This window comes from Pantoea sp. Tr-811 (assembly GCF_011752535.1).
In the GTDB taxonomy this organism is placed as follows: domain Bacteria; phylum Pseudomonadota; class Gammaproteobacteria; order Pseudomonadales; family Pseudomonadaceae; genus Aquipseudomonas.
On the sequence record NZ_VWXJ01000008.1, the window covers coordinates 57,672 to 173,014 of the forward strand.

General features: G+C 61.2%; 91 protein-coding genes and 5 pseudogenes (2 of these 96 cut by a window edge). 42 read left to right on the forward strand and 54 right to left on the reverse strand.

The annotated features are described in order from the left end of the window. Positions 1 to 885, forward strand: the final stretch of a protein-coding gene (locus F3J44_RS13800) for a RecQ family ATP-dependent DNA helicase (protein WP_167273193.1). 4,239 nt of this gene lie to the left of the window's left edge; 885 of the gene's 5,124 nt are visible here — the last part of the coding sequence; its start codon lies beyond the left edge, outside the window; it ends in the stop codon at positions 883 to 885. A 205-nt stretch (positions 886 to 1,090) separates the two neighbouring features. On the opposite strand, the gene F3J44_RS13805 is transcribed toward F3J44_RS13800, so the two are convergent. Beyond that, positions 1,091 to 2,656 carry an IclR family transcriptional regulator C-terminal domain-containing protein gene (locus tag F3J44_RS13805; protein ID WP_167273195.1) on the reverse strand — a complete coding sequence of 522 codons (1,566 nt, stop codon included), beginning with the start codon at positions 2,654 to 2,656 and terminating at the stop codon, positions 1,091 to 1,093. 174 nt (positions 2,657 to 2,830) lie between these two features. Between F3J44_RS13805 and F3J44_RS13810 the strand changes: the two genes are divergently transcribed. The 10 genes from F3J44_RS13810 (at position 2,831) to F3J44_RS13855 (ending at position 11,760) form a co-directional block, all read left to right on the forward strand. Next, entirely contained in the window at positions 2,831 to 3,640 is an 810-nt protein-coding gene (locus F3J44_RS13810; RefSeq protein WP_167057502.1) for a ribonuclease activity regulator RraA, read from the forward strand. 3 nt (positions 3,641 to 3,643) lie between these two features. After that, positions 3,644 to 4,090 carry a nuclear transport factor 2 family protein gene (locus F3J44_RS13815; RefSeq protein ID WP_027608974.1) on the forward strand — a complete coding sequence of 149 codons (447 nt, stop codon included), beginning with the start codon at positions 3,644 to 3,646 and terminating at the stop codon, positions 4,088 to 4,090. 110 nt (positions 4,091 to 4,200) lie between these two features. Continuing rightward, positions 4,201 to 5,607, forward strand: coding sequence for an aldehyde dehydrogenase (NADP(+)) (locus F3J44_RS13820; protein WP_167273198.1), 1,407 nt, complete (start codon positions 4,201 to 4,203; stop codon positions 5,605 to 5,607). A gap of 13 nt (positions 5,608 to 5,620) precedes the next feature. Then, positions 5,621 to 5,914, forward strand: coding sequence for a Dabb family protein (locus F3J44_RS13825; protein WP_167057497.1), 294 nt, complete (start codon positions 5,621 to 5,623; stop codon positions 5,912 to 5,914). Positions 5,915 to 6,000: 86 nt separating this feature from the next. Beyond that, complete coding sequence (locus tag F3J44_RS13830) at positions 6,001 to 7,290, forward strand: MFS transporter (protein ID WP_167273201.1); 1,290 nt, start codon at positions 6,001 to 6,003, stop codon at positions 7,288 to 7,290. A 34-nt stretch (positions 7,291 to 7,324) separates the two neighbouring features. Next, entirely contained in the window at positions 7,325 to 8,134 is an 810-nt protein-coding gene (locus F3J44_RS13835) for an NAD(P)-dependent oxidoreductase (protein ID WP_167057494.1), read from the forward strand. Further along, entirely contained in the window at positions 8,131 to 9,219 is a 1,089-nt protein-coding gene (locus tag F3J44_RS13840) for a mandelate racemase/muconate lactonizing enzyme family protein (RefSeq protein ID WP_167273203.1), read from the forward strand. The genes F3J44_RS13835 and F3J44_RS13840 overlap by 4 nt, the downstream gene beginning before the upstream one ends. Before the next feature lie 81 nt (positions 9,220 to 9,300). Then, a complete protein-coding gene (locus F3J44_RS13845) occupies positions 9,301 to 10,170 on the forward strand; it encodes an aldose 1-epimerase (protein ID WP_167273206.1) in 870 nt (289 codons plus the stop codon). 39 nt (positions 10,171 to 10,209) lie between these two features. Beyond that, positions 10,210 to 11,490: an OprD family porin gene (locus F3J44_RS13850; RefSeq protein WP_167273209.1), complete on the forward strand. Its 1,281-nt coding sequence runs from the start codon at positions 10,210 to 10,212 to the stop codon at positions 11,488 to 11,490. Between the two features lie 15 nt (positions 11,491 to 11,505). Further along, positions 11,506 to 11,760, forward strand: coding sequence for a hypothetical protein (locus F3J44_RS13855; protein WP_167273211.1), 255 nt, complete (start codon positions 11,506 to 11,508; stop codon positions 11,758 to 11,760). A gap of 12 nt (positions 11,761 to 11,772) precedes the next feature. On the opposite strand, the gene F3J44_RS13860 is transcribed toward F3J44_RS13855, so the two are convergent. Continuing rightward, entirely contained in the window at positions 11,773 to 12,801 is a 1,029-nt protein-coding gene (locus F3J44_RS13860; RefSeq protein ID WP_167273214.1) for a LacI family DNA-binding transcriptional regulator, read from the reverse strand. A gap of 283 nt (positions 12,802 to 13,084) precedes the next feature. Here F3J44_RS13860 and F3J44_RS13865 point away from each other — a divergent pair, with 283 nt between their 5' ends. The 4 genes and pseudogenes from F3J44_RS13865 (at position 13,085) to F3J44_RS13880 (ending at position 18,671) form a co-directional block, all read left to right on the forward strand. Then, a complete protein-coding gene (locus F3J44_RS13865; RefSeq protein ID WP_167273216.1) occupies positions 13,085 to 14,470 on the forward strand; it encodes an MFS transporter in 1,386 nt (461 codons plus the stop codon). 76 nt (positions 14,471 to 14,546) lie between these two features. Next, positions 14,547 to 15,674 (forward strand): annotated as a pseudogene (locus F3J44_RS13870) (mandelate racemase/muconate lactonizing enzyme family protein); the annotation flags it as partial. Between the two features lie 64 nt (positions 15,675 to 15,738). Further along, positions 15,739 to 17,271 (forward strand): UxaA family hydrolase, encoded by a 1,533-nt coding sequence (locus tag F3J44_RS13875; protein ID WP_167273222.1) that lies wholly within the window; start codon positions 15,739 to 15,741, stop codon positions 17,269 to 17,271. Positions 17,272 to 17,426: 155 nt separating this feature from the next. Further along, positions 17,427 to 18,671, forward strand: a complete 1,245-nt coding sequence (locus tag F3J44_RS13880; protein WP_167273224.1) for an OprD family porin — start codon at positions 17,427 to 17,429, stop codon at positions 18,669 to 18,671. 84 nt (positions 18,672 to 18,755) lie between these two features. Here F3J44_RS13880 and F3J44_RS13885 read toward each other — a convergent pair whose 3' ends face one another. The 3 genes from F3J44_RS13885 to F3J44_RS13895 form a co-directional block, all read right to left on the reverse strand. Beyond that, positions 18,756 to 20,063, reverse strand: a complete 1,308-nt coding sequence (locus F3J44_RS13885) for a cytochrome c (RefSeq protein WP_167273227.1) — start codon at positions 20,061 to 20,063, stop codon at positions 18,756 to 18,758. Between the two features lie 11 nt (positions 20,064 to 20,074). Next, entirely contained in the window at positions 20,075 to 21,850 is a 1,776-nt protein-coding gene (locus F3J44_RS13890; RefSeq protein WP_167273230.1) for a GMC family oxidoreductase, read from the reverse strand. Positions 21,851 to 21,936: 86 nt separating this feature from the next. Next, on the reverse strand, positions 21,937 to 22,641 hold the full coding sequence (locus tag F3J44_RS13895; protein WP_167273232.1) for a gluconate 2-dehydrogenase subunit 3 family protein: 705 nt from the start codon (positions 22,639 to 22,641) through the stop codon (positions 21,937 to 21,939). A gap of 206 nt (positions 22,642 to 22,847) precedes the next feature. Between F3J44_RS13895 and F3J44_RS13900 the strand changes: the two genes are divergently transcribed. The 12 genes from F3J44_RS13900 (at position 22,848) to F3J44_RS13955 (ending at position 36,623) form a co-directional block, all read left to right on the forward strand. Then, complete coding sequence (locus tag F3J44_RS13900) at positions 22,848 to 23,891, forward strand: LacI family DNA-binding transcriptional regulator (protein WP_167273235.1); 1,044 nt, start codon at positions 22,848 to 22,850, stop codon at positions 23,889 to 23,891. Between the two features lie 127 nt (positions 23,892 to 24,018). Then, positions 24,019 to 25,221 carry a mandelate racemase/muconate lactonizing enzyme family protein gene (locus tag F3J44_RS13905; protein ID WP_167273238.1) on the forward strand — a complete coding sequence of 401 codons (1,203 nt, stop codon included), beginning with the start codon at positions 24,019 to 24,021 and terminating at the stop codon, positions 25,219 to 25,221. 61 nt (positions 25,222 to 25,282) lie between these two features. Further along, a complete protein-coding gene (locus F3J44_RS13910; RefSeq protein ID WP_167273241.1) occupies positions 25,283 to 26,671 on the forward strand; it encodes an MFS transporter in 1,389 nt (462 codons plus the stop codon). 26 nt (positions 26,672 to 26,697) lie between these two features. Next, on the forward strand, positions 26,698 to 27,885 hold the full coding sequence (locus F3J44_RS13915; RefSeq protein ID WP_167273243.1) for an L-dopachrome tautomerase-related protein: 1,188 nt from the start codon (positions 26,698 to 26,700) through the stop codon (positions 27,883 to 27,885). 129 nt (positions 27,886 to 28,014) lie between these two features. Further along, the gene (locus F3J44_RS13920) at positions 28,015 to 28,500 is read left to right on the forward strand and encodes a heme-binding protein (RefSeq protein WP_205299881.1); all 486 of its coding nucleotides are present in this window, start codon (positions 28,015 to 28,017) and stop codon (positions 28,498 to 28,500) included. 64 nt (positions 28,501 to 28,564) lie between these two features. After that, on the forward strand, positions 28,565 to 29,077 hold the full coding sequence (locus tag F3J44_RS13925; protein ID WP_167273246.1) for a heme-binding protein: 513 nt from the start codon (positions 28,565 to 28,567) through the stop codon (positions 29,075 to 29,077). Between the two features lie 12 nt (positions 29,078 to 29,089). Continuing rightward, positions 29,090 to 30,010 (forward strand): DoxX family protein, encoded by a 921-nt coding sequence (locus F3J44_RS13930; protein WP_167273249.1) that lies wholly within the window; start codon positions 29,090 to 29,092, stop codon positions 30,008 to 30,010. Positions 30,011 to 30,066: 56 nt separating this feature from the next. Further along, positions 30,067 to 31,095: a LacI family DNA-binding transcriptional regulator gene (locus F3J44_RS13935; RefSeq protein ID WP_167273253.1), complete on the forward strand. Its 1,029-nt coding sequence runs from the start codon at positions 30,067 to 30,069 to the stop codon at positions 31,093 to 31,095. A 243-nt stretch (positions 31,096 to 31,338) separates the two neighbouring features. Continuing rightward, a complete protein-coding gene (locus F3J44_RS13940) occupies positions 31,339 to 32,061 on the forward strand; it encodes a gluconate 2-dehydrogenase subunit 3 family protein (RefSeq protein WP_167273255.1) in 723 nt (240 codons plus the stop codon). A 17-nt stretch (positions 32,062 to 32,078) separates the two neighbouring features. Further along, the gene (locus F3J44_RS13945) at positions 32,079 to 33,845 is read left to right on the forward strand and encodes a GMC family oxidoreductase (protein WP_167273258.1); all 1,767 of its coding nucleotides are present in this window, start codon (positions 32,079 to 32,081) and stop codon (positions 33,843 to 33,845) included. An 8-nt stretch (positions 33,846 to 33,853) separates the two neighbouring features. Continuing rightward, complete coding sequence (locus F3J44_RS13950) at positions 33,854 to 35,173, forward strand: cytochrome c (protein ID WP_167273261.1); 1,320 nt, start codon at positions 33,854 to 33,856, stop codon at positions 35,171 to 35,173. 124 nt (positions 35,174 to 35,297) lie between these two features. Continuing rightward, entirely contained in the window at positions 35,298 to 36,623 is a 1,326-nt protein-coding gene (locus F3J44_RS13955) for a carbohydrate porin (protein WP_167273263.1), read from the forward strand. A gap of 90 nt (positions 36,624 to 36,713) precedes the next feature. On the opposite strand, the gene F3J44_RS13960 is transcribed toward F3J44_RS13955, so the two are convergent. The 11 genes and pseudogenes from F3J44_RS13960 to F3J44_RS14010 form a co-directional block, all read right to left on the reverse strand. After that, the gene (locus tag F3J44_RS13960; protein ID WP_167273266.1) at positions 36,714 to 37,760 is read right to left on the reverse strand and encodes a hypothetical protein; all 1,047 of its coding nucleotides are present in this window, start codon (positions 37,758 to 37,760) and stop codon (positions 36,714 to 36,716) included. Positions 37,761 to 37,782: 22 nt separating this feature from the next. Then, positions 37,783 to 38,946, reverse strand: a complete 1,164-nt coding sequence (locus tag F3J44_RS13965; RefSeq protein WP_167273269.1) for a hypothetical protein — start codon at positions 38,944 to 38,946, stop codon at positions 37,783 to 37,785. Between the two features lie 18 nt (positions 38,947 to 38,964). Further along, positions 38,965 to 42,489: a hypothetical protein gene (locus F3J44_RS13970; protein WP_167273271.1), complete on the reverse strand. Its 3,525-nt coding sequence runs from the start codon at positions 42,487 to 42,489 to the stop codon at positions 38,965 to 38,967. A gap of 407 nt (positions 42,490 to 42,896) precedes the next feature. Next, positions 42,897 to 44,813: pseudogene (gene thrS / locus F3J44_RS13975) on the reverse strand (threonine--tRNA ligase); the annotation flags it as partial. 80 nt (positions 44,814 to 44,893) lie between these two features. After that, on the reverse strand, positions 44,894 to 45,484 hold the full coding sequence (locus F3J44_RS13980; RefSeq protein WP_167273277.1) for a 6-carboxytetrahydropterin synthase: 591 nt from the start codon (positions 45,482 to 45,484) through the stop codon (positions 44,894 to 44,896). After that, a complete protein-coding gene (gene cysS, locus F3J44_RS13985) occupies positions 45,478 to 46,926 on the reverse strand; it encodes a cysteine--tRNA ligase (RefSeq protein ID WP_167273279.1) in 1,449 nt (482 codons plus the stop codon). The genes F3J44_RS13980 and cysS overlap by 7 nt, the downstream gene beginning before the upstream one ends. Positions 46,927 to 46,980: 54 nt before the next feature. Continuing rightward, a complete protein-coding gene (locus F3J44_RS13990) occupies positions 46,981 to 47,187 on the reverse strand; it encodes a GTP-binding protein (protein ID WP_167273282.1) in 207 nt (68 codons plus the stop codon). A gap of 53 nt (positions 47,188 to 47,240) precedes the next feature. Beyond that, positions 47,241 to 48,458 (reverse strand): zinc metallochaperone GTPase ZigA, encoded by a 1,218-nt coding sequence (gene zigA, locus F3J44_RS13995; protein WP_167273285.1) that lies wholly within the window; start codon positions 48,456 to 48,458, stop codon positions 47,241 to 47,243. Continuing rightward, on the reverse strand, positions 48,455 to 48,892 hold the full coding sequence (locus tag F3J44_RS14000) for a Fur family transcriptional regulator (RefSeq protein ID WP_167057397.1): 438 nt from the start codon (positions 48,890 to 48,892) through the stop codon (positions 48,455 to 48,457). The genes zigA and F3J44_RS14000 overlap by 4 nt, the downstream gene beginning before the upstream one ends. Before the next feature lie 220 nt (positions 48,893 to 49,112). Continuing rightward, entirely contained in the window at positions 49,113 to 50,120 is a 1,008-nt protein-coding gene (gene hemB / locus F3J44_RS14005) for a porphobilinogen synthase (protein WP_167273288.1), read from the reverse strand. A 13-nt stretch (positions 50,121 to 50,133) separates the two neighbouring features. Continuing rightward, entirely contained in the window at positions 50,134 to 50,571 is a 438-nt protein-coding gene (locus F3J44_RS14010) for a nuclear transport factor 2 family protein (protein WP_167273291.1), read from the reverse strand. Positions 50,572 to 50,637: 66 nt separating this feature from the next. Here F3J44_RS14010 and hisI point away from each other — a divergent pair, with 66 nt between their 5' ends. From hisI to ykgO, 3 genes are all read left to right on the forward strand, one after another. Continuing rightward, complete coding sequence (gene hisI, locus F3J44_RS14015) at positions 50,638 to 51,051, forward strand: phosphoribosyl-AMP cyclohydrolase (protein WP_167273294.1); 414 nt, start codon at positions 50,638 to 50,640, stop codon at positions 51,049 to 51,051. Continuing rightward, positions 51,048 to 52,394, forward strand: coding sequence for a dihydroorotase (locus F3J44_RS14020; protein ID WP_167273297.1), 1,347 nt, complete (start codon positions 51,048 to 51,050; stop codon positions 52,392 to 52,394). The genes hisI and F3J44_RS14020 overlap by 4 nt, the downstream gene beginning before the upstream one ends. A 285-nt stretch (positions 52,395 to 52,679) precedes the next feature. Beyond that, a complete protein-coding gene (gene ykgO / locus F3J44_RS14030) occupies positions 52,680 to 52,820 on the forward strand; it encodes a type B 50S ribosomal protein L36 (RefSeq protein WP_167057379.1) in 141 nt (46 codons plus the stop codon). 101 nt (positions 52,821 to 52,921) lie between these two features. On the opposite strand, the pseudogene F3J44_RS14035 reads toward ykgO, so the two are convergent. Beyond that, positions 52,922 to 53,194: pseudogene (locus F3J44_RS14035) on the reverse strand (hypothetical protein); the annotation flags it as partial. Between the two features lie 414 nt (positions 53,195 to 53,608). Between F3J44_RS14035 and F3J44_RS14040 the strand changes: the two are divergent. After that, a complete protein-coding gene (locus F3J44_RS14040) occupies positions 53,609 to 55,528 on the forward strand; it encodes a TonB-dependent receptor (RefSeq protein WP_167273302.1) in 1,920 nt (639 codons plus the stop codon). Between the two features lie 308 nt (positions 55,529 to 55,836). After that, a complete protein-coding gene (locus tag F3J44_RS14045) occupies positions 55,837 to 56,001 on the forward strand; it encodes a hypothetical protein (protein ID WP_167273305.1) in 165 nt (54 codons plus the stop codon). 100 nt (positions 56,002 to 56,101) lie between these two features. Here the strand turns inward: F3J44_RS14045 and F3J44_RS14050 are convergent. From F3J44_RS14050 to F3J44_RS14060, 3 genes and pseudogenes are all read right to left on the reverse strand, one after another. After that, positions 56,102 to 56,215, reverse strand: a pseudogene (locus tag F3J44_RS14050) (branched-chain amino acid transport system II carrier protein); the annotation flags it as partial. A gap of 27 nt (positions 56,216 to 56,242) precedes the next feature. Further along, complete coding sequence (locus F3J44_RS14055; RefSeq protein ID WP_167273307.1) at positions 56,243 to 56,545, reverse strand: AzlD family protein; 303 nt, start codon at positions 56,543 to 56,545, stop codon at positions 56,243 to 56,245. Next, entirely contained in the window at positions 56,542 to 57,261 is a 720-nt protein-coding gene (locus tag F3J44_RS14060; RefSeq protein ID WP_167273310.1) for an AzlC family ABC transporter permease, read from the reverse strand. Before F3J44_RS14060 ends, F3J44_RS14055 begins: the two co-directional genes overlap by 4 nt. A 118-nt stretch (positions 57,262 to 57,379) precedes the next feature. Between F3J44_RS14060 and F3J44_RS14065 the strand changes: the two genes are divergently transcribed. After that, positions 57,380 to 57,844 carry an Lrp/AsnC family transcriptional regulator gene (locus tag F3J44_RS14065; RefSeq protein WP_205299882.1) on the forward strand — a complete coding sequence of 155 codons (465 nt, stop codon included), beginning with the start codon at positions 57,380 to 57,382 and terminating at the stop codon, positions 57,842 to 57,844. 231 nt (positions 57,845 to 58,075) lie between these two features. On the opposite strand, the pseudogene F3J44_RS14070 reads toward F3J44_RS14065, so the two are convergent. The 6 genes and pseudogenes from F3J44_RS14070 to F3J44_RS14095 form a co-directional block, all read right to left on the reverse strand. Continuing rightward, positions 58,076 to 58,198, reverse strand: a pseudogene (locus tag F3J44_RS14070) (type II toxin-antitoxin system YhaV family toxin); the annotation flags it as partial. A 56-nt stretch (positions 58,199 to 58,254) separates the two neighbouring features. Continuing rightward, positions 58,255 to 58,875 (reverse strand): His-Xaa-Ser repeat protein HxsA, encoded by a 621-nt coding sequence (hxsA, locus tag F3J44_RS14075; RefSeq protein ID WP_167273312.1) that lies wholly within the window; start codon positions 58,873 to 58,875, stop codon positions 58,255 to 58,257. Further along, positions 58,872 to 60,107, reverse strand: a complete 1,236-nt coding sequence (gene hxsC / locus F3J44_RS14080; protein ID WP_167273315.1) for a His-Xaa-Ser system radical SAM maturase HxsC — start codon at positions 60,105 to 60,107, stop codon at positions 58,872 to 58,874. Before hxsC ends, hxsA begins: the two co-directional genes overlap by 4 nt. Beyond that, positions 60,107 to 61,594, reverse strand: coding sequence for a His-Xaa-Ser system radical SAM maturase HxsB (hxsB, locus tag F3J44_RS14085; protein WP_167273319.1), 1,488 nt, complete (start codon positions 61,592 to 61,594; stop codon positions 60,107 to 60,109). The genes hxsC and hxsB overlap by 1 nt, the downstream gene beginning before the upstream one ends. Next, positions 61,591 to 61,890, reverse strand: coding sequence for a His-Xaa-Ser system protein HxsD (hxsD, locus tag F3J44_RS14090; RefSeq protein ID WP_167273322.1), 300 nt, complete (start codon positions 61,888 to 61,890; stop codon positions 61,591 to 61,593). Before hxsD ends, hxsB begins: the two co-directional genes overlap by 4 nt. Positions 61,891 to 62,515: 625 nt before the next feature. After that, entirely contained in the window at positions 62,516 to 63,487 is a 972-nt protein-coding gene (locus F3J44_RS14095; RefSeq protein ID WP_205299883.1) for a LysR substrate-binding domain-containing protein, read from the reverse strand. A gap of 155 nt (positions 63,488 to 63,642) precedes the next feature. Between F3J44_RS14095 and F3J44_RS14100 the strand changes: the two genes are divergently transcribed. Continuing rightward, positions 63,643 to 64,398, forward strand: coding sequence for a class II aldolase/adducin family protein (locus F3J44_RS14100; RefSeq protein ID WP_167273325.1), 756 nt, complete (start codon positions 63,643 to 63,645; stop codon positions 64,396 to 64,398). A 60-nt stretch (positions 64,399 to 64,458) separates the two neighbouring features. Here the strand turns inward: F3J44_RS14100 and F3J44_RS14105 are convergent, their stop codons facing one another. The 12 genes from F3J44_RS14105 to F3J44_RS14160 all read right to left on the reverse strand — a co-directional run bounded on the left by F3J44_RS14105 (position 64,459) and on the right by F3J44_RS14160 (position 76,612). Then, positions 64,459 to 65,394, reverse strand: coding sequence for a LysR family transcriptional regulator (locus F3J44_RS14105; RefSeq protein ID WP_167273329.1), 936 nt, complete (start codon positions 65,392 to 65,394; stop codon positions 64,459 to 64,461). A gap of 67 nt (positions 65,395 to 65,461) precedes the next feature. Further along, complete coding sequence (locus tag F3J44_RS14110) at positions 65,462 to 66,187, reverse strand: SDR family NAD(P)-dependent oxidoreductase (RefSeq protein WP_167273332.1); 726 nt, start codon at positions 66,185 to 66,187, stop codon at positions 65,462 to 65,464. A gap of 14 nt (positions 66,188 to 66,201) precedes the next feature. Continuing rightward, positions 66,202 to 67,125, reverse strand: coding sequence for an NAD(P)-dependent oxidoreductase (locus F3J44_RS14115; RefSeq protein ID WP_167273334.1), 924 nt, complete (start codon positions 67,123 to 67,125; stop codon positions 66,202 to 66,204). Positions 67,126 to 67,136: 11 nt separating this feature from the next. After that, entirely contained in the window at positions 67,137 to 67,967 is an 831-nt protein-coding gene (locus F3J44_RS14120) for a polysaccharide deacetylase (RefSeq protein ID WP_167273338.1), read from the reverse strand. Continuing rightward, positions 67,951 to 69,387, reverse strand: coding sequence for an APC family permease (locus F3J44_RS14125; protein WP_167273341.1), 1,437 nt, complete (start codon positions 69,385 to 69,387; stop codon positions 67,951 to 67,953). The genes F3J44_RS14120 and F3J44_RS14125 overlap by 17 nt, the downstream gene beginning before the upstream one ends. A gap of 17 nt (positions 69,388 to 69,404) precedes the next feature. Continuing rightward, complete coding sequence (speB, locus tag F3J44_RS14130; RefSeq protein ID WP_167273344.1) at positions 69,405 to 70,361, reverse strand: agmatinase; 957 nt, start codon at positions 70,359 to 70,361, stop codon at positions 69,405 to 69,407. Between the two features lie 308 nt (positions 70,362 to 70,669). Beyond that, positions 70,670 to 72,082, reverse strand: coding sequence for a cytosine permease (locus F3J44_RS14135; protein WP_167273346.1), 1,413 nt, complete (start codon positions 72,080 to 72,082; stop codon positions 70,670 to 70,672). Between the two features lie 233 nt (positions 72,083 to 72,315). Then, a complete protein-coding gene (locus F3J44_RS14140; RefSeq protein WP_167057340.1) occupies positions 72,316 to 72,633 on the reverse strand; it encodes a hypothetical protein in 318 nt (105 codons plus the stop codon). A gap of 60 nt (positions 72,634 to 72,693) precedes the next feature. After that, the gene (locus F3J44_RS14145; RefSeq protein ID WP_167273350.1) at positions 72,694 to 73,479 is read right to left on the reverse strand and encodes an ABC transporter substrate-binding protein; all 786 of its coding nucleotides are present in this window, start codon (positions 73,477 to 73,479) and stop codon (positions 72,694 to 72,696) included. A gap of 70 nt (positions 73,480 to 73,549) precedes the next feature. Continuing rightward, positions 73,550 to 74,497 (reverse strand): ornithine cyclodeaminase family protein, encoded by a 948-nt coding sequence (locus F3J44_RS14150; protein ID WP_167273353.1) that lies wholly within the window; start codon positions 74,495 to 74,497, stop codon positions 73,550 to 73,552. Then, a complete protein-coding gene (locus F3J44_RS14155; protein WP_167273356.1) occupies positions 74,494 to 75,471 on the reverse strand; it encodes a threonine/serine dehydratase in 978 nt (325 codons plus the stop codon). The genes F3J44_RS14150 and F3J44_RS14155 overlap by 4 nt, the downstream gene beginning before the upstream one ends. A gap of 19 nt (positions 75,472 to 75,490) precedes the next feature. Beyond that, on the reverse strand, positions 75,491 to 76,612 hold the full coding sequence (locus F3J44_RS14160; RefSeq protein WP_205299884.1) for a succinylglutamate desuccinylase/aspartoacylase family protein: 1,122 nt from the start codon (positions 76,610 to 76,612) through the stop codon (positions 75,491 to 75,493). 254 nt (positions 76,613 to 76,866) lie between these two features. Between F3J44_RS14160 and F3J44_RS14165 the strand changes: the two genes are divergently transcribed. Continuing rightward, positions 76,867 to 77,751 (forward strand): DMT family transporter, encoded by an 885-nt coding sequence (locus F3J44_RS14165; protein ID WP_167273358.1) that lies wholly within the window; start codon positions 76,867 to 76,869, stop codon positions 77,749 to 77,751. A 73-nt stretch (positions 77,752 to 77,824) separates the two neighbouring features. Here the strand turns inward: F3J44_RS14165 and F3J44_RS14170 are convergent, their stop codons facing one another. The 8 genes from F3J44_RS14170 to F3J44_RS14205 form a co-directional block, all read right to left on the reverse strand. After that, positions 77,825 to 78,430 (reverse strand): transcriptional regulator, encoded by a 606-nt coding sequence (locus tag F3J44_RS14170; RefSeq protein ID WP_167057325.1) that lies wholly within the window; start codon positions 78,428 to 78,430, stop codon positions 77,825 to 77,827. A 541-nt stretch (positions 78,431 to 78,971) separates the two neighbouring features. Continuing rightward, positions 78,972 to 79,433: a type II toxin-antitoxin system YhaV family toxin gene (locus F3J44_RS14175; RefSeq protein WP_167273361.1), complete on the reverse strand. Its 462-nt coding sequence runs from the start codon at positions 79,431 to 79,433 to the stop codon at positions 78,972 to 78,974. Continuing rightward, positions 79,433 to 79,750, reverse strand: coding sequence for a type II toxin-antitoxin system PrlF family antitoxin (locus tag F3J44_RS14180; RefSeq protein WP_167273364.1), 318 nt, complete (start codon positions 79,748 to 79,750; stop codon positions 79,433 to 79,435). Before F3J44_RS14180 ends, F3J44_RS14175 begins: the two co-directional genes overlap by 1 nt. Before the next feature lie 116 nt (positions 79,751 to 79,866). Beyond that, positions 79,867 to 80,781, reverse strand: a complete 915-nt coding sequence (locus F3J44_RS14185; RefSeq protein WP_167273368.1) for a hypothetical protein — start codon at positions 80,779 to 80,781, stop codon at positions 79,867 to 79,869. Further along, positions 80,778 to 82,979, reverse strand: coding sequence for an AAA family ATPase (locus F3J44_RS14190; RefSeq protein WP_167273370.1), 2,202 nt, complete (start codon positions 82,977 to 82,979; stop codon positions 80,778 to 80,780). Before F3J44_RS14190 ends, F3J44_RS14185 begins: the two co-directional genes overlap by 4 nt. A 251-nt stretch (positions 82,980 to 83,230) precedes the next feature. Next, positions 83,231 to 85,375, reverse strand: a complete 2,145-nt coding sequence (locus tag F3J44_RS14195; RefSeq protein ID WP_167273373.1) for a DEAD/DEAH box helicase — start codon at positions 85,373 to 85,375, stop codon at positions 83,231 to 83,233. 1 nt (position 85,376) lies between these two features. Continuing rightward, on the reverse strand, positions 85,377 to 86,993 hold the full coding sequence (locus tag F3J44_RS14200; protein ID WP_167273378.1) for a dsDNA nuclease domain-containing protein: 1,617 nt from the start codon (positions 86,991 to 86,993) through the stop codon (positions 85,377 to 85,379). A gap of 371 nt (positions 86,994 to 87,364) precedes the next feature. Continuing rightward, positions 87,365 to 88,279 carry a LysR family transcriptional regulator gene (locus F3J44_RS14205; RefSeq protein ID WP_167273380.1) on the reverse strand — a complete coding sequence of 305 codons (915 nt, stop codon included), beginning with the start codon at positions 88,277 to 88,279 and terminating at the stop codon, positions 87,365 to 87,367. A 206-nt stretch (positions 88,280 to 88,485) separates the two neighbouring features. On the opposite strand from F3J44_RS14205, the gene F3J44_RS14210 reads away from it, so the two are divergent. The 3 genes from F3J44_RS14210 to F3J44_RS14220 all read left to right on the forward strand — a co-directional run bounded on the left by F3J44_RS14210 (position 88,486) and on the right by F3J44_RS14220 (position 92,560). Next, positions 88,486 to 89,508, forward strand: a complete 1,023-nt coding sequence (locus tag F3J44_RS14210) for a zinc-dependent alcohol dehydrogenase family protein (protein ID WP_167273383.1) — start codon at positions 88,486 to 88,488, stop codon at positions 89,506 to 89,508. A 404-nt stretch (positions 89,509 to 89,912) separates the two neighbouring features. Beyond that, positions 89,913 to 91,262 (forward strand): hypothetical protein, encoded by a 1,350-nt coding sequence (locus F3J44_RS14215; protein ID WP_167273385.1) that lies wholly within the window; start codon positions 89,913 to 89,915, stop codon positions 91,260 to 91,262. Next, positions 91,262 to 92,560 carry an aminotransferase class I/II-fold pyridoxal phosphate-dependent enzyme gene (locus F3J44_RS14220; protein WP_167273388.1) on the forward strand — a complete coding sequence of 433 codons (1,299 nt, stop codon included), beginning with the start codon at positions 91,262 to 91,264 and terminating at the stop codon, positions 92,558 to 92,560. Before F3J44_RS14215 ends, F3J44_RS14220 begins: the two co-directional genes overlap by 1 nt. A 90-nt stretch (positions 92,561 to 92,650) precedes the next feature. Here F3J44_RS14220 and F3J44_RS14225 read toward each other — a convergent pair whose 3' ends face one another. The 6 genes from F3J44_RS14225 to F3J44_RS14250 all read right to left on the reverse strand — a co-directional run bounded on the left by F3J44_RS14225 (position 92,651) and on the right by F3J44_RS14250 (position 101,595). Next, the gene (locus F3J44_RS14225) at positions 92,651 to 93,268 is read right to left on the reverse strand and encodes a hypothetical protein (protein WP_167273390.1); all 618 of its coding nucleotides are present in this window, start codon (positions 93,266 to 93,268) and stop codon (positions 92,651 to 92,653) included. Between the two features lie 5 nt (positions 93,269 to 93,273). Further along, positions 93,274 to 94,089, reverse strand: a complete 816-nt coding sequence (locus tag F3J44_RS14230; RefSeq protein ID WP_167273393.1) for a hypothetical protein — start codon at positions 94,087 to 94,089, stop codon at positions 93,274 to 93,276. A gap of 144 nt (positions 94,090 to 94,233) precedes the next feature. After that, positions 94,234 to 97,338 (reverse strand): ATP-binding protein, encoded by a 3,105-nt coding sequence (locus F3J44_RS14235; protein ID WP_167273396.1) that lies wholly within the window; start codon positions 97,336 to 97,338, stop codon positions 94,234 to 94,236. Beyond that, entirely contained in the window at positions 97,335 to 99,146 is a 1,812-nt protein-coding gene (locus F3J44_RS14240; RefSeq protein ID WP_167273398.1) for a serine protease, read from the reverse strand. The genes F3J44_RS14235 and F3J44_RS14240 overlap by 4 nt, the downstream gene beginning before the upstream one ends. After that, positions 99,143 to 100,222: a serine protease gene (locus F3J44_RS14245; RefSeq protein WP_167273401.1), complete on the reverse strand. Its 1,080-nt coding sequence runs from the start codon at positions 100,220 to 100,222 to the stop codon at positions 99,143 to 99,145. Before F3J44_RS14245 ends, F3J44_RS14240 begins: the two co-directional genes overlap by 4 nt. 2 nt (positions 100,223 to 100,224) lie before the next feature. Further along, positions 100,225 to 101,595, reverse strand: a complete 1,371-nt coding sequence (locus F3J44_RS14250; protein WP_167273404.1) for an alpha/beta hydrolase — start codon at positions 101,593 to 101,595, stop codon at positions 100,225 to 100,227. A gap of 345 nt (positions 101,596 to 101,940) precedes the next feature. On the opposite strand from F3J44_RS14250, the gene F3J44_RS14255 reads away from it, so the two are divergent. The 3 genes from F3J44_RS14255 (at position 101,941) to pgm (ending at position 107,569) form a co-directional block, all read left to right on the forward strand. Then, the gene (locus F3J44_RS14255; protein ID WP_167273407.1) at positions 101,941 to 103,590 is read left to right on the forward strand and encodes a VRR-NUC domain-containing protein; all 1,650 of its coding nucleotides are present in this window, start codon (positions 101,941 to 101,943) and stop codon (positions 103,588 to 103,590) included. Then, positions 103,587 to 105,848: an ATP-dependent DNA helicase gene (locus F3J44_RS14260; RefSeq protein WP_167273410.1), complete on the forward strand. Its 2,262-nt coding sequence runs from the start codon at positions 103,587 to 103,589 to the stop codon at positions 105,846 to 105,848. The genes F3J44_RS14255 and F3J44_RS14260 overlap by 4 nt, the downstream gene beginning before the upstream one ends. 83 nt (positions 105,849 to 105,931) lie before the next feature. After that, the gene (gene pgm / locus F3J44_RS14265; RefSeq protein WP_167057218.1) at positions 105,932 to 107,569 is read left to right on the forward strand and encodes a phosphoglucomutase (alpha-D-glucose-1,6-bisphosphate-dependent); all 1,638 of its coding nucleotides are present in this window, start codon (positions 105,932 to 105,934) and stop codon (positions 107,567 to 107,569) included. Positions 107,570 to 107,657: 88 nt separating this feature from the next. Here pgm and F3J44_RS14270 read toward each other — a convergent pair whose 3' ends face one another. Continuing rightward, entirely contained in the window at positions 107,658 to 108,356 is a 699-nt protein-coding gene (locus tag F3J44_RS14270) for a pirin family protein (protein ID WP_167273413.1), read from the reverse strand. 186 nt (positions 108,357 to 108,542) lie between these two features. Here F3J44_RS14270 and F3J44_RS14275 point away from each other — a divergent pair, with 186 nt between their 5' ends. Further along, positions 108,543 to 111,035 (forward strand): UvrD-helicase domain-containing protein, encoded by a 2,493-nt coding sequence (locus F3J44_RS14275; RefSeq protein WP_167273422.1) that lies wholly within the window; start codon positions 108,543 to 108,545, stop codon positions 111,033 to 111,035. A gap of 4 nt (positions 111,036 to 111,039) precedes the next feature. Here F3J44_RS14275 and F3J44_RS30375 read toward each other — a convergent pair whose 3' ends face one another. Further along, positions 111,040 to 115,343 carry the 3' portion of a dermonecrotic toxin domain-containing protein gene (locus tag F3J44_RS30375; RefSeq protein ID WP_167273426.1) on the reverse strand. It continues 253 nt past the right edge of the window, so only the last 4,304 of its 4,557 coding nucleotides appear in the window; its start codon lies beyond the right edge, outside the window; it ends in the stop codon at positions 111,040 to 111,042.

Genomic DNA, 115,343 nt, shown 5'->3' on the forward strand with positions numbered 1-115,343 from the left:
TGGTGCGAGCAACACGATATTCCTTATTTCTTGGCAGCAGACAAGGAAACGGCGTTACCCATTACTCGGCAGCGCAGTTTTGTGGCGGCGACCGACTATCTGCGAGAAATCGAAGGCGTTCTGTGCGCGGCTACCGCATGGCAGCGTTTGTCGGGTAGCAATCAACTGGTGGACGCCGAGTGGAAGCGTTTTTTCCAGACGGCCTTTGAGCAAATGCGAGGAGAATTGGGAGACTGCCAACTTGGCAGTGGTGCCTTGATCGACTGGCTGTACGACTACGCCCGTGAATTGCGCCAACAGCCGAAGGAGGGCCTCTATCTTGGCACCGTGCACTCGGCCAAAGGGCTAGAGTTCCGCCATGTCGTTCTGCTGGATGGCGGTTGGAGCGCTCAGGTCGATACCCTGGCCGATGAGCGACGTTTGTACTACGTGGGGATGACGCGAGCCCAACAGACCCTGACGTTGTGCGAGTTCGCTGACGGCAATCCATTCAGTTGCAGCCTGATGAGGGATGTTCAGCAGCATGGTTTTCAGGGACAACCGCTTCCTGAGTTAGAGGTGCGCTTTCAGCAACTCACGCTGAAGGAAATCGATATTGGTTATGCCGGTCGTCAGTCACTGCATGCTCGGATACACAAGGCGGTTGAGGCGCTTCGCGAGGGGGATCCCCTGACGCTGAAGGAAGAGGCTGGCCGCTACCAACTGCTCGACAGGCAAGGCAACGTGGTAGGGCGAACCGCCAAGTCATTCCAACCACAGATCGGCTTCGAGCAATGCGAAGTCGCTGCCGTCATGGTGCGGTTTGCAGAGGATAGTGAGGAGCAATTTAGGGATCTGAATAAATGTGATCGCTGGGAAGTGGTTGTGCCGAGAGGGAGATGGTAGGCGGTTTCCTAGGCACTGTCTGAAATCCCAAGAAACTGAAATGTGGCCCCGGAACAGCCTGGGTTCTGTACAGTCGCCGACCACGTGCGGTTGTTGAAGAAGCTTTTGAGCCACTGGTGGGGCCTGCACCTATCGCTGAAAGCGAAGGCTTGATTCCTCACATCGCCGTGCAAGGCTTCAAAGCACCAACCCCAAGGTTTAAAGCTCAAGTCTGCATTTGCATCAGGCACCCCGAGTTCGGCGCGCTGGCCAGTGTTTCCAGCTTCATCGTATGGCGGGCACTGGTGATGTACAGGGTTTTGCCGTCCACGCCGCCAAAGCACAAGTCGGTAGGGGTAGGCACCGGTAGCCCGATCATGCGGTCGAGGCTTCCGTCAGCGTCGAAGCGTGCCAGGCTCCAACCCTCCAGTTGGGTGGTCCACACACCGCCCGCAGCGTCAAGCGCCAAGCCGCCCAAGCGGCCGCCGCCGCGTGGCAGCGAGGCCAGCCGGCGCACGTTGGGGCTGCCTGGGCGCAGCAGCAGGATGTCGCCGGAGTCCGGTGCCAGGGCGTACAGTGCGCTGCCTTTGGCATCCCAGCGCAGTGCACTGACCTGTTCCGGCAAGGTCCAGCCATGGCGCAACTCGCCTTCGGCGCTGAGCTCGCCGATCAGGCAGCCGCTGGCACTTTTCGCACATGCCCACAGTGCGCCCGATGGGTGCGTGGCCAGCGCCAGCAGGCGACTGCCGAGCACGTCCTGGCGTGGGTGTTCATGGCCGTCCCAGTCGATCAGCGACCATCCTCCGGCCTGCGCCACCAGCAGGCCGTCCGGGTGGAGCTCCATGGCGCGGATCGGCAGGTCCAAGCGGGTCAGCAGGCGGCTGGTGTGCCCGTCCCAGCAATGAATCGCCGGAGCCAGGGTATCGGCCCAATACAGGCGCTGCTGCTCGGCATGCCAGCGCGGGAACGCGCCATGAAAGGCCCATGGACCGGGTACCACGCTCAATGCCGCGGCAGCTTGTGGTGCATTGTCAGGGCGCAACTGTTCGCCCACCCGGCGGGCGGCTTCGGCCAGTTCCGGGCCGAGCAGGGTAAGGCGCTCCAGAGTCAGCCGGTACGCCGGCCCGGCCACGCTCAGAGCACCGCGTACCTGGCCTTGTTTGTCGATGATGGGGGCGGCGACGCAGCGGATGCCCAGGCGGATTTCTTCGTCGTCCAGCGCATAGCCGCGGGCCTGAGTGATCTGCAGCTCGGCCAGCAGCCGCCGGCGGTCGGTGATGGTCAGCGGTGTCAGCGGCGCCAGCACCACGCCTTTGAGTACCTCGTCGCGCGCCGTGGTCGTCAGCGCCGAGAGAATCGCCTTGCCTTGACCCGTGCAGTACACCGGCTTGCCCTGGCCAAGACTGGCCGCGGAACGTTGCGTATGGGCGCCGTCGCAGCGCTCGAGCGACAGTACCTGGTTCCCGTCGAGCACCGCCAGATACGAGGTTTCGCCAGTGAGGTCACGCAGGGCGCGCAGCTCTTCGCTTGCCGCCGCTACCAGGTCAGGCTCCAGGTAGGCGTTGCGGACCATCTCCAGGTAGTTGAACCCCAGGCGATAGGCCTTGCGCGTGGGGTCGCGGCGGATCATTCCGCGCTCAACCAGAGTGGCGATGATGCGGTACAGGGTGGTGCGTGGCAGTGGTACCTGTTCGGCCAGTTGCGCTTGGCTGATGCCGCTGGCGGTTGCGCCAATGGCCTGGAGCACATCCAGGGCTTTTTCCAGTGCGGCAGTGCCTTCACCTGTTTTCATCAGGGATTCCCATCTGTTGGAACGCGGTGGCTTGAGTGCTCAGTCTGCCTCTTTTTCATCCGGTTTTCCGCCATAGAATCGGCCTCAGCAGGGCTTCAAACCATTGTCTGTTCCATATGTTGGGAATTAGCCCTGGCCGCCCATCGGATGAACCCGCGAGGAGAACCTACAACAATGTCCGTCATCCACAACTATGCCGATGCCCATGAAAGCGTCTCCGGCAAACAGGTCGTTGTCAGCGACGAAGTGCTGGCCAAGCTGGCTACCTGCAGCAGCGGCTCGCTGACCACCCAGCTGTTCAAGCGTGGCTTCCGCCAGCCGGCGCTGGTCGGCCTGCGCGCCATGTGCCGCGACGCCAAGCCGTTCGCCGGGCGTGCCTTCACCATGCGCTTCATTCCCGCTCGTGAAGACATCGACACCTATTCGACCATGACCACCAAGCCCAACGACGACAACCTGCAATGGGTGGGCGTGGAGCAGATCCAGCCGGGCGACGTACTGGTGATCGACAGCCGCAACGACCCGGCCGCCGCGTCGGCCGGCAACATCCTGGTTACCCGCCTGCTGGCCCGTGGCGCCAAGGCCATCGTTACCGACGGCGCCCTGCGCGACGGCAGCGAGATCGCCGCCATGCGCTTGCCGGCCTATGCCCGTGAGATCACCGCCACCACGCGTATTTCCTACCACCATGTGGCCGATCTGCAGGTGCCGATTGGTTGCGCCGGTGTAGCCGTTTACCCAGGCGACATCATCGTCGGCGACGCCGATGGCCTGACCGTGGTGCCAGCACACTTGGCCGAAGAACTGGCCGAAGTGTGCAGCGTGCAGGACGACATCGAGGGCTACCTGGCCATGCGCATCGCGGCGGGTGAGCCGCTGTGGGGCGTGTACCCGCCGAGCCCGGCGTCGGTGTCCGACTACCACGCCTGGGTCGCCGCCGGCCGCCCGGCCATCCCGTCGATCATCGACCGTGAAGAGGGTTGAGCCATGGCTGAGCACAAGCATGCGCAACTGATCCGCCGCTACTTCGACGCTTGCAACGAAGGCGACTACGACAAGCTGGTGTCCTGCTTCACCCCGGACGCGGTGCACTACTTCCCCTCGGGGTTGCCGGAAATCCCGTGGCGCACTGCCGACACCATCGCCCGCAAATGGGTGTGGTGTGTGGAGAACCTGGGCTCGCAGTGGACCATCGAGAAGATCCTGGTCAGCCACGACAGCAACGAAGCGGTGATCGAGTGGACTCACTGGAAAAGCAAGCTGGGTACGGCCCTGCGTGGTGACGAGTGGTACGTGTTCGACGAGCAGAGCGGTTTGATCAAAGAGATCCGCGCCTATTACGCCTCGCCGGCCGACAAGGACGTGGTGATCAACGAGTTGGTCGATTTCGACTATGTCGGCCGTGGGTATCACCTGGAGCCGAAGGCGCGTTAACGCCAATGGCCTCTTCGCGGGGCAAGCCCGCTCCTACAAGGCCCGCGCTGTACCTGTAGGCGCGGGCTTGTCCCGCGAATGGCCGCACCGCAATTGTTGAAGGAGTTCCCATGACCACCCCGCAAAACCCGAATTTCGCCGCTATCGATGCAGTCGTCGCCCAAGCGGCGGCGGCTGCCGACTTCTGGGCCGATTGCAGTGCCACCCAGCGTGCCACCCTGCTGCGCGGCCTGGCCGATGCCCTGGAACAGCAGCAGGCTGAACTGGTCGCCATCGCCGACCGCGAAAGCGGCCTCGGTGAAGCCCGCCTGAACGGTGAAGTGGCCCGCACCGCCTTCCAGCTGCGTGGCTTCGCCAACGAAGTTGAAGCGGGTGTGCCATACCGTCAGGTCGATGACCAGGCAATTGCCGGTGCGCCACCTGCCGGCCGCCCACGCCTGACGCGCGTGCAACGCCCGCTGGGCCCGGTGGCGATGTTTTCGGCCAGCAACTTCCCGTTCGCCTTCTCGGTGCTGGGCGGCGATACCGCCTCGGCCTTGGCCGCCGGTTGCCCCGTGGTGATCAAGCCGCACTCCGGTCACCCGGAATTGTCCCGCGCGGTGTTCGCCCTGGCCGCTGGCGTGGTCCGTGCCCAGGGCCTGCCGGCAGGCCTGCTGACCCTGGCCGAAGCGCCCAATCGTGTCGCTGGCACCTACCTGGTCCAGCACCCATCGATCGCCGCCGTGGCCTTTACCGGCTCCTACCAGGGTGGCAAAGCCCTGTGGCAGGCGGCCAACGAGCGTGAGCGGCCGGTGCCATTCTTTGGCGAGCTGGGCTCGATCAACCCGCTGGTAGCACTGCCGCACGTGCTGGAAAAGGACAGCGAAGCCTTGGCCAAGACCTTGGCCGCTTCGATCACCCTCGGTTGCGGTCAGTTCTGCACCAGCCCCGGCGTGATCGTGCTGCTCGATTCACCCCATAGTCAGCGTTTCGTCGCCCAGCTGGCCGCGGCCATTGCACCGATTGCCACGCACCGTATGCTCACCCCGGGCATGCAGCAAGGCTTCGAGGCGGCAGCTGCCACGGTAGCGGCCAATGCCACCGTGGTGTTCACTGCGCAAGCCGATGGCGCTGGCCCGGCGCCACGGTTGTTCGCCACCGATGCCGCATCGTTCATTGCCAACGCTCACCTGCGTGAGGAAATGTTCGGCCCGGCGGCGTTGATCGTCACCGCCAATTCCGTTGCTCAGGCGGCTGAAGTGCTCGAAGCCATCGGCGGTACCCTGACCACTACCCTCTGGGGCCTGGACGCCGACAACGCCGACAACCGCCAGCTGCTGCGCGCAGCCCAGCGAGTATCCGGGCGCGTGTTGTTCAGCGGTGTGCCGACCGGTGTTGCCGTGTGCCATGCCCAGCAGCACGGCGGGCCATGGCCGTCGTCCACCGCGCCACAGTCCACTTCGGTCGGCTTTGCCGCCATCGAGCGCTTCCTGCGCCCGGTTGCGTTGCAGGACGCACCCGCCTGGGCACTGGGCTGAGGAGGGCAGGGCGATGATGCGACATATCGTGCTGTTCCGCCGCCTGCCGGGCGTCGAGGCGCAGCCTGAACTGGAATCGGTGCTGGTGGCGCGGATGCGCGACCTCACCGAAGAAATCGACTTCATCCGCGACTGGCGCGTCGCGGCCAATGAACTGGATCGACCGATCTGCTGGGATTACATCCTCGAGTCCAGCTTCGACGACGCCGACGCGGTACAGCGTTACCTGCCACACCCGGCGCACCAGGCCCTGGTCGCCGAACTCAAGCAGTACTTCGAGTGGGTGGCGGTGGATTACAGCGTCTGATTGACCCCAGAGGCACCTGGCCCTTTGTGGGGCCAGGCGTTATAACAAAAAAGATCCGGCATCACAGGTGCCGGGCGGAGTCGTACATGAACAAGAAAAACAACTACCGCTGGACGATCCTGACCATGCTGTTCCTGGCCATGATCATCAACTATGTCGATCGCGCTGCCCTGTCGATCGCCATGCCGTTCATTACCCAGGAATACCACCTCACGCCCGCCGAGAAGGGCATGATCTTCAGCAGCTTCTTCTTCGGTTATGCGTTGTTCTGCTTCGTCGGTGGCTACCTGGCCGACCGCTTCGGGCCCAAGCGCGTGCTGACCTGGTCGATGAGCTTCTGGTCGCTGCTGTGCGGCTCCACCGCACTGGCCTTCAATTTCTGGTCATTGCTGATCGTGCGCGCACTGTTCGGCGTCGGCGAAGGCCCGGTGTCGACCACTGCCAACAAGACTGTAAACAGTTGGTTCCCGATCAAGGAACGCGCCCGTGCCATCGGCATCAACCAGGCTGGCGGCCCGCTGGGTGGCGCCCTGGCCGGGCCAATCGTGGGTTTTCTCGCCCTGTGGCTGGGCTGGCGCGTGGCCTTCGTGGTGATCGCGGTGATCGGCGTGCTGTGGGCCATTGCCTGGTACCGCCTGGCGGCCTCTACGCCCAAGGAGCACCCGCAGGTGTCGGCCGAAGAGCTGGCGCTGATCAACGAGGGCCGTGAGGCCCCGGTCACTGCCGTCGCAGACGCTCCGCGCACGCCAGTGCTGGAGACCATCCTGCAGCGTTCGGTACTGGTCACTGGCGTATCGCTGTTCTGCTACAACTACATTCTGTACTTCTTCATGACCTGGTTCCCCAGCTACCTGATCGAGGCCAAGGGTATCGACCTCAAGGCCATGAGCATCGTCACCGCACTGCCGTGGCTGGTGGGTACTGTCGGCTTCATCTGTGGCGGGCTGCTGATCGACTGGGTGTACAAGCGCACCGGCAAGCAACTGTTCTCGCGCAAGGTGGTGCTGGTCAGCTGCCTGCTGGTGGCTGCGGTGTGCATCGGCCTGACCGGCCAGGTGGACAGCGTAACCAGCACCGTGGTGGTGATGACCGTGGCCATCGGCTTCCTGATGCTGACCGCGCCCGCCTACTGGTCACTGATCCAGGACGCCGTGCCGGACCATCAGGTCGGCACTGCCGGCGGCTTCATGCATGGCCTGGCCAACCTGTCTGGCATCGTTGCGCCGACCGTGACCGGCTTCATCATCCAGTCCACCGGCACCTACGGCAGCGGCTTCGGCCTGGCCGCCGGGCTCGGCATCGTCGGCGCGCTGATCGTGGCCTTGTTCGTCGGCCAGAAACCGGCCCGGCAAGCCAACGTCATTGCCACCGCCTGAACTGACTGCTACCCACGTTTGACGGGAATACACCATGCCTACGCTTCTAGTCACCGGCGCCGCCGGTATCGTCGGAACCGCCCTGCGCCCATACTTGCGCGAGCGCTTCAATCTGCGCCTGCTGGACCGCCGGCCGGCCAGCGAGCTGGCCGCCAATGAAACCGCCCTGGTCGGCGACCTGACCGACCCGGCCTTCGTCCGCCAGGCCTGCGAGGGTGTCGACGCGGTGCTGCACCTGGCCTGTGCCCACGGCACCGACATCCAGTTCCAGGCCACGGTCGAGCCCAACTACCACGCCACCCTGTACTTGCTCGAAGCCGCCCAGCGCGCCGGGGCGCGGCGCTTCGTGTTCGCCAGCAGCCACCATGTGCTTGGCCAGTATCCCACGCAGGCAGCCGAGCAGTTCGACGACCACCCGGTGGCGCCGGACAGCTACTACGCGCTGAGCAAGGTGTTCGGCGAAGCAGCCTGCGCGACCTTCTCCCAGCGCAGCGAGCTGGCCACGTTCATCGTGCGTATCGGCAACGCCGACGCCAAGGTTGCCGATGCCCGTCGCTTGCGCTTGTGGACCAGCGCCCGCGACCTGGCCCAACTGGTGCTGATCGGCCTGGAGCATCCCGAGGTGCGCCACGAGATCGTCTACGGCGTGTCGGAATGTCCTCAGGCGCTGTTCCACAACAACCGTGCCCGCGCCCTGGGTTACCGGCCGCAGGACAATGCGGCCGAGCACCTGGCCGACAACTTCCTCGCCTATGACGCCATGGCCCCGGTCGGTTCCGGTCGTGACCATGTTGGCGGCGCCTATGCCGGTGTGGCCCTGGCCAGCGTTCTGGAGCAAGCATGAAGATCGTCCGCATCGATACCCAGATCGTCGAAATCCCCTTCCACGACGGCGGTCGTGGGGTAGGGGGGACACCTTCGGCCTGGCGCACGCTGGAGAACGTGCTGGTGCGAGTCGAGGACGAGCTGGGCAACGTTGGCTGGGGCGAGGCCTTTGGCTACTTCGTCGCCGATGCCACCAAGGCCCTGATCGACCGGCTGGTGGCGCCCCAGGTGCTGGGCCGCGAGGTCACCGACATTCCTGCGCTGAACCTGGAACTGCAGCAACGCCTGCACCTGTTCGGCCGCTACGGCGTGACGATGTTCGCCATTTCCGGTCTCGATATCGCCCTGTGGGACTTGGCCGCCCGCCGGCAGCGCCTGCCGTTGCACCGCCTGCTGGGCCAGGCCTACCGCGAACAGGTGCCGGCCTACGCCAGCCTGGTGCGCTACGGCGATGACCAAGTGGCCCCAGCCATTTGCGAAAAGGCACTGGAGCAGGGCTTCAGCGACATCAAGCTGCACGAGGCCACCCTGCATGACATCGGCGCTTGCCGGCGAGCTGTTGGCGATGCCGTACCGCTGTCCACCGACGTCAATTGTTCCTGGACCGTTCAGGGGACCCGTGATTGGCTGCCGGCGCTGGCGGAGCTGAAGCTGGCCTGGCTGGAAGAGCCGATCTTCCCGCCCGAGGACTTCGCTGCCCTGGGCAGCCTGCGCGGGCAGGGTGTGGACATTTCTGCCGGGGAAAACTGGTGCACTGCCGTGCAGTTCGAGCAGGCCCTGGTGACCGCAGCGGTGGATTCCATTCAGCCCAGCGTGACCAAGGTCGGCGGCATTTCCGAATGCCTGCGCATCGACCGCCTGGCCGAGCAGCATGAGGCAGCTATTCTGCCGCACTGCCCCTACTTCGGCCCGGGCCTGATCGCCACCCTGCACCTGGCCGCCGTACAGCGGCGGGTGCCGCAGGTGGAGTACCTGTTCGTCGAGCCGGCTGGCTGGTTGTACCCGGTGGAGCAATTGCGCCAGGGCAATCAACTGCAGATTCCTCAGGGCCCTGGCCTGGGCCTGGACATCGACCTGCAAGTGGCCGAGCGCTTGCGCCGCTAGTCCGACCCTTTCATGCCTCACCGCCGTGCCTCGGCACGGCGGCAGGGGCTGCGCATGCCTGAAAAGGGCATTGGAGGTTCTATGCATACCGTGGTTCTGAGCAATGCCACCTGGGCGCTGGGCGTGCTGCCGGCCTGGGGCGGGCGCATCGCCCAGCTCAATGCCGATGGGCTGGATGTGTTGCTGCCGATCAACGCTAGCCAGTTCGACCCGCTGGACTGGCCACGGGCCGGCGCCTACCCGCTGATGCCGTACTCCAACCGCCTTCGCAATGCGCGGTTGAAGTTCGCCGACACCGAGCATGTGCTGCCCGCACATCCGGCAGCACTGCCCCATACCTTGCATGGGGTCACCCACACCCAGCCTTGGCAGGTGGTGGGCACCGGCAGCGATCACTTGAGCATTGCCTGTGATTATCAAGGCGAGCACTGGCCCTGGGCGTTTCGCGCCGAACAGCACTTCGCGCTGGATGGCGCACGCCTGCACATCACCTTGGTACTCATCAACCTGGGGCAATCACCCATGCCAGGCGGCCTCGGGTTGCACCCTTATTTCCAGCGCCACCCTGGCATGCGCGTGCATTACCGCACCGGGCGCGACTGGCAGATCGACGCGCAGTACCTGGCTACCGGCGCGTACCAAGAGGGTACCAGGGACTGGTCGATCGAAGCGGATGGCGACGAAGCGCTGGCCCATTACCAGTCACGTTGGGACGGCCGGCTGTGTGTCGACTACCCCAATGGCCACCTGCGCCTTCAGGCTTCCCAAGTGCTGAACCACTTCGTCGCATTCGCCCCGGCCGGCAGCCCCTACCTGTGCCTGGAGCCGGTGTCGCACCTGGCCGATGCCTTCAACCAGCCACGCGATAGCTGGGCCGAAACCGGCACCCATGAGCTCGCTGCTGGCCAGCGCCTGGAGGCCACCCTCGAATTCACCTGGCAACACCGCTGACGCAACACCCCACATACCTATAAGAAGAGCGCAACAACAATGAAACACTCCTCGACTGGAGCGGGCTTCGCTCGCGCTGCAAAACCCCTGTCCCTGCTGCTCGGCCTCGGCCCGCTGTATGCTCAGGGTGCGTTTCTGGACGACAGCAAGGCCAACCTGGCCTTTCGCAACTTCTACTACAACCACGACCTGCGCGACTCGACCAAGCCTGCCCAGTCGAAGCTGGAGGAGTGGGCCCAGGGCTTCATCCTCAAGGGCGAGTCGGGTTACACCGACACGACCATCGGCGTGGGCCTGGACGTGTACGCAGGCCTTGGCGTGAAGCTCGATTCGTCGCCCTCGCGCAGCGGCACCGGCCTGCTGCCGGGGGCCTATGACCGTGCCGGCGGGCCACGCAATGCTGATCCGCGCTCGGTGGACGACTTCTCCGAGGCCACGGCAGCGGTCAAGTTCAAGTACTCGAAGAGTGAACTCAAGGTGGGCGGGCTGTTCCCGAAGATCCCGCTGGTCAGTTCCGGCGACGCACGCCTGCTGCCGCAGTTCTTCGAGGGAGCGATGCTGGATATCCGCGAACTGGACAACCTCGACATCGGCCTGGGCCAGATGCGCAAGGTCAACCAGCGCGAATTTGCCGGCGCCCGGGATATCCAGGTGGGCAATTACTACAGCGTGTTCAGCGACCGCTTCGATTACCTCGGTGGCACCTGGCGCGCCACGCCGCAGACCACGCTGGGGGTGTGGACCGGTCGCCTGGCGGATGTCTACCAGCAAACCCTGTACACCGGCACCCACACCCTCAAGGCCGGCGACTGGAACCTTTCCGGCACGCTCAACTACCTCGACACCGGCGAATCCGGCAGCGAAAAGGCCGGCCAGCTCGACAGCCGCATGACCTCGGCGATGCTCAGCGCCAACCTGCGCGCGCAAACGTTTCGCCTCGGCTACCAGTACAACGCCGGTGACAGCGCCTTGCCGTTCATCCACGACACCGACCTGCCCGGGGTGCCCAACGCGGTACAGGTGCTGCGCTTCGACCGTGCCCAGGAGCGCTCCTGGCAGGCCCGCTACGACCTCGACTTCGCTGCCCTTGGCGTACCAGGGCTGACCGCGTTCGCCCGCTACGTGAAGGGCGACAATTTCAAGGTGGCCGGTGAGGACGGCAGCGAATGGGAGCGCAACCTGGACATTACCTACGTGATCCAGAGCGGGCCCCTGAAGAACCTCGCGCTGCGCTGGCGCAACGTCGAGTTGCAGGGCGATGCGACCGGCAGGCGTGATGAAAACCGGGTAATCATCGCCTATACCTTGCCCTTGCGCTGACCTGGAGGATTGCCCTTGGTATCCCGTCCGCTTGCCCCTGCCATGCAGGCCTACATCGACAACAGCCGGCGCGAAGCCTTTCTCGCCACCTGCCGTGCCCGCACGGCACCGCGGCCGTTTGCCGGGCTGGCGCCGGCCTTGCTGCTGGTGGTCCGGGCCTGGGTGGGCGAGGGCAGGGTGCATTCGAGCCTACGCGCGTTCGGCGTGGCCGAAGTCGAGCAGGCTTGGGATCACATGGCGGCGCAGTTGCGGCGTTGGGTGGACAATTGACGCTTGCAGCCCTCAGGTGCTTTCGCGAACCACCAGGTTGAAGCCCACATCCTCCACCTGTTCCCCCCGTCCCAGGCTGCCTTCGATCCGTTGCAGCAGCAGTTCCGCCGTACGCAGGCCAATGCGCCCGCCGTCGACATTCACCGTGCTCAGGCGTGGGTGGGTATGCGCGGCGAATTCCAGGTTGCCGAAGCCCATCACCGCCAAGTCTTGAGGCACCCGCAGGCCGTTGGCCTGCGCTTCGGCCATGACCCCTTGGGCAAGCAGGTCGATGCTGCAGATCACCGCATCCATCGGCACCTTCGCCGCCAGCAGCCGGGCCATGGCCTCACGGCCATGGCCCATGTTCACCGGCACGGCTTCAAGCTCGCAGGCGACCACTTCGGCACCGGCTGCGTGCAGAGTGGCGACACACGCCTGGCGCCGGCGGGTGGCACGGGCGTCGTCGCTCCAGATCAGGCCGACGCGGCGGTGGCCACGTTCGATGATGTGCTCGGCCATTGCCTGGCCGACGGCTTCGTGGGAAAAGCCGACCACAGTGTCGATCGGGTTCACCGCCAGCTCCCAGGTCTCTACTACCGGAATGCCACGGGCGATCAGCTTTTCCCGTGCTTCAGGGCTTTGCAGTTGGCGGGTCAGTACGATGCCGTCGGGGCGGCGGGCGAGGATCGCGTCGATCAATTCCGCTTCACTGCTGTGCACCAGGTCCGACTGGCTGAGCAACAGCTGGTAGCGCGCCTTGGCCAGGCGCTGGCCGAGCTGGGTGATGGTGTCGACAAAGGCCCGGTTGGCAATGTTCGGCACCACCACGATGACCAGCCGGCTGCGCTGTGAAACCAATGCGCCCGCCAGCATATTCGGCACATAGCCGGTCTTGCGGATGGCATTGCGTACCTTTTTCTGAGTTTTTTCCGACACCAGTTCCGGCCGGTTGATCACCCGGGAAACGGTGATGGGCGAAACCTTGGCCATCTTCGCCACGTCATCGAGGGTGGCGGGGCCCGGTTTCGGGCCGGCGGTGATTACGGACGTTTCCAGCATGCGAAGCCTCAAGGCAGGCGGGGTGGCGGGTGGGTCGATTCTACCGGAACGGCGCACGCTTTCCTGCCCCTTTTGAAGCATTCCCAGTACATGGGAATTTCACCGGAATGCCAATTTGCAACCCGCGCAGAATAAGGCCTAGGATAAATGACAGCGCTGTCATTTGATAACGCTGTCATTGGTCGGAAACAGCTCTCCAGCAGGGCTGCAAGCTGCCAGAATCCAAAGCAGGCGCCGGTGCAAGGCCCTGCAACACGCCAATAAAAACAATGAGGCAACCGCGATGCACAACCACGACACCTACGCCGCCGGGCCTGCCCCCGGCGCCGTGGCCGCGTCCACCACGGCTACCCGCTATCGGTACCTGATCCTGGCTTTGATAACCATGGTCCTGGCCCTGAGCAGCGGTGACCGCGCCGCCCTGTCGGTGGCCGGTTCCGACATGAGCAAGGAACTCGGCATCAGCTCGGTGGAAATGGGCTATCTGTTCTCCATTTTCAGCTGGGCCTATGTGATCTTCCTGATTCCCTCCGGCTGGCTGGCCGATCGCTTCGGTTCGAAAAAGACCATGGCCCTTGCCATCTGCATCTGGTCGGCATTCACGGTGTGCATGGGCCTGGTGCATTACCTCGGCATGATCGTGCCGCTGCTGCTGGCCCTGCGCTTTCTGCTGGGCGTGGCGGAGGCGCCGGTGGGGCCGGCGTCGACCCGGGTGATCGCCTCCTGGTTCCCGTCGGCGGAGCGGGGCATGGCCGGGGCCATTTTCAACAGCGCCCAATACATCTCGCTGGCGTTCTTCACGCCATTCATGGGCTGGCTTTGCTACGCCTTCGGTTGGCAATACGTGTTCATCGTCATGGGGATCGTCGGGTTTGCTATCGCCGCGATCTGGTGGAAAAACTACTACTTGCCGGTCAGCCATCCGAAGATGAATGGCGAGGAACTCGACTACCTGCGCAAGGGCGAAGCGCTGGTCGATCTCGAAGCCCAGGCCTCGCTGCCCAAGGAAAAACGCCGTAGCTCATTGGCTGAAGTGGGCCTGCTGTTCAAGAGCCGCATGCTGCTGGGCATGTTCATCAGCCAGTACTGCGTCAGTGCGGTTACCTGGTTCTACGTGACCTGGTTCCCGATCTACCTGGTCAAGGAGCGCGGCTTCGACATCCTCCAGGCGGGCCTGGTGGCCTCCATCCCGGCCTTGTGCGGGCTGATCGGTGCAGTGTCGTCGGGCTTCTTCTCCGATTACCTGTTGCGCCGCACGAAGTCCCTGAGCATTGCCCGCAAGACGCCAATCATCACCGGCGTGCTGTTGAGCTCGACCATGATGCTGTGCAACTACGTCGACGCCCAGTGGCTGGTGATCGCGGTGATGAGCCTGGCGTTCTTTGGCAAAGGCTTCGGCAACCTCGGCTTCAGCGTGGTGGCCGACACCGCCCCACGGGAAATGATCGGCATGACCGGCGGCGTGTTCAACGCACTGGGCAATACCGCCGGCATCGTCACACCGGTGGTCATCGGCTACCTGCTGCATTCCAGCGGCTCGTTCAACAGCGCACTCATCTATGTCGGCGCCCATGGCCTGCTGGCGGCGTTCTCCTACCTGGTGATCGTTGGCCGCATCCAGCGCCTGCAACTGTCCGATTTGACCGGCAAACCTTCCAACGCTCAGTGATCCAGAGGACGACTCCATGATCGAAAGCAACGTCTACATCGACCCGAAAATCGCCGCCCTGCAACCCGGGCCAGCCACCACCGACAGCATTGCCTGGATCAAGCTGTCCTACACCGTGCTGCCACTGGGTGCGCCGATCAGTGATGCCAAGGTGCTGACCGGGCGGCAGAAGCCGCTGACCGAAATCGCGTTCATCTTCGCTGAAATCCGTACCCGCGAAGGCCACGAAGGCATCGGCTTCGGTTACTCCAAGCGCGCTGGCGGTCCGGGCATGTATGCCCACGCCCAGGAAATCGCCCCGACCCTGCTGGGGGAAGATCCCAACGACATCGCCAAGCTCTACAACAAGCTGCTCTGGGCCGGCGCCTCGATGGGCCGCAGCGGCCTGACCACCCAGGCCATCGCGCCCTTCGACATCGCCCTATGGGACTTGAAAGCCAAGCGCGCCGGCCTGCCGTTGGCCAAGTTGCTCGGTGCCCACCGCGATTCTGTGCAGTGCTACAACACCTCGGGCGGCTACCTGTCGACACCGCTGGAAAAGGTCCTGGAGAACGTGCAGACCTCCCGTGGCAACGGCATCGGCGGCATCAAGATCAAGGTGGGCCAGCCGGACACCGGCATCGATTTCAAGCGCGTGCAGGCCGTACGCGAGCAATTGGGCGAAGGCTTCCCGCTGATGGTCGACGCCAACCAGCAATGGGATAGGGTCACCGCCCAGCGCTTCTGCCGCAAGCTCGAGCAATTCGACCTGACCTGGATCGAGGAGCCTTTGGACAGCGCCGACGTCGAAGGCCACGCTGCCTTGGCCGCGTCGCTGGACACCGCCATCGCCACCGGCGAGATGCTTACCAGCTTCAACGAGCACGCGCAGTTGATCACCGCCAACGCCTGTGACTTCGTGCAACCCGATGCGCCGCGAGTCGGTGGCATTACGCCATTTCTGCAGATCATGAACCTGGCCAGCTTCAAGGGCCTGAAGCTGGCGCCGCACTTCGCCATGGAGATTCACCTGCACCTGGCGGCGGCCTATCCGGAAGAACCCTGGCTGGAGCACTTCGAATGGCTCGAACCGATGTTCAACGAGCGCTTGGCGCTGCGTGACGGGCGCATGTGGGTGCCCAACCGTCCGGGGCTGGGTTTCTCCCTCAGTGAACAAGCCCTGGCCTGGACCCAGCACAGCGCCGAATTCGGCAAACGCCCCTGAGCACGCCACGGCGGTGGCGCTTCTGTCGCCATCGCCGTGTATGACATACCCATAGGAAAACACCATGAGTCACCGTGAAGTGAGCCCCGTCATTCGCCTCGATGCCGCTGACAATGTCGTTGTCGCGCGCGTCGAAATCCCCGCCGGCACCGCCATTCCCGGTGAAGGCGTGACCACTCGGCAGCCCGTACCGCTGGGGCACAAAGTTGCCGCCCGGCTGATCGCCAAGGGCGAGCCGGTACTCAAGTACAACACGGTGATCGGCTATGCCGCCGAAGACCTGCTACCGGGTACCTGGATGCACAGCCACAACATTGCCTTTGGTGAAACTGACCGCGACTACCGCTACGGCCTGGACTATGTACCCACCGACATGCTGCCGCCAGAGCAGCGTGCGACCTTCCAGGGCATCGTCCGGGAAGACGGTCGTGTAGCCACCCGTAACTACCTGGGGGTGTTCGTGGTCGGCAACTGCGGCGCCACCGTGGCGCGCAAGGTCGCCAATCACTTCGACGAACGCCGCCTGGCCGGCTTCCCCAATATCGACGGCGTGGTGCCCTACGTACATGAAATCGGCTGCGGCATGGAAATGACTGGCGAACCGATGGACCTGCTGCGTCGCACCATCGGTGGCTACATCAAGCACCCCAACACCGTGGGTGCGGTGGTCATCGCCCTGGGCTGCGAGCGCAACAACATCCATGGCTTCTTCGAGCAGGAAGGGCTGGTGGAAAGCGACATGCTGAAGAAACTGGTGATCCAGGACGTGGGCGGGGTGAAAAGCGCCACCGACCAGGGCATCGCGCTGATCGAAGGCATGCTGCCCAAGGCCGATCAGGCGCGCCGCCAGCCGGTGTCCGCCGAGCACTTGATGGTCGGCATGCAGTGCGGCGGTTCTGATGGTTTCTCCGGCCTCTCGGCGAACCCGGCGCTGGGCGCGGCGGTGGATATCCTGGTGCGCCATGGTGGCACTGCGATTCTTTCTGAAACGTCGGAAATTTTCGGCGTCGAGCACACCCTGACCGCCCGTGCGGCCACTGCGGCGGTGGGTCGAAAGCTGATCGAGCGCATCGAGTGGTGGCTGGAATACAACCGTGGGCGCGACACCCAGATCAACGGCCGGGTCAGCCCTGGCAACAACGCTGGTGGTTTGGCCAACGTATTGGAAAAGTCCTTGGGCGGCGCGAAGAAGGGCGGCAATGCGCCGCTGATGGATGTGTACGAATATGCCCACCCAGTAAAGACCCACGGGCTGGTGTTCATGGACACCCCCGGCTACGACCCGGTTTCGGCCACCGGCCAGATCGCCGGCGGCGCCAACCTGATCGCCTTCACCACCGGTCGAGGTTCATGCTTCGGCTCGCTGCCGGCGCCGACCTTCAAACTGGCCAGCAACTCGCCCATGTACCAGCGCATGAGCGACGACATGGACATCAACTGCGGGCAGATCATCGACGGCGACAAGACCATTGGCCAGATGGGCCAGGAAATCTTCGAGCGGTTGCTCGCCCATGCCTCGGGGGAGGCGACCAAGAGCGAGCTCAACGGCCTGGGCGAGGATGAATTCTGCCCGTGGCAGATAGGCGTGCTCGCCTGACCCGGCCTCTTCGCGGCTAAAGCCGCTTCCACAGCGTTCGCCTTGATCTCAGGGGCTGCACAGCTCTCCCTGTGGGAGCGGGCTTGCCCGCGAAGAGGCCCTCACAGACAACAACGATAACGGCCAGCGCCCCAGCCTGGCCGAATGGACCAGCCATGCACAAAAACAACAAGATCCTGCCTGCTGCCTCACTGCTGTGCTTCACCTTTCCGGCCCACGCCGAAGGTTTCCTTGAAGATAGCCAGGCCTCGCTGAAAGCCCAGAACTTCTACCTCAACCGCGACTTCCGCGAAGACGCCGGCATCTCCAAGCGCGAAGAATGGGCCCAGGGCTTCATCCTCGATTTCCGCTCCGGCTACACCCCTGGCACCCTCGGCTTTGGCGTCGACGCCCTCGGCATGCTCGGCCTGAAGCTCGACTCAGGCCCAGGCCGCAGTGGTACTGGGTTGCTGCCGGTGGGCGACGACGGTCGCGCCCCGGACCAGTACAGCAAGTTCGGCGTGACCGCCAAGGCACGCCTGTCGAAGACCGAGCTGAAGATCGGCACCCAGTTGCTCAAGTACCCGACCATCGCCTCCAGCACCGGGCGCATCCTGCCGCAGACTTTCCAGGGCGGTGTACTCACCTCCAAAGAGCTGGATAACCTGACCTTCACCTACGCGCAGATCGACCGGACCACCAAGCGTGATTATTCCCATACAGAGGCCATGAGCCTGGTCAACAAGAACCGGCGTTTCAGCGGCACGCCCGAGGCTGACGACTTTCGCATGGGCGGGGTGGACTACGTGGTCAACCCCAACCTGAGCCTCAGCTACCAGTACGGCGAACTCGACGAGGTCTACGGCCAGCACTATTTCGGCCTGCTCGGCAGCACCGCGCTGGGCCCCGGCAAGCTGGCCCTGGATGCGCGCTACTTCATCAGCGACGACAAGGGCGAGGCGCTGGCCGGCCCGGTCGACAACCGTACGCTCAACGTGCTGCTCAGTTACAGTCAGGCCGGGCATACGCTTGGCATCGCCTATCAAGGGCTGTCTGGCTCCACGGCCATGCCTTACCTGATCGGCACTGATGCCTACCTGACCAACTACATGATGGCCGCCGACTTCATGGAAACCGGCGAGCGCACCTGGCAGCTGCGCTACGCCTACGACTTCGTTGCCCTGGGCATTCCGGGGCTGACGTTCTCGACCCGCTACAACCATGCCGATCATGCCAACCCGGCCACCTTCGCCGGGGAAGGGCGCGAGTGGGAGCGCGACACCGACCTGGGTTACACCATCCAGTCCGGGCCGCTGAAGAACGTCAACGTGCTGTGGCGCAACGCGGCGCTGCGCTCCAATTACCAGCGCGATATTGATGAGAACCGGCTGATCGTGAGCTACACACTGCCGTTGTTTTGATTTATCAGGTCATGTACGAGGAGTGACCGCCGTGCCTTGGCGGTATAGCCGGTAAAGATTTTTACCGGCTTTTTTTCGATCCACTCAGAAATGGTTCTTCATCGCTGGCTGCAGACCAAGGTGCTCCCGTGTACGAGTAACCGCCTGAGCCTCGACCTCAGGGGCGGCGTTGCCCCAGCTATTGCGCACATAGGTCAGCACGGCGGCGATGTCGCTGTCGCTGAGTTTCCAATCAAATGAAGGCATGCCGGCCCCGGTTACATTGCCCTCGGTGATCACCGCCTGGCCGCCCTTGAGCACCGTGCCCACCAGGTTCGCAGCACTTGGCGTGCGAATGCCAGGGTTGTCGGCAAAGCCGGTGACCATGCCGGGCAGGCCTTCGCCGTTGACGTTGTGACAGGCCATGCAGTTGAGCTCATACACCTGCGCACCGCGCTGCATGATCGGTTCGCTGGCGGCAATGGCGGGCGGCGGGGTGGTCTTCGATCCGTCGACTGATTTGAGGTATTCGGCGATCGCGGTCAGATCCTGGTCGCTCAGGTGTTGGGTGGAAAACTCGATCGCCTCGCCCATTGGCCCCGAAGCAATTGCCTGATGGTTGGCGCCGGTCTTGAGGTAGACCGCTATCTGCTCCGCGCTCCAGCTGCCCAGACCGCGATAATGATCGCCGGTGATTTCCGGCGCGTAGCTGCCGAGCAGCTCGGCGCCCTGCAGGTAGCGGCCGGTGTCGCCACCGAGCAGGTTCTTCGGCGTATGGCAGGCCGAGCAATGGCCGGCGCCGTCCACCAGGTAGCGCCCGCGGTTCCATTGCGCGGATTGTTCGGGCTGCGATACGAAGGGAGTGTTGTCGAAGAACAGCAGATTCCAGCCCAGCAGGGTCTGGCGAATGTTGAACGGGAAACCCAGTGTGTTGGGCGTGGGCGCCTGCTGCACCGGTTGCAACGTGCGCATGTACGCCCACAGGTCGTGCAGGTCGGCGTCGCTGATCTTGACGTAGGCGTTGTAGGGCATGGCCGGGTACAGCCGTTGCCCGTCCTTGCGCTGGCCATGGCGCACCGCGCGGAAGAAGTCACGCTCGGTCCAGCGGCCGATGCCGGTCTGCGGGTCGGGGGTGATATTGGTCGAGTAGATCACGCCAAAGGGCGTCTGCAACCCGTAACCGCCCGCGAACGCCGGGCCGCCCGGCTTGGTATGGCAAGCCGCACAGTCGGCCTGGGCCGAGACGTATGCGCCGCGGGCGGCGGCAGCAGGGTCGACAGCAAGGGCGCCGGCGGCTGTCAGTTGGTCATCGGCGACGTTGTCAGCGGCACTGTCGCTGTTGTGCAGCACGGCAGCGGTGAGGCCGGCCAGCGCCAGTGCGATGCAGCTGGCCAGCAAGGTCTTGGTCTTCATGGCAGCTCCTTTCACGCCTGCACCAGCGGGCCGGGGTTCTTGATGTACTGTTCGATGATCGCCTTGGCCGTCCACAAGGCCAGGGCGCCGATGGTCACGGTGGGGTTGTAGCCGGCGTTGTTGGGGAATGACGAGGCGCCGAGGACGAACACGTTGTGCGCCGCCCAGCATTGCTGGTAGCGGTTCAGGGCGCTGGTGCGCGGGTCGGTGCCCATCACCACGCCGCCATTGGTGTGCGAGGAGTCGTTGGCGCGAAACGGCGTGTAATGGTCGGCAGCGAAGTTGTACGACTCGATATGCTGGCCGCCGACGGCCTGGGCGATCCGTTCGCATTGCTTGCGGATGAACTCGCCCGAGCGCTTGTCGTTGAGGTTGTAGTCGAAGGTCATGCGCATCAGTGGCCGACCGTAGTTGTCCTTGTAGGTCGGGTCGAGGTCGAAGTACATGTCCTCGTGGGCATAGCTGGTGCCCTGGCCCTGGATCATCGCCCAGTTCTGGTAGCTGTGCCGGAACGCCTGCTTCCAGCCTTTGCCCCAGGTCGGTGCGCCTTTGGGCAGCACGCCAGCCATGCCGATCGGCAGGCCGCTGTTGGACAGCGACTGGATGCCCGCGCCGCCGATGAAGCCCAGGCCGCTGTGGTCGAAGTTGTCGGCGTTGAAGTCGTCGATCTGGATGGCCAGGCATCCGGTGTTGATGAACGGATTAAGGTGTTCCTGCTCGAACCACAGGTAGGCGTAGGAGAGCGTCTGGAAGCTGTAGTTGCGCCCGATCACGCCACGGCGGGTGCGCGGGTCATAGGGCTCGCCGATGCCCGAAAGCAGCATCAGGCGCACGTTGTCGAGCTGGTAGGCGGCGACGATGACGATGTCGGCGGGCTGTTCACCCTGTATGCCGTGTTTGTCGATGTAGCTGACCCCGGTGGCGGTCTTGCCATCGGCGGACTTGTTGATGTGCAGCACTTCGGTTTCGGTCAGCAGTTCGAAGCTCGGGTGGCGCATCAGCGCCGGCACCACGCAGGCGTTGGGGCTGCTCTTGGACCAGTTGCCGCAGCCGAACAGCTGGCAGTAGCCGCAATAGGTGCAAGGGCCCATGCGCACGCCCAGTGGGTTGACGTAGGCCTGGGAAATCGTGCCGGCGGGAACCGGGAAGGGGTGGTAGCCCAGCTCGGTGGTCTTGCGGGTGAAGATGTCGTTCCAGTGGCTGGGCACCAGCGGCGGGGTCGGGAATTCACGGCTGCGCGAGCCTTCGAAGGGGTTGCCGCCGGGTACTACCTGGCCTTCGATCACGCCCGCTTTACCGCTGGTGCCGGCGATGCGCTCGAAGCGGTCGTAGAAGGGTTCGAGTTCGGCGTAGGTCACGCCCCAGTCCTGCACCTGCAGGCCTGGCACCAGTTGCTGCTTGCCATAGCGTTCCACGGTCCTGCTGTAAGGCTCGAAGTCGAACGGGTTGAAACGCCAGGACGCGGCGGCCCAGTGGGTACCGGCGCCGCCGACGTTGTTGCCGAGGGTCAGGTTGCTCCACTCGCGCACCGGCAGGGCCTGCTGGCCGGCGTGGTTGCGCACGGTGTAGGTTTCCAGGCGCGGTGGCTGGAGGATTTCCTTACGGGTCGCCCAGCGCAATTCGTCGGTGTCCACCGAGGGCGGGAAGTCACTGGCGGTGTCGCGCCAGGCGCCACGCTCGATGGCCACCACCTTGAGCCCGGCCCGGGCCAGCTCCTCGGCGATGACCGAGCCGGACCAGCCCAGGCCGATCACCACCACGTCCGCTTTGGCTCTTGTCGTTTTCATCTGTATTCCTTGGGGCGTGCGCAGGCATGGGCCGGCAGGGCCACGGGGCTGCCTTGCGCAAAACTGGGGGAAGGAGGCGGGTGGGCTTAGCTCGCCCGCTCAAGCAGGCTCACCGGCTCCAGGTCGAGCGGCAGGCCTTTCCTGTGCAGGTATGGGCGGTAGTCGTAGCGGGCGCCGGGGAAACCGATCAGCCGCCAGCCAACCATGTCGCGGTTGCCGCCATACATGGGGTCGGCCAGGTAGCCTTCGCGCACGTTCTGCAGCAGCAGGGCGAAGAAGTCGGCGTCCAGCGGCGCGGCACCGGCCTCCATCGCGCGCAGCAGGGCATCCTGCTGTTCACCGGTCAGGCCGCTGAACGGCCGGCCGTGCTGCTGCTGGCAGTACTGAGCGAGCCGTGCCAGGCCTTCGCGGTAACGCTGCGCGGGCGTCAGCCTGAACTGTGGCCCTTGCTCGGGCGTGCCCTGCAGGTAGGGGCCGAGGCGGTAGGTGCTGGTGGCCTGGCCATAGGGACCGGCCAGTTGCCGGTCGAGAAACACCACGCAGCCGGCCTGGCTGGCGCTCATGCCCAGCTCGTCCTCGGGGATCAGGCGGTCGAAGATGGCCGTCACTTCCCGGGCTTCGTCTGCGCTGAGGTAGGCAAGGGCGCCGGGTTGCGGTGGTTGGGGCAGGGCATCGGCGCGGGTGCCGATGGCCAGCGTGCGGTCGTTGGCGAGCACGCCGGCACTGGCGCTGCCGATGGCGCCTAGGGCGCTGAGTTGAACGAGTGAGATCAGGGCTTCACGTCGATTCATGTCCATCATCCTCAGGACGTGCGTCGGCCAAGAGGCACTGGCGACGCGTGCGTTATTGTTATGGGGCCGGCCTTGTGGCAGGCGGGGCGAGTCTATGGGCGCAGCGGCGGCCCGCGCCATGACTGTTTTGACGGGTTTCCTTCAAGATTGTCGCAGGCTACTCTTGCCCGACTTCAGCAACGGTGCATCCACGGGGTAAGGCGGGTATGGCTTCAGACGGCAAAGGGCAGGTGCGTGCGACAGTCACCTTGAGCGATGTGGCGCGCTTGGCTGGCGTCGCACCGATGACGGTGTCGCGCTACTTGAACCAGCCGGACACCGTGCGCGAACCCACCCGGCTCAAGGTGCGCCGGGCCATCGAGCAGACCGGCTACGTGCACAACCGCCTGGCCGGCGCGCTGAAGTCCAGCCGCACCCGGCTGGTGGCGGTGGTGGTGCCGATGGTCACCAACCCGATCTTCTCCGACACCTTCCAGGCCATCAACGAACGCCTGATCAAGGCCGGTTACCAGGTGCTGTTGGGCGTCTCGGGCTACCAGACCGAGCAGGAGCAGGAACTGCTGGAGGTGATCCTCAGCCGCCGCCCCGACGGCATCATCCTCACCGGCACCCTGCACACCAACCTCAGCCGCAACCGCCTGCGTGCGGCCGGTGTGCCGGTGGTGGAAACCTGGGACCTGTCTGCCGAGCCGATCGACATGCTGGTCGGGTTTTCCCACGAACTGGCCGGGCGCGAGGTGGCGCGGCAGCTGCTGGGCCAAGGCTATCGGCGCTTCGCCCTGCTGGCCGTTGACGACCCGCGTGGCCTGCGCCGTGCCGACAGCTTCACCCAGGCCCTGGCCGAGCAGGGCATCACCGACGTGCAGCGCCAGACCTGGCAGGGGCTGCCGTCCCTGGCCCAGGGGCGTGAAGGCCTGAGCGTGCTGCTGGAGCAGTCCGCCCACGAGAGTGAAGGCCCTTGCGCCGTGGTGTGCACCTCCGACACCATTGCCCAGGGCGTACTGACCGAAGCGGCCGCCCGCGGCATCGCGGTGCCCGGGCAACTGGCGGTGATGGGCTTTGGTGACATGGCCTTCGCCGCGCACACTTTTCCGGCCTTGTCGACGGTGCGCATCGACGGCACCCTGATGGGCGACACCGCCGCCAGGCTGTTGCTGGAGCGCCTGGGCGGCGATGCGCAGTCGCCCGCGACGGTTGATATCGGCTTCAGCCTGGTGCTGCGTGAGAGCACCCAGACGCTGGAAAGTTAGCGTTAACATTTTCACGCTCCTGTAAACTTTTTTCTAAACCCTCTTGTCCTGAGATTTTGGATGCGCTAGGTTTTTTAGCAGAAATGGTAACGATACCATTTGCTGGAATGGACTCAGGACAAGAACAATGTCGAAGATCACTTGTGTTAGAACCCTGCGCCTGCCCGAACGCCCCAAGCTGCTCTGGCTGGAGATCGAAACCGATGAAGGCCTGATTGGCCTGGGCGAAACCTTTCGCGGTGCTGCCACCGTCGAGGCGGCCATCCACGAACTCATCGCCCCAGGATTGATTGGCCGCGACTCGCGGCAGATCGAAGCCATTTCCCTGGAACTCACCACGCCCTACGTGGGTTACCACAGCGCCAGCGCCGAAATCCGCGCCGCCAGTGCTGTGGACATCGCCCTCTGGGACCTCAAAGGCCAGCGCCACGGTATCCCCATCCATGAAGCGCTCGGCGGTGCCTGCCGGGAGCGCATCCGGGTGTACAACACCTGCGCCGGTTACGAATTCAACACCCAGCAGGGCGCCCGCCGCGAGATCAGCGCAAGCGACCGCGCCCAAGGCCCTTATGACGATCAGCTGGCCTTCAGCCGCGACGCCGGCGCCCTGGCCATCAGCCTGGTGGAGGAAGGCTACACGGCCATGAAGATCTGGCCGTTCGATCAGTTCGCCCGCCAGCCCGGGGCCAACACCATCAGCCTGGACGAGGTGCAGAAGGGCTGCGAAGCGTTCCGCCAGATTCGCGCGGCGGTGGGCAACCGCATCGAGATCATGTGCGAGCTGCACAGCCTGTGGGACACCACGGCAGCCCTGCGCATCTGCCAGGCGCTGGAAGCCTTTGACGTGTACTGGGTGGAAGACCCGCTATGCAAGATGGACGACGCCCAGGCCCTGGCCGACCTGCGCAGGCGCACACGGGTGCCTATCTGCGCCAGCGAGACCCTGGGTGGCAGCACGGCCTACCGCGACCTGCTCAAGGCCGACAGCCTCGATTACCTGATGCTGGACCTGGTGTGGTGCGGCGGCTTCAGCGAGGCGCGCAAGATCGCTGCGCTGGCCCAAGCCTACAACAAGCCACTGGCGCCCCACGACTGCACCGGCCCGGTGGCGTTGTTCGCCGGGCTGCACCTGGGCCTGCATGCACCGACTGCAGTGTTGCAGGAGGTCGTCAGGGCGTCGCTGTCGACCTGGTACGGCGAACTGGTCACTGCACTGCCGCAGATCGACTCAGGCTTCGCCTTGGCGCCACAGGGGCCGGGCCTGGGCACGGCGCTGCGGCCTGAGGTTCGGCAACGTGCCGATGCCATCGTGCATGAAACCCACTGCTGACTGTTTGCTGCGCGGCAGCCTCACAGGTTGCACGCGCTTGCAAACCGGTATCGAGAATACAATGAAAAAAATACATTCTCTGCGCCGCTTCATCGCCGAACACCGGCGCCAGGAAGTCATTGCCCTGCTGTTCGTGATGATGATCATCAACCAGGGCGACCGCGCCACGCTGTCCATCGCCGGCGCCAGCCTGGCCGATGAAATGGGTTTGGGGCATGCCCAGATGGGCTGGTTGTTCTCGGCCTTTGCCTGGGCCTACATGCTCCTGCAACTGCCGGGAGGCCTTGCCATCGACCGCTTCGGCAGCATTCGCGTGCTGGGCCTGGCGATCGTCGCCTGGTCGCTGTTCACCGGGCTGATCGGCACTGTCGCGATGATGCCGGTAGGCTTGGCTTTCGTAGCGGTATTCGTCTTGCGCTTTCTGGTCGGCGCTGCCGAGGCACCGTGCTTTCCGGCCAACAGCAAGATCGTCTCGATGTGGTTCCCCACGGCTGAGCGCGGGACTGCCACGGCGATCTTCAATTCGTCCCAGTACTTCGCGGCGGTGGTGTTCACACCTTTGCTGGCGTGGATTTCGACCCGCTGGGGCTGGCCGTGGGTGTTCTATGTGATGGGCGCGGCGGGCGTCGCCATGGGCCTGGTGTTCATCCGCCGCATCAAGGCGCCAGTCGAGCACCCGACGCTGACGGCGGTGGAGCGCGAAGCCATGCGTCTAGGCGGGGCCAGCCTGCGCGAGCACGCAGCCAGCCGGCCGCCAGGGCAGGGCTGGCGCGGCACCTGGACGCGCGCCCGTGGCTTGCTGCGTCAGCGCATGTTCCTCGGCATCTACCTGGCGCAGTTCTGCATCAGCACGTTGACGTTCTTCTTCCTCACCTGGTTCCCGGTGTACCTGGTGCAGCAGCGCGGGCTGTCGTTGCTGGATGCCGGGCTGTTGGCGGCGGTGCCAGCGATTTGCGGGTTTGTGGGCGGGATCACCGGGGGCATGGCTTCGGACTGGATGTTGCGCAAGGGGATGTCGCTGACGTTGGCGCGCAAGCTACCGATCTTCATCGGCATGGCGCTGTCGATGAGCATGATCCTGTGCAACTACGTGGAAACCAACCTGCTGATCGTACTGTTCATGGCCCTGGCGTTCTTCGGCAAGGGCGTGGGCGCGCTGGGCTGGGCAATCATCGCCGATGTCTCGCCCAAGGACAGCATCGGCATGAATGGCGCGATCTTCAACACCTTTGGCAGCCTGGCCGGCATCGTCACCCCGGTGGTGATCGGCTACATGGTGCAGTCGATGCACTCGTTCAACGGTGCCCTGGTGTATGTCGCGCTGAATGCCGTCGGCGCGTTCGTCAGCTACCTGCTCATCGTCGGCCCGCTGCAACGCCCTGACGACAGCGCGAACCCGCAAGACCGCGACCGGCCCGCGCCATCGCTCAAGCCCGCTACTGCGCGCTGATTCCATTACTGACAAGGACAACAATAATGAACGCATCAGGACGTACTTCCCGCGCTTTGCGCATTGCCGGTTTTGCCTTCGGCCTTGCCTGCACGCCGCTCATACAGGCGCAGGATCTGCCGCCCAGCGGTCAGCCGCTGACTGAGGTCGCCCGCCTGGACTGGCTGTGCAACGCCGTGGCGCTGACTTCCGGTGGCCGCCTGTTCGTCGGCCTGCCGCGCTGGCCCGGCTTCGAGAAAACACCGTCGATCGCCGAGGTGCTGCCCGACGGCAGCCTCAAGCCGTTCCCGGGCGGGCAGTGGAATGCCTGGGCACCGGGCAAGCCGAGCGCTGCGGCGCTGGTAAAGATCAACACCATCCATATCTTTGACGACGACACCCTGTGGGCCATCGACCAGGGCGAAGATGCCGGGCCCAAAGGCATCAACCCCGGGCAGAAGATCCTGCAGTTCGACACCCGCGACGGCAAGTTGCTGCGCAGCATCAGCCTGCCCGCCAGCGTGTTGCCGGCCGGCGCCAACCTCAACGACCTGCGCCTGGACAGCGAGCATGCCTATGTGACCGACTCGGGCCTGGGCGCGATCATCGTCGTCAACCTGAAAACCGGTGAAGCCGTGCGCCGCCTGGCTGGGCATCCGTCGACGCAGATGGCGCCCGAACGCCGGCCGATCGGAGAAAACGGCCAGCCGCTACTGCTGGCTGACGGCAGCGATCACCAAGTGCATTCCGACCCTATCGAGATCAGCCCCGACGGCCAATGGCTGTACTACCAGCCGCTGAGCGGGCCATTGTGGCGGGTGCCGACCGCAGCGTTGCGCGACACGCGGATCAGCGAGGCGGAGCTAGGCAAGCAGGTCGAGTTCGTGCATGACACCAGCCCGCTGACCGGCACCGCGATGGACAGCGCCGGCAATGTCTACCTGGGCGAGTATGACCGGCCGCGCGTGTCGGTGTACGCCCCGGATGGCACGCTGCGCGTGGTCGCCGAGGACCCGCGGCTGTGGAACCCGGATGCGATGATCATTTCCGACCAGCGCGAGTTGTACATCCCAGTGCCGCAGAGTGCGCGCATGGCCTCCAACCGAGGCCCTGGCGGCCAGGACGCGATCGTGCGGCCGTTCATGATCTACAAGGTGCAGTTGCCGGCAGCCCTGGGCGGGCGCGAGAAAGTCCCGGCCATGGTCGGCAAGCCGCTGGCCACCGTCGCCCGCTGATCCACTTACCCCAGTAACCCACTTGATGCACTTGCGAGCCCCAGCGGCTCGCGAGCAGGGCGCCCCTGCGCCCGCATTCAGCCAGCCCTGCGCAAGCACGCACAGGGCACCTACCCAGGAGATGTACCGATGAAAACAACAATGACCATCGCCGCCTTGTCCCTTGCCTTCGCCATGGCGACCTCCGCCCAGGCGGCCAGCCCGGCAGCCACGGTGGTGGCCCAGGAAAACCTGTCCACCGCCGCTGCCCAGCAGTTGGCGCTGCACGCCACCGAACTGGCCGCCAGCCGCGCCATGAAGATCTGTATCGCGGTCACCGATGCCGACGGTCACCTGCTGGCCTTTACCCGTATGCAGGGTGCCTATGCCGGTTGCGTCGAGGCGTCGATTGCCAAGGCCACCTCGGCAGCGCGGTTTGCCATCAACACCATCACCTTCTACGACCTGGCGCGCAAGGAGAACCTGGCCATCGGCACCATCCCTGGCATCCTGCCGGCAGTGGGCGGGGTAGTGGTCAAGCACGGTGGCAATGTGGTCGGCAGTGTTGGCGTCAGCGGTGCCACCGACCTGACCGAGCAGAAGCTCGCCGAAGACGTGGCAGCGACCTTCCACTGATGGCCGTGGCCCTCTGCGCGAATGCGCGGAGGGCCAACCTGGATCGATTGAAAAGGAATTGCAGATGAACGTTCATTTCCGGCGCCTGCTCCTGACAGGCCTCACCCTGCTCGCCGCGCCATGGGCCCAGGCCAGTGAAGGCACTGCCTTGCGTGGCACCACCCAGCTGTCCCTGGGCGGCGCGGCAGCGCTGCTCGACAGCGCCGTGGCCAAGGCCCGCGCCGAAGGCACCCACCCATGCATCGCGGTAACCGACGCCAATGGTTACCTGCTGGCCTTCAAACGCATGGACGGCGCCGCCCCGGGTTGCATCGAGGCGGCGATCAAGAAGGCCAACTCGGCGGCGATCAACGACGTCGACACAGTGGTGTTCTACGACCTGGCGCGGCAGAAGAACCTGCAACTGGGCAGCATCCCCGGCATCCTGCCCGCCGTCGCCGGGGTGGTGATCCGTCAGCAGGGCCAGGCTGTCGGCGCCTTGGGCGTGGCCGGCGGTGCCAGCGATGACCAGGAGCAGCGCATGGCCACGGAGCTTGCGCGTGCCTTCGAGAAAACCCTGCCTGTCAGCCACCCTTGAGCGAGGTTCGTGATGAACAGTCCAGTACGTTCCCTTGATATGGTCGAGGGCGCCTTTGCCAACGACTACGGCCTGCTCACGCCGTCGCGCATGCCCAACACGCTCAGCGTGGCCGGGCTGGCGGCGACTCTGGTGGCCGCCCTTTACTGTGGTTGGGGCAATCACTCGCTGCCTGACTTCGCCGCCTGGTCGAGCACGCTGTGGATGTGCGTTGCCTTATTCAGCGCGGCGCTGATCACCCCCAAGGCGTTCGCCCCGGGCTTTCTGCTGTCGTTGCTACCGTTCCTGATCGCCTGGCGCGTGGCGGCGATGAACGATGCATTGGTCATGGTCTGGGTCGCGAGCATTGCCGCCGTGCCGTTGCTGTTGCAGTTCGCCGACTGCGTGCTCAGCGACCTGCGCCGTGATCGCAACAAGCCAGGGGCTTGGCTGGGATTGCTGTTGTGGCAGGCGACGATCGTGCGCATGTACTTCGGCCTGAACGAGCTGTGCCACAGTTCCGAGAAGATCTTCGCCGGGCTGGGTTGGTTTCACCGCTTGGAGACGGGCTTCCAGGGCTTTGGCCTCGGCGAGGTCGCGGCGTACTTCGTCGTGCTCGGTGGGCTGATCGAGTTTGCCAGTGCCGTCAGCGTCGGGTTGGGGTTGTTCGCAAGGCTGGGGGCATTTGTGAGCCTGGTGTACTTCCTGGTGGCCACGGTCGGTTTCGGCGGGGAGTGGAGCCGAGGGTATGCCTGGGCCTCGGCGGGCGGGGGTGGCTGGGAGTACGTGATGCTGTTGATGGTGGTGTTTGCCGGGGTGATGGTGACCGGGGCCGGCAAGTTCTCGCTCGATGGCTGGCTGCTGCGTCGGGGCTGGATGCCGCGCCGATTGAGGTGGTTGGCGTTCAATGAAAAGGGTGCTCGCCACACGGGGCAGGAGAATGACGCGGAGTAGGCGAAAGCGGCGCAGGCATGGCAGACTCCGCGTCTTTGGTTACTGGATGTTTCTAGGTGGACAAGACTGACCGTCGCCAAGGCATGGCTGATGTCGCCCAATTGGCCGGCGTCAGCCTGAGCACCGTCGACCGAGTGTTGAACGAGCGCGGCAGCGTTTCCGACAGCAAGCGTCGCAAGGTGCTGCAGGCAGCCCAGGCGCTGGGGCTCAAACGCTTGCTCCCGTCTGCGCTGCATGGCTTGCTGCGCTTCGATTTGCTGCTGGTAGACAGCGCCACCGACCATTACCGGCGTCTGGCTGCAGCCTTCGTCAAACAGGCGCAGATGCACCGCTCGCGGCTGGTGCTGCAGCGCCATGTCTGGCAGGAGCGCGATCCGCAGCAACTGCTGGATCTCATCAATAAGCCCAGGGTGCCGCGCCAGGGGTTGATCGTGGTTGCCCAAGACACCCCGCAGGTGCGTGAAGCCCTCAGTGCGCAGGTCGCTGCTGGTGTGCCGGTGATACTGGTGACCAGCAGCCTGCCTGGGCTGGAAGGGGCGATCTACGCCGGGATCGACAACCATGTCGCCGGCCGCGCCGCCGGGCGACTGATGAGCCAATGGGTTGCGCCGGCCCAGGGCCGTGTGCTGCTGGTAACCAACTCATTGCTCTATCGCGCCCATCAGCAGCGTGTGCAGGGCTTTCTCGAGGTCATGGCCGAACGGGCGCCGCAGGTCAAGGTGCTCGGCCCGGTGGAGTGCTTCGACGACAACCAGCTCAATGCCGCGAAGATCAGCGATTACCTGGCTCAGGACGCTGGGGTGGTCGGGCTGTACACCACCGGCAGTGGCTCTACGGGCGTGCACCAGGCGCTGTCCAGGCATGCCGGGCGGTTGGTCTGGATCAGCCATGAGGCTACAGCGCAGCATGCCGACATGCTCCGCGAAGGGCTGCTTTCCTTGGTGCTCGACCAGGACCCTGAAGGGCAGGCCGAAGCTGCCATCCAGCAACTGCTGTACGCCAACGGTGACCTGGACGCACCGCCACAGGTGTGGCCGCAGCTGCGTATGGTGATCGACGAAACCCTCCCGCCTGCCTCGTGTTGAAGCGATTTTGACGTAAACACGTCAACGCCTTGATGGCGCGGCGTTATGCCGCGCCATAGACTGGCACCCGCCGTGATCGGCAGGTTGCCAGGTTCACTCCCCAGTACACCGCGTTTTTCGTTCACCCGCCCAGATCCCCATCGCCCCCGACGAGCCCGTCCGTGCTCGCCGTGTGCCTTTGCGCGCCCGAAATTCCGCGACCTGCCGCACGGCTCCCCCGTGATTGTCGATAAGGAGAACTCCATGAAACGTAGGGACGCCTTGCGTTCAATGGGTGCGTTGTTCGCCGCCGCTGGCCTGGCCAAGGTCGGCGCAGTGGAACTCAAGTCGGTGCCGCCGGAAACCGGCCTGAACCGTGAAATGCTGCCATCGCCGGTGATGAGTGGCGGCCAGGGCAATGTGTTCAAGGGCCAGGCCCGCGCCACCCTGACTGCCGTGTTCGACCGCCTGATTCCCCGTGACGAGCTGGGTGCCTCGGCCAGCGAGGCCGGCTGCGTCGACTACCTCGACGCGCAGATGAACGGCCCCTACGGCGAGTCCAAGGACCTGTACCTGGAGCGACCGCTTCAGGCCGACGAGTCCGCGCTGATGGGCTTGACCATCAGCCTGCGCACCCGACGCGACTACACCCTGGCCGGCCTTGCGTTCATCGATCAGCACGCCCGCCAGCTGCACGGCCGCGCCTTCGCCGAACTCGACGGCGAGCAGATGGACGCGATCCTGCGCCAGCTGGACGAAGGCCACCTGGACTGGGAAGGCGCCGGCAGCGGCAGCCGCCTGTTCGAATTCCTGCTGCTCAGCGTGCGCGAAGGCTACTTCGCCGACCCGCTCTATGGCGGCAACCGCGGCATGGTCGGCTGGAAGCTGGTGGGCTTCCCCGGCGCTCGCTACGACTACCGCCAGTACATCGACCGTCGCGGGCAGGACCTGGGCCTGGCGCCCATCAGCCTGATCCCGGTGAGCTGAGGCCAGAGGAAAACAACATGGCAATTACACGTAAAAAAGCTGACGTGGTCATCGTCGGCCTGGGTTGGGCCGGCTCGCTGATGGCCGAAGAACTGACCCGCGCCGGGCTGGAAGTGGTCGCCATCGACCGCGGTCCGTGGCTCGACACTTCCACCGATACGCCACCGGCCGTCGACCCCGACGAGCTGCGCTGGACCATCCGCCGCGAGCTGCTGCTGCAGCCAGGCGACTACACCCTGACGTTCCGCAACCACTCCGGCCAGACCGCAGTGCCAACCCGCGAGCTGAAAGCCTTCCAGATGGGCAAGTCGGTGGGCGGCGCGGGCTTCCACTGGGCCGGCATGGCCTGGCGTTTCTCCGAATGGGACTTCCGCGTGCGTTCGGCCACCCTGGAGCGCTACGGCGCGAGCAAGCTCAAGGGCCTGGAGCAGGTGCAGGACTGGGGCATCACCTATGCCGATCTGGAGCCGTTCTACGACCGCTTCGAGCGCATCGCCGGCATCTCCGGCATTGCCGGCAACCTCAATGGTGAGATCCGCCCCGGCGGCAACCCGTTCGAAGGCCCGCGCAGCCGCGAGTTCCCGACGCCTGCGTTGAAGGATTCGCGGCTGATGCAGATGTACCGTGACAGCACCGCGCAGATGGGCCTGCACCCGTTCTACATCCCGGTGGCCCACGTTGGCGCGGCCTACGTCAACCCGTTGGGCGTGAGCATGGCGCCGTGCACCTACTGCGGCTACTGCATGTTCCATGGCTGCGGCAACTACTCCAAGTCCTCGCCCCAGGCCTGCGTGATCCCGGCGCTGATGCGGCGCAAGAATTTCACCCTGATCACCCAGGGCTACGTGACCAAGATTCACAAGGCTGAAGACGGCAAGACCGCCACCGGCGTGAGCTACTTCGACGAGCAAGGCCGCGAGGTGATCCAGCCGGCCGATATCGTCGCGCTGTGCTCGTTCACCTACGACAACGCCCGCCTGATGCTGCTCAGCGACATCGGCAAGCAGTACGACCCGGTCAGCCAGACCGGCACCATCGGCCGCGCCTACAACTACCAGACTTGCGCAGGCGCCCACGTGTGGTTCGAGGACGAAACCCTCAACCCGTTCATCGGTGCCGGCGGCCTGGGCATCCAGGTGGACGACTACAACGGCGACAACTTCGACCACAGCCAGCTTGACTTCATTGGCGGTGCCGGCTTGCTCACCGTGTCTCGCGAGGGCATGCCGATCGGCCGGGCAGGGCTGCTGCCGCCGGGCAGCCCGCGTTGGGGCAAGGGTTTCAAGCAGACCTACAAGGACAACTACCAGAACTACGGGATCATCTTCGGCCAGGGCACTTCGATGCCAGCCCGCGATGCCTACCTGTCGCTGGACCCGAACTATAAGGACCGCTGGGGCACGCCGCTGCTGCGCATGACCTTCGACTGGAACCAGAACGACCGCAACATGGCGCGTTTCATCGAGCAGCGCGCCGTTGACATCGGCAAGAAAATGGGTGCCAAGCACGTGCACACCTTCAACTCGGCCGCCAAGGCGTGGAGCCCGTACGACGAGAACTCCAACCACACCCAGGGCGGCATGGTCATGGGCGACGACCCGCGCACCAGCGCGGTCAACACCTACCTGCAGAGCTGGGATGCACACAACGTGTTCGTGGTCGGCGCCTCGGCGTTTCCTACCAACGCCGGCTACAACCCCACCAGCACCGTGGGCGCCCTGGCCATCCGTACGGCCCGGGCGATCCATGAGAAGTACCAGCACAACCCCGGTTCCCTGGTGTGAGGCCTGCCATGATAAGCAAGAAAACCGCCCTGATCGGCGGCGGCGTGGTGGCCCTGGCCGGCGCCGTGATGCTCGGCCTGGTGATCCAGGCCAACTCCACCGCGCGCTCGCAGGTGGCCGATGACAGCGTGCGCTTGAGCGACTTCAAGTCTACCGACGCGGCACTGATCAAGCAGGGCGAGTACGTGATGCGCGGCGCCGACTGCGCGGCCTGTCACACGGCCAAAAGCGGCGACTTTGCCGGTGGTTACGTGATTGGCACGCCGTTTGGTGACATTCAGTCGTCGAACATCACCCCCGACCGTGAAACTGGCATCGGCAACTACACCCAGCGCGACTTCTTCAACGCCGTGCGCCAGGGCCAGGGTCGCCATGGCCTGTTGTTCCCGGCCATGCCGTACACCGACTACACGCGCATGAGCGATGACGACCTGCGCGCGCTGTGGGCGTTCTTCAGTACGCTCGAGCCGAAGGCGCACAAGGTCGACGAACTGGCCGGCATGAACTTTCCGTTCAACCAGCGCCTGCTGATGGCGGGTTGGAACTGGATGTTCTTCGACAACACGTCGTATGCCCCTGACCCGGCGCAAAGCCCTGAGTGGAACCGTGGCCGTTACCTGGTCGATGGCGCCGGCCACTGCGCCGCCTGCCACAGCCCACGCAATGCCCTGGGTGGACCCATCGCTGCCCAGGCACTGCAAGGTGGCCTCGTCGGCACCTGGTTCGCGCCGAACATCACCAACGACCCGCACCAGGGCCTGGGCGACAGCAGTGTCGAGCAGATCGTCGACTACCTGAAGACCGGTAGCGATGGCATTGCCGTGGCCAGCGGGCCGATGGCCGAGGCGATCGAGAACTCCACTCAGCACCTGACCGACCAGGACCTGCGTGCCATTGCGGTATACCTCAAGTCGTTGCCCGGCAACCCGCAGCCAGCACCGGCCGCGCTGGCCGGTAACGATGCCGGTATGCAGCGTGGCGGCCAGGGTTACGAGGTGCATTGTTCTGCCTGTCACGGCACGGCGGGCGAGGGTGTAAGCCATATGATCACCGGCTTTGCCGGGAACAAGGCGATCCTTGCGGCGAACACCGACACCCTGACCAGTGTGGTGCTGGGTGGGGCGCGGGCGGTGCATACCCATACCTACGTCACCGGGGCGGGGATGCCGGCGTTCGACTGGAAGCTCAGCGATGCCGAGATTGCCGACATTCTGACCTTTGCGCGCAACAGCTGGGGCAACAGTGCGCCGGCTGTCACGGCAGAGGAGGTGGCGAAGATGCGCAAGCAGCTCGACTTGCCGGCACAGATGCGCGCCAGCGTTCAGTAATCAACCTGAGCCGGCCTCTTCGCGGGGCAAGCCCGCTCCTACAGGGAATCCTGCAACCTGTAGGAGCGGGCTTGCCCCGCGAAAGGGCCGGCACAGGCAATTATCAAATAACAAAGAGAACACCATGCATACCTTCCCATACAGCGCCCTATTGGTCGCCATGGCCTGTGCTCAATCGGCCCACGCCGCTGAACCTTTCGCCAGCAATTCCCCCTGGGCTCTCGGCGACTGGAATGGCGCTCGCAGCACCCTGGCCCAACAAGGCATCGACTTCGAATTCGCCTACGTCGGCGAAATCGGTGCCAACCTCGGCGGCGGCTACAACAACGACCGCAGCGCCAGCTACAGCGACCAGTACTCGCTCGGCGCCCGCTTCGACCTGCAGAAGCTGCTCGGCTGGCACGACGCTCGCTTCCAGCTGACCGTGGCTGACCGCAACGGCGACAACATCTCCAACGACCGTGTCGGTGATCCGCGTGTCGGCACCCTTAGCTCGTCCCAGGAAGTTTGGGGGCGCGGCTCGCACTGGCGCATGACCCAGCTGTACTACCAGCAGGCGTTCTTCGACCGACGGCTGGACATCAAGGTTGGTCGCTTTGGCGAAGGCGAGGATTTCAACAGTTTTGATTGCAACTTCCAGAACCTGACCTTCTGCGGCTCGCAGGTCGGCAACTGGGGTGGCATCTGGTACAACTGGCCGATCACCCAATGGGCGCTGCGGGTCAAGTACCCGCTCACCCCCGAGCTGTTCGCGCAAATCGGTGCATACGAACAGAACCCGTCCAACACCCAGAACGACAACGGCTTCAAGCTCAGTGGCAGCGGCACCGAAGGCGCGGTCCTGCCGGTCGAACTGGTGTGGCAGCCGCGTATCGGCGGCCTGCCGGGTGAGTACCGCGCCGGCTACTACTACAGCACTTCCGATGCCAAGGATGTACTCAAGGACAGCAACGGTCAGCCGGCCGTGGTCAGTGGCGCGGCTTATCGCAGTGCCTCGAGCAAGCACGGCGTGTGGCTGGGGGCGATGCAGCAGGTCACTCGCCAGGCAAGCGATGCGTCACGCGGATTGAGCCTGTTCGCCATGGCCACGGTGCATGACAAGAAGACCAGCAAGGTCGACCACTATGTGTCGGTCGGCGCGGTGTACAAGGGGTTGTTCGCTGCACGCCCGCAGGATGACATCGGCCTGGCGGTTTCCGAGGTGCATGTGAATCCGGCATACCGCAAGAATGCGGCGCTGACCAATTTGACCAATGGTGTCGAGGATTACGATGACCCGGCTTACCTGCCGGTACAGCAAACCGAGTACAACGCCGAGCTCAACTACGGTATTCACCTGGCCGACTGGCTGACGGTGAGGCCGAACCTGCAATTCGTCCGACACCCAGGTGGGGTGAGGCAGGTGGACGATGCCTGGGTTGGCGGGTTGAAGGTACAGGCGACATTCTGATCGCCATCCTGAGCAGAACCCGGGAAACGGTGTAACTGAACCAACCGAAGGCGCTCTGTGTCCTCCTGACACAGAGCGCGGCAGCCCGGATCAGGCGTCGAAGGTAAATGTCATCTGGCTGACGATAGCCATCGCCTTGGGTTTGATGGCGGCCGTGGCGCTTTCACCCACGATTTCCTGATAGTGATGGTTGACCAGGTTCTCGGCGATGGCACGGTCTAGTTCGGCCCCTGGGTTGATCGAATAGCCAAAGGTCACCGATAGGCTCGAACCGGCCGCGACCGGCTGGTTGTCCGGATTCCAGAACTGCACGGCGAGGTTGGCCGAGTACCCCGCAGGCAACACGAACGTGGCCCCGGTCTGGCTGCCATCGGCGCCCAGGGTTAGCGGCCCCAGCATCACCGGTACTTGCAACGGCGTGACCGTATCGCATAGTAGGCACACGCGGGTACCGGCCAGGCCCTGGGCCGCCAGGGTGATAGTGATCGGCGAACTGGTGAAGCTTGCCGGTACCGTCAGTTGCTGACGGCGCACCCACTGGTTGCCACGTACCAGCGCCTGGGTACGGATGCCCAGGGTCGGGGTCTGACCGATCAGCTTGGCCAGGTCGAGCCAGTCTCGCACCACCGGCAGCGGGTCGGGCTGGGCAGCGGCGCTGACCTGGGCGATCAGGTTGAAATAGCTGTCGGCCGGCGGAGGTGACGGTGTCCAGACGAAGGGGGCCTGGCCTACCCCGATATGCCCGGCAGGTGCGTTGACCGGTGTGACTTCCAGGCCCGCGGCGGTGCTCAGCGCATGGCCGCGGAAGGTCGCGGGCAGCAGCAGCACCTGCGCGGGCGCGTAATACAAGGAAAACCCGTTGCTGTCAGCTTCGCTGCCTCCGTTCATGCCGCGCAGGTAGTAGTAATTAGGTACGGCGGCCTGCGGTTGAACGTTATAGGCCTGTTCCCAGCTGCTAACCGTGCTCAACGCATTCTGCGCATCGGGCACCGGTTGCGGGCTTTGAATGATATCGGGGCACAGCCCCAGCGCTCCCTTGAACGGTACACTGCCGGTGGAGGCCAGGTTGTTACGAAGGTACAGTGTTTCAGTGGCAGCCTGGCTGCTACTGAACAAGTTGACGACTGTTTGACTCATGACCTTTCACTCCCTGTGAGCATCAAATGATCTGCAGCCCGTCGGCGCCCAGCGATACCACGGGGCGCGGGCGAATGTCGGCGACCTCGGTGGCGGCAAATGCCCGGTGCAGGGCATGGGACAAGGCAAAGTCCACCAACCCGCGGTCCAGTGCCTCCTGCAACTCCAGCGCCGTACCGTCGGAGAAGTAGGACGGAGTGATGTCGATCGCCGCACCCGGCTGCGAAGCGGGTCCGTTGTTCTGGTACAAGTTGAGGGTGAGCAGCGCGCTGTATCCTGGCGACAAGGTGCAACGCACACCCACGAAGTGACCTAAGGCCGGCATGGCGACGTTGTTGATGGTGATCGGGTTGCCCTTGGAATCCAACTGGCTGCAACTGAGTGACAGGGTCCAGCCGCTTTCCGGGAAGCCCATGTTGGTGATTTGCAGCGAGTACTCACGGCTGCCTGCTGTCACGTCGCTGGGGATGATCAACTGCGAACTCATCTGGCGGGTAGGCGAGCGGCCGGACTGCATCGACACGTTGCGCCAGCCGAACTGCAGGTTGTTGGTCACCAGTGCCGACATATCCAACTGCGAGAATACATCCGGGAACGGGTTGCCTGCGTTGTTCATCCAGGTAATGAAGCAGTAGTGGTCACTCCCTCCAGTTGGCGGCTGCGGGTTGCTCCAGACAAAGGTATCGGCCGCCACACCGATGCCTGACGACGCCAGGTTGACGATGGATGAGTCGTAGTACGGCTGCGTGCCATCCGGGTGGTCGCGGTCGGTGGGAATACCGTACTTGGCCCACTCGCTGGGCCATTGGATGGACGCGCACGGCACACCGTACAACTGCACCTTGGTGGTGCTGCTGACCGCCGCGCCATTGCACCCACGCACGTAAATGTAGTTGGGCGTGCCCTGGGTGATGGTGCCCGGGGACTGGGAGGCGTAGCTGCCGCTGGTGGCCAACGCATTGCGGAAGTCCTTCACCGGCTGGGTACCAGCGATCCAGATGTCGGGCGAGGCCGACAGCGGCGAAGTGGCTGGTATCTTGCCGCCGTTGCTCAAGTTGGGGCGCAGATAGATGCCCTTGTCGTAGGTACCGGCCAGCAGGGCCTCCCGGCTCGACGCCTGTGCGACGGGACCGCGCAGTACTTGGCCATGGCCGACCACGGGGGGATTCTTGGTGACTGTCAACATTGCCAAACTCCTTTTTGACTACAACGAACGGGTGCCGGTGCCCAGGGCACTGGCGTCGGCGAGCGCAGGTCGAGTTGCAGCAGACACCGAGACCATGTTGAGGACCGTGGCCGAGGTGTAACAGATTGCATCCAGGGCCGCTTGGCCCAGCAACGAGAACCCTTTGGTACTGAGCACCACGCGTTTCAGACGCAGTGGTTTACACACTTCCGGCAGGCACGGCACGATGTTCAACGCCACCGTCTCGCCGCTTTGCCCAACTGAAGGCCGAATAGCCAAGGCCAGGTGGCCCAGGCCATAAACGAAGGTGGTCATCACGCCAATATCGTCGCGGTTTTCCGGCATCTTGTGGGCCTGGAACACGAACACTCCATCGAGCAGTACGCCCAGGCAGGTGTAGAGCCACAGAATCCGGCCGGCACCATCGGCGGTGGCACATCCAGGTGCGCCGCTGGAGAAGATCCAGGGGCAACTGCACAACTGCGCCGCCGTCTCCAGGCCCAACGCGGCATAGGCGACGATCTCAGGCGGCCCGGATTCCGGCGGCAACGCGTCACCCAGGGCCGTGAGGCCGCCGTAGAAGAAGTAGGCAACCGAACCCAAGGTTCCGGTCACCAGTGCCAGGTCTCGCGGCAGGCAACCGCTCCATGCCTGCTCGGCCTGAACGGTTTGCTTCGCTTGTTGCCGGCCAGCCGGCTTGAGCCCGCTTGCGTTGAGCAGTACATCGGCAGTGAAGGCCTCCTTGAAGCGCGACACGCTGGCCTGATCCGGGAATGGCGCGGTTTTCTGCATCACCTTGAACAGGATCGTGCCGGGTACCGCCAGTACCAGCGCCATCAAGTCCAGCGTGGTCAGGTCCGAGCCGTTGGTGATAAAGCGGTATAAGTCACTGACAAAGGGAATGTTCCACTTCGCATTCATCAGCTGCTTTAGGCCGGCGATCAGCGTCGCGACGGTTTTCAGCAGCGCATCGATCACCGCCTGCACACCGGACAGCACCGCCTGTAGCACCCCTTCGACCACGCTCATCAAGGCCGCCAGCAGCTTTCGGAAAATCTCGTCCGGCGCTGAGCCCAGGTCTTGCAGGTAGGCCAGAGCCTGGGCGAACGCCTGGGACGACTCGGTGAAGTCGGCCAGCCGCGTCAGCTCGTCCATGAACTGGCTGAACGGCCCGTCAGCAACGCTCAGCAACGCAGTGGCAGCCATGCTCGAATGCGCCGCCGAGGCATTGTTGAGCAGCCCGTTGTAGACGATGTTGTTGGCCACCGCTCTGGAGGTTTCCGGATCGTCAGGGGTGTTGGCCCGCTCGTAGCCGCCCAGGCTGTAGTCACCGGCGATGGTCGTGCGCGCCTCGGCGAACCATTGCTGCAACTGGCGCTGCAAGGTGTCGATACCTCCATCGATGATGCGCTGGATGCCGCCGGTGGCGCCGACCAGAAAGTCGAAACCGCTGTTGACGATATGCGCTATGGCCTCATGGGTTCGCAGCATATCGCCCCAGTTGAAGAGAAATGCCAGCCACTCATAGAGCTCTTGGAAGAACACCTTCACCGCCGAGAACACGGCCTCGACCAGGTCGAATGCCTTTTCCACGGTGTCCACCAGGGTTTCAAACAGATAAGTGACGCCATCCACGATGAAATGAAATGCCGCCCGGATGCCCGCGCTGACGGTGGTCACCACATAATCGACGACTTCGATGAGACCTTGCGCGACCCCAGAGATGAAGTCGCCGATGTCGGTCAGCCAGCTGAACCAACCGGCCGACAATGCGCTGCTGCTCAAGGCCATCAACAGCCCGGAAGCTGCATCGGCGGACAGGTCGTTGAACTGCACCTGGCCATTGCGCACACTCAGATGCCAGTGCTGTTCGGGCACTTGCGCGAGTTCGAGCGAGCGTACGCCGACGTCGGCGCTGCGGCGCAGTGAAACACCGGCGCGAGGGCGGCGCGGGTCGGTATAGGGCGTCGTCGTAGTCCCCTTGAAGTAGGCCGGGCTGGCCAGGCTCATGCTGCGGCTGACCGCTTCGGCCACTGCATCGGCGGTCGCCTGTGTGTGGTACTGATCGCGCAGCAAGGGCGCACCGCTGGCCAGCTTGGCCCCCAACAGTTCATTACCGTTGGTGACGCTGAGCCGGTCCTGCACCTCGGCGTCCTGGCGCAACTCGATACGCTCGCCGGGCGACATCAGCGAGGGCACCGCCAACAGGATGGCTGGGGCTCCTAGTGCATTGATCTGCTGCGCAATCGACAGCACCCCGGCACTGTTGGTCAACAGACGCACCGGACGACGCGGTGTGACGTAGTAGACGCCACCGTTGATGGCCAACCGCGACGGTTCCTCGGTCCAGACCTCCACTGGGGTTGCAGCCAGTGGAGTGCCCGCGTCGCTGTACAGTGTGACGTCGGTGCTGTATGAAGCAAAGTCTTCGATACTGCCCGCCGCTTGCACTTGCAACGCGGCGATCGTCCAGTTGCCACTGAGGCTTTCGCGGCTGAGCTGGGTGACCGTGTTCTGCTGCGCCTGGATGGCGAACACCGCCAGGCCACCATCCTGCACCGCCGCCTGGAACGCCTGCACGCCTCGATAGACTGGCGTCGGTTCTCCCCAGCCGGTGGCTGATGGGGCGTTCTGGCTGGCGTGGTACAAGGTGTTGTCGACCCCCAGCAAGAGCATGTCCAATGCCGGCCGTGATGGCAGAATGGCAACTTGCTTGAAAGAGGACGCAGTGGTCAGTTGTGCCCAGCTGTACGGCTTGTTGCCACCCCCGACCAGGCAATAGGCGTTGCCATCGGCCAGAATGGCCACCACCTGGGTGTTGCCGAGTTGATCGCTGGCTGCCGCTACATCGAGGCTGCGGAAGTTGGCGGCGATGGCTGGGCGGTTGAGCTCATGGGTGCTGAGGGTGTACTCGAGAATCACAGTATCGAACACTGAAAACGCCACGTTGCTGTCACTGTTGCCGGTCCACACCGCATTCAACGTCTGCAATTGGAGGGTCGTGCCGTTGAGCGAGGTCGGCGGCCTGCTGTCCCACACTCCCCAGCTGAAGTTGTAGAGCGTGCCGACCATGCCCTTGGCCTCGACCAACACGCCGATGTACAGCTTGCCGGCGATACGTGCCGTGGTGACGCGAGCAATGCGTATGGCATTGGATGGCAGAGGCACATCGATCATCTTCACCGCCGACCAACGGCTGGCCGAGGCTGGCTGCTCCACGCAGTACAACAGGTTGGTTCCTTGGGCTGCGAACAGCGCAATATCGCCACTGGGCGTCAGGCCGCTGGCGATCACTTCACCAGTGAGCCCTGTGAGCGTCGCGCTGTTGGCCGTGGCACTCTGTGAGTCGGGGTAAATGTTCCATACCTGGGTATCGCTACCGCTGGTGAACAATTCCACATCGCCACGTCCGTTGCTGATGGCAGAGGCCGAACTGCCGCCATGTACGGCGCTGGCAACCCGGTAGTTCTGCATAAAACGCGATTCAGGGACGATGGTGACGGATTTACGGGCGAGGGTGGGCGACGAAGCTAATCTGTCCATGATGTGCTCCAAGGGAGAGTTGATCCATCGACGGACAGATTAGGAGCGTTTTAGCGCGAGGTTATGTTTATTTTGGAATACCAAGGCTAGCGATTGGCTATCAGATGGCAGTAAGCCAGTTCGCGCTTCGCTGTGGTCGTATCTGCGCCCAGCAATTTTCGCGGGCGGGTCGGAAGCTTCCAACGGCTGCGTGATGATTTTCCGGGATAGAATCCCTACGCTTGCGCCACTAATTTTCATTAAAGCCCTGATATTTCAGGGCTTTTTTGTGTTTGATGGTTTCAGCCCATACCGTAGCCCATACGTTGGGCGCTGGCTTCCAGATACTCCAGCCCTCCTGGAGTCGCCATACGCTCCAGAACCGCTTTTAGTGCTTGGCGGCTTTGGCTGATGTCTGGCGATTCGGTGGACTGCCGTATCCAATTAATGGCCTGTTTCAAATCCATCACGCCTAGATTGTTACCGTCGCGGTCACGGACAGCGACACTGCCCTCGGCCTGCTCTTGGGCACCCACCACGAGTATGAAGGGAATACGCTGAAGCGTCTGGGCGCGAATCTTGTAGCCGATCTTCTCGCTCCGGGTATCTACTTCGACGCGCAGTCCGTGGCCTCGTAGCACCGTGGTGATGTCATCGGCATACGCGGCGTGTTGCTGCGAAATCGAACATACCACTGCTTGGACGGGCGACAGCCAGGCCGGCAATTTACCCGCGTGGTGCTCCAGCAAGATACCGGTGAAGCGTTCGAGCGATCCAAACAGCGCCCGGTGCAACATCACGGGGCGTTTGCGCAGCCCTTCTTCATCGACATAGTCCAGCCCGAAGCGTTCTGGCAGGTTCATGTCGACCTGCAGCGTGCCGCACTGCCAGTCCCGGCCAATGGCGTCCCTGAGCACGAACTCAAGCTTCGGTCCGTAGAACGCACCTTCACCGGGGTTTACCTGATAATCCAGGCTCATCGCTTCCAAGGCATGAACCAGGGCGCCTTCGAGCAGGTCCCAGGTCGCGTCGCTGCCCATCCGATTGGCCGGGCGGGTGGAGAGCTTGATGCGGACATCTTCGAAGCCGAACTGGCGGTAAATATCCAGCACGAGGTCTACGACGGCTCGGCACTCGTCGTTCATTTGCTCAGGGGTGCAGAAGATGTGGGCATCGTCCTGGGTGAAGTGGCGTACTCGCAGTAGCCCGTGCAGCGAGCCAGATGGCTCGTAACGGTGCACCTTGCCGAATTCGCCCATGCGAATTGGCAGTTCGCGGTAGCTCTTGAGGCCATGCCGGTACAGCAAGGTGCCGCCAGGGCAGTTCATGGGCTTGAGGGCCAGGGCGCGGCCATCCTCGGTTTCGCTGGTGAACATGTGGTCACGGTAATTGTGCCAGTGCCCGGAAATCTCCCACAGGCTGCGATCCATGACATCGGGGGTGTTGACCTCGACGTAGCCGGCGTTGTTCTGCCGGCGGCGCATGTAGCTGATCAACGACTGGAACACGGCCCAGCCCCGAGGGTGCCAGAATACCGAACCTGGCGCATCCTCCTCGAAGTGGAACAAGTCGAGCTCGCGCCCGAGTTTGCGATGGTCGCGCTTCTCGGCCTCGTCGATGCGCAGCAGATACTGTGCGAGTTGCTTGGCATCGGCCCATGCTGTGCCGTAGATGCGCTGCAGTTGCTCGTTGTTTGCATCGCCGCGCCAGTACGCGCCTGCCAGCTTGGTCAGCTTGAAAGCTTTGAGGAAGCGGGTGTTAGGGACATGGGGGCCGCGGCACATGTCGACGTATTCTTCATGAAAGTACAGGCCCAGGTACTGCGCATCCGGGAGATCATCGATCAGACGCAGTTTGTAGTCTTCGCTGCGCTCCGCGAAGATGCCGATGGCTTCAGCACGGGGCGTCATGCGCTTGATTACGTCGTATTCCTTGGCGATCAGCTCGCGCATGCGGGCTTCGATCGCATTCAGGTCTGCCGGCGTGAACGGCCGTTCGTAGGCAACATCGTAATAAAAGCCTTCGTTGATGACGGGGCCGATGACCATCTTGGCGTTGGGGTAGAGCTGCTTGAGTGCATGGCCTACCAGGTGTGCACAGGAGTGGCGGATGATCTCCAGGCCTTCTTCGTCCCTCGGCGTGATTACTTGCACGTGGGCGTCATGGTCAATGATTTCGCATGCGTCTACCAGGCGGCCATCGACCTTGCCGGCGAGGGTACTGCGTGCCAGCCCGGCGCCGATGGAGGCGGCTATCTCCTGAACGGTGACGGGGCGATCGAAGGCGCGCTGCGAACCGTCGGGCAGCGTCACCGTGAAGGCTGGGTTGGGCGTGTTATCAGGCATTGTGTCAGGCTCTTGATCTAGGTATGCGTAGGCCCATCCTGCTGGGATGGGCCGGGAAACTGGGGGATGCCAGCGCGTGGTCAGGCGAAGCCAGGCAACTGGGTTTGCAGCATGGTCTGGGTGTTTTTTAGCCGCTCGAACAAGTCGGGGGTGGGCCACTGCGCAACGATCGCGGGGGAGAATTCGATGTGTTCCAGGTCTATCAGCCCCATGCGTGGGTTGTTGACATCCTCCCGGAAGCACTGGGCATAGCCCGTCTCGGTTTCGTGCACGATCACCGAGTGCAAGCGCACGCCCACCTCTCCATTGTTCATTTCCGTGCGCGCCAGCGCTGCGTCCACCAACGCGAAGATCAGCCGAGAGAACTGCTCTGCGCTAGGCGATACGGGAATCGAGACCCATCGCTCGGAGTGCCTGCGCACCGACGCCAGGTAATCGGCGTCATCCTCTGCCCACAGGGCGACGGAGTGATCGAACGCGTCGATCAATTCGCGAATATCGCCCTTGAGTAGTCCGAAGTCGTAGACCATCTGGCCATGATCCAGGGCGTCGGCGTGCAGGATCAGCTCGACTTTGTAGGAGTGTCCGTGGATCGAATGTGAACAACGGCGCGTACTGCAGCCCCGCACGATATGGGCGTTCTCGAATTTGAACAGCTTGCGGATCAGCATGAGTGACCTTTGTCGTTATCGCATTTTGGCGGCACGGGATCGAAGCCGCCGGGGCGCAACCGGGAACCCTCGGGGGTGTCTTCGATGCTGTAGCCTGCCGCCAGCAACTCATCACGCAAGGTGTCGGCTTTGTTGAAGTCACGCGCGGCACGTGCCTGGTCGCGGGCTTGCAGCAGGGCGTGGAGGTGCTGTCGGTGGGCCGGCGATTGCTCAGCGCGCGCGGGCGGTGCCAATGCCTCAAGGGCAGCCGCCGGGGCTTGCTGCAGCAGGCCGAGCAGGCCTGCGGAATTGATCAACCTGGCTTTGCAGAGTGCCCGCTCGTCTTGGGTCTGCGCACGGTCGAGGTCGGCTCGAAGCGCGTGCAGGCGGGCAAGCGCTTCGGTCACGCCCAGGTCGTTCTTCAAGGATTCGAGCACTTGGTGATCAACGGCGACATCGGCAGCGGGCGTGATCGAGCTGACGTTCGACAGCGAGGTGTAAAACCGCGTCAGCGTCTGAACGGCATCGTGCAAGCGCTTGGCGTTCCAGTCCATCGGGCGACGATAGTGCGTCGACAGCAGGGCGAGCCGAATGGCTTCCCCCGGCGCTTGGGTCAGCAGGTCGCGAACAAGCAGTACGTTACCCAGGGATTTGGACATCTTCTGCCCATCGACGGTGATGAAACTGTTGTGGACCCAGGTGTGGCAGTACGGCGCCCCATGTGCGCAAGTGCCTTGCGCAATCTCGTTCTCATGGTGAGGGAAGATCAGGTCTTGGCCGCCGCCGTGGATGTCGATGGTGTGCCCGAGGTGCCGTCCGATCATGGCCGAGCATTCGACGTGCCAGCCTGGCCGGCCACGTCCCCAAGGGCTAGCCCAGCCTGGCAACTCGGCTGTCGAGGGCTTCCACAGCACGAAGTCCAGCGGGCTGCGTTTGTAGGGCGCAACTTCCACCCGGGCGCCGGCCATCATGTCGTCGGGCTGGCGACCAGATAGTTGGCCATATGCCGGGTAAGAGGGGACGTGGAACAGCACATGGCCTTGCTCTGTGTAGGCGTGACCGCGAGCGATCAGCTGCTCGATGAGTTCGATGATGTCGGGGATGTGATCGGTCACACGTGGTTCAAGGTCGGGAGAAGCGACGCCGAGGGCTGACATGTCGGCATGGTAGGCATCGATGAAGCGCTCGGTAATCGCCGCAATGGGCACGCCTGCAGCCACTGCAGCGGCATTGATCTTGTCGTCGACGTCGGTGAAGTTACGGGCGTAGACCACATTTTGGTATTCATGACGAAGCACCCTGGCCAGAAGGTCGAACACCACCGCTGGCCGGGCATTACCGATGTGCGCAAAGTTGTAGACGGTCGGCCCGCAGACATACAGGGTCACGCGATCAGGCTGTTCGGTACGCAGTGGCTCTTTCTGGCGCGTCAGGGTGTTGTGCAGATGAAGGGGTGAGGTCATAAGCTGTTACCTTCGAAGTGTCCTGCGTTGCCCTTGAAAGCCCTGAAGGTCATTTCAATCATTTCGCGGGTCACGTCCTGTGCGATCGGGTGCTTTGCCCTGATGGGTGAACAGGCCCAGGTCGACGATCTTGCTGGCATCCAGCTGTCCGTGCTGGCTCTCCCAGCGCTGTGCTGCGGGGTTGATGGTCGCCAGCCGCTTAAGCAGGCGTAGAGTCGGCGCCAAGTCGGTAACGGAAACGTCGGGTAGTGCTGCATTCATGGGGTTTGTCCGCGGTGATCTAGCCTTCCCGGTAAGGGAAGGGCGCTTATAGTTCAGTTCCAGCCTGGGAGTGGATTGGGCAGCTTCATCCAGCCTTTGGGGCCAAGTGCCATTTCTTCATCCGTAAGCAAGCAGGCGTCGAAGCTGGCGCGCAGAGAAGGCTCGTCCATGTCCATGCCGATGAGCACAAGCTCTTGGCGCGCATCGCCAACATCCTTGTCCCACTTGGCGCGGATGTTCTCGATCGACTCGGTGTCGGTTGGCCAACGATCTTCTGGAATCGCCGCCCACCAGTAACCTGCAGGGCCATGGCGTGCCACGGCGCCGGCTTGGGACCAATTGCCAGCCATAGCGGGCTCGCTGGCGAGCCAGAAATAGCCTTTGGAACGGACCACGCCCGGCCATTCCCGCTCCACCAGTGCATGGAAACGCTGGGGGTGGAAGGGACGACGGGCACGGTAGACGAAGCTGCGGATACCGTATTCTTCGGTCTCAGGCGTATGCGTACCGCGCATTTCCTGCAGCCATCCCGGTGCTTTGGACGCTTCGTCGAAATCGAACAGACCTGTGTTCAGCACCCGATCAAGCGAGACTTTACCGAACTCGGAGAATTCGATTTTTGCGCGAGGATTCAATGAGTTGAGAATGGCTGTTAGCTGCTGGCGTTCATCGTTGCCGATCAAGTCAGTCTTGTTGAGCACGATGACATCGCAGAACTCGATCTGCTCGATCAGAAGGTCTACAACCGTGCGGGCATCCTCTTCGCCAAGCGATTCACCACGGGAGTGCAGGCTGTCACGCGAGCTGTAGTCACGAAGGAAGTTGAAGGCGTCGACCACGGTGACCATCGTGTCGAGTTTGGCCACTTCACCCAAGCTTCTGCCATCCTCGCCTTCGAAGGTGAAGGTTTCGGCAACAGGCAGCGGCTCGGAAATGCCGGTGGATTCAATCACCAGTTGGTCGAATCGGCCCTCTTTGGCAAGCCGGTCTACCTCGAGCAGAAGGTCTTCGCGCAACGTGCAGCAAATGCAGCCATTGCTCATCTCAACCAGCTTCTCGTCTGTGCGTGATAGTTCTGCGCCTCCTTCGCGGACCAACGCCGCGTCGATGTTCACCTCACTCATGTCATTGACGATGACGGCGATACGTCGCCCTTCGCGGTTGTTCAGAATATGGTTGAGGAGCGTGGTTTTGCCGGCGCCGAGAAAACCGGAAAGAACAGTCACGGGCAGCTTTCGCGCTTCGCTCTGATTGGCGATGGGTGCTTTCATTTGCAAGGCTCACGGTGTGGGTAACGAGATGGCGTAGCTTTTTTCTTGAGCGCGCGGTCGCAGCAGGTGGTGCATGTGCCATGAAGTTCGACGATCGAGTTGTCGAGGGCGAACAAGCTCTGCTTTAACCACGTGTCCAAACAGTGGTTGAAAGAGGGGATGTGGAATTCGTCGACGTGACCGCACCTATCGCAGATTGCGAAGGCCCGCACGCCTTCGCAGGCGAGGGGAGGATCACATTTGACATAGGCATTGAGTGACTCCAGGCGATGAACCATGCCCTCTTTGGTCAGGCGCCCAAGCGCGCGGTAGATCTGTATGGGCGCCGTGAAGCCGTCGCCTTTGAGGGACTCCAGAATCTTGTAGGCACTCAATGGCTTGCCAGACTGCTGGAGAGTAGCCAGTACGCGTTTCTGATTAGCGGTCAGTTGCATGCAGGCCCCATGGTCGGAATGTGAAGGTAGAGTCATGTAGTTAGTGATTTATACGTTATAATGTAACGCTAACGGATGCGCCAGCAGCACAGCCGTTTTTTACTCGTCTTACTTGGGGTATCAGGGGTGAAGCCTGCCGGAGCAGGTGTCGGGGCGCACCCGTCGCGGGTCGAGCAGGCTGACTTTCCGGTGTTCAATTGCGCTGCGACTCAAACGGGTCTCATCCGCGCTTGAGTCGCTCAGCGGCTTCGATCGCGAAGTAGCTGAAAATGCCACTGCAACCCGCGCGTTTGAATGCCATCAGTGACTCCAGGATGACTTTATCCGGGTCCAGCCAGCCGTTGTCGATCGCGGCCCTGATCATCGAATATTCGCCGCTGACCTGATAGGCGAACGTAGGTACGGCAAACGTCGCTTTAACGCGCTGGATGATGTCCAAGTACGGCATGCCGGGCTTGACCATCACCATGTCGGCTCCTTCCTGAAGATCCAGTGCGACCTCGCGCAGTGCCTCATCGCTGTTAGCGGGGTCCATTTGATAGGTGCGCTTGTCCCCTTTCAGGGTCCCCGAAGAGCCCAGCGCATCGCGAAACGGCCCGTAGAAGCCGGACGCATACTTGGCGGCGTAGGACATGAGCCTCACGTTTGTCAGGCCCGCTGCATCGAGGGCAGACCTCAACGCGCCGATACGTCCATCCATCATGTCCGAGGGTGCAAGTGTGTCGATCCCGGCCTGGGCCTGGATGACGGCCTGCCGCGCCAGGATTTCCAGGCTCTCGTCGTTAACCACGAGGCCGTTGCGCAGAACACCATCGTGGCCGTGGTCAGTGTAAGGGTCCAGGGCCACATCACCGATCAGGCCAAGTGCCGGAAAGCTTGCCTTAAGTATTCTCGCGGCTTGGCAAACCAAGTTGTGCGGATTGGTCGCCTCACTGCCTTCGCGATCTTTTCGCTCTGCGGCGGTGACGGGGAACAGTGCAATGGCCGGTATGCCTGCGTCCACGGCCCGGCCGACATGGTCGACCAGTTCAGCGAGGCTCACCCGGCACTGGCCTGGCATGGCATCCACAGGTTCGCGCGTGCCAAAACCTTCCTTGATAAACACCGGCCAGATCAGGTCATCGGTAGTCAGCGTGTTCTCTGCGACCAAGCGGCGGGTCCAGTCGTCTGCGCGGTTACGGCGAAGCCGAACCGCTGGGTATGTTCCCAGGTTTGCAAATTGAGTCATGGCGTTCTCGCGTTCAAGCCTCCATGGATGAGTGATGACCGGTGATCAGCCACTGCTCATCAATGCGTTCGAAGGTGAACAGAAAGCGTGCTGGGACGATGCGCAGCTCGCCGTTGTCGCGGTAAGCGAACGTATACAACCCACCGACGACGACGGTGCCGAGCTTGCGGCTTACGCGTTTCTTGAACACCTGAACGTCACATACCAAGCCATCATTGGCCAGGAAGTTCTCGAAGTAATTGCGCCGGCTGTCGTGGCAGTCGCGCACCTCGTTGGACAGGGTAGGTACCAATATGGCGTCGGGAGCATAAAGCGCCAGAACCTTGTCGGTGTCACGGGTGGCGATGGTTTCAGCCCACCGGTAAAGGGCAGCTTTGGCCCCGGCCAGGCAGGCCAGCTCGGTATCGGCATAGGAGTTGTGCCCGGTTGGGAGGGTAGGGGTATCGTTCATGGAAAGGACCAGTTGGGCTTGATTTATGTTATGTTATAACACGTCAAGTAATTCAAGGCCCAGACGATGTTCCTCAAATTAGAGCAGGCAAGCGCGGGCTCGCGCTTCGCCCTAAGCGATGTGCTCAGCCAGATCCCCTGGAGTCCCCAGGGGTTGGTGGCTGCGATTGCCCTGCAGCATGACAGTGGCGAAGTGCTGATGCTGGCGTGGATGAATGAGGCGGCACTCATCGAGACACTGCAGACGCAGCGTGCGTGTTACTGGTCCCGCTCGCGTAACGGCCTGTGGCGTAAAGGTGAGACTTCCGGGAATGTGCAACACGTCAAGGAAGTACGGCTGGACTGCGATGGCGATGCATTGCTGTTGCTCGTCGACCAGGTCGGCAGTGCGTGCCACACCGGCCGGCGCAGCTGCTTCTACAACGTCATTGACGGCGATGAAGTGGTGGTCGATGGCGATCCGCGGAAGGTGAGCGCATGAGCCGAATCCTCATCAGAAACGCGCGCCTGGTCAACGAGGGCAGGGTATTCGATGCCGATGTGCTCGTTGCCTATGGTCGCATCGAGAAGATCGCAAGAAGCATTGAGGGTGTGAACGCATCAGTAGAAATCGATGCGCAAGGACGCTGGCTGGTGCCTGGCATGATCGACGACCAAGTACATTTTCGCGAGCCCGGCGCCCCGCACAAAGGCACCATCGCAAGTGAGTCCCGAGCCGCCGTGGCAGGGGGCATCACCAGTTTCATGGACATGCCAAACACCAACCCGGCAACGTTGTCAGTGGCAGCCCTCGACGACAAGAAGGCGCGCGCAGCAGCGTCCTCCGTCGCTAACTATGGGTTCCATTTCGGGGTCAGCAAGGACAACCTGGATGTCGTTGCGGCCCTCGACCCCCGGCAGGTGGCTGGCGTCAAGGTATTCATGGGGGCGTCCACCGGCGACATGCTGGTCGACGACCCCAGGGTGCTCGAACGTCTCTTCGATTGCGTGCCGACCATCCTGCTCGCCCACTGCGAGCACACACCCTCGATCCTGACGAACGAAGCCCTTTATCGTGAGCGTTTCGGCGACTTCATCCCGCCGGCCATGCATCCCTTGATAAGGGATGCGCAAGCTTGCTGGCGTTCCTCCAGCTTGGCCGTGGCGCTGGCCAAGCAGTTTGGTACACGCTTGCACGTGCTACATCTGACCACGGCAAAAGAGCTGGCGCTGTTCGAGCCTGGGCCATTGTCAGGGAAGCGGATCACGGCCGAAGTCTGTGCCCATCACCTGCTTTTCGACGACAGCGATTATGCAAGCCTTGGCAACCTCATCAAATGCAACCCCGCGATCAAAACGCGTGAGGATCGCGATGCATTGAGGCAAGCGCTGTTATGTGACCGTATCGATGTGATCGGTACGGACCATGCGCCGCACACGCTTCAGGACAAGCAGCGCCCCTATGCGTCGGCGCCTTCCGGCCTGCCATTGGTGCAGCATGCGCTGCCGGCCCTGTTCGAGCTCGTCGAACAAGGTGTGTTGCCCATTACCCAACTGGTACGCAAGTCAAGCCATGCCGTTGCCGATCTGTTCGCCATTCCCGAGCGCGGCTACTTGCGTGAAGGGTATTGGGCAGACCTTGCTTTGATAGAGCGTCTCGACGAGCCGCGGCCCGTGAGCCTCGACCCGATTCTTGCGCATTGCCAATGGACGCCGTTCCAGCATCATCGCTTGCGTCATCGTGTAACCACCACGATCGTGTCCGGTCAGCTTGCGTGGCATGGAAACCAGGTCAATGAAAATTGCCAAGGGTTGCCGCTGGCGTTTGCCGCCCAACGAACATGATGTCCTCGACAATGGATAGAGAGCCTTGACAGCGCCAGTGGCAGTTGCGGCTGCTGGAGTGGGAGAAGAAGTTGCTCGACAAAATCGATGAAGCCCTGGAGCGCATTTCCCGGGGGGAGTATGGGTGGTGCAGGTAAACCGGCGAGCCCATCGGCTTGAGGCGGCTAAAGCTGAGGGCCAGCGCTGTGGCACTGGCTGAGGTGGGCGGCAGGGCATGGCAATGAAGACTTGTGGTCGAGAATGATTTTCATTACGATAATGTTATTACATAACAGGAGAAGTGCTATGCAGGTCCTTTCATCGCTCAAGCAAGCCAAACATCGCCATCGTGACTGTCAGGTGGTGAAACGCCGCGGCAGGCTGTATGTCATTTGCAAATCGAACCCTCGATTCAAAGCCCGGCAGGGTGGGGTGAAGAAGAAATAGTGGATTTTCGCCATCGCACAACGAACTGCGCTCGGTGGATATTCAACGAGCGCGGTTCGTCAATGGCGCTCAGCAGCACAACTGATGAGCATTGGGTGCGGTCAAGCCCAATGTCGAGCCCGTTGGTGTTGATGAGCCTGACCGACAAAGCCCAGGGACGTGAAGAGACTACGTTCTGAACTGTCCGAGTTCCTCGCAGGTACTTTTGCCTGCGCCGCGATGACGTTCATGCCCGCGTTGCGGATTTTGATCTCGGCGCGCCCATTGGCATCTGTCTTGATGCTGCTGACATCCGGCATGCCTCGGTAGTCGTCGAAAAGTGCGATGCCGGCGAAAGGTTTGCCGTCTATCTGCACCTCTACCGACAACAAATTGCCTACTCCTAATTGTCGAACGCCACGGTCACGATCGCCGGTGCTGAGAGTGGCTCGATGCGCGAGTGGTCAGCCAGCCGCTTCACTGTGGTCGGCACGCTAGCGCCATGCTCATCGAATAGGCCATCGCCCAGAACGCTCGTGCCATGAGTGATGGCACAGAGCTCGATCATCCTGTAAGGTTTTGCTTCTGTTAGGTTATAACATCAAATTTAAGGCTGACAAATGTGTGGATCTTTGGAAGGCAGCAGGTCTTGGATGTTTACCGGGGCGGCATTGGCGATGAGCCTTGGCCCTCTGGACGCGACCCTGGCGGCAGAAGCGAAGGAAAACAGCGTTACTGAGTTGAGTGCGATCCAGGTTGTGGGGGAGGGCCACAACGCAGGTGATGTACCGGCCTTGTCTCGAAGCAAAGTGAGTAACGATTCCGAGAGCTTGCCGGCTGCCGTTACAACGATCACCAGTGAGGACATCAAAACCCTCAATGTCGATCGCGACATCTCCAATATCTACCGCCGTGTACCGGGGGTCGTGGCCAACAACATTGACCAAGGCGACACCGGTAACGGGTTCCGCATGCGCGGCTTCGCTACCAACGGTACCCATGGCGCCGACGTCGCGGTGTACGTCGATGGCGTTCCCCAGAACATTCCGTCAAGCCAGGGTGGGGCAGGGCACGGTCCGGTATTTCTCGAGTGGCTGACGCCACAGATGATCAAGCGGGTCGATGTGATCAAGGGGCCTGTTTCTGCGCTCTATGGTGATCAGAACCGCGCTGGTGCCGTGAACATCGAGACGCTCGATGGTGGGGACGTGGCCTCCAGCATTGGCCTGGACGTCGCAAGCTACGATGGCCGCCGGGCCAACCTAGTGCTGGGTGGCGAACATGAGGGCTTCGAGTCACTGTTCGTTGCGGACTTGTACCGGACCAATGGTTATCGCAAGGCTGCAGAAACCAACCGTGACAATTACTTCTGGAAACTGTCCAAGGTCATCGACGATGCCAAGTATTCGGCACGCTTCAGTCATTATCAATCGGACTTCAAGAACGACGGCTACCTGAACCTCCCAGCATTGCGTGCTGGCACCGTCAGCCGCCGCGACACAGACAACCTGTACGGCTATGGCGACGCCAACCGCAATACTTATGTCTTCAATCGCGCCCCCGCCTATGATGAAGCCGGGTTGTACTACACCGCTTACTACGAGAACTTCAAGCGCACCAGGGCGATCGCCAATGGCAGCAATACCCACAACTATGGCAAGGACGACCGTGACATCTACGGTGGGCGCATGGCCTACAACTTCGTCTACGAAGACAAAGCCGCACTGATGGTGGGCGCCGATGTGCGCCGCGACATCGGCGATGCTTACCGCCAGCAGTACCGCAACTTCGAGCCGACGCAGAATTTCTACTACGATTTCGACATGGACCTGATCACCTATGGGGTGTTCGCTCAGGGCCAGTACAAGCCGGTCGACTCGCTCAAACTGTTGGCGGGTATCCGTTACGATCGCTTCGATTACGATATCGACAACCTCAAGTTCCGCAATGCCGACACGGGCTACCACCGCTCGGTAACCACGCCCAAGCTTGGGCTCGTCTGGACCCCTATCGACCAACTTGAGCTGTTCACCAACTTCGCCGAAGGGTTCCGTTCGCCTGCGGCCGAGTACATCAGTTCCGGCAGCGGCAGCGCGTTACCGCTCAGCGACACCGGTGGCCAGATCAACAGCAGCGTTCGGCCTAGCAAGGTCAAATCCTACGATATCGGCTTCACCGTGCGCCCTACCGAACGGCTGTCGAACACTACCGAGTTCTATTACATCGAGAACGACAGCGAGACCGTCCAGACTTCGCCGGGTATCTACGAGCAAGTAGGCGACACTACGCGCAGGGGAGCGGAAACCAGCTTCAACTACCAAGCCACCTCTACCATCAGCACGTACATCAGCTATGGTCGCATCATCGACGCAGTCATCAACAACCCGCCGCCTGGTACCGGGGCGCTGCTGGTGGTACCCGAGCATACCTACAAAGCGGGTGTGCAATATCGAGATGGGTTTATGGGCGGCCAGTTGACGCTTAACGCCGATGTCTACCACTTGGATGGCATTCCTTACTACATCGGCACCCAGAAACACGAGATGCCTCCGTACACCCGCTATGACCTGCGGGCCAGCTACGACTATCAGGACTACCAGTTCAGCATGTTTGGCACCTTCCAGCCACACCGCTATGGCACTGAGGTGGCCTATGGCACAAACAGTGGCTTGGTGATCGTTCCGCAGCCGTCGACCACGCTGGGTGCATCGGTCAGGTACTTTTTCTAGGGCCAGGGCCCTTCTTCCGCGAACAAACGTGCGAGTGCATGTTGAGGAGGCCGACGAATGTTCGGCGTCCTGGCGGTCGTAACGATCATCGGGCTGCGGTGGCTTGTGCGCGATGGGCTTCGGCGAGCACTTGATAGGGAAAATCTGGACCTTGTGAAGGTATTCCTGGCGGCTTTATCAATCTGAAGGACCCCCTGAAGCTATGGGTAATGCTTCCGGTGACTTGTGTTCGCTTCAAAACCGCCTGATGCGCCGTTCGCCAGCGTCCGCTGCCCATCGGGTTGGCCTGTTTGATTGAAGGAGTTGAAATGACTGCATTGTCCGTTCTTGATCTCTTGCTCGACCGTGATGATGTCCAGCAGAAACTTGGAACGCTTGGCGGTGTCACGCACATCGTCTTCGCAGCCTATATCGAGAAATCTGAAGCCGCTGAGCGCTCTGCCGTGAATGAACGCATCACTGATCGACAGTGAGGAAATGTTCGAGAGGTTCTTCGCCTCTTTGCGCGAGCAGAAGGTCATCCCCTAAACCTTCGGTCTATGGTGTCGAGCAACCTACGCGGTTGCCGGCGCTGTCACCTGCGCTCAGGCCGATCATAGGCGGAAAGATGATGTTACCGGCGCCGACAAACAGTGCGAAGGTCATGAAACCGAGAGCTAGCAAGTCTCGCTTGGAAAGATTAACCATTGGGATTTTCTTCAGAAAGGTGAACGTTCAGCTCGGCAAGGCCGTTCGCAGAGCTGCAGTGACAACTATGGCGAATACCACCACCGGAAAGAAGGAATAACGGGTGGCCGCAAATACGGTCAGGCCCAAGGCAATCAAGTCAGCCGGGTGCCCACTTACAAATTTTGGCGCGATCACTGCAATCAGCACGCAGCCGGGCGCGGCCTCGAGCACCTGGGTGAACTGTGGGCCCATGGCCCGTTTACGCAACAGCAGGAAACCCAGGATGCGGGTCAGGTAGGTGACGACGGCCATCCCGAGGATGGTGACCAGGGGGGTGATATCCATCATGGTTTGGCCCACAGGTAGGCGCTGACCAGGCCTGCAACAGTGCCAGCCAACACGTACCAGCCACCAGGGATCAACAGATAGAAGAGCGCCGCAGTAATCAGGCTGAAGAGCCAGGGCAGGGCGGCTTGCACCCCTTTCCACATACCCTTGAGCAGTACCAGGAAGACCGCCGCGAAGGCCATGTCGAAGCCGTAGCTATGCAAGTCACCCAACAGTGGTCCTACCAATGCGCCCAGGGTAGTGAAGCAGACCCAGGTGCCCCACAGGCACAACGAAACACCCATGTAGTAGCGCAGGCTGAAGCCTCCACGTCGGCGCGCATCGGCCAGGCCCATGGCCCAGCTCTCGTCGCACATGAAGAACAACGCGCCGAGCGCCTGCCTCAGCGGCAAATAGCGTAGATAGGGCGCCAAGGTCGCGCCCATCAGCAGATGTCGACTGTTGACCAGCAAGGTCATGGCCACGATTACCAGGATTGCCGGCGGTGACGTCCAAAGCTCGATAGCGGCGAATTCCGAGCCGCCGCCAAAGTTCAAACCGGTCATCAGCGCGACCTCGCCTGCAGCAAGACTGCGTTGCGATGCCTGGGCGCCGAGCACCAAGGCAAAGGGAATGAAGCCCAGCAGAACGGGTACGGCAGCTATTGCTCCGCGGCGCAAATCGTCGTTGGGTGTTGTGGCTGGGGGATCACTCAGAGCAGGTTCAATGGCATTCATACGCACCTCCGTTGGAGGCAAATTATTTCAATTTGTCGCTGGAATTTGCTTGCGTAATTGCATGATCGGCATGAGCATTTAGCATCCAGTTTCATAATTTTCCTATAGCGAGAATCCAATGCCAATCAAGCTAGATGCTATCGATCGCCGCATCTTGAGCGCTCTGCAGAGAGATGGTCGCTTACAAAATCAGGAGCTTGCCAAGCAGGTCGGGCTTTCCCCATCGCCATGCCTGCGTAGGGTCCGTTTGCTGGAGGAATCTGGCGTGATTGAGCGCTACGTGGCGCTGGTGGACCCGGCGAAAGTGGCGCTGGGGCTGACGTTGTTCGTCAGGGTTTGGCTCAAGCGCCAGGACCAGGCCACCACCGATGAGTTCGTCAACGCCGTCCGCCAGTTACCGCAAGTGGTGGAGTGCCACGTGATGGCAGGCGATTGCGATCTCATGCTTAGAGTAGTGGCAGCGGACCTGGACGCTTATCGACGCTTCCAGATTGCTCATTTGACGAGCCTGGACGTGGTTCAGAATGTCAAAACTGAGGTTCCAATGGAGAAGATCAAGCTCACTACCGAACTGCCGGTGTAAGGCGGGTCCTCGATTTAATCACGTGCTTCCTGAGTCGATGCTGACAAGGTCCGCGAGCCCGGACCACTGGTGTTGGACGCATCGCACCGAATAAATCAAAAGGTTATGAACGGGAAATTGGATTTTTACCCCCGGATGTACCCCTTTCAACAGCAGCTACGAATGGACTCCAATGGACACAACGAGGAGAGAGCGGTTTCAAACGTGCAATCCCTCACCCACTTACGCAATTTATGCTTTGGGCTCGTCCCAGTCGCTATGCGTCGCAGCAGTCAGCGCATCCCAGTCATCAGGAGGGTTGCCGCGGCCCTGCATCTTCTCGAATACCGCGTAGGGATCTGGTTTGCTGCCTGCGAGCACGGGATAATTCGTTCGTTGTTAAACGTACGCCTGCTTCAACCCCAAACGACTCAAGGGATTTTGATCCCCATCGCATTCAGCGATGGCGTATCCATCCGGCCATTGACTGTCAGCCCACTGTCCATCTGGAAGGCCATCAACGCACCACGGGTCGCTTTGCCCATCACCCCATCAATGGCGCCTTGGTAATACTGACGTACCATCAGCGCGGTTTGCACACGGGTGACCAGGTTACTCTTCTGCTCATTGGTCGCGCGGCTCGTTGAAGTGTTCGTGCTTGTCCCGCGGGTAGTGCCAGACGACTGATAAAGGCTGTTGCTGCTCGGTGTGCTGCTCGGTGTGCTGCTCGGTGTACTCGATGGGCTGTAGTTTCGGGTACTGGTCGCGGGTGGACTGTAGTAGCGAGGTGCGCTATAGCCACCCGAGCCGCTGTAGTGAGAACTATGCGAACTGTGGGACCGGTGTGAACTGTGCGAGCGATGCGCCGCATAGATGTTGACGGTGTTTGGCGCATTGAGCGTATCGGCAAATACCGGGGGCTGTAGCTTGTCGTTGGGTTGCCATTTTGCATCGGCGAGCGGCATAGGGCCCACCTGTGCCAGGGTGGTACTTGCCATTGGCAGCAGGCTGATCCCACTGATTAGGACTTTCCAGCGGTCGAGCAATTTCACTGTGCACTCCTTGCATAGGCACTAAAGGCTTCGGTCGATAGTGGTTGTACGCCGCGGCTCTGCCAGCGGTCGGTGTGGGATTTGAAAAAGCCAGAGCAATGTTTGACGGCGGCGCATTGTTGGCAGGTATCGATGAACAGGTTTTTCCAGTCCGAGATGCTCTGGCGGGCGAAACGTGAGAGGCGGGCCGGGATCAGGCACAGGGGCAAGTTGTAGATCGAAACCGGCACCCCGCGGTTGAACAGGAAATACACGGCTTGGCTCAACGACTCCTGATAGTCCAGCGGGTCAATCCACAATGCTTCATAGTTCTTCCTGGCCAGGCCGGTACTTTCGATACCCATCAGCGCAACATGCCGCACGAAGGGCAGGTTTCTGAATACGTAGTAGGCGAGCTCGGGCAAGCGTGGCGTAGTCAGGCGATTGAGCACCACGCGTATTTCGATGATTTGGTTGGCCCGCGCCAGGTTGTAAAGACCTTGCAGGGTTTCGCTAAACGCGCCTGGAGCCTGTACCACATGGTCATGGTCTTCGGCATTGTCGGCGTACAGCGGGATGCCCCAGCTCAACTGAGGGTGGCCGATGGCAGAGAGCGCTGCGATCCAGCTCGGGTCTTGGAACAGGCGCCCGTTGCTGAGTACATGAATGGATTTCTGCGGCATAACGGCTTTGCACTTGGCCAGGATTTCCAGCAGGCCGTCGCGATAAAGCGTTGGTTCTCCGCCGCTGATTCCCAGATTCTCCTCGCCCGGGTCCATCAGGTCGATCAGCCGTAGGTTCTCCTCGATGTGCCAACGGTCATCGATATCTTTGGGCGGCTGCGAGCACATCAGGCAGAGGCTGTTGCAACGATCGGTCATGAACAGCAGGTTGCTGTCTGAGCCTCGTCGATAGAGTACTCGCACCAACGTGTTGCCTGGAGTGATGGCAATGACATCGCCGGGCTGCACGACATCCGCATCTTTGGGTGTGTGAAGATAGGGTCGCGTGCTGTCGAAGTCGCCGATCAATGGCTCCGGGATCAGGAATCCACCCACTGGCAATGAGAGCAGATGCGGGCTCCGTAGCCGTTCTTCGTTTGGCAGCCAAAGTAGCAGGTCACCTAACTCAGCGCTTCCGGCACAAACAGCCAGGCCTTGTTCGATGAACTCATCCAGCGTGATGACCTTGAGCAGTTTCGGCCCATTCAGGTGATGGATTTCGAAGTGGGTATCTTTGCGCAGCATCGCCATCAGCCCCTGTAACCTGGGAACCGGACATCGCTGTAAGAGCGCCTGTTCAACCAAGACAGCAGCACCCTCTGCACGTTATCGTCGCCATCGTAAAGCAGACCGAAGAGATGCTTCAGAAGCCCCATGTTCTTCCTGCAGAAGCTGCTGAACACTCGGTGTCCGATCGGATCAGCTTGGCGGGCATAGTGCTCGATAGGGTCAGCGCCACAGTACGGGACAAGTGCGCAATCGGAGCAGCCCGGCAGCGTCTCTGCTACACCACTGGCGAGCAACGCATTCATAACTGGCGATGCGAGTAATTCCGACAAGGGTTGCTGCACGGTGCCGAGCCGCAAGCCGTCTTCACCCATTTCCAGCAGCATCCGGGCTTCGTCCGAGGGATAGACGTAGCCGTCATAGTTGTAAACCAGTGCTGCAGTGCCAGCGCCAGCAGGGGATCGCAGGTCTACATACCCGGAGGAAAAGGGTGTCAGGATATTTTTCAGCAGCAGGCTTGTGTAACTCTCTGAGAGGTACACGCCCTGCTGGTTGATGTGCAGCAAATAGGCCAGTGCTTTCTTGTAGAAGGCCAGGTATCGCTCAATAGGGTAATCAAGTCGATGGGCACTCTTGGTGGCAAACCCATAAGGGCTTAAAGGTCGAAGCGAGATGCTGGAGAAACCCTGGCTTACATACTCATCGATGATCGCTTCAGGTTGTTCGAGGCTCCTTGAAGTCAGCGTGGTCAGTGCGGAAACCGCATCATGGCCAAGGCGCTCACGGACCCACTGGATGCCTTTTACAGTGCGTTCGTAGGAGTCTCGTGACGGGGTAGGGCGGTTGGCATTGTGCAAGGGCGCCGGCCCATCGAGCGAGGTCGAAAACTGGATGCGATATTGTTCTGCGAAGTCGAGTATTTCTTCCGTCAGGTGGTGCAGCGTAGTGGTGATGACGAACTGGATATCCCGTTGTTCGACCACGTTTCGTTCAACGACCCATTCGACAATCTGGCGGACGCGTTCGAAGGCCAGAAGCGGCTCGCCACCCTGAAATTCCACAGTCAGAGCGCGAGCGTTCGATTCGAACAGGCGATCGACCGCCGCTTTTGCATCCGCTTCCGATAAGTCGTGGCCGGATCCTCCCAGAGGGGCCCGCGACACTTGGCAGTACTGGCAGGTGTGGTTGCAGCGCAATGTAACCACGAATAAGTGCAGTGCAGGCCCCTGGAAAAGGAAGTCCTTGCGGCTACGATACTGCGCAGCCATTTCCGGGAATGGGTCATGGCGGCCCGGTTCGTAGATGAAGTGGCGAGCCAGTAGGTCCTTGTAAAAAGGCGTACTTGCTTGAACGTCAAAGTAACTGAGGGCTCGTAATTGCGCGTCGTTCACGTGCATGTACTCACCGGTATCGGAGGTGAGCAGGATGTCACGGTCATGTCCCGTGTTCATGCGCATGAATCGAAAAGGCAGCAAGCGGTAGTGTTTGGCGTCTGTCGCAATCAGTGTCACTGCGAAATCCCACATCCAACGAGCGCTGCTCGGGCCAGAACTTCGCGCAACCCTGCTGTTTCGCGGCTGATATGGTCGCGTAGGGCGAAGTCGTTCAGATGCTGGAGGATTAACGAATGAGCCTGCTCCGGGGAAAGCGTTAGCCTGACTTCAGCGGGGTGGCCCGTGAGGCTTATGTGATTGGCTTCAATGCCGACCTGAATCGTGACAGTGTCGGCCAGGGAATAAGCGGCGCGTTGCACCACGCTGAGCGGGTAGGCTGCGCTGTCGAGTTTCAGCGTGACTGGCCATGTCATCGGAACCGGTCCTTAAAATCCGTTAGGAACGTGTGGATTTTGCCGGTTGCCAAGGCATTATGCCATCATAATTTTTTACATTTGCACGCATTTGCCCAGCGTGGTGGGTGGTGGGTGGTGGGTTCTCTAGGGCTCGGTCATTGATATGGGTAGGGGCGAGGGTCCATATCTCCCTCAGTGCATTCATCCTCATCAATAGCCCACTTGGCCCAAAGCTAGGGGCATCCTTTTCAGCCCATCCAAAGCATGTCCTCAGATATGCCCCCAATGTAACAATCTACTGGAAGTGAATGGAGCTCCATGGTCTGTGGAAAGGCAGAAGTAATCAGAAAAACAGCCTATCCGACGACACCTAAAGACTGTCAGGGTCCCCAAAGAACATTTGGACAGGGCTCTAGGGCGGTATTTCTGGTTTTCTGAAGCAAAAATGTACCCCCAAAAATACCCTCTGATACCCTCAGTAGGATACGCAATCGAGAATGGCGATTTCTGAGAGCTATCGGGGTGGAGCACACCGGACTTCAGTGTACCTCCATGGCGAGATGGTCTGAAGATGGGACGGCCGAGTATCGGCTTGAGTGATCAGCGCGAGCGACTATCTCGAATTTATGTGACCTGCGCGAATCTAGGTCGTGTGAGCGAGTGTTTCGATGAGCCAGTCGCTGAACGCCTTGACGATAGGGTGCTCCGCCTTAGCTGGATGGCAGACCAAAAAGTACGCCCGGTTTGAGCGCGTACTGATTTCGAACGGGCTCACCAAGAGCCCACGCCTCAGTGCGTCGCTGCTGAGCAGGTTATCGCCCATCGCGACGCCTTGTCCTGCTAAGCAGGCGGCTAGAGCACATGGAGCGTCGGAGAACAAAACACCGGAGGAGGAATTAACCTGGTTACGGCCCGCTGCCCCCAGCCATACCCGCCAGTCCGTGTAGTCGTTCATGTGCAGCAGCGTGTACTTCAGTAGGTCATCGATATGCCGGAGACCGCCGTTGGCATAGAGCAGTTGAGGGCTCAGCACCGGAAAGTAATGCAGGTCCATCAGTGGCATTACCTGCATATTCGGCCAATCACCCGTGCCATAGGAAATGAAGACATCCGCTTCGTTCGAGGTGGTATCGGCCGGGGTTCGTGGGGATATCAGATGGAATTGAACCTGGGGGTATAGCGTCATGAATTCATTGATGTGCTGGCACAACCAGGCGCTGGCAAAACCTGTATTACAGCTGACGCACAGGCGCCCCGCAATCTGTTGTTCATGCTGACCAGCTGCAGCCAGCTGAACGCGCTGAAGGATGTGTTGCACTTCCCGGGCGAACTGCTCCCCTCGAAACGTAAGCCGGATGCCTCGGCCAATTCGTTCAGTCAGCGCGAACCCCAGCTGTTCCTCAAGCGTGCTGATGCGGTGGCTGACCGCACTTCGCGTGAGGCTGAGCTCGTCAGCTGCACCTGAGATGCTTCCGAGGCGTGCCACCGCATCCAGTGCACGAAGCGCCGTCATTGATGGGAATAGCATAAAGCTCCGCACCTGATGCAAATGGTCAATTGGTGAAACTAACACTACATCACCGGCGAAAAAAATTCGATTGTTGCTAGTTTTCATTCACTCATACTGAACCTAACGATCAGTGCCTGCTCGGCCACTTCAAGAAGAGGTGGACTTGCTTTCAGACGGCGTAATTCACCAGCGTCGCTGATGGCTGGAGAAGGTGCTGAGCTACTAAGCCAGAGCCTCACATCAGTATTGGAGCGAAATGCATGACCTCAACCGAACAAGTGCTGCGCGAGGAACTAGCTGCCTGCTACCGGCTAATCGCGCATTTCCGCATGACCGATTTGATCTTCACCCATATTTCGGTACGTATCCCGGGGCCGGAGCATCATTTCCTGATCAATCCATACGGGCTGATGTTCGATGAAATCACCGCCTCCAATTTGGTCAAAATCGACCTGGATGGGGCGCCCGTTGGCGTTACGCCTTACGCTGTCAACCCGGCCGGTTTTGTGATCCACAGTGCTATTCACCGTGCGCGTGACGATCTTCAATGCGTACTGCATACCCATACGCGCGCCGGCTGTGCAGTTGCAGCATTGGAGTGCGGTTTACTGCCCGTGAATCAGATCTCCATGGAGTTCTACGGCAAGATTGCCTACCACCACTATGAAGGGGTTGCCCTGGATCTCGATGAACAACAACGCCTGGTTGCGGATTTGGAAGACAAGAACGTGATGATCTTGCGCAACCACGGCCTACTGACGGGAGGACGCACAGTGGGTGAAGCGTTCATCAGGATGTACTATCTGGAAAAAGCCTGTGAGATACAGCTCACGGCCCAGCAGGCCGGTCAGTTGCTGCTGCCGAGCCATGAAATTTGTGCTCATACAGAGCGACAGTTCAATGAGCCGCAGCGCGAACTGAAAGAGGGGGAGTTGTCAGATCCTGATGCGGCTACCCTGGCCTGGAAGGCGTTGCTGCGCATGCTGGACCGAGTAGCGCCCGATTACCGCAACTGATCTGAGAGCACTTCGCAGGTTCATCGGGGGGCAGCGTTTATCGCACCCTCCAATGATCAGTCAGGTGCTCAACAGCATCTGATGTTTACTTGCAGGCGGCTGATTGCCGCTGGTGAGTATGCTGATGAAGCTGGCCAAGCCTGCCTGCAATTCCATTCCTTGCCGAGTAATGCAGTGAAAAGCTGATGTGTAGGCAAGTCGATCTGGAAGAATGGCTCGCAGTCGTCTTTGTTCTACCCAGGTTTTCGCATAGTGGGAGGGGAGGTAGCCGATGTAAGTCCCCGAGAAAACCAGCAGGGCGATGGCCTCCATCGAGAAGGCGCTGATCATGTTGTTGAAGCGCAGTTCGTAAGGCCGGCGATTTTCTGCAACGTAGCCGCGATCCACGTAGTCGGAAGCACTGATTTCTTCGATGGTTAGTGTTTCATCTGCTCGATCAAAGAACGGATGATCACTGCTGCAGTAGAGGTTCTGCTCCTCGTTGAACAGTGGTCTGTAATCCAGGCCCGAGAGCCGATGGTGAAAGGCTCCGATCGCCAGATGCAGGCGTTCTTCCAGGACTGCTTGCTCCAGTTCATCGGGACGCATCACATGCAGCTGCAGTCGAATCCTTGGAAGGTTTTTGCGAAAGCGAGCAATTGCATTCGGCAGGGGGCTCTCCGGCATCGTAGCCAAGCTGTCTACAGTACCCAGCTGAAGGTGTTCCTGGCTTCGGCCGTTCACTTCCACTGTTCTTTGTCGAAAGCGTTCGATGTCGGCAAAGAGTTCCTGGGCAGCGCTGTAGGTGGCCAAACCTTCTTCTGTGAGCTGAAAGCCGGACTTGCCTCGCTTGCACAACGAATAGCCCACACGAATTTCTAGGTCGCGGATCACGACACTCAGCCGCGGTAGACTCATGTTCAAACGCGTCTGGGCTGCGGTGAACCCCCCAGCCTCAACAATCGTGCAGAACGTGCGGAGCATCCGCAGATCCACGTCATTTAAGTTTCCAAGCATGACCACCTCTAGTCGTGTGGGCTTTCTGACACCCTGCTACCGAAATAGCAGGGCTGAAGGGCTGACTTTACCCGTTCATCACTCCGCCACCGTTCACGCCCAGTACCTGACCTGTCGTGAAACTGGCTTTCTCGGAGGAAAGGAACACCACAGTATGAGCGATCTCGTCTGCTGTCCCGAGGCGCTGGAGTGGATACCGTGCAGCTTCTTCTTTCACGTAAGCCGGCCCAAGTCGCTCGACCATTGGCGTAAGTGTGCCACCTGGTGCCACCGCATTTACCCTCACGGCATGAGACGCGAGTTCTCTGGCTAGCGATTTGGTGAGTGCGATGATCCCACCTTTTGCTGCGGAGTAGTGACACAGATTGGCGCAGCCCAGCTGACCGAGGTCAGAGGCAATATTGATGATGGAGCCACTGCCTTGTCGGGTCATGAGCCGAGCTGCTTCCTGCGCGAACAAGAAGGTGCCGTAAAGGTGCACGCGTATCATCAGATCCCATTGCTCGAACGCCATCCGGGTGATTGGCGCTTCGTTCAGGATGCCGGCATTGTTTACCAGCACGTCCAGCCGCTCCAATCCGCTGAAAGCATGCTTCACCGTCTCCGGCGATGAAACGTCACCCAGCGCAATACGAACTATGACGCCTTTGGATTCCAGTTCCTGGACCAACGATTCAAGCTCGTGGCTGAAGCTCATGTCATTCAACACTGCCGTGTCGCCAGTTTCAGCCAAGGCGAGGGCGATAGCGCGGCCGATGCCATTGGCGGCGCCTGTCACAAGATAAGTTTTCATGGGGCGGGTCCAGATCAGTAGGGATGGTTTTCGAGCCAGCGTGCGTAGGTCACCAAGCCGTCGCTTAACAGATACTCAGGGTGGTAACCGAGCTGCTCACGTGCTGCGGTGATGTCGAACCGTGCGTTTTCATCGAGGACGTCAATCGAGCCTGGGCCGATGGCAATGTCTGCGGCCGGATACAGAGAGCGAACCCGCTCGGCAACCGAGGAGTAGCTCTCTTGTTCGCCGGCGGTGACGTTGAACACTCGCTGAGTTAATTGCCCATCCTCGACGGTTGCTGCCAGTAGGCAGGCCGCTGCGACGTCCGAAACGTGCACGTATTGCAGGTGGTAATCGCCACCAGCGGCTTCATAGAGTGGCTTTCCGTCGATGGCTGCTCGCAGCAAGTCCTTGAGATAGCACTGCATGAATTGGCCAGGCCCGTAAATCCAACCCGGGCGCAGTGAAACAACGCTGACCTGGTAGAGGTCGGTGTAGACCTGGCCAAGCTTTTCGGTGAACACCTTGGTGCAGCCGTAGGGGGTGGTCGGTTGCAGCGGCACCGACTCGTCGATCACGCCGAGTGCTTGGTTATTGCCGTAGGCACACTCGGAGCTGAGGTTCACCACTCGATGTGTTCCGCTCAGGCGTGCCGCTTCCAGCACGTGAGTAGTGCCCACCGCGTTGGTCAACACGGTCTGCAGTGGGATGCGCCGCGAATCAACAGGGTGGGAGATTGCTGCCGTATGGATGACAGCATCAAACTTCTGGGACTGAGAGGTTTCCAGCAGGCTGGCCAGATCGATCAGATCGCCTTGGCGATATTGGTAGTCAGCAGCTTCAATTGCACAAGTCAGACTGCGATCGTAGCCAGTCACGCGGTGACCTTGCTTTAGAAGCTGACACACGACTTCTTGTCCAAGGAAGCCATTGGACCCTGTCACGAGAACATTCATGGGGAAACCTCTCAGTAGGGATGAGCGGGTAGATCCAGCGCGCCCTTGCGCACCTGTTCGTACACGTCGTCAGGCGTGCACCACCAGGCGTCGTCGTTCTGTTGAATGCGTTGAATCAAGCGCTCCAACATCAGGAGCCGTGAGGGCCTGCCAATCAGTTGCGGATGCATGGTGAGAATGAAGTGGCCACCATACGCGCGCATGCCGTCCAACTCGGAGGTCCACAGGCTCAGGACCTTGTCAGGCGCCTCGATCACACCTCCTACGGCGGGTTCGGCGGAGTAAGCGAACTGCTCCCAGTCATCCAGCACCCAACTGACCGGCAACTCTAGAAGCTGCCCAGGCTCGCCCCCTACCAGGTAGGGGCGGTCGTCCCCCATCAGGCTGCTGTCGGTTTTGAACCCGAGCTCGACCAGTGAGCTGATGACATCCGGCGTGATTTCCCAAACCGGAGCACGATAGTGGTTAACCTCGCGCCCAATGGTCCGCTCTAGCACTGCTTTACTGTCGCGGAGGATGCGCAGGTTCTGTTCAGGTGTTTGTTCGTCGACGCGTTCGTGGAAATAGCCATGACAGCCAATGCCATGACCAGCTTCTGCGATTCCGCGGACGATGTTTGGGTCCATCTCGGCGATCAAGGCCGGGATGTAGAACTGGGCACGGACGTCGTACTTTGCAAGCAGTTCGAGAATGCGGGGCACACCCACTCTACGGCCGTAGGCGCCCATTGAGAGTAAAGTCAGTCGGCGCCCGTCCAGGCTGGACGATTCCCAGGCGGTTTCACCATCTAGATCAAAGCTCAGAGTTACTGCGTAACGTTTTCGATCAGGCCACATGGTCATGGGGAACAGTCCTTTGCGATGGCGCCTTACGGCGCAGCCGGTTGTAAGTGAGTACCACCGCACCGCTGGCGATGATGACGATGCCGCAGTACCAGACGTGATAGAGATAGGCAGGGTCCGCAGGTTGGGCAGCTGCGGTGTAGGTGATGTAGGCGAGGGTCAGTAGTGCCAAGGCTGGCAAGCCGGACATTGCGAAGGCTTTATGAAGTGGCTGTTCGCGGAAGACCGCGAAAATGAAGCAGAGGATCATCGTGCCGTAGGAGATCATCATCGTGATCGACACCACATCGTAGTACCACTGCAAGTCGCTCACTGGCTTTGCCCAGATCATTGCCAACCCACAAACAGTTCCAATCACGGTCAGGCGAACGGGAACGCGCCTCGTGTTCAGTTTTTCCAGCGCCGCCGGCAACTCGCCATCACGACTCATGCGATAGCCTGCGCGAACCCCGGCATTCAGCGAGATGTTCAAGCAGTTGCATGCTGACGTGATGATGACCAGGGTCGGCAACCAGAGAAGCCAGGAGGGAAGGTACAGCTTTGCAATGCTGCCGATTGCTTGCGCGCTGTCTGCGAACATGCCGGCGAGCGTGCTGGCAGGGACTGCCATTTTCCAGCCGATCGCCGCGATCGAGTAGATCACCAACATTGCAGTCAAGGTCAGCAGGAATGACCGCTGTATGGTTCTTACGGGGGTTTTGGCCTCTTCAATGAAATTGATCGAAGAGTCGAACTGCGCGAGCATCCACATCCCAAACAACATGCCTGGTCCAATGGCCGTCCAGAAGCTGTCCAGTGACGAGGGCAGGTAGGAGCTCAGGACACCTGCGCTGGGTACTTGTGGATGGATGATGCCTGCCAAGCCCAGGCCCAGGAGCACTGCGAGTTCGAGGGCCAGCAGGCAGATGGCGACTTTGGCAGTAGCCTCGACACCCCTCAAGTTCAGCATCATGAATACGATGAGCATCGTGCTGGCCACGACCTGCCCGGTATGAACTGAACCATCAAGGCCAAGCAGGCTTTGTGCATATTGCGCCCCGACCAGTGCGCACATCGCGGTCACGCTGAAGCACATGATCACGTACGCCCAGCCAAGAATGGTGGCCGCTCCTGGTGTCAGATAGCGCTTGCTGAACACAAAGACGCCTCCGGCCGCAGGTGCCCGGCGGACCAGGTACACAAGGCTGAAGGCAATCACCATCATGGGGAAGAAGTACGCAGCGAGAATCGATAGCGGTGCGAGTTCTCCAGACAGCGTGTAGAGCAGGGGCATCGACGATACCCCGACCCACGCTGGGCCATTGAAGGCCAGTGTATTGGCACAGACGTTGAGCGTGCTCAGCCGTCCCTTGGAGAGGGTGGTGTCGATCTCTCGAACTTCACCCTTTCGGTCGTAACCTATGAGGTCGCTGAAGCTCATGATGGCTTCTCCTCGACTTAGGCGTGGTCAGCCAGAGCATCCGCGAGGATGCAGAGCAGTTCGAACATCATCGTTGCGCCGACGAGTGCTGTGGCGCCTCCCATGTCGAACGGTGGCGAAATCTCAACGACGTCAGCACCTACCAGGTTCAAACCGCGCAGACCGCGGATCATCTGTTGGGCTTGCAGCGTTGTCATCCCGCCGATTTCTGGTGTGCCGGTTCCTGGAGCAAATGCCGGATCCAAGACGTCAACGTCGAAGCTGATGTAGGTAGGGTCGTCGCCAACGACACGGCGGGCCTCTGCCAGGGTGCCTTCTACGCCGAGATCGCAGAACTCCTCCATGTGGATCACCCGGATCCCACATTCCTCAGCAAACGCTTCATCTTCGGCCGAGTAGATCGAGCCGCGAATGCCGATCTGCACGGTGCGCCGCGGGTCCAGCAGACCTTCTTCAATCGCACGGCGGAAGGGCGTTCCATGGGTGTAGGGGTTGTTGCCGAAGTAGCGATCATTAGTGTCGGAGTGAGCATCGAAATGCACCATACCGATTGGGCGATGACGGGCGAGAGCGCGGAAGATCGGCAGGGTGACCAGGTGATCACCGCCTACGGACAAGGGGATGACGCCAGCCTGGTGCAGTTTGCTGAAGAACCCTTCGATCTGCTTCAGCGAATCGAGAAGGTCGATCGGGTTGACGGGAGCATCGCCGAGGTCTCCGACGCGGACTAAGTCATAGGGCGCGATACGGCTCACGTGATGAACCTTGCGCATGAGGCTGGACATGTTCCGTACCTCACGTGGTCCGTGACGTGCGCCAGCGCGGTTAGTTGTACCGCCATCCCAAGGAACGCCTACCAAACCGATGCGAACCTGATATGGGTCTTCGAAAGCAGGTAGCCGCATGAATGTGGGGATGCCTGCAAAGCGTGGCACCAGGGCCGCATCAATAGGCTGTGGATTTTTGTTAGTCATGAAGGTCTCCACGTCGACCTTTATTGGCCGACTTTTTATGTTTGTCATTAAGGAGCGTATTGCAGGTGAAAATATTTGAGAATTACCAACTTACGAGGCAGTAGACCGAGCGGAAAGGGCAATGATGTTGGCTCTGCTTCTGTTATGCCTCATTGCCAAGATCAGGGTATGAACAGCCTGCGCTCAAATAAATCGCCAGTTGCGAAAGCTAGGTTGTCAAAAAATGAAAGTAACTTGTGGGTGTCCATTTCATTGAAGATGGGGGTGGTGCCAACGCATGAGCGAGCGGCTTGCTTATGCACATGCTTTTAAGTATTAGGGTGTGCATGGGCAGGTGCGCTCGACATGTTTCGCTTCGCAAGTATGTAGTAGATAGCCCCAGGTATGATGAGCCCGATAATCCAGGAAGTATCTACTCCACCCATTTTCTCGACCCAGGGGCCGGTGTACAGACTGGTAGAAATAAAGGGCATCTGGATGAAAATGCCGAAAATGTAAGTGCCAATCCCCACCATGTTCCAGCGGCCATATTGCCCGTTGGGGTCGAACAAGGCATCGAGGTTATATTGCTCCTTGTTGATGAAGTAGAAGTCAACAAGGTTAATCGCGCTCCACGGCGTGAAGAATGCCAGCAAGAACAATATGAACGATTTGAAGGTTCCGATAAACGAATCCTCACCGAGCAATGCAACGGTGGTGGATGCGCCGACAATACAGAGCACGAAACACACCTTTTTCGCAGCGCTGATTGCCACATCCCCGCGGAAACCACTGATGACCGTGGCGGCGCACATGAAGCTGCCGTATGCGTTGAGTGTCGAGATCGTGAGCTTGCCAAAAGCAATGCTGAAGTAGATCAGCGCAGCTGCCAGCCCCTTGCTACCGAGGCCTACGATTACGGACACCTCATGGCCGGCGAAACTAGCCCCGGCCAGGGCGGCTGCGAACACTCCAAGAACCATTGAAATTTGCGCGCCGATGACAGAGCCAAGTCCGACAGCCAAAATGGTTTTAAAGGGAGAAGTTTTGCTAGGAAGGTATCGGGAATAGTCCGCAACGTATGGGCCAAATGCGATTTGCCATGAGGCCGAAAGCGACACGGCCAAGAGGAAGCTACCCCAGGCGAAGTGACGGATCGCCATGAGTTGGCCAACATCATTGGTCATCATGAGGCGGACAAACAGATAGCAGAACGCGATGATACCCACCACGCTCGCTGCGCGACCTGCGATGTGAATGAAGCGGTAGCCCATGATCGTCATGAGCATGGTCAAGCTGGCAAAGATAAGAATACCGCCGCTGTTGCTCACCCCGACCAGTTGCGCCACGGCTTGGCCAGAGAGAATGGCACCCGTTGCGTTGAACCCCAGATACATTAGGGCAACCAGCACAATAGGGATCGTTGCCCCGTACACGCCAAACTGGACTCGGCTTGAGATCATCTGGGGGAGACCAAGCTTCGGTCCTTGTGCGGCATGCAGGGCCATGACGGCGCCCCCAAAAATCTGTCCAATCAACAAACCAATCAGCGACCAGAACACGTCCCCGCCCAGAACGACTGCAAGAGAGCCAGTCAACAGCGCGGTAATTTGCAGGTTGCTGCCGAGCCATAGCGTGAATTGGCTATAAAGACTGCCATGTCGTTCAGATTCTGGAATGTGGTCAATAGAGCGTTTTTCGAGTAAAGCGGGTTGACGCGGTTCAACCGAAGAGGTGGGCATTTGCTATCTCCACGGGACATTGTTTTGTCCTCGTAATTTTTGTTGGCGTAAGAGATGGGCAGTAGCGAATTCAGCGAGGTGGACGTTGTACTTATTTTGTGTTGCTACCAGTCAAGACTATCCTCGTAAAAGACAGAGGTATAGGCTTATTTGGTTAAGCCAGCTTTAGGGTTCGGTTAACTGAAGGAGCAGAGGGGACGGACGGCGGCGTCGTTGTCAAGTGGCTTCGCGAGTTATCGTAAACGGGATTCTGGTGGTGGGATCACCTTGACCTCTAAAGGCCAATGCCCAGAATTAGAAACAGCTTCAAGGCAAATCTCTACCTCGCTGAGTGGCCAGCATACAAAGAATCCACCATCAATCAAGTCGGGATGTGAGAACTGCCATGTCCTTTCGCTTTCCTGAGAAAAAGGTAATATGGATTTTTCACATTTTATGACTGTAAAGAAGCCTGCAGAAGTTGCCTGCCGCTCTACCACTTGGCTCGTACATTGCTCAAAGGCGTCAAGCATCCCGTTGAGAGCGGTTGTTTCCAGGAAGTCAAAATTCATCAGGGTCGCCTATTTATCGTTATTAGCGCCTTAATTTATTCGAGCTGAGAGACTGGGCTCTTACTCTCCGTAAATATCGAATTTGAAATAATGATCTTGAATGGCTTTGTACTCGCCGTTAGCGCGAATAGCCGTCAGCGCTTGGTTAAAGCGCTCCGCTAGTACTTTGTCTCCCTTGCGCACTGCGATACCTACACCGTCGCCAAAGTATTTTGGTTCTTGCAACGGTTTACCAGCGAAGGCGTAGCCTTTTCCATTTGGAGTATCAAGAAAACCTATCCGGACTGCCACATCGTCACCTTGGACCGCATCCAGTCGCCCGGCAATCAGGTCCAGATACGCTTCATTCAGAGAGGCGTAGCGAATAATTTGCGCCCCGATCGGAGCCAGTATTTCTGTTGCGAATCGGTCGTGAATCCCTGCTCTTTGCACGCCTACTCGCTTACCGGCCAGCCCTGAGAAATCGGTGCCCAGGTCTGCCCCTTCATTCATTACGATTCGTCCATTAGAGAGGTAATAGCGATTAGTAAAGTCAACAGACTTTTTTCGTTCCTCGCTGATCGTCATCGACGAAATGATGGCATCGATCTTCCTTACCTTCAGCGAGGGGATTAGGCCATCAAACTCTTGTTCGACCCACTGACACTTGACCTGCATTTGCGCACACAAAGCGTTGCCGATGTCGTAATCGAACCCAACGATCTCTCCGGTATCGGTTTTGGATGCGAAGGGTGGGTAGGCGGCCTCGATGCCAATGCGCAAACTATCGGCCGCGAGAGCTTGGGATGCTAAGAGAAGTGCGAGTGCTGAGCTTGAGAAGAGGGTGGAGAGTTTTTTTATTATCATGATGTCACTCCAGCAGTAATGCACCCCGCACCTTGGAAGCAGGGCGCGAGAATGCGAAGGGGCGGGATGATCAGCCTTTCATGGAGGCCAATGCACAGCTCGAAATCTGAGCGTCTTGGACAGCTACACCGGTGAGGTCAACCAGGGTGATTTGATCGTCGTTATCCCGGCCACTCACGTTGCCTGCAAGCAGTGCACCCAGTTCAGCAAGTTGGCTTTCACCGATCAAGCCAGCCTTGAGTGCATGAGAGATTTCGCCGTACTGGCTGCACTGATAGATCGAGTCGACGATGATGCGGTCTGCCCGAGCGACAAGCGCAGCGTCGAGCTCCTGTTTACCTGCAGCGTCGGCACCGACAGCAGTGATGTGCGTGCCAGGCTGTACCCACTCGCTTTTCAACAGAGGTTCGCGGGAGGGGGTTGCGCTAACGATCAGGTTTGCGCCGTGGGCAACATCGGCGGCATTTTTGGTGGTCTGCACCTGATACCCCAGCCCGGTGGCGAAGGCCTTGTAAGCTTCGAGCTCAGCGTCACTGCGGCCCCACACGATGACCTTGCGGCACGTAGTAACAGCACCCAGTTGCTCCAGCTGCATCCGCGCCTGCATGCCGGCACCGAGGATGCCGATTGCTTTGACGTTTTTAGGAGCCAGCAGGCGGGCTGCGATACGGCCAGCCAAGGCAGTGCGGATGCATGTCAGCCAGCCTTCATCCTGCATCAGCGCGAGTGGCTGCCCAGTCGTGGCAGACAACACCATCATCAGACCGTCGTTGCTTTCCAGGCCTTTGGACGGGTTGTCGTAGAAGCCGGTCGAGATTTTCACGGTGAAGGTGTCGCTTCCTTCCACATATGCCGACTTCACGCAGCAGTCACCATTCGCGGCAGTGAATGCAAACGCCTGAACTGGTGGAACCTGGACCTTACCTGCAGAGAAGGCAATGAAGCCCTCTTCCAGGCGCTGTACTGCCAGCTCCAGGTTGAGTTGAGAGATGATTTGCTCTTTGCTAAAGACTTTCATTGAACTGCCCCAAGGAATTTTTCGAGAAGGATGTTGCGGCCGCAAATGACCACCGCGACGCGCTTGCCCCGGTATTCCTTTGCCAGTTTTTGCATGCTGGCCACCGCGACGCCGGCAGCGCCTTCGATGATCCAGCGTTCGCAGCTAGCGATATCGCGCATCGCCGCTTTGATCTCTTCCTCACTGACCAGCACCGTCCTCGTTAGCAGGCTCTGGCAGAGCGGGAAGGTGATGCTGCCCGGTTCGATGCCGCCCGCGGTGCCATCGGAAATGGTGTCGTCTTCTTCCATTTCGATGATCTCGCCAGCTTCGAGCGATTTCTGCATGGTTGGGGCGTTAGCTGGCCAGCAACCAATGATGTCGATCTTCGGGTTTAGCGCGCGCAAGGCAGCGCCGATTCCGGAAATCATGCCCCCACCGCCAACGGCGACGAATACAGCATCCAGATCCGGAGCCTGTTCGAAGAGCTCAATGCCGATCGTGCCCTGGCCCGCGATGATTTCTGGGTCGTTGTACGGCGAAACAAATGGCTTACCTTGGAGCTCAGCCTGGCGAGCAGCCTCAAGCTCCACGCTCAGCGGATCCATGTCGAGGCTCACGACTTCTGCGCCGAGGGCCCGAATGGCATCCAGCTTGTAAGCGGATGCAGATGTGGTGGTGTAGACCGTGACCGGTACCCCCAGGACTTTGCCGGCAAGCGCCAGGCCCTGTCCGTGGTTACCCGATGAAGCAGTGATTACACCCAGCTTGCGCTGCGCTTCGGGCAACAGACGGACTTTGTTGCTGGCTCCGCGGAACTTGAACGAGCCCGTGTGCTGGAGGTGCTCACATTTGAGGTACACATGGCAACCCGTCATTGCGGACAGACGAGCGCTATGGGTGAGCGGGGTAACACTCACTTCTGGGCGCAGTGCTTGGTGCGCTTCGGCAATCGCCTCGTATAGCGAAAAGAGGTATTTAGCGTCGACAGTCATTTTTTAACCCTTCGTAAATTCAGAAGTGATTGAGCAATTGGCCGGCTCGTCGATTGGAAAAGGGTTCGATACCGGCAAGCAGTGCTACGCGTTGGCCGGCTCGCACTAGCTTGAAGAGCGGTTGAACCACGAGGACGCCATCTACATCGCTGTGAATAGGAATTCTCGGGGTGCCGATCGAGGCGTCGATCGGCACGAGCTCGGCGATCAATTCGCCTTTTGAAACGCGGTCCCCGGGTCGTTTTTTCCAGGCCAGCAGACCATGTCCTGGAGAGGGCAAGTGGCTCGCGCCCTCAAGTGGGTAGACTTGAGGCGAGCCTTTCGCTGGAGGCTGATCGTCAAGACGCAACAGCCCCTCGCTTGCCAAGAAGTTGAGGATCCCTTTCGCGTCCTGTTTTGCCAGTTCGTCATTCACATCTGCTTGTCCACGCAGCTCGATACTCGCAGCGAAAGGACGCTCTGCTTGAGAACTCAAACCTTGGTCGATGAGCCAGTTCCATGGACGGTTACACGACTCATCGAAAGGTTGGCCTCCTGCGGAGTGCTCAAGAAAGACAACATCGATGTTCATGCAGGCAGCGAGTCTGGTTGCCCGGTCACGCTGGGCCTGATTTGCGTACAGGTGGAGCACACCTGCAGTATCGCAATGCAGATCCAGCACGACGTCATGTTGAAGCGCTTCGCTTAGGAGCGCTTTGCGCAGCGCGCTGACGGTATCCGTGGTCGGCAGGGCGTTAATCGCGGCCTGCAGTTTCTGCTCCGACAGCACCGCACTGTTGTCGATATGCTGAGCCTCCAGCATCGGGATGAGGTCTGGAAAATTGCGGTTGAAGTTTTCACCGTTAGCCAGGTTGAAACGGCCGGTCCAGAACCCGAGCACGTTCTGCGTCATTCCCACTGGATTCGCGAATGGACAGATGACGATCTTGCCCAAGACTCGACCTTCCTGGTGCAGGTCAACCAGCATTTCCTGCAGGTGCCACAAAGTCAGCAGCCCTGGATGCTCATCCGCATGAAGGCCGGCTTGGATATAGGCGCTACGGGCAGATTCATGTCCGGTGAATTCATGGGTAAGCAGGCGAACCGTATTACCGGGGCCGAGGGGAGGCAGGTCCGTGAAGCGAGTCTGAATCGACATCATGTATGTCTCTGAAGTGGAATATGTGTCTACGGTAGACACATTTTCTCTATCAAACAAGAGCCTTCAGACGTCCGGATGTCGAAATTTAGGCGCGCCTCGACACAGTCGTTGGGTAGATAGAACCCTCTAAATCAAGGCTTTCAGCGACTTCAGGCAACAAAAACTCTGTGTGGACGAAAAATCTCTAGTGGATATTTTAATGTCTAGCCCAGTAGCATCCGCCTCCCGTAAACAGCACAGTGGAGGATGCTGCCGTGAAGCCCAACCAGGTTTGGACCTTTGCCCTGATAGCCATTACCGCGGTATGGGGATGGAGCTTTGTCGCCAAACAACAGAGCTTGCACTCGAATAGTGCTTCGGCGCTCAATGCGTTCATCTTTATCATCGCCGCAGTTGCGCTACTCCCATGGGCGATCAAGCATCTCAAATCGCTTAGTAGACGGGACTGGCGTGCAGGGGTGTTCGCAGGTCTTATGCTGTTTATCGCTTTTGCGTTCCAAACGTCGGGCTTGGCCCACACGACACCCTCCAACGCGGGATTCATTACTGGACTTTCGGTGGTTTTGACTCCCTGCTTCCTATTTTTGATCGGTGCTGAGCGGCCTAAAGCCAAGCAGGTGGTGGGGGCTAGTACTGCATTGTGTGGATTGGGCTTTCTCAGCCTCCAGGACTACGCGATCCATTACGGAGACCTGCTAATCCTCGGATGTGCTGTGTTTTTCGCAATCCACATCATCGTGCTATCCAAGATCAAGTTTGGCTCGACTTCTCTGGTTCTGGCATTCATCCAACTGCTCACCGTGGGTGTGCTGTCACTGGTTTGGAGCCTGGCTGCAGGGGAGTTTTCGCTGCCGCAGGACCGTTCGTCACTTCTGACAGTCCTGATTATCGCTGTGGTAGGAACCGCTGTTGCTTACCTGGTGCAGACCCGGGCTCAGATGGTGCTGCCGGCACAGAAGGTAGCGTTGCTGCTTGTATGCGAGCCGATCTTTAGTGGCTATTTTGGCTATCTGCTCGCCGGAGACCGCTTCACCTCGATGAACATCCTGGGGGCATGTCTGATTGTATTGGGCATGATCGTGAGCGAGCTGCGCTTGCCTGGCCTGAGGCGCAAGGTGGGAGTGGTTGCAGCAGACTGAAGCGTCTTACGCTTGCGAGCAGTGATGGCGAGGGACCGGCCAACGACTGGTGGTCCCTTCGTATTTGAGGGCGCTAGGCTCTCAGCTCCTTGAGGTACTTGTAGACAGTCGCCCTGCCCATGCTGAGAACATTGGCCACATAATCCGCGCCACTTCTACCCTCGAATGCGCCTTCTGCGTGGAGCGCCTCAACGAGGGTGCGCTTGTCTTTCATCTTCAACGTGCGCAGTGAGAGATTGCGTTCCTTGAGCCAAGTGTGCAGGAAGGTGTTGATCCGCTCTTGCCAGTCATCCTTGAACAGCGCGTCTGGCTGAGGGATCAAGCGGCTGACCTGGAAGAAAGCGTCCAGCGCTTCTCGCGCTTGCTCCAACACCGAAAAATTCAAATTGATGCAGAGCAAGTACTCGGCCTGTCCGTCCTGATCGTACAGGACGCTGGTGATTGAGCGGATTTTCTGCCCATTCCAGTTGATCTTCTCGTACGGGCCAATGCTTGCGGAGCTACGAAACTCCCCGAGCTCCTGGTCCAGCGCTGAGTCGTCGCCCAGCTTGCGCTTCGAAAAATTGTTGGCTATGTGAACGACTGTTTGGCTTTTCACCTCGTGCACGATGACTTCCGCGTGTGGGAAAAGCAGCAGCGCAATGCTGTCAGCGATTGCCTTGTAATTCTCGATATTCATCTTCCGCCAAAAGTTGGAATTGGGGGCGTGATCGCTCCCTGGGACATAGGGCTCTACAACCACGGGTGCGTGCTATTTTTGTCCATGGTGGACTCTATCGTCGGCCTATTCAAGGAATTGGCGGTGAATCACTGATCAAGTCATCCTCGGCAACTGTTTGGTAGCCATAGCGAGGCGGGTTTATGGACCCGACTGTGACGACCGAGTGGGGCGCTGGTTCGGAGCAGCTTTGCTGCGGCATCAATGTGCCGTGCGCAGCTTAAAGGCTATCAGGATCCCCAAACCACTCTCGTACAGTGGTTAGGAATTTGGTAACCCAAAGCACGGGGCTACACTCAAGCACTCCCAAGCTTTTGGCTCACATGTTTTCATCGCTGCCAAAAAACATTTGGGCATCCATATAAATCAAATGGTTATGCATGGGAAGTTGGATTTGTACCCGCAGATGTACCCCTTTCAACAGCAGCTACGAGTGGATTGCAGTGGACGCAACAAGGAGGGATCGGTTTCAAAGGTGCAATCCCTCACCCACTTGCGCAATTTATGCTTTGGGCTCGTCCCAGTCGCTACGCGTCACAGCAGTCAGCGCATCCCAGTCATCAGGAGGGTTGCCGCGGTCCAGCATCTTCTCGAATACCGCGTAGGGATCGGATTTGCTGCCTGCGGACCGTAGGGTATTTTCGTCGTTGACCCACGCATAGACGATGACCTTGGACCTCGAATCGTAGCGAAAGAACAGCCGAAAGCGCCTGCCGATTTTCGCGCGCCGCCAATGTCGGTAGGCAGTGCCCAGCGTGTTGCCTTGGCGGAACTCATCACGGCCCGGGTCGGCAGGCACAGCCTCCATGATCAGATGGCTCAATGCCCGAAACAGCTTCACGTTGGCATTGCTTTCAAAACCTTGCGGGTCGTTCTGCTCGGCCCGTGCGGCGGCTTCTTGCAATTTGCGTAGCTGTAAAGTCACACCTTCATGGAACAACAGTGTCCAGCCATGTCGCACCATCAGATCGCGACCTCACCATCGATATCCTCGTCCAGGTTTACAGGGTGTTCTGCATTGGCGAGCATGGTTTGCGCCAAGTCTTCCGGCAGGGTAGTGAGGTTGCGTCCGTTTCGGATATCAGCCTCCAGCAATCCCAGGAACGCACCGATTGCAGGGTCTTCGTGGGTGGTGTCTACGCGGCTGACCACGATTTCACCGCCGCGTACGTCGAATGCAATCTTGCCACCTGTGTCAATGCCCAGTAGCTGGCGAACGGATTTGGGCAGTGTGACCTGCCCCTTCGAGGTCAACGTGGCGATTTCGTGGATGGCAGGCATGGCGTTCTCCCGGATGTATTGGTTGAATGGTAAGGAATAATCCTTACGCGGTCAATCTTGATTTTCTGCTGATCAAGCATCGGCGGGGAGGACTCTGAATAGCGCCGCAGGATGAGTTACACCACTTCCCGGGACACGATCCCCAACCGTTGGTATTTCGCTAGTAATCGCTCAACTTCGGCAGCCAACAAGTCTTCCACCATGGCCGAATATTGCTTATCAGGCGCCGCATAGGCGTAAAGCGCATCAACCTGCTGAAATGCCAGGTTCTGCAAGTTTGTGGCATGTGGCTCAGGCATGGTGATGGCCAGGTCGAGTTGGCTCTCGATAGAGGCGATCTGCGCTTTGATCTCGCGCCAGCGTGCGGTGCGTTGCTCCACCAAGCCCTGCCGGTTCAGGCCAAAGACTCGGTAGGTGTGGTGGCCGTAGGGGTCAATCTGACCTGCATGCACTTGAGGTCCGACCACGCTCAGCTCTTGCTCCAGCATCCACTTCAAGTGCTGCTTGGGATCGCGTCGAGTAGGATCAATGAGCGCGGGGTCTTCGGCTTCATGATTATCACTCGCACCAAAGGCGCGCTGTGGCCCCAATATGGGAAACAAATCGCCTTTACCTAAATAAAACTGTCCCTCAACCTCATCTTCCAGTGGGGTTTGTTCAGTTTGCTGAGCGTCCTGGTAGCGCCGTCGATTACAATCGATGCAACTGGCAAGTAAGTTTTCCCAGCTCGCGGCGAGCCACCAATACCCTGGGTGCTCAGGGCAGCCAGCAACGCGTCCTTTCGGGCGGAAGTGCTCAATATCGGTCGGTTGAACGGCCCGAATGCTGGACTCGCAATAGGCGCATTTGCCAAAGAACAACGTATTTAATGCCGTGGCAACATCATCCTGCCGATAGGCCTTGAATTTGAACTTAGTGGTGGGAGTAGTCCTAAAGTGTTGGGTCGCCCGCTCACGTTCGCGGGCGGCCAGGCTTGTGGATCCGGCTAGGGATGCTGGGACGGGAACATCCCGTCGATCTACCCACCTCATGGGCGGCGGCTCCGTTGCAGGGTCTTAAGCTTGGCCAGCACACCTTGCACGGCCTCTTCTCGGACTTGACCTCGAGCAACCTCGGATGAGGCATTCATTTCCTCAATAAAGCGGCGCAGGGCTTCGTTGAGGATCTGTTCAGCAGGCGTGTCACCGAGCCAACGAAGATGTCCGAGTGTTCGCTGATCATGGTGGGACAGCGCAGAGCGAGCGTGGGTAGGCAATGCGATTTGTTCCAGCACCTGTTCCAGATCAGGGTCGGCGGTGCTCGACAAACCAAAATAGTCAGAGGTCAATAACTGTTCTGCACGAAGCCCTCGGACGTCCGGCAGGTCGTTCAGGACTTCGATAATTTGCGTTTCGTTTCGCACAAGCACCTTGACTTCATCGCCGCGCATACCACGTAAACAGAGTGGGTCATGGGTAGTCACAATAAACTGCACATTGGGCATCGCCCTTCGCAGGGCGGACATCACCTGCAGCTTCCAGCGTGGGTGCAAGTGGGTTTCGATTTCATCAATCAACACGAGCCCGCGCGCGTATTCCAGATCCCCCCATTCCTCAAGCATGCCGCGCATCACTGCCAAGACCATGGCCATCAGTGAACGGTAGCCATCGCTGAGTCGCTCGAGGGGCGTTTCACGGCCGTGCGCATGAACGTAGAGTCGACCCTCGGCGTCCCTGCCGATGTTGTCGTCGTGCTTCAAGATCAGTACCTCTCGCATTGCACGTGCAAGGGCGTCGAAGCTCGCGTCATCAAGGCTCTGTAACCAACGGCCTGGATGGGGCAGATTGGCAAAGGGGTCGAACAATGATTTTACTGCCGAAATGTGCTGTCGACGGGCCGTTTCTTTGCCGAAGAACCGGCGTGCACCGAAGGCGAATAACACTAGCGCGGGTTGTTCTTCACCGACGAAGCGCTTGGTCAACGGGTCGATGTGGAAGCGAATCGGCTCGCCAGTGTCAAACTCGAGAACCACCTCCGGGGTAACGGTATCGTTCAAATACCATCCTTCCACTTCACGGGGAAGAAAGTCTTCAGCAGACACTCCTAACCGAGTGCGCATGGTATCGCCCATTAGGCTGAGCGCCACAGCCTGGAGGGTCGTACTTTTGCCGGTGGAGTTCTCTCCTAGCAACGTGGCACACGGCGCGCCCGCTTCATCTGGGGACGTGGCAGGAATATCGAGGTCTAGCTGGGGAATACCCTTGAAATTGCGGATGCTAATGCGGCGCAGGAGTGAGGTTCGTGGCTCGGGGCGTAGCGGCAGCGTGCGCAACTCGGAAACTAGCTCGAGTGGCTCGTCATGTGCGTACAGGGTTTGAGACGTCGCTGAGTCCAGAAGCTCTTGCCATTGTTGATCGTCAGCGCCATACACTAACTCGATGGCATCATCCTCGATGCTTTTTAACTTTGGCTTGGCAAGCTTGGCTGACTGGGCATAGCGAGACATGAAATTAAAGAAAAAGATACGGGCTACGCCAGAGAATTCACTACTATCCTCCAGTTCCGTGCGGAACTCTTCGTAGTCCCCTTGATAATCTCTGCCTCTTCCTATTTGTAGCAGATCTAAGCAGCGTTGAATTTTTTTTGCTCTGGCGTAAATCAGTTCACTTCGATTGAGTGCAAGCGTGTCAATGGTGCCTCGACCTATAGGGTCCACGCCGATAGCCGTTCCATTGAACTCGAAGCGAAGGTGCTTATTGGGTTCTGTGTTGCAGGGGTTGATTAACAGCGCCTGTTCAAAGGTCTCTGTTTCTGACCAAGTGCTGCGGACTCTGGCGCGAGGGCCTTTCACGGGAAATATGTTGCGTTTGCTGCGGTTACATTCGACACAGGAATGAAATAAGTTCTCCCACTCATAAGCGAACCAACTGTAATGGTCAGAACTATGGCTTTCGCTTTCACGCCTATCATTTTGTAATGCATTACTTAACGGTCTGTGATGCACAATCTCCGTGGGGTTCTTCCCATGGAGGGCGGTCTCACAATATGCACATTTGCTGAGAAAAACCCTGTACAGCGCCTCTTGGACAAGTGCAGATTTCCAAATGTCGGGCTCAAGTGGTGGGCGTCGACGCGCGCGCTCTTCAGGAGGTAGGCGGTAATGGTCAGCCAGTCGTTCCTTGGCTCTGCGTACCTGCTCGTCGGTCAGCGGCCTAGGGAGTGAAGCGCGTTTGCGTAAGACTCTCATCATGGGTGTGGTGTCTCCTTTTCTTGCGCACCGTGGTTGGCGATTAACCCTAACGAGTCGGTTGGCAAGTGATTTTGTGCCCGCTTGATAGCGGTTGATAATAAGTGAAGGCGTTGTTAGGTGAAGGTATCTGTCATGCCCAAGTGATATGAGCTTGCCGACGCAATTTGGGAAATAGATCTCTTATCCTTCAGAGCACGCACTACGACTTTAGAGGGTGTCAGGTTGCGGGTGAGTGGCCGCAATACTCCCTGTTAGATTTCGTCTACAGCCCACCTTACGATGCTTTTTTCGAAGTGTGTCAACGGCGCCGATTCGATTCTAGGTGCCCATGCGCGTAACTTGTCGAGTAGTTGGGTAAGGTTTTCTGAAGGCAAGATCGCCCCTTTGAATTTCGAGGAGATCTGGGTCGGCACACCGTACTCATCCAACGCGGTGAGCAGCGGATCATGGAACAGGTTTTCAAGCTGCTCGGCGAAAAAGCCAAAGTCCCCTGGCTCGATGCCCCTGCGGGTCAAAACGTCCGCTTGGATCTTGCTCAACGCCATGATGTCTCGGGGAAGGCGGTATGAAATGACGTTGCGTATGAGCTTGAGCCGTTGCCCTATCGACTCGCTGGGAGTCCGGTCGGAGCCATCCTCATCAATCGCCTGCTGGAGATAGGCCTTGAAGTCTTTCTGGGCTCTGAGGGCATTGATATGCCAAGCGAGTTGCAGCCCTGAATGGATACCATACTCCGGCAGCCGATGAGGAAGGTGCTCATAGATCAGAGTACAGAGATACTCAAGTTGCTTTTGCTCTGGGTTACCTTTCCACGTGAGCCATACGCGACCCAGCGCGAGCTCTCGCAGAATGCGGTCGGCCAATTCGACCTGACGTTCGACTGGAATGTGCCTGTTTTCGATCAGCGTCGCGACGGACAGTTGAGGCGTCGCATAGGCAGCCTCAAGACGCTGCCGCGACTGGTCGGTGAGGTATTCGGGTTCGAGTTTCATGAGCAGTCCTATAGGGGACGTCCCGTCTTGCAAGCCGATTGGATACTCGACTATGAGGCTCTTCTCCTCTGGTGGCTCCTCCAGCATATGAACCTTACCGATGAAGTATTGATTCATTCGCCCGGCGCGTCCGGAAATATTCTTGAAGGTGAAAAAATCAAAGGGACTGTTGTTGATTCTTCGGTCATAGATGATGACGTTCTCTGCCGACGTGTTCACCCCCTCGATCATGGTGGACGTGCAGATGATGTAGCGAATGGTTCGCTCGTTGAACAACTTCACAAAATATTGCTGGATGGCCCTTGGTACACCGCCGTGGTGAATGCCGATGCCTAGCGAAATCGCCTTCGCTACGTTCCAGGCAGGATGATAGTTATCCGCAATCCATTCTGAAATTTCACGGGTGCCATCAAGCGCAGAGAAGTCCCCCTCATCGATTAAATATTGCGCGACCCGATTTGCGCTTGCCGGTGACTGGCAGTAGATCAGGGTAGGAGAGGTGATCTGCGAGCACAGTTCAAGAAGCTTATCCTTTCGCGTGTCGCCGCGCGTTCGCAGGTTGTAGTGCGTCACGTCGACTGCCACGGTCGAAAAGTTCGAGGGAATGAAATTGTACTCATACCCATCCAGGCCTTGGATGTTCTGAATGTGTGGGCCGAGTAGATAGAACTGAGCATTCAGCTTCGCAAGCTTGTGAAAAGCAAGGCTGAGATCAATAGATCGATTCTTTTCGTCAGAATCGCTGGCAAGGTCGAGCTTGTAGAACTCGTCAATGACGAAGAAATCAACATCACCCAGGTCATCACGCTGGAGCACCCTCTCCTGGGTCAGCAAGTACACATTAATAGGGGCGTCTGTTGCCGCTTGGCTAGGGTGCGTGATGATGTTGCACTGCTGACGAAAGCGTCTGACCAGCCGCCGGCGAGTTTCATCAATGAGGGCGATCGTAGGCACGATCACTACAACCTTTCGGAACTTGCCCTGTGCGAGGACAGCATCAATCACCAGGCTCTTACCGACGCTGGTCGAGGCACTTAGTACGACGTTTCTGCCTTGCATCAACAAATGGAAAACATGTGCCTGCAGGCGATGAAAAACCATGCCTTTCTCAATCCCTTCCACTCGATGAACCTCATAGGCCAACCGGTCGAGGAACGAAACGCTCTCGACATGTGGGGTGATGTAGGGGAACAGTCCAACGGTACGTACTAGGCTGAGCAGCAACGACTGTTCGACTTCATCGAACAGCTCGAACTTGTCAAGCGCCCGAATGACCAGGTCACGGCCCTCCCATTCGGGATGACCCTTGTTCACGATAGAGCTCATCCCCATGAGTAGGCCGGATTTGTCACTTTTGAGATCGTTAAGGTTCTCTAGCTGCTGTTTGACGAGATCGTATTTCATATCAGCTAGCAGCCTTGCAGAGCGTATTAAATTTCTGAACGAGCTGGTGGATGCTCTCGATCGGCACCAGGAAGACCACTACCCGGACTTGTTTGATCTTTGACGGTAATGTATTGGCCAACGCATTGTAGTGCTGGGTAACCTCTGTCTTGAGGCTAGCCAGGTAATCAGACAGGTACCCCTCGGACAACGCGTCGCTGTCGTAGGCGAGCAGGATCGGGAAGCACAACACACTTAGCATTTCCTGCGCAGGAGCATTGCGGTGCAAGGCTTTGTTGAAGGCTTCGGCCGTGGGTAGGTGGTGATGAGGCTCGCGGAGCGTGATGATGATCTCTCGCTCCTCAGTTAGCGCTGCTCTGGAGATGGTGGCATCGAGCACATCGCAAATTTCTTTCAGTGTCTGATCCATCGTTCCGGTGGAAATCATCCGCGACAAACCAAGCCATAGCTGGTCTGCTTCACCCGGTTTCTGGACGATGTGCGCATTGCCGAACTCGGAAAGCTTGCCGTTGACCGCATAGAAAACCTTACATGCGATTGGCTCGCTGTGTTCCCGACTTCGCAGGATGGCATGCAATATCAACTCTGCAATCAATCGATCCCGAGGTACGGCGGCTTGGGTCAACGTGTCGATGGATCGCGCCAATGCCGTTGGCGTGTGGTGTATCTGGAAATTGGCGATTTCGCTCGCACGTAGACAGAATTCAGGCAGCCACTGCAGCAAGTGCTCCGCTAGTTGTTGGGCTCGCCACTCCTCGAAATCGTACTCGACGTCAAAGCCAGACAGGGTACGTAGCAAACCATCCTCCGTGGTCGTGTGAAACTCCACCAGGAACGGATCAGGCTTGGTCTTGTATGGTTTGGCAAAGGCGGCAGAGTGCTTGGCAGCTGCACCAAGTAGAGCTTTCAGTCGCGCGAGGGCTGCAACACGGCTGATTATTTTCTTCTCGGGTACGGTTTTGACATCAGCAGTTGCAGCGTCGTCGGCCCAAGCCAAGAAGGCATCGTAGATCTCTTTCTGCTGGCGATGAGAAGGGGTCTCCCCGTACAGATCGATAACCTCAGCAAGTACACGCAGATTCGTTGCCTCCAGCGACGAAACATCACCGCAAACCTGCCAGACGAAATTGTCTGCCCAATAGGAAAAGTCACGCCCTCTGGCAGACACAGTCTTGAGCTGCTTGGCCAGTGTCAGTCCTCGCTGCGTGGCTAGGTCGGGGGTAACCCGTCTGTCCAGTTCCTTGGCGAAATACTCCAGTGCCTTTGCGATATCGCGCTTGGACACGATTCTGAAGCAGGCTATACCCGGTCGTACATCGCATTTTAATGACTTCTGAAACAAGGAGGAGTCAGCTTTCTGCTTCTCTAGGGTGGTGCACTCGGTCAGGTTCCACTTCTTATCATTTTCGGTGGTCTTGACCTGAATGTACTCATTGAGAGTTTCCCCTGCATTCTCAGAAACCGCGACGATGTCATCAGCGGTTTCGCATTCCACTTGGAGATAGGTACTGTCACGCAGCATCTTCAAAATAAACGCAACGGCGACGTGATCCTGGTATTTGAAACCCTGTCGAGCTGCTGGCCCACCTTTATTTGATGGGCTTGGAATACTCACCATGACGTCCTTGTATCGATGAAGAAGGTTGGCGGCCGGGCTTTGTGAAGAGCAAGCGCAAGCTTACGGACACATCCATTGATGGCTCCACGCTACCACCATTGGCGATCACTCGACTATCCCCACTTGTTCTCGTACGGAGGTTCAGCCATTAGCTGAAGTGATCGGATAGCGCTCGACGTCGGCTTGGGAACAGCAACGGGGGATTGTCCGAGAAGGGGACTGTTGGACGTTAGGCTGGGGGCATCCTTTTAAAACCATCCAAAGCATGCCCTCAGATGTGCCCCCAATGTAGCAATCGTCTGGAAGTGAATGGAGCTCCATGGTTTGTGGAAAGGCAGGAATGATTAGCCGAACAGCCTGCCTGACGAAACCTAAAGACTCTCAGGATCCCCAAAGAACATCTGTATCCGCGACCGCAACCACCGCTCTGCCGGGTCGTTGTCCTGCGCCCCGCGCCAGGCCATGTGCAGTTCGAAGGTGCGCACCGGCAGTGGCAGGTCCTCGGCCCTCAACCCGCCCGCTGCGGTCAGTGCATCGGCGGTGTAGTCCGGCACCGTGGCGAGGATGTCGGTTCCCGCCAGCAAGCTCCCCAGGCCGTTGAACTGCGGCACCGCCAGCACCACTTGGCGCTTGCGGCCAATCTCGTCGAGTGCTTCGTCGATGAACCCGGACAAGTCGCCGGCAAAAGACACCAGGGCATGGGGCCGGGCGCAGAAGTCGTCGAGGGTGATGCTGCCCGGCACGCTGTCGGCGCGCAGCAGCTTGGGCTTGCTGCGGCGCAGTATCTTGCGCTTGGCGTTGGCCGGCAGCTCGCTGGTGTAGCTGACGCCGACGGAAATCTCGCCGGAGGCCAGCAGGGTCGGCATCAGCAGGTAGTTGACCCGGCGCACCACCAGAACGATGCCCGGCGCTTCGGCGCGGATGCGCTTGAGCAGTTGTGGCAGCAGGGCGAATTCGGCGTCGTCCGACAGGCCAATGCGAAACACCGCATTGCTGGTGGCCGGGTCGAATTCAGCAGCACGGCTCACGGCAGTGGAGATCGAGTCGAGTGCCGGTGACAGCAGGGCGAAGATTTCGTGGGCCCGGGCCGACGGCTCCATGCTGCGGCCGGTGCGCACGAACAGCGGGTCGTCGAACAGGTTGCGCAGGCGCGACAGGGCCGCGCTGATGGCCGGCTGGCCGAGGAACAGTTTCTCCGCGGCACGGGTCACGCTACGCTCATGCATGAGGGTTTCGAACACGATCAGCAGGTTGAGGTCTACGCGACGCAGGTCGTTTCGATTCATCGGTGCGCTTCGCCTAAAGTGGGGCAGGGGTGAATCTTAAGGCCAAAGGCTGCTACCCTGCACCGATTTCCGGGGGCCAATGCACAGGAAAGTCAGGTGCCCAATCGATGACAGGCATGTCGACTATTAATAGCCACTGATGGTCTAACGGTAAAAGCCCGGATAAAGTCCGTGGTAATACGAGATTCACACAGGCGAGGTATGCGATGTCCCGCGTCATCCGTTTCCACAAGTTCGGTGCTGCCGACGTGCTCCGTTGCGAAGAGCAGGCCGAACCGTCACCTGCCGTCGGCGAGGTGCAGATCCGCGTCGAGGCGATCGGCGTGAGCTGGTATGACGTGCTCTGGCGGCAGAACCTGGCGCCGTCCCAGGCACGTCTGCCCGCCGGGATCGGCCACGAGATGGCCGGGGTGGTCACGGCCGTTGGCGCCGGCGTAGACGACATTGCGGTGGGCGACCGGGTGGCCAGCTTCCCGGCCACCAGCGCCAACGAGCATCCGGTGTATGGCGACGTCATCGTCCTGCCGCGCACCGCCATTACCCGTTACCCGGATGTGCTTACCCCGATCGAGGCCAGCGTGCACTACACGCCGCTGCTGATCGCCTACTTCGCCTATGTCGACCTGGCTCGCGCCAAGGCCGGGCAAACGGCGCTGGTTACCGATGCCAGCCACTGTGCCGGGCCGGCCTTCGTGCAGCTGGGCAAGGCGCTGGGGCTGAAGGTGTTCGCGGTGACCAAGGAGCCTGAGCAGCGTGAATACCTGCTGGGGCTGGGCGCGGACAAGGTGATCGTGACCGAAGAGCAGGACCTGCTGATGCAGGTGGGCAAGTACACCGACGGGCGGGGCGTGGACATGGTGCTCGACGGCATGGGCGGGCCACAGATGTCGCTGCTTGGCGACGTGTTGGCGCCACGTGGCAGCCTGGTGCTGTACGGCCTGCAGGGTGGCAACCAGACGCCGTTCCCGGCGTGCGCGGCGTTCCAGAAGAACATTCAGTTCTACGTGCACTGCATCGGCAACTTCACCGGCAAGCCGGAACTGGGCATCAGCCAGGACCAGGTGGCCCTGCACCGCGCCTTGCGCGATATCAACCAGTTCACGGCCGATCAGTTGCTGACACCGCAGATCATCAAGGTGTACCCGTTTGGCCAGGTGGTCGAGGCGCATCGGTACATGGATGAATGCCCTTGCGGGGGGCGGGTGGTGTTGGATATGGCCTCGGCCTGACAGCCTGCTTTCGTGTTGTACAAGAACCCGGGCATTGTCCCGGGTTTTTTGTGGGTGCTTGTAACCCTGTAGGAGCGGGCTTGACCCGCGAACACCGGCGCAGCCGGTGCCATTCACCGCGCCGCTTGCTTCGCGGGGCAAGCCCGCTCCTACAAGAGGCAGGGAAAGCCTGTGGCTCGCGATGGGAACACGTTCTGAAACCACTTGGGCTTTGCGCGAGTGAAGACGCTGCTGCACCCTTGCTGAATGGTTTTTTTGCCGGAATCTGTATCTATTAATCGCCTTGCAACATTCGATAATAGCGCGGAGAACGACAACGCAAGGAGCGTGCGATGCAGACGGGAGCGCGTCTTTCAATGGGCTGGCGGCAGCCCTTACCCCTCCTGGCCATGTGAGGGGGTGGTGTGAGCATTATTCACGATCAGGCCATGCACTACATCTACCAACAGGTACTGGAGCGCCTGTTGCGGCACATGTCCCAAGCGCAGCGCGCGTCCTTGCAATTGTTGATTCAGCGCCTGCTGGTGGCCGCAGGCGGGCCAGATTACATCGGCAACTTCAGGTTGCTGGTGGTGCAGGGCAGTGACCGGCGCAGTGCCCGCCTGCTGGCGGTATTGCGTGCGGCGCAGTTGAGTATCGCCTTGCGCGCACCGGTCACCTTCAAGCTGCGTGTGCTGGTGGCGTGCCTGCCGGCGACCAGCAGTGCGCTGTTGGAGCAGCATGAGCGCAGTTTCAGCGCCTTGTTCATGCAAGATGATCCGCGGGTGCAGCTGGAGGTGATCAGCGCTGGAACCCTGGTGCCTTTCCATCGCCGCCCGGTGCTTGCGCTTGAGCCATGGCCGCAGGCGCGCGATGCCTTGCTGCAGTTCGGCCACCTGGTGGACGCTCGCCCCGAAGTGTTGCTGGGTTGCCGTATGCACCTTGAGCTGGCCGATGCCATTCGCCTGGCGCTCGCCGGGCAACCCTGCATCGATGCCCTGGTAACCGCCATGCCGTGGTGCCAGCGGCGGCGCTTTCTGGCCTGGGCACGCAAGTTGTTGCGCCTGGGCGTTGAAACGGGCCCGGGCCCTTCGCACGCTGGCATGGGCAGCCTGCTCGCCGGCCTTGGCCAGTTGCACGGCGTGGCGGGTTTGTTGGCGCATTCGGCCATCGAGCCGGAGGCGCAGGCCTTGATGCGGGTCCTGGCATTGGACGACCTGCTGCCGCAACTGCTCAGCGAGGGCGAGCTGGACCTGGTGATGGGTTGGCGCTTCGAACCGGGGCAGGACTGCAGCGCGCTGGCGGCGTTTCTCGACCCGTTGGCCCTGGCGCAGTTGCATGAACTGCAAGCCCGCTGCCAGGCGCCCTTGTTGCCGCGGGCGCCACTGCGCTTGGTCAGTTATCAGGGTGAGGACAGGGCCCAGGCCGCGCAGCAGGTGCGCTTGGGCAAGGCCTACGGCATTGGCCCGGTGCAGCTCGAATGCCTGCTGTATCGCCCATTCGTCGATCGCGGTCAGGGCCTTGAGCGTTTCCTGCGCAGCCGGCATGCCGACATGCTGGTTGCGTTGCCGTACCTTCATCGCGCCTTGCAGGGCGAGCCTTGCCCCGACGCGGTCAAGGACTGGTTGGTGAACACCAGTGGCCTGGCCCTGGCGCAACTGCGCACCCTCTACGCGGGGCGGCTGGATGAAGGCCCACGGCGGCTGCTGGCGAGCCTGGCGCGGCGTGACGTGGAACTGCGCCTGCTGCCGCCACCGGGCGAGGCCTTGGGCTGATGCAGCGAGAATTCGCCTACCAGGTGGTATACCGCTACCTGGAAGGCTTGATCGAAGACGTCGGGCAGGGCGGGCCGCCGCGCTTGCCCTCGCTGCGCGTGCTGGCGCGGCGCTTACGGGTTTCGCTGGCCACCGTGCAGGCAGCCTACAGCTTGCTTGAACATGAAGGGCGGGTGTTGTCGGTGCCCAAGTCCGGTTATTTCGCCCAGACCGCTACCAGGCGCGCAGCGCCGGGGCTGGCCGGGCGTGTGCCGGTGCCGTTGCTGGAGCGCGCACTGTTCGCCCAGGAGCGGCGGCTGGCCCGCTCGCGATTGCCTGCAGGCCATGGCCTTATGCGCCTGCGCCAGGCCTTGGCCGAGCGTTACACCCGTTCCTCCCGCCAATGCTGGCAGCCCGAAGAGGTGCAGGTGGGCCCGGATGTTCAAGCCGTGCTGGAAACGTTGTTGGCCGCATTGGCGCTGCAGGGCTGTACCGTGCTGGTCGGCTCGCCCTGTTGCTGGCGCCTGTTGCGGTGGCTGCAGCAGGCGGGCCTGCGCGTACTCGAAGTGCCTGAGGACGCCCGCGGCGGCGTTGATGTCGAAGCCATCGCCAGGGTGCTCGGCCAGGAACAGGTCAGCATGCTGGTGATGCCTTCGTGCCTGGGCATGCCCACGGGCCGCCTTATGGCCCGGCAGGAGCAGCAGCGGCTCGCCAGGCTGCTGGCCCAACAGCCGGTGTGGTTGCTGGAGAACGACCTGGACAGCGAACACTGCTTCACGACCCCGCGTTGTTCACGCCTGCGTGACTGGGTTGACCCGCGCTGGCTGCTGGTGCTGGGTTCGCTGGAGGCTGCGGTGGGCGCCGAAGCGCCCTATGGCTATGTGCTCAGCCGCCAGTTGGCGGTGGCCCAGGCATTCGACCGGCGCGCGTTCCAGCTGGCGCCGCTACGCCAGCAGGCCCTGGCGCAGATGCTTGGCAAAGGCGAGATCGACGAGGCCCTGACCCACGTGCGCGAAGAATTACGCGGGCGCATGGCATTGTTGTGCCAGCAGGTGGCCGCCTGCCTGGGCACGCAGGCAGCATTCAGCAGGCCTGAGGGTGGGCAGGTGCTATGGCTCAAGCTGGCCCAGCCTGTACCTTGCAACCTGCACCTGGCCGAAGCGCTCGGCCCCACGCTGCAGGCCCTGCCTGGCGAGCGGTTCAGTGTCCAGGGGCACTACCGGCAATACCTGGCACTGAGCTGGCAGGGCGGTCAGCTGCAGCTGCTGGTCGCGGCGTTGCAGGAGTTGGCAGTGCTGCTCAAAGGGGCAGGGCGCTGATGCCATTCGTCGGTGCGCCGACCGCAGGCACCGTCGTCCGTCTTCAGAAAAAATCGGGAAGGATGGGTTAAAGTAGCCCACGTTCAGGCATCAAATGTGCTGATCAAGCTTCTCCGACGCGCGCTTTCTCAGCGCGTTCAAGGCGGTGCGGACGGCGTTCTCATCGGTGCATACCGATAAGTCCAAAGCCTCCGCGTAGGCGCGATAGCCAGGATTTCCATCACATTCGTGTACCTCTCCCATTGCTGGATAGTACGTCAGGTCCCAGACCTGGGTGCGCCAGTTGTATGGCCCTTTGTGGGGGTCCAGGCATTGGAAGATATAGATGCGCAACTCGCTTCGGCTGTTCTCGACGATTGATGCTTCTTCGGCGTCTTCACCATTGCCCGTGTCGTTCCTGACCCAAACGTCGAACAACAGATCACCTTTCTCATGGCAATGCACGGGGTCTTCCTGCCCGCCGTTACGAAGCCAGAGCACGGAAATGTCGTTGAACGGCAGAAAACGTTGCCCTGCGCCGTTGCTGACCTCTAGCCCATCGAGGCTGCGGGGCACACGGTTTCGCGATATCTGAGAGTAGTAATCGGCGCCGAACTCCTCTCGTATAAAGCCCAGTAGCTCAAGAATCCGCTGTTGATAATCCGCCAGCAGGCGATAGGCCTTGCGCACATCGAGCAAAGCGCTGTCGATTGAAGTCGCAGTGTTCAAGTTAGTTAACTCCACCTTGCAATGGGAAACTGGGTAAATTGAATAGAAGGCTCAGAAAGATCTGATAGGAAGCGGGATGTCGCTACGCAGCTTGGGATTCGCTTGTCGCTAACGATTCCAGGCGCAAAGACAGGAGAACGCGTAGCGTCGATCGATACTGGGGCCAATTGACCTAACCAGCGCCGGGGAGTAATACGCAGTCCATGCCATTCGTATGCGGCGGCAACATCATCCAGCAGGCGCTGAAGGCCTGGCGATGAGTCCGAAGATGCGTTGGAAATCGCGGCCTCCAAAGCCTGGAACAGCTGATACCAGCTGCAGCACGCCAACTCGTAATCTGAGCCTGCCCCGGACAGTTCTCTCTCGATTTGGGATTCGAGCTCAGCAATGCTTTTCTGTGTGTAATCTTGAAGGCCACCCAGGGTGAGGAGTATCGCGCCTTCACCCAGCTGCTTGCCTGCCCAACCAGCCCGCAACTCATTTGCCAGCTGTACAGCATATTGCTGTTGGAGATCGTCGTGGCGCTTGGCTTCGATCAGCAGCGTACGCTCCGACCCATACAGCACCACATCGGGTTCGACACGTCGTCCGTCAAGCCACCATGATGGCCAGAACTCGAAATCCTCCAAGGTGCCGATCGATCTGTCTGGTCCCAACAGTTGAGAGAAGAAGCGGTCACGCACAGATTCGGGTAAGTAAATCAGGCGCTCGACGATGGTGGCGGTCAGGATGTCTTCCGCCCCGGTGGCATCTCCCAGGCTTGAGTGCTTACCTTCAACGCCGCTACCTCGGCGCTTGCCGTTCAATATTGCAGCGAGCATGTTATCTCCAGCCTTAAGCGCCAAGGGGTTTCATCGTACGGTGTAATCATCTTTTCTCTACGCACAAGGCTTGTGCCCGCGCTGGCAATGCCACTGTCTCTTCGTGCGAATGCGACCCCAATAGCGAGGATCTGCTGCCGGCTGTCAGAGGCCGGGGCCGTTCGTTCTCCGGGGCGTTGGCGCTGGTTGGGATGGTTCGAGCGCCTCGATCAAGCGCCAGGCCTGCGTCAGTTGGTGGAACTGTCGCGAAGCGTCGCCTGTACAGATCCGCTCGAACTCGCGGCACACCTCACTGGCCAAACCCATGCGCGCAAGCCATTCGACGAAGGGTATCAACACCCTATTGCCACTGCTTTTCCATAATTTGCTCAGCCAAACATCCCGTTTGAGCGCGGCCGGGGTGCCTTGTGTAGTGGCAATCAGGTCGAGGAAGTACCGATTGGCGGCTTGGCGCTGAGTGGCATCGGCGAGGGCAGAGCGGATCAGTTGCCGGGTGGGTGCACGTAACTCGACGATCATGCCAGGCAGCATTTCGTAGGGGGTGAACCCAGCGATCGTAAAAAAGCCAATCCGATTGGCCTGGCACTGGGTGATAGCCTCGGCAAGCTGGCGGGTATAGAGCCCGACCTGCTCCAGTTCGACAGGTTGAGCTCTGACCTTGGCCAGGCAAGCACGAAGCGGGTAACTGCCCGGTACGACATCGCATAACCTATCGAGTTTCGCCAGGCAACGGTCGTCTAGTGACAAGGCATCACCGTGAACCTCGAGGACGTCGTCCTCACTGACGTGGCCCGCCGCCCACAACAGTAGCCAGAGTCGTGCTTTCTCGTAACTGGCGAGCGGTGAATCATCCATGGCCTGTGTCAGGAACGCGTACATCACCTCCCATTCCTGATCGACGTTGGCACGCTCCTGCAGCGCGCCAATGCCCCAGGCGACCATGGCCTTGAGCCTGCCGGTCATGCGTTTTGTGCCTCGTGATTCGACCAAACGCAGCAACTCTAACGGTTTGGGGATATTCTGGGTTCGGCGCCGCCAGAGGTCGAGGAAGGCGCTGACCGCGAGGGCGTTCTGTTGATGCTCGCGGCTACTGGAGGCGATACCGCGAAAGGCCTCATGGCTCATGCCAAGCGCATTACCAACGGCAGGGGTATTCCACCTGGCCAAGTCATGCTGCGCGGTCAGCCACCACACGGGCAGAACGCCCGGTGTCGGCAGTGCCAAGGCTTCTTCGGCCCGGTCGGCATCGATCAGTGCCCAGGCGTATTCAGCGGTCGCCTCACGCTGCAACTCACCCGGCAGCAATGCAAGGTCTTCGCGCAACGGTGGCATTTGGCAGTAGACGCGTGCCAGCGCTGCCGCGTAGGGCGTGAGCTCACTGAGGTCGCCGGCCATGGCTTGTCTGACCAGCGTCTGCTCTTGCTGGTCCAGCTGCAGCGGGCTTTGCAGCGTCATCAGGCGGTGATAGACGACTTCCACCAGGTGCTGCTCGCTAGACAGGTCCGGGTCGCATTCCTCTCGATGATACTCAATGGCTTCGCGGTGCAACTGCTGCGCAAGCGGCCCGGCCACCGGGTCCTTGCGCAGCAGGCCCAAGGTCACGATACGCAGGTCCTTGCGGTGGCGTACCTGATTCGGCGCGTACTCATCGACTAACCAGGCGTGCTGCCTGAGGCGGTCGAACAGCACCTGCGATTGGTCCTGCGATAGCTCGTCGCCCAGCACCAGGGGAGCCAATACGTCATGCACCAGTGTTGGCGTGACCACACGCAGTACCAACCCCGGATACGCCAGCTTGCGCAGCGGGTCGCTCTCGCCAATGCCGATGCGATTGAGAATGCGGGTGTAGAGCACGCCCTGGCCGAGCGCCTTGTCCAGCCCGGCAGCATCTTTCAGGAATGCTTCTACATCGTTGGGATGGCTTGCCAGGTAACGGCCCACGAGCCTCAGTACCAGCGGGTTGCCGTCCAGCGCGGCGGCCACTTTTCTTGCATCGCGGCTGCTGAGGCCTTCGCGGCTGAGCAGGGCACGGGCATGGCGTTGAGACAGTGGCGCCAGGTTGAACGGTTTACCGATCCTGTAGCCCAGCGGACGCGCCATGTTTGCCGCCGCACGCCCTGCCACCAGCACGCGCATGCCGTGCATGTCGAAGTCCTGCCAGACTACTTCCAGCCACTCGGCCAACGCGCCAACGGCGCTATCGCCACGGCCAGCGAGCATTTCGAACGTATCCAACACCAGCAAGACAGGTTGCTGGTGCAGCCCGAGCCGATGCATGACGGCGCGGGTGAACGCGCTGCCTTCCATGCTGGACGACAACGTCTGTTCGCGGCTAGAGCTCATGTCGTAGCGGCTAGCCGAACGCTCGGTGAACGAGCGCTTGAAGTTCTTTCTGATCTCGTTGAAATCGTCTTTGGCCTTGGGGTAGTAGCGGGCCAGCTGGCGGGTGAGCTCCAAGGTCAGGCCAGGCCCTTCAGGGTCTAGCGAGGGCCGGTCAAAATCGAAATGCACGATGGGCAGGGGAGGCGTGAGGGCATTCAATGATTGGGTCAGTGACGCGAGCAGGCTCGACTTGCCGATCCCGCCCTCGCCGTCGATGACCCGGATTTGCCCTTTATTTTGCCCATCGGTGGCGAAGTCCTGGAGCTCGCTCAGTTCATTTTCGCGGCCGATCAATCCTTCACCCACGAGTGCCTGTAGCTCCTGGTCACGGGTGCGGTTGGCAATTTCGCTTTGCACCTGCCGCGCATCTGGCAGGCTCAGGGTTTTACGGGTGTCGGACAGGCCTTGCAACCAACCGCTGGCCACCGCCAAGGATTGCAACTGCGGCGTGCTAAGCCGTTGCAGTTGCGGCTGCCAGCCACGCAGTAGTTGCGCGGTGTACTTGCCTTCGAGGTCTTGAGGGGTGGGCTCGAAATGGTCGAGTACGTTGCGCTTGAACCCAGGATCGGCCAGCAATTCGGCCAACGCCTGACGCCGAGGCCCGATGGACAGGCGCCGGTATAGGTCGCCGGCATCGATCACCAGTTCGGAGATGTCGCTGAGGTGCGCAACCAGTGCCTCGCGCTCGTCGGGGGATGCTTTGCGTGCCAGTTGGCTGAGGTCGAACGCACCTGCCAAGGCGACTCTGGCAATCAGTTCGCGCGCCTTGTCGGTGAGGCCGTCGATGGCCGTCACTGGCTGGGCCGCCAGGCGTTCATCCAGCGCGGCGAGGCGCTTGTTGAGTGCTTCGTCGTCAGAGGCCGTCATAGGGATCTCATGTTGTCGAGGAACAGCCCGCACGTCGTGGCCATGCAGTGCAGATTGGCCGTTGTGGGCTGGCCGGCAGTCATTGTTTTATAGCGCTTGCTCAATGCCGTGCGGTACTTGACGTCGGGCACGCCAGAGAACGCTTTATCCATGTACTGCGAGAACCTTGCAGGCGTGAGGTCGGGCAGTATCTGCTCGCTCCAGTAGGCGGCTGCGGCTCTGGGAGGCGTGCCCTCATAGCCCAGCAACACGATGCGCAGCCAGCGGTAGCCCGCCAGAGCTTCGTAGAGCAATTCCAGTAATTCGCGAAGGTTATTGCCCTCGCCCAGCGGCACATGGGAGGCGTCCGGGCGTTTCAGGTCGTCGAGCAGCAACCAGACATGACGTTCCATGCGTGCTTGGTCGAGCCTGGCCAGTAACTCGGGTACCAGGGTGTTGCGCAGGTAGGCTACGGACGTGGTTTCACCTTGCGGCGGGGTGAACGGCGAGGGGTTGCTCTTGCCTGCGGCCGTCAGCAGCCGCAGTGCGAAGTCTTCTGCGCCAAGGGCATGGATATCCAGCGCCGACATTCGCACCACACGGTGCTGCTCAGGTGGAAGCAGGGCCTTGAACAAGTCAGCGGTAAACGTCATCCCAGCCGGCATGCGCAGGCTCGGGCGAATCATCAGCCCGCGCTGGTTGTCGTTGGTGCAGGCCTCACGCAGCCATGCCAGGGTCTGCTCGCGATCAACGATGGGGCGCGAGAAACCGTCCGCATCATCGAAACTGTAGGGCCAGTTTGATGACAACGTCATAGGTTGTTGTGCAATGGCCTCAGCCACTTGATCGATGGCCGTTGCCAGGTTGCTGGCGGGTGTCACCCCCAGCATTTCTCCGGTGTGCACCCCGACCACCCTGAAGTTGACGTCGAAGCAGGGTGCCCCGGAGCTGCCGGGTTCGGAATTGACGGAATGCTGGAATAGCCCCGGTGTCACGTGCAGCCCGGTGATGTTGCCTTGCTGGTGGCACATCGCTTGGCCGACGGGATGCTGCATTACCAGCAGGTAATCCTGAGGATAAGGCAGGGTAGCGTTCATTTCCATGCGCCTGGCCATAGGCAGCGGCGCTTCGGCCAGGCGTATGATGGCGTAGTCCTGGCCGGCCAAACCATGCTGGACGATACCACCAGGCTGTATTGCCGGTGAATTGAGTGCTACCAGCCACTGTTCGGCGAGCAGGAATTCACGGGGTTTGCGGCGTATGCGGCGGCCCCCGAACATGTCGACTTTGTCGTCGAAGTAAACAATGACCCGGAAAGGGTCTGCTTCCTCGGGCTGTGCTATGTCGACCAACGGGTCATTCGTTGCGCTTGAAGTCAGCACGTGGCCGGCAGTAACCACCATGTCGGGCGGTACAAGCCACCCCGTACCGGCATGCCGGCCATCGATCTCGATGCGGCACACATAGTCGGCAACATGAAGTAGCCCCTTGGCATGCAGGGCACTGTTCAAGAACGGTGAATCGGCATCGATCAAGGCCTGCGCTTTGACCATCCAGGGCGATGCCGTCTGTTTGATCGCTTCCTCGATGAAACCGCGAGTCACTAACCGAGCGGTCACGCAGTTGGTGCAGAATGCGCTCAACCACCCCCCCGCGCGCGCATGGCCGAAGGCTCTGGCCAGGCGCTGTTCGAGCGTATCGCCGGGTTGGCTCAGGGTATCGTACTGAACCTTGGTGTCATCGCCTTGCTGCAGGGCGAGAAACAGTTCGGCAAAGGCCAACTCACCATCGACCACCCACTGGGCCAGGCGTAGATCCGCCGCCGTCATGAAACGCTCTCCATCACTGCACGTATGTCATGGGCGAGGTTGTATTCCCCGGATCGCCCGCCAAAATGCAAGCCGATGACTTGCCAGGTATCGTCCAGGCCGATCACGCAACCGCCCGAGTTACCGCCCAGGGTCGAGGCGTCGTGGCTGAAGCAGCGTGGTGGCTGGCTGTCGCCGGGCACCTGGCCCAGCGTATCGCCCAGCAGCCCCGGCGAGAGGCGTTTGACGTCGAAAACGCCCTTGAACAAGTTGAAGAGGACCTTGGCATTCTCCATGCCGAACGAAGGCTTGGCCGGAAAGCCGATCGTGACGAGCGGCATGCCTGGCTGCAAGGCTTGGGCATCGTCGGCATCGCACACTTGCAGTGGCGTGGGCAGGCGATTGTTGGGCAGCGCCTGGATCTGGATCAAGGCGAAGTCCAGGCGCCGTGGTTCGCCCAATTGCAAGATCGGCTCAGGCCCGAAGCGCTCAACGACGACGGGCCGAGCGAGTGCAGCCGGCGGGTTGCTGCGCTCATGCTCACCGCCAAAGTCGATGACCAGGTCGTCCTTGAAACGCCAGGTGCCGGTGCCGTCCAGTACGGCCATTTCTTGCAGCACATGGCGATTGGTCGCGAGCAGGCCGGTGTCGACCAAAAAGCCCGTGCCCAAGGTTTTGCTGGTCCCGTCGGGTTGCTGCTGGGCAATACGGGCAATTTTGCCCAACGTTTCCCTGAGCAGAGGCTTGCTCTTGGTCAGGCGGCTGAGCCAGCCACCGATCTGTGGGTCCTGGTAGTCGATGCTGTCGTTGCTGACCAACAGCGCAGGCCGCGAGCCGTCGGTAAGGATGATCGCCTCGATGCCGACACGCATGGCCGGCGTGAGGATACCGCTTTCGCTGCGCAGGTAATCCAGGCCTGCACGAGCACTGGCCAGCAGGTGCCTGGACGCAGGGTCGTCTTCATCGACCTGCGCTGCCAGGCGCGCGAGCGAATGCTCACGTGCCTGCTCGGTCAGCGGGTCTGCCCCAAGGCTTTCGCGGCCATGCAGGTTTACCTGGCTGCGCAGGCGACTGCGCAGTTGCTGTGCGACGTTCATGTTCACCCTTTGGTGATTGCGAAGTGCAACGGTTCACTGAGTGTGGGTTGGCCCTGGAAGCGCAGTTCATATAGGCCCGGCGCGAGCTCATCCGACTCGATGACCAGGCTGAGGCGGTCGAGAAGCGGGCCTGAATAGTTCACTCGGTAGGTCTTTGCTGGCGATTTTGCGTCTGCACGAGCGTCAGTGATCACCAATTCCCCTTCGATACTATCGGTGCGCCCTTTGCCATCGAGTGCCCTGAGGTTGAGTACCTCCAAGGTCACTTCGATGGGCTCGCCCTGCTCGTAGACCGGACGATCAAGAGAGCCCGCCAATATGGCTTCGTTGACTCCTGCGTCGATGACAGTTCCAACGTTCCCGCCCAGCAAGCGGAAGAACGCACGGCGGAACGTTTCGCCTTTGAATACAGTGGCGTGCTCGTTGATTACGATCTGGCGCTGGCCAGTGGTAGGCAACGAGCTATACAGTGGCACTGTGCCATCGCCGGCATCATTGGTTTTGGTAATGACCGACGCGGCATGTTCAACCGCCTGGCCGGCGGTGTGGTTGACATTGATCCGGGTGACGGTTTGATGGCCGCTGCCGGCAAAGTAGAAGTAACGCACCCCTTCAGGCCGTGCGCCCGCAGCGAGCACCTGGTGCATCCGCTGAGCTTTGTTCACCAAGCCATAGTCCAGCCCCAAGTCCTTGGCCGACTGTTGTTCATAAATGTCGACGGCCCTCAGGTCAGGGCTGTTCAGCGCCCATACCGCCGCTTCGCCCGGGGCGGGAAGAAGTTGGTAGGCCGACGGATAGCGTGGGTCGTTAGCCAGGCGCTTGACGTCTTTTGCACTGACCCCAGCGGTGCTGTCCAGGCCAAAGATACGCGCCAGTGCCAGCGGTGCGCCCAGGTGCGGTGTGCCCAGGGTAATCAACTGGGTGATGTTGGCGAACCAAGGTTGTTTTTGGTTGTGCGCTTGTTCGAGCAGCAAGCGCGAGACCAGGCCGCCCATGGAGTGGCCGACCAGGGTAACGCGCGCAGTGGGCTCCTGGATGTGCAGCTTTTGAAGGAGTTCAGCCAGCTTTTGTGCGCTATCGAAGTTGTCCTGCCGCCAGTCGTAGCCGAACTCGATCCGGCGTTTGCCTTTGTCGGTGTTCTTGAACCCCAAGTCGTCAAGGTGTTCGCGCAGCAGGCTGTAGAAGTTGTAGCAGGCCACTTTGTTGATCGGCTCGCCGACTTTCAGGTCGGGGCGAGTCAGCAGTTCCAGGCGCTTGTAGCCCATCACGGCTTCATAGGGCGTCGGCGGCCAAACCTCTTCTGGCTTGCCATCTGCACCGGTTGCCAGGAGAGTAGTACCCATGATGCCAGGAATCAGGATGACGATATCCACTTCAACCTCCTTGTCGGGTTTCGAGCTGTGCTCGTTTGGGGTTGAGAGAAGCTAGTCAAACTCCTTGGCAATTGCAAATTGCCAGTATTCATCCGGCCGCCGTCGATGCGTGTATGCGTTCGGCGCAGTCCTTTGAGTTTTATGCACCGTTGATCGGAAAATTTTTACCGTAACCCGCCGCACGTCTCTCTGCAGATGCTGGAACTCCATGGGTCACTGACTGCATTTCAATTTCTGCTGAAGATTATTTGTTTTCTGCTGGCCGCCGACGGGCACCCGTGTGCTTGCCAGCACCTTCGGTCTGTATGTATAAACAGTACCCGCTTCCACTGCCGAACCCACCTCGTGATTGCCCATTCCGTCGACGACCCGCTGTACTACCTGCACAACTTCCGCCAGGTATTGCTGTGGGTAGAGCAGCGCTATGCCGATTTGCTCGATGCCCAGGAGCAAGCGTTCATTCGCGACTTCCTCGCCCTCGGCGCCCCTGCCCAGGCGTTGTTGGTGCGTATGGTCATGCGCAAGGGTGAACTGTTTCGCAGTGACCGCCTTGACTACGCCGAGATCGGCGACCCGCAGGCTGCGCTGCAGCCCTTGTTGGCACTGGGCTGGGTTGGCGAGCCGGAACAGCTGAGCCTGGAGCAGTTGTTCAGCCTGTTGCGCAAGGATGAACTGGCCAGTGGTTTCGCCGGGCAACTGGCTCGCCCACGTGCGGCCAAGGGTGATCTTTTGCTGCAGCTGCAGCCCCTGGAACTGTCGCCCCGGCCGCTTTCACAGTGGTTCGAGCTGCCGCCAGTGGGCATCCTGCAATGGCGCCTGCAGCCGCTGTGCGACCGCATGCGCCTGCTGTTCTTTGGCAACCTGTACCAGGACTGGTCGGAGTTCGTGCTGGCCGACCTGGGGCTGCTGCGCTTCGAGCAAGTGGCGTTCAGCGTGGATTCGCGTGCACTGCAGCGGCGTGGCGATGTCGACGTGGCCATGGCCCTGCACCACTGCGGCCAGCGCCTGGAGTTGGGCGAGGCCCCTGCGCTGATCTTGCCGGCGCTGGATGACCTGCAGGTCGACAACCCCTGGTTGGCCCGGCGCCTGGGGCGCTTGCTGTTTGCCTTGGGCCAGCAGTGCGAACGGCTGGGCGACTGGGCGCTGGCCCTGGCGGTGTATGCACGCAGCAGCCACGCCCAGGCGCGCATTCGCCAGGTGCGGGTACTCGAACGCAGCGAACAGTGGCAACAGGCGCACGAACTGGCCTTGGCCCTGGCGGCAGCGCCGCTCAACCCGCTGGAAACCCAGGCGCTGCAGCGCATGTTGCCACGTATCGCACGAAAGCTGGGTGGGCCGCCACAGCCCCGGCGCCGCCCTGCGCCCCTGGAGCTGATCGAACTGAACCTGCCGCGCGAGCAGGCAGCGCTGGGGGTCGAGGAGGCGGTGCGCCAGCACCTGGCGCAAGCGGGCGGGCAGGCGCATTACGTGGAAAACACCCTGTTCAACAGCCTGTTCGGCCTATTGTGCTGGGACGCCGTGTTCGCACCGGTGCCGGGAGCCTTCTTCAACCCCTTCCAGGCTGCGCCGCAAGACCTGCACGACGCGGACTTCCAGCACCGGCGCAGCGACCACTTTGCAGCCTGCCTGGGGCGCCTCGACGATGGCAGCCACCGCGAGGCGATCCTGGCCTGCTACGCCGCCAAGCAGGGCTTGCAGTCGCCCTTCGTGTTCTGGCCAATGCTCAGCCAAACGCTACTGGAACAGGCCCTGGCGTGCCTGCCGGCCGCCCACCTGAAACAGTGCTTCCTGCGCCTGTTGCAGGACATTCGCAACAACCGCGCCGGCATGCCCGACCTGATTCAGTTCTGGCCGGAGCAGGGCCGCTACCGCATGATCGAGGTCAAGGGGCCGGGTGACCGCCTGCAGGACAACCAGCTGCGCTGGCTGGAATTCTGCGCCGAGCAGGGCTTGCCGGTCGCGGTGTGCCACGTGCGTTGGAGCGAGGCGGCGTGAGTTACCGCGTGGCCGTGCGGGCCCTGTGCGAGTTCAGCGCCAAGGCTGGGGACCTGGACCTGCGCTTCACTCCATCGCCCACGGCGCTGGAGGGTATCGAGGGGCATCGCCGGGTGGTGGCCCGGCGTGGCCCCGGCTACCAGGCGGAAGTTGCCCTGGAGGGGGAGTATCAGGGCCTGCAGGTGCGCGGGCGCGCCGATGGTTTCGACCCGGCGGCCAACCGCCTGGAGGAAATCAAGACCTACCGCGGCGACCTGGCGCGCCAGCCCGCCAACCATCGCCAGTTGCACTGGGCCCAGGCCAAGGTCTATGGCTGGTTGTTGTGCCAGGCGCGGCAGCTGGCCGAGGTCGAAGTGACCCTGGTGTACCTGAACGTCGACAGCGATGCCCAGACCCTGTTCAGCGAACAGTACAGCGCGGCGGCGCTGCAGGCGTTCTTCATCGCCCAGTGCCAGCGTTTTCTCGGCTGGGCCCAGGCTCAGCAGCAGCGTTTGGCCGCGCGCGACCATGGCCTGCAAGCGCTGACGTTTCCCTACCCGCAGTTTCGCCAGGGCCAGCGGCAACTGGCCGAAACCCTGTACAAGGCGGTGAGCACTGGCCGCTGCCTGATGGCCCAGGCCAGCACGGGCATCGGCAAAACCCTGGGCACCTTGTTTCCGCTGCTCAAGGCCGTGGTGCCGCAGCAACTGGACAAGGTGTTCTTTCTCACTGCGAAAACGCCGGGCCGCGCCCTGGCGCTGGATGCCCTGCGCCAGGTCACCGGGGCGTCGGCACAACCGGCCTTGCGCGCCTTGGAACTGGTGGCCCGGGACAAGGCCTGCGAACACCCGGGCCTGGCCTGCCACGGTGAATCCTGCCCTCTGGCCCAAGGCTTCTACGACCGTCTGCCGGGCGCGCGCGAGGCCGCCGCCGCCATGCCATTGCTGGACCGGGCCACGCTGCGCGAGGTGGCGCTGGCGCACCAGGTGTGCCCGTATTACCTGGGCCAGGAAATGGCGCGTTGGGTGGATGTGCTGGTGGCCGACTACAACTACTATTTCGATGCCCACGCCTTGCTGTACAGCCTCGCCCAGGTCAACCAGTGGCGGGTTGCGGTGTTGGTGGACGAGGCGCATAACCTGGTCGAGCGTGGCCGGGCAATGTACAGCGCCACCCTCGACCAGGGCCAGTTGCTGGCGTTGCGCCAAAGCAAGCCTGCTGGGCTGGTCAGCGCCCTGGACCGCCTGAACCGCCAGTGGAATGCCTTGTACAAGGCGCAAGTTGCCCCCTACCAGGCCAGCGAACAGTTGCCCGATACCTTTTTGCGTGCCTTGCAGCACTGCATCGGGCTGATCCAGGAACGCATGAACCAAGCGCCTGCCGAAGTCGATGCCCAGGTGCTGCAGTTTTTCTACCAGGCACTGCAATTCAGCCGGGTGGCCGAGGTATTTGGCGCCGACTTCCTGTTCGATATCAGCGTGCGTGCAGGCCCACGCAGCAAGCGCCTGGCCAGCCTGTGCCTGCGCAATGTCTCGCCGGCACGGCTGCTGGGCCCGCGCATGCAGGCGGCGCGCAGCGTGACCTTGTTCTCCGCCACCTTGAGCCCGCGGCATTTTTATACCGACCTGTTGGGCATGCCGGCGGACACGGCATGGCTGGAGGTGGCAGCACCGTTTCGCGCCGAGCAGTTGAAAGTGCATATCGCCAGCCAGATCTCCACCCGTTTTCACCAGCGCCAGGCCTCGCTGGCCCCCATCGTTGAACTGATCGCCAGGCAGTATGGCGAGCAGCCGGGCAATTACCTGGCGTTCTTCAGCAGTTTCGAGTACCTGCAGCAGGTGGCGGCGCTGCTGGCCGAGCGCCACCCTGGCATTCCCACCTGGGCCCAGGCACCGGGCATGGATGAGGCGGCGCGCCAGGGGTTTCTCGACCGCTTCGTGGCAGGCGGGCAGGGGGTAGGGTTTGCCGTGCTCGGCGGCGCGTTCGGTGAGGGCGTCGACCTGCCGGGGACGCGCCTGATCGGCGCCTTCGTCGCCACCCTGGGCCTGCCCCAGGTCAACCCGGTCAACGAGCAGTTCAAGCAGCGCCTGGGCCGGCAGTTCGGCGCCGGCTTCGACTATGCCTACCTGTACCCAGGGGTGCGCAAGGTGATCCAGGCCGCTGGCCGGGTAATTCGCGGCGACCAGGACCGCGGTGTGCTGGTGCTGATCGACGAGCGTTTCGCCGAGCCCCGGGTGCAACAGATGTTTCCGGCCTGGTGGCAGGCGGGCGGGGAATAATCCGACGGCCCGTCGCGCGCGCCTGCAACTCCCAGTACACTGCGTGTTCCAACTTCCACTTCCGTTGAACTTGAGGTTTTTGCATGACGCTCAGTCCTTTGGCAGGCAAGCCGGCTCCAGCCAGCGTGCTCGTCGATATTCCCCGCCTGCTCACCGCTTACTACACCGGCCGCCCCGACGCCGCCGTAGCGGCCCAGCGTGTGGCTTTCGGCACCTCGGGCCACCGCGGCAGTTCGTTCGACCTGAGCTTCAACGAGTACCACGTGCTGGCCATTACCCAGGCGATCTGCCTGTATCGCCAGGAAAAGGGCATTGATGGCCCGCTGTTCATTGGCGCCGACACCCACGCGCTGTCTGCCCCGGCCGCTGCCAGCGCGCTGGAAGTGCTGGCTGCCAACGGCGTGCAGGTGATGTTGTCCAAGGATGACGAGTACACCCCGACGCCGGCCGTGTCCCATGCCATCCTTTGCTACAACCGTGGGCGCAGCCAGGGCCTGGCCGATGGCATCGTCATCACCCCGTCGCACAACCCGCCGCAAAGTGGCGGTTTCAAGTACAACCCGCCCAATGGCGGCCCGGCCGACAGTGACGTGACCAAGTGGGTCGAGGCCAAGGCCAACGAACTGTTGGCCGCGAACCTGGCCGGGGTCAAACGCATCGGCCACGCCCAGGCGCTGCAGGCGGCCACGACCCAGCGCCATGACTATGTGAGCCACTATGTGGCAGACCTGGAAAACGTCATTGATTTCGACGTGATTCGCGGTGCCAACCTGCGCCTTGGCGTCGACCCGCTGGGCGGGGCAGGCGTGCGCTACTGGTCGGCAATTGCCGAGCGCTACCAGCTGAACCTGGAAGTGGTGAACACCGAAGTCGACCCAACCTTCCGCTTCATGTGTGTGGACTGGGACGGGCAGATTCGCATGGACCCGTCCTCGCCCTACGCCATGCAGGGCCTGATCGGCCTGCGCGAGCGCTTCGACGTGGCCTTTGCCTGCGACCCGGACCACGACCGCCACGGCATCGTCACCGCCGATGGCCTGCTGCAGCCGAACAACTACCTGGCCGTGGCCATCGACTACCTGTACCGCCACCGCCCGCAATGGCGCAGCGACGCTGCCGTCGGCAAGACGGTGGTGTCCAGCGGCCTGATCGACCGCGTGACCGAGCGCCTGGGCCGTGAGCTGTACGAAGTGCCAGTGGGCTTCAAGTTCTTTGCCCAGGGGTTGTTCGAGGGTTCATTGGGCTTTGGTGGCGAGGAGAGTGCCGGTGCTTCGTTCCTGCGCAAGGACGGCTCGGTGTGGGCCACCGACAAGGACGGGCTGATTCCGGCATTGCTGGCGGCCGAGATGACCGCGCGCACCGGGCGTAACCCAAGCCAGGCCTACGACGACCTGACGGCGGCGTTGGGCAAGCCATTTGCCACCCGTGTCGAGGCCAAGGCCGATGCACGGCAAAAGGCGGCCCTGGGCAAGTTGGCGCCAGAGCAGGTGAAGTCGACCGAACTGGCCGGTGAGCCGATCGTGCAGATCTTGAGCCACGCGCCAGGCAACGGCCAGGCCATTGGCGGGTTGAAGGTGATGACAGCCAATGGCTGGTTTGCGGCGCGGCCGTCGGGCACCGAGGACATCTACAAGATCTACGCCGAGAGCTTTGTCGACGAGGCGCACCTCAAGCGCCTGGTGCAAGAGGCTCAGGTGCTGGTGGATGCGGCGATTGCCTGAGTGAGGTGAGCGGGGGCTGCTGTGCAGCCCATTCGCGGGGCAAGCCCGCTCCTACATCGGGTGTGTAGGGGCGGGCTTGCGCTTTGGCTTACGCCACATCGACCAGAACGATCTCGCTGTCTTCGACCGCGGTCACCCGCAGCAGGTCTTCCTGCTCGATCGCCACGCCATCGCGGCCCTTGGCCCGCAGGCCATTGACCTCCACCAGCCCCTTGGCCGGCACCAGGTAACCCCGGCGCCCGGCGTCGAAGCGGTATTCGGCGGTTTCTCCTGCACGCAAGGTGGCGGCCAGCAGCCGTGCATCGGCGCGGATCTGCAGGCTGTCTTCATCACCGGCGCGGCCACTGGCCAAGGTCACGAAGCCTTCGCCACGTTCGCCTTTGGGGAACGGGCGCACACCCCAGGAAGGCGCGTCACCGACTTTCTCCGGCACGATCCAGATCTGGAAAATGCGCGTGTCGATTTCTTCCAGGTTGTACTCGCTGTGCACGATGCCGGTCCCGGCACTCATCACCTGCACGTCACCGGCTTCGGTGCGGCCTTTGTTGCCGAGGCTGTCCTGGTGGGTAATGGCGCCTTCACGCACATAGGTGATGATTTCCATGTCGCGGTGCGGGTGCGGCGGGAAGCCACTGCCAGCGGCGATCAAGTCATCGTTCCACACCCGCAGGTTGCCCCAGTGCATGCGCGCGGGGTCGTAGTACTCGGCGAACGAGAAGTGGTGGTGGGCATCGAGCCAGCCGTGGTTGGCATGGCCAAGGCTTTCGAAGGGTCGCAGTTGCAGCATGATCGTGCTCCTTGAATCGGGGGAATGGAACCATGATGCGGCATTAATAGATCGAAAATAAGCGTAAATATCGGCTTGATATGATCGTATATGTAGATATTTTAACTCGCTGTGAATTATGCGATTCATCGCCTAATCCACTGATCTTCAAGCATTCGCTGGCGATTTTTGGCGGATGCGGCGAACATGCCCGCTGATTTGATTTTCAACGGAGTGACCGTGGCCCACGAGCAACCCCAGGCCCCTGCCGAACTGACCCCGCCCGCCCAGCTGCCCTGGTTCCGGCGCCTGGCCGCCCGCTTGCTGGGGCGTGGCTTGAGCCGCTTGCAGGCGCAGCACCGTGACTCCTGGTTCCTTGGCCACGCCATGGGCCTGCGCAGCGGCCATGCCGACGGCGTGCGCGAGGGCTTCGAGCGCGGCCGGGTGGAAGGCTTCGAGGCCGGGCGCCAGGTGTTGGTGATCCGCGATTCGCGCCCAGACACCGCCGCCGTGCCGGGGCAGGACGACAACCTGTTCGACGACTGGCGCCTGCCATTGACCGCTGAGCTGAAAAAGCGCTTCAAGGCCGATGTCGCCCAGCGCCTGCCGGCCCAGGCGCAACCCAGCGCGGCGCAGTGGAAGCTGATTTTCAGCGATACGCCTTCCACCTGCGTAGTGGCGGGCGCAGGCGCAGGCAAATCGACATCGCTGGTGTTGCGCATCCTGCTGCTGCGCCACTACCTGGGCTACGAGCTGGATGCAATGACCGTGGTGACCTTCACCCGCGAGTCGCGCAAGGATTTCATCAAGCGCCTGGTCCAGGTATTCGCCCTCTGGCAGCTGGACCTGCAGCCCGTCAGGGCGCGTGAACTGGTGCGCACCTTTCACTCGCGCATTCTGCCGTTGGTGCGCAGCTTGCCGGGCTTTGCCCAGGTGCGGGCATTCGAAACCCTGGGCAACGAGATGCCAGCGGGCCGTGAAGCGGAGGCGGACAGCAACCCGTTCGACCTGCGCCTGAACGACGCCCAGCGCCAGCAGCTCAACCAGTGCTACAGCGACCTGCTGGCCGAGAGCCCGCGTTTTGCCGAGATCATCGCCACCCTGCGCCGCGAGGCGCTGCAGCTCAAGCCGCTGGACCCGGACCACCCGGATGTGCAGAAGCGCGTACAGGTGACGCAACTGGCCGCCCAGCGCGACGAAGAGCTGTGCGACATGATCGAGGACCTGTGGTTCGCCGCCGGTGCCTGGCCGATCAAGGGCATCGAGCCATGCCGTGAAACGGTAGAAATTCGCGGCAGCCGCTTCCACGTGCATGGCCGCCTGGCCGGCCTGGATGCTTGGGTGGTGCTGGGTTTCGACCCTTCGGAGAGCGCCCAGTACCAGCGCCCGGGGGCAAAGCTTGCGGTGCGCGCCGAGTGGGCGGTCAAGCGCACCTTGCTGCAGGCGTTCTGTGACAAGCCGCTGATCTGGCTCGACAACTACAGCATGGCCCGGCGCCTGGCCGGTGACGCAGTGGCAGGGCCAGGCTTCGAATACAAGGTCAAGGGTGAGCTGGCAGCGTCGCCGCTGCTCGATGCCTTTGTCGGCGCTGCCAGCTTCATTGAAAACCTGGGCGTGGAAGTGCACAGCGCCGTCGCGGCCATGAGTTTTCCGTCCGGCGACCCGGATGCGCTGTTCTTCGAGGCTTTGGCGCTGTACTGGAAGGCACTGGAGTCACATCTGCTGAACCAGTCCCCGCCGGTCATGAGCTACAACCGCATGTTTGCCCTGTTTGGCGAGAACAACCCGGAAAACCTGCAGTTGCTGCCCGACCCGCTGCTGCGGCCATTGGCGCACCTGATGATCGACGAGTTCCAGGACGTTTCGCCGCAGATCGTCAGCTGGCTACGCGCCAGCCTTGCCGAAATCCGCCGCCGTGGCCCGTCCATGCATACCGGGCGCCATGCCCAGCACAGTTCACTGATGTGCGTGGGCGATGACTGGCAATCGATCTACGGCTGGCGCGGCAGTTCGCCAAAATATTTCATGGAATTCACCAAGGCCTTCCCGTCGCCTGCCAATACCCGGGTGATGCTGGTCGACAACTACCGCTGCCAGCAGCAGGTGATCGACGCGGCCGAGCACCTGGTCAAGGGCACCCCGGCCATCGCGGGCAAGAAGGCCAGGGCAAGCGGGCCGGCCGCCGAGCTGCCGGGGGCGCCGGTGCGGGTGTTCGACCGTGATGAGGCGGCGTTGGGCGAAACCCTGATCGAGCACTACCAGCGTGGCGAGTCGGTGATGATGCTGTACCGCAAGGGCAGCGACAAAGCCCTGATGAACGACCACCTGCAGGGGGTGCTGCAGGCCGAGGCCATGCTGCCGGCCGAGCAGCGCCGGCTGCGCCAGCTGACCTACCACAGTGCCAAGGGCCTGCAGGCCGATGCGGTGTTCATGCTTGGCGACTGCCAATACCTGACCAGCTCGCCCTACAAGAACCAGGTGTACCGCCTGGCGGGCCTGGGCCGTGGAGGGGATGCCCAGCCCTTCGACACGGCCCAGAAAGAGGAGGTGCAGCGCCTGGCCTATGTGGCTGTGACCCGTGCGGTCAGGCACTGCTACTGGCATGTGGAGGCGGCCAGTGGCGAGGCGGCGGCAGCCCCGCGCGCTTCCAGCCAGGTGGATGGCCGGCAAGCCTTCTTCGAAGACTTGCGCGGCCAGTGACGGCTCAGTCGTTGGGGTCCTGTTGCCGGGTGAGGCGGGCGTATAGCGCTTCCAACTCGGCCTGACGCTCGCTCATCAGGCGCTTGAGCGCCTGCTCGTACTGCTGGCTGTTGAGGGGCATCCGCTGCAGGTTACCGCTGTCGTCCAGTAGCGGCGCCGGCAGCACCTCGGCCAGGGCCTCGCGTACCCGGCTGTCGAGGCTGCTGACCGCTTCACCTTGTGGGTCGAGGCAGAAGTCCAGGTAGGTCATGCCTTGGTACCAGCGCGCATCCAGGTCGGAGAAGCGCGTTGCGAAGCGTACCCGAAGAAAGCGCCGCCAGCTCGGCTGCCCGGCAATCCATGCCCGCCGTAGGCGTGGGGCTTCATCGCGCGCCCGTACCGTATCCTCCACGTGGTCGATGGTCAGGCTGCTGATGCGGGCGGCATCGCGGTAGAGCATGTCCTGGCTTGGCTCCGGAAACGCCAGCGGCTCGGCCAGGGATTGGCGCAGGGCCAGGCGGATTTCGATGTCATCCACGCCACCTTGCTCAAGGTCCATGAGGCTGATGTCATCCAGTTCGTCCAGCGCCGGCAACTCCGGGAACTGTGGCCGGCTTTCCGGGGTTTGCTCCAGCCAGTCGAGCAAGGCGCGTTGCCGAGCCAGGCGCGCGGCATGGATACGGGCTGCCAGCAGGTTGACCTGCTCGCGGCGGAACAGGCGCTGGTAGAACTGGAACAGGTAGGGGCCCGGGATATTGGCCTGGCGGCTTTCACGGAAGGCCAACAGTTCGATTTCCAGGGTGCTGAAGCCATCGGCGCCGGCATCGCCGCACGACGGCGGGAACTCACCGGCCACTTCGTTCAGGCGTTCGCGCAGGCGCAGGTCTTCGCTGGCCGCTTCCAGCAGCCGCCACACCTGGGTGCCCAGCGATGGCTGGTTGTGCAGGGCCTGCGCCGAGCGGCCGACGCGCTCCACCACTTCGCGCAGCTCGCGGTTGTTGCCTGCGTCGAACAGCTCATCCCACACCTGTTGGCGCTCGGTGCTGGCGGCGGCACGCCAGTCGACGGCAGTGGCCTCGGGCAGGAAATCGGCATGTTCGACTACGCCTACGCCAATGGCGCGGAGCTGGCGGGTTTGCTCTGGCTCCAGTCGGTTGAAGTGAAACTCCCAGTTCTGCCCATGTGCGCTCAGCAGGTTTTGCGCATAGGCGCTGGCGAGGATGTCTTCGAGCGTTGGCAGGCGGTGAATGGCGTTTTCGCTTAGCTGGATGTTGCGCAGGGCGTAATCGGGCCGATTCATCAGCTCGGTCAAGCCCTCTGGCCAGGCTTGCAGCGCGCAGGTATCGAGTTCCAGGGTTTGCAGGTGGTGCAGGCGGGCGAGGGCGGGCGGGATGCCCAGCGGGTTGTGCGACAGGTTCAATGCCACCAGGCGGGTCATCTGGCCAAACTGCGCAGCGCTGTCCGCGGTCAGGGTGATGGCGTTGTTGCTCAGGTGCAGGTGCTCCAGCGGCAGGGCCGCGATCGCCTGCAGGTCGGGGGCGGCCAGCGTCAGTTCGGCATCGCTCAAGCGCAGTTCACGCAGCCTGCGCAGGCTGGCCAGCGCTTCACGCCCGGCGTCGTCCAGGGCCCCCAGTGAGCTACCCGCCACTTCCAGCGCGCGCAACTGCGGCGCATGGCGTAACGCCTGGAACAGCGAGCCGGGTTGCAGGGCCGGGTTGCGCGACAGGCGCAGGCGCTCCAGGTGCGGGAAGCTCTGTAGAAACACAGGCGACAGGGTTTGCAGGTTCAGCCCTTGCACGTTCAGCGAGGTGATGTGGTCCAGGCGTGCCGGTAGCGCCGGCAGATGCTCCAGTGTCATGTGCTGGAGCGTCAGCACAGCGCCTTCGTCGCGCCGCGCCGCGCGGTTGACCGCTTGCTGGAAACGCAGGCGATGTTCCCGGGCGTCGCCCTGAGCCTCATCGGCCCAGGCTTGCAGATGGCCCTGCAACTCGGCGCGTTCGCGTTGCAGGTGGCGAATCTGCTCGCCAATGTCGCCGCGCTGACGCAGGGCGTCGAGCAGCGCGCGGCGTTGCGGGGCGTCCAGCGACGGGTAGAGTTCCTGCAGCCTGCGTTCTTCGTGGCGGGTGGTGCCAAGCCTTACCCACTCCCGCCACCTGCCGCGGCCGCTGAGGGGGTAGCCATGGCGACCATCGGCCAGGCGCAGGGGCGAGCGGTACCCTGGGCGGATGGGTTGCTGGCCGAGCAAGCTCGCGCTTTGGGTGCGGTCTGTCAGCGCCGTTTGCAACCGTTGTGCGGCGCTGGCGTTGGGATGCCTGGCCTGCAGGGCGGTGCTCAGCACATGGCTGTCGGCGTTGGCCAAGCTGGGCCGATACAGGCCCAGCAACGCGCGGTCCAGGCGTACCTGGGCCTGCAGCCTGCGCGCTTCTTCGGCGAGGCGCAGCGGCACGCGCCCGGCGGCCAGGCGCAGGTGTTCGGCGGGGCTGGCGTGGGCGAGCAGGGCGTCCAACGCGGGGTTTGGCAGGCTGGTGAATTGGCGCTTGATGACCCGCGCCGCATCGCCCAGGGGCGGCTGGCTGCTGCTCATCAAACTGTCGAACAGGGCGGCGCGGCGATCGCTGAGGGTATTGGCGAGCTTGGCGTCCAGCGCGCTGGCGCGGGCCGCTGGCGCCACCCCTTCGGGTACCAAGGCATGGGCGTTTGCATCATCGAGCTGTTGCAAGACGGCCTGGCTCAGCTTGCCTTGCTCCAGTTCGGTGCGGGTGAGGGCGATCACCACCGCGCCCGGTTGCTGGTGTTGCCCGTAGAGCGTCGATGCTCCCCACGGCTCAGGGCCTTGGAACAGCTCGATCACGTGGTCCTGGGGCCAGCCGGGCAGTTCCACCAGGGCGGGCAGGGCATAGTGCTTGTACGCGGCCACCGACCGGCCGTGGCGCACGTTGTTGATCAGCTCGCTGGTTTCCTGGTCGATACGCAGGCGCTTCAGGGCATCGGCCAGCAGCGGCGGGGTACCGGTTTCGCTGACGTGGGCGTGGCGCAAGGCATCTTCGTCCAGGCCGGTGCAGCGCAGCGCGGCGTCCAGGTCGGCCTGCTCAAGGGCTTCGGCGTCGGCGCCCAGGCGCTGGAGCAGTTGCTCGCGCGGCCAGTCCAGCGGTTGCTCGCCCTCGATGCGCCAGGCGCCCCCGGCGATGGGGCGCATCACCGGGCGGTAGGCCTCGGGGTCGCGCGGGTGTTCGAGCCGCCATTGGCCGTCGGCGCCTTGGGTTTGCTCGTACAGTTGGCCGTCCAGCCGAACGTAGTGGCGGCCTTCGTGCAGCAGTTGGCCGCTTGTGTTGGCTTGCAGTGTTTCAGGTAGTGTTAAAGGCGAGGCGTAACCGTGCACATCGGGGTGCCACAAGCGTTCGCCGCCTGCGTGTTCGATGCGTAGCAGCGAATCGACGAAACGCGATTGCTTGAGCAGCGCCGCACCGCCGGCCACCGCGCCCATCAAGGCAATGTTGAGCAACACCGATTCCAGCTGGGCTGCCGCCTGGGCCTTGTCCTCCTGTTCCCAGGCCTCGATACCGTGGAACACGCTTTCCATGAGCTGCGCCGCGCCCACGGCCAGCATCACGGTGTTCAGCCCCGGAATGAACAGCGCGGCGACGTTGGCCAGGTCCAGTCCCAGCGAGGCGATGTGTTCGAACAGCTCGACCCGTGCCTTGGCGTCGACGTCAGCGGTTGGCACTGCCAGGGTGGCGGCATCGGCCTTGAGCCTGGCCACATGGGCGGCGTACAGCCTGGGCCATGGCAGAACCGGCAGCGGCGTGGCCTTGAACAACAGGCGAGGGTTGGGCTTGGGCAGTTCGGGTGGCACGCTGGGCGGTTGCGGGCGGTCGAACAGGTGCTCGCGCACACGCTTGGCCAGGCCAGCCTGCAAGGCCTGGGGGGCGAAGCGCAGCATGCACTGCAGCAGGGGCTCGTGCTGCATGCGCAGTGCCAGGGCCGCGGCGGCTGCGCTGGCCGAGGCATATTCCTGCAGTGGAGCATCGGGTGCGCCAGGAATGTACAGGATGCAGGGGTTCGTTTGGCTGCCGTGGTTTGGGCCGATCACCAGCACTTCGTGCAGCGGTGTGCCGAACAGGTCCAGGCGCCAGCAGCCAAGCGGTGCACCGTCGTACTGGGGGGCCTGCTGTTGCGTGCAGAGCTGCCCGATGGCGGCCAGGCCAGGCGCGCCAAGCCTGCCGCGCAGGGCGGCGATATGGGCCTGTACCTGTAACGCATCCTTCGATGCCTGGCACCAGAGGGTTTCCAGCCGGTGCTTGTCCGCACCGTCGTAGCATGCGGCGAGGT

Bases quoted from the DNA above. Each gene is read 5' to 3' on its own strand.
- F3J44_RS13805 (WP_167273195.1), bottom strand. From the start codon at position 2,656: ATGAAAACAGGTGAAGGCACTGCCGCACTGGAAAAAGCCCTGGATGTG.
- F3J44_RS13810 (WP_167057502.1), top strand. From the start codon at position 2,831: ATGTCCGTCATCCACAACTATGCCGATGCCCATGAAAGCGTCTCCGGC.
- F3J44_RS13815 (WP_027608974.1), top strand. From the start codon at position 3,644: ATGGCTGAGCACAAGCATGCGCAACTGATCCGCCGCTACTTCGACGCT.
- F3J44_RS13820 (WP_167273198.1), top strand. From the start codon at position 4,201: ATGACCACCCCGCAAAACCCGAATTTCGCCGCTATCGATGCAGTCGTC.
- F3J44_RS13825 (WP_167057497.1), top strand. From the start codon at position 5,621: ATGATGCGACATATCGTGCTGTTCCGCCGCCTGCCGGGCGTCGAGGCG.
- F3J44_RS13830 (WP_167273201.1), top strand. From the start codon at position 6,001: ATGAACAAGAAAAACAACTACCGCTGGACGATCCTGACCATGCTGTTC.
- F3J44_RS13835 (WP_167057494.1), top strand. From the start codon at position 7,325: ATGCCTACGCTTCTAGTCACCGGCGCCGCCGGTATCGTCGGAACCGCC.
- F3J44_RS13840 (WP_167273203.1), top strand. From the start codon at position 8,131: ATGAAGATCGTCCGCATCGATACCCAGATCGTCGAAATCCCCTTCCAC.
- F3J44_RS13845 (WP_167273206.1), top strand. From the start codon at position 9,301: ATGCATACCGTGGTTCTGAGCAATGCCACCTGGGCGCTGGGCGTGCTG.
- F3J44_RS13850 (WP_167273209.1), top strand. From the start codon at position 10,210: ATGAAACACTCCTCGACTGGAGCGGGCTTCGCTCGCGCTGCAAAACCC.
- F3J44_RS13860 (WP_167273214.1), bottom strand. From the start codon at position 12,801: ATGCTGGAAACGTCCGTAATCACCGCCGGCCCGAAACCGGGCCCCGCC.
- F3J44_RS13865 (WP_167273216.1), top strand. From the start codon at position 13,085: ATGCACAACCACGACACCTACGCCGCCGGGCCTGCCCCCGGCGCCGTG.
- F3J44_RS13875 (WP_167273222.1), top strand. From the start codon at position 15,739: ATGAGTCACCGTGAAGTGAGCCCCGTCATTCGCCTCGATGCCGCTGAC.
- F3J44_RS13880 (WP_167273224.1), top strand. From the start codon at position 17,427: ATGCACAAAAACAACAAGATCCTGCCTGCTGCCTCACTGCTGTGCTTC.
- F3J44_RS13885 (WP_167273227.1), bottom strand. From the start codon at position 20,063: ATGAAGACCAAGACCTTGCTGGCCAGCTGCATCGCACTGGCGCTGGCC.
- F3J44_RS13890 (WP_167273230.1), bottom strand. From the start codon at position 21,850: ATGAAAACGACAAGAGCCAAAGCGGACGTGGTGGTGATCGGCCTGGGC.
- F3J44_RS13895 (WP_167273232.1), bottom strand. From the start codon at position 22,641: ATGAATCGACGTGAAGCCCTGATCTCACTCGTTCAACTCAGCGCCCTA.
- F3J44_RS13900 (WP_167273235.1), top strand. From the start codon at position 22,848: ATGGCTTCAGACGGCAAAGGGCAGGTGCGTGCGACAGTCACCTTGAGC.
- F3J44_RS13905 (WP_167273238.1), top strand. From the start codon at position 24,019: ATGTCGAAGATCACTTGTGTTAGAACCCTGCGCCTGCCCGAACGCCCC.
- F3J44_RS13910 (WP_167273241.1), top strand. From the start codon at position 25,283: ATGAAAAAAATACATTCTCTGCGCCGCTTCATCGCCGAACACCGGCGC.
- F3J44_RS13915 (WP_167273243.1), top strand. From the start codon at position 26,698: ATGAACGCATCAGGACGTACTTCCCGCGCTTTGCGCATTGCCGGTTTT.
- F3J44_RS13920 (WP_205299881.1), top strand. From the start codon at position 28,015: ATGAAAACAACAATGACCATCGCCGCCTTGTCCCTTGCCTTCGCCATG.
- F3J44_RS13925 (WP_167273246.1), top strand. From the start codon at position 28,565: ATGAACGTTCATTTCCGGCGCCTGCTCCTGACAGGCCTCACCCTGCTC.
- F3J44_RS13930 (WP_167273249.1), top strand. From the start codon at position 29,090: ATGAACAGTCCAGTACGTTCCCTTGATATGGTCGAGGGCGCCTTTGCC.
- F3J44_RS13940 (WP_167273255.1), top strand. From the start codon at position 31,339: ATGAAACGTAGGGACGCCTTGCGTTCAATGGGTGCGTTGTTCGCCGCC.
- F3J44_RS13945 (WP_167273258.1), top strand. From the start codon at position 32,079: ATGGCAATTACACGTAAAAAAGCTGACGTGGTCATCGTCGGCCTGGGT.
- F3J44_RS13950 (WP_167273261.1), top strand. From the start codon at position 33,854: ATGATAAGCAAGAAAACCGCCCTGATCGGCGGCGGCGTGGTGGCCCTG.
- F3J44_RS13955 (WP_167273263.1), top strand. From the start codon at position 35,298: ATGCATACCTTCCCATACAGCGCCCTATTGGTCGCCATGGCCTGTGCT.
- F3J44_RS13960 (WP_167273266.1), bottom strand. From the start codon at position 37,760: ATGAGTCAAACAGTCGTCAACTTGTTCAGTAGCAGCCAGGCTGCCACT.
- F3J44_RS13965 (WP_167273269.1), bottom strand. From the start codon at position 38,946: ATGTTGACAGTCACCAAGAATCCCCCCGTGGTCGGCCATGGCCAAGTA.
- F3J44_RS13970 (WP_167273271.1), bottom strand. From the start codon at position 42,489: ATGGACAGATTAGCTTCGTCGCCCACCCTCGCCCGTAAATCCGTCACC.
- F3J44_RS13980 (WP_167273277.1), bottom strand. From the start codon at position 45,484: ATGCTGATCCGCAAGCTGTTCAAATTCGAGAACGCCCATATCGTGCGG.
- cysS (WP_167273279.1), bottom strand. From the start codon at position 46,926: ATGACCTCACCCCTTCATCTGCACAACACCCTGACGCGCCAGAAAGAG.
- F3J44_RS13990 (WP_167273282.1), bottom strand. From the start codon at position 47,187: ATGAATGCAGCACTACCCGACGTTTCCGTTACCGACTTGGCGCCGACT.
- zigA (WP_167273285.1), bottom strand. From the start codon at position 48,458: ATGAAAGCACCCATCGCCAATCAGAGCGAAGCGCGAAAGCTGCCCGTG.
- F3J44_RS14000 (WP_167057397.1), bottom strand. From the start codon at position 48,892: ATGCAACTGACCGCTAATCAGAAACGCGTACTGGCTACTCTCCAGCAG.
- hemB (WP_167273288.1), bottom strand. From the start codon at position 50,120: ATGACTCAATTTGCAAACCTGGGAACATACCCAGCGGTTCGGCTTCGC.
- F3J44_RS14010 (WP_167273291.1), bottom strand. From the start codon at position 50,571: ATGAACGATACCCCTACCCTCCCAACCGGGCACAACTCCTATGCCGAT.
- hisI (WP_167273294.1), top strand. From the start codon at position 50,638: ATGTTCCTCAAATTAGAGCAGGCAAGCGCGGGCTCGCGCTTCGCCCTA.
- F3J44_RS14020 (WP_167273297.1), top strand. From the start codon at position 51,048: ATGAGCCGAATCCTCATCAGAAACGCGCGCCTGGTCAACGAGGGCAGG.
- ykgO (WP_167057379.1), top strand. From the start codon at position 52,680: ATGCAGGTCCTTTCATCGCTCAAGCAAGCCAAACATCGCCATCGTGAC.
- F3J44_RS14045 (WP_167273305.1), top strand. From the start codon at position 55,837: ATGACTGCATTGTCCGTTCTTGATCTCTTGCTCGACCGTGATGATGTC.
- F3J44_RS14055 (WP_167273307.1), bottom strand. From the start codon at position 56,545: ATGATGGATATCACCCCCCTGGTCACCATCCTCGGGATGGCCGTCGTC.
- F3J44_RS14060 (WP_167273310.1), bottom strand. From the start codon at position 57,261: ATGAATGCCATTGAACCTGCTCTGAGTGATCCCCCAGCCACAACACCC.
- F3J44_RS14065 (WP_205299882.1), top strand. From the start codon at position 57,380: ATGCCAATCAAGCTAGATGCTATCGATCGCCGCATCTTGAGCGCTCTG.
- hxsC (WP_167273315.1), bottom strand. From the start codon at position 60,107: ATGGCGATGCTGCGCAAAGATACCCACTTCGAAATCCATCACCTGAAT.
- hxsD (WP_167273322.1), bottom strand. From the start codon at position 61,890: ATGACATGGCCAGTCACGCTGAAACTCGACAGCGCAGCCTACCCGCTC.
- F3J44_RS14095 (WP_205299883.1), bottom strand. From the start codon at position 63,487: ATGAAAACTAGCAACAATCGAATTTTTTTCGCCGGTGATGTAGTGTTA.
- F3J44_RS14100 (WP_167273325.1), top strand. From the start codon at position 63,643: ATGACCTCAACCGAACAAGTGCTGCGCGAGGAACTAGCTGCCTGCTAC.
- F3J44_RS14105 (WP_167273329.1), bottom strand. From the start codon at position 65,394: ATGCTTGGAAACTTAAATGACGTGGATCTGCGGATGCTCCGCACGTTC.
- F3J44_RS14110 (WP_167273332.1), bottom strand. From the start codon at position 66,187: ATGAAAACTTATCTTGTGACAGGCGCCGCCAATGGCATCGGCCGCGCT.
- F3J44_RS14115 (WP_167273334.1), bottom strand. From the start codon at position 67,125: ATGAATGTTCTCGTGACAGGGTCCAATGGCTTCCTTGGACAAGAAGTC.
- F3J44_RS14120 (WP_167273338.1), bottom strand. From the start codon at position 67,967: ATGACCATGTGGCCTGATCGAAAACGTTACGCAGTAACTCTGAGCTTT.
- F3J44_RS14125 (WP_167273341.1), bottom strand. From the start codon at position 69,387: ATGAGCTTCAGCGACCTCATAGGTTACGACCGAAAGGGTGAAGTTCGA.
- speB (WP_167273344.1), bottom strand. From the start codon at position 70,361: ATGACTAACAAAAATCCACAGCCTATTGATGCGGCCCTGGTGCCACGC.
- F3J44_RS14135 (WP_167273346.1), bottom strand. From the start codon at position 72,082: ATGCCCACCTCTTCGGTTGAACCGCGTCAACCCGCTTTACTCGAAAAA.
- F3J44_RS14140 (WP_167057340.1), bottom strand. From the start codon at position 72,633: ATGAATTTTGACTTCCTGGAAACAACCGCTCTCAACGGGATGCTTGAC.
- F3J44_RS14145 (WP_167273350.1), bottom strand. From the start codon at position 73,479: ATGATAATAAAAAAACTCTCCACCCTCTTCTCAAGCTCAGCACTCGCA.
- F3J44_RS14150 (WP_167273353.1), bottom strand. From the start codon at position 74,497: ATGAAAGTCTTTAGCAAAGAGCAAATCATCTCTCAACTCAACCTGGAG.
- F3J44_RS14155 (WP_167273356.1), bottom strand. From the start codon at position 75,471: ATGACTGTCGACGCTAAATACCTCTTTTCGCTATACGAGGCGATTGCC.
- F3J44_RS14160 (WP_205299884.1), bottom strand. From the start codon at position 76,612: ATGATGTCGATTCAGACTCGCTTCACGGACCTGCCTCCCCTCGGCCCC.
- F3J44_RS14170 (WP_167057325.1), bottom strand. From the start codon at position 78,430: ATGAATATCGAGAATTACAAGGCAATCGCTGACAGCATTGCGCTGCTG.
- F3J44_RS14175 (WP_167273361.1), bottom strand. From the start codon at position 79,433: ATGGTGCGACATGGCTGGACACTGTTGTTCCATGAAGGTGTGACTTTA.
- F3J44_RS14180 (WP_167273364.1), bottom strand. From the start codon at position 79,750: ATGCCTGCCATCCACGAAATCGCCACGTTGACCTCGAAGGGGCAGGTC.
- F3J44_RS14185 (WP_167273368.1), bottom strand. From the start codon at position 80,781: ATGAGGTGGGTAGATCGACGGGATGTTCCCGTCCCAGCATCCCTAGCC.
- F3J44_RS14190 (WP_167273370.1), bottom strand. From the start codon at position 82,979: ATGATGAGAGTCTTACGCAAACGCGCTTCACTCCCTAGGCCGCTGACC.
- F3J44_RS14195 (WP_167273373.1), bottom strand. From the start codon at position 85,375: ATGAAATACGATCTCGTCAAACAGCAGCTAGAGAACCTTAACGATCTC.
- F3J44_RS14200 (WP_167273378.1), bottom strand. From the start codon at position 86,993: ATGGTGAGTATTCCAAGCCCATCAAATAAAGGTGGGCCAGCAGCTCGA.
- F3J44_RS14205 (WP_167273380.1), bottom strand. From the start codon at position 88,279: ATGAATCGAAACGACCTGCGTCGCGTAGACCTCAACCTGCTGATCGTG.
- F3J44_RS14210 (WP_167273383.1), top strand. From the start codon at position 88,486: ATGTCCCGCGTCATCCGTTTCCACAAGTTCGGTGCTGCCGACGTGCTC.
- F3J44_RS14220 (WP_167273388.1), top strand. From the start codon at position 91,262: ATGCAGCGAGAATTCGCCTACCAGGTGGTATACCGCTACCTGGAAGGC.
- F3J44_RS14230 (WP_167273393.1), bottom strand. From the start codon at position 94,089: ATGCTCGCTGCAATATTGAACGGCAAGCGCCGAGGTAGCGGCGTTGAA.
- F3J44_RS14235 (WP_167273396.1), bottom strand. From the start codon at position 97,338: ATGACGGCCTCTGACGACGAAGCACTCAACAAGCGCCTCGCCGCGCTG.
- F3J44_RS14240 (WP_167273398.1), bottom strand. From the start codon at position 99,146: ATGACGGCGGCGGATCTACGCCTGGCCCAGTGGGTGGTCGATGGTGAG.
- F3J44_RS14245 (WP_167273401.1), bottom strand. From the start codon at position 100,222: ATGAACGTCGCACAGCAACTGCGCAGTCGCCTGCGCAGCCAGGTAAAC.
- pgm (WP_167057218.1), top strand. From the start codon at position 105,932: ATGACGCTCAGTCCTTTGGCAGGCAAGCCGGCTCCAGCCAGCGTGCTC.
- F3J44_RS14270 (WP_167273413.1), bottom strand. From the start codon at position 108,356: ATGCTGCAACTGCGACCCTTCGAAAGCCTTGGCCATGCCAACCACGGC.
- F3J44_RS14275 (WP_167273422.1), top strand. From the start codon at position 108,543: ATGCCCGCTGATTTGATTTTCAACGGAGTGACCGTGGCCCACGAGCAA.